Annotated in this window: 96 protein-coding genes, 1 pseudogene and 1 riboswitch (1 of these 98 cut by a window edge); of the genes and pseudogenes, 52 read left to right on the top strand and 45 right to left on the bottom strand. The window is 72.5% G+C overall.

Annotated elements, in window-relative coordinates:
- The first annotated feature begins 43 nt into the window (after positions 1-43).
- A complete protein-coding gene (locus tag ABZT47_RS19515; RefSeq protein WP_354843581.1) occupies positions 44-1,162 on the top strand; it encodes a Gfo/Idh/MocA family oxidoreductase in 1,119 nt (372 codons plus the stop codon).
- Positions 1,163-1,315: 153 nt separating this feature from the next.
- Here the strand turns inward: ABZT47_RS19515 and glnA are convergent, their stop codons facing one another.
- A complete protein-coding gene (gene glnA / locus ABZT47_RS19510) occupies positions 1,316-2,740 on the bottom strand; it encodes a type I glutamate--ammonia ligase (RefSeq protein ID WP_354843578.1) in 1,425 nt (474 codons plus the stop codon).
- Positions 2,741-2,884: 144 nt separating this feature from the next.
- Between glnA and ABZT47_RS19505 the strand changes: the two genes are divergently transcribed.
- On the top strand, positions 2,885-3,343 hold the full coding sequence (locus ABZT47_RS19505) for an RDD family protein (protein WP_354843575.1): 459 nt from the start codon (positions 2,885-2,887) through the stop codon (positions 3,341-3,343).
- 28 nt (positions 3,344-3,371) lie between these two features.
- Here the strand turns inward: ABZT47_RS19505 and ABZT47_RS19500 are convergent, their stop codons facing one another.
- The 9 genes from ABZT47_RS19500 to ABZT47_RS19460 form a co-directional block, all read right to left on the bottom strand.
- Positions 3,372-4,178, bottom strand: a complete 807-nt coding sequence (locus tag ABZT47_RS19500; RefSeq protein ID WP_354843573.1) for a class I SAM-dependent methyltransferase — start codon at positions 4,176-4,178, stop codon at positions 3,372-3,374.
- Positions 4,175-4,855 (bottom strand): DUF4191 domain-containing protein, encoded by a 681-nt coding sequence (locus ABZT47_RS19495; RefSeq protein WP_354843570.1) that lies wholly within the window; start codon positions 4,853-4,855, stop codon positions 4,175-4,177. Before ABZT47_RS19495 ends, ABZT47_RS19500 begins: the two co-directional genes overlap by 4 nt.
- Before the next feature lie 334 nt (positions 4,856-5,189).
- Positions 5,190-6,119 (bottom strand): lipoyl synthase, encoded by a 930-nt coding sequence (lipA, locus tag ABZT47_RS19490; RefSeq protein WP_354843567.1) that lies wholly within the window; start codon positions 6,117-6,119, stop codon positions 5,190-5,192.
- A gap of 75 nt (positions 6,120-6,194) precedes the next feature.
- A complete protein-coding gene (lipB, locus tag ABZT47_RS19485; RefSeq protein WP_354843875.1) occupies positions 6,195-6,863 on the bottom strand; it encodes a lipoyl(octanoyl) transferase LipB in 669 nt (222 codons plus the stop codon).
- 94 nt (positions 6,864-6,957) lie between these two features.
- On the bottom strand, positions 6,958-7,692 hold the full coding sequence (locus ABZT47_RS19480; RefSeq protein ID WP_354843564.1) for a peptidase E: 735 nt from the start codon (positions 7,690-7,692) through the stop codon (positions 6,958-6,960).
- A gap of 99 nt (positions 7,693-7,791) precedes the next feature.
- Positions 7,792-8,784: a DUF1731 domain-containing protein gene (locus ABZT47_RS19475; RefSeq protein WP_354843561.1), complete on the bottom strand. Its 993-nt coding sequence runs from the start codon at positions 8,782-8,784 to the stop codon at positions 7,792-7,794.
- 127 nt (positions 8,785-8,911) lie between these two features.
- Positions 8,912-10,369, bottom strand: coding sequence for a 2-oxoglutarate dehydrogenase, E2 component, dihydrolipoamide succinyltransferase (gene sucB, locus ABZT47_RS19470; RefSeq protein WP_354843558.1), 1,458 nt, complete (start codon positions 10,367-10,369; stop codon positions 8,912-8,914).
- 33 nt (positions 10,370-10,402) lie between these two features.
- A complete protein-coding gene (gene lpdA / locus ABZT47_RS19465) occupies positions 10,403-11,782 on the bottom strand; it encodes a dihydrolipoyl dehydrogenase (RefSeq protein WP_354843555.1) in 1,380 nt (459 codons plus the stop codon).
- A gap of 174 nt (positions 11,783-11,956) precedes the next feature.
- Entirely contained in the window at positions 11,957-13,459 is a 1,503-nt protein-coding gene (locus ABZT47_RS19460; RefSeq protein WP_354843551.1) for a leucyl aminopeptidase, read from the bottom strand.
- A 144-nt stretch (positions 13,460-13,603) separates the two neighbouring features.
- Here ABZT47_RS19460 and ABZT47_RS19455 point away from each other — a divergent pair, with 144 nt between their 5' ends.
- Both ABZT47_RS19455 and ABZT47_RS19450 read left to right on the top strand, forming a co-directional pair.
- Positions 13,604-13,957, top strand: coding sequence for a GntR family transcriptional regulator (locus ABZT47_RS19455; RefSeq protein WP_354843548.1), 354 nt, complete (start codon positions 13,604-13,606; stop codon positions 13,955-13,957).
- Entirely contained in the window at positions 13,954-14,940 is a 987-nt protein-coding gene (locus tag ABZT47_RS19450; RefSeq protein WP_354843546.1) for a DUF1648 domain-containing protein, read from the top strand. The genes ABZT47_RS19455 and ABZT47_RS19450 overlap by 4 nt, the downstream gene beginning before the upstream one ends.
- A 29-nt stretch (positions 14,941-14,969) precedes the next feature.
- Here the strand turns inward: ABZT47_RS19450 and ABZT47_RS19445 are convergent, their stop codons facing one another.
- The gene (locus ABZT47_RS19445) at positions 14,970-15,752 is read right to left on the bottom strand and encodes an adenosylcobinamide-GDP ribazoletransferase (protein ID WP_354843543.1); all 783 of its coding nucleotides are present in this window, start codon (positions 15,750-15,752) and stop codon (positions 14,970-14,972) included.
- 115 nt (positions 15,753-15,867) lie between these two features.
- Complete coding sequence (locus ABZT47_RS19440; RefSeq protein ID WP_354843540.1) at positions 15,868-16,971, bottom strand: bifunctional adenosylcobinamide kinase/adenosylcobinamide-phosphate guanylyltransferase; 1,104 nt, start codon at positions 16,969-16,971, stop codon at positions 15,868-15,870.
- Positions 16,972-17,325: 354 nt separating this feature from the next.
- Between ABZT47_RS19440 and ABZT47_RS19435 the strand changes: the two genes are divergently transcribed.
- Positions 17,326-17,532 carry a hypothetical protein gene (locus tag ABZT47_RS19435; RefSeq protein WP_354843537.1) on the top strand — a complete coding sequence of 69 codons (207 nt, stop codon included), beginning with the start codon at positions 17,326-17,328 and terminating at the stop codon, positions 17,530-17,532.
- Between the two features lie 126 nt (positions 17,533-17,658).
- On the opposite strand, the gene ABZT47_RS19430 is transcribed toward ABZT47_RS19435, so the two are convergent.
- Positions 17,659-18,663, bottom strand: a complete 1,005-nt coding sequence (locus ABZT47_RS19430) for an aldo/keto reductase family protein (RefSeq protein ID WP_354843534.1) — start codon at positions 18,661-18,663, stop codon at positions 17,659-17,661.
- 56 nt (positions 18,664-18,719) lie between these two features.
- On the opposite strand from ABZT47_RS19430, the gene ABZT47_RS19425 reads away from it, so the two are divergent.
- Positions 18,720-19,778, top strand: a complete 1,059-nt coding sequence (locus tag ABZT47_RS19425) for a hypothetical protein (protein ID WP_354843531.1) — start codon at positions 18,720-18,722, stop codon at positions 19,776-19,778.
- Positions 19,779-19,943: 165 nt separating this feature from the next.
- Here ABZT47_RS19425 and ABZT47_RS19420 read toward each other — a convergent pair whose 3' ends face one another.
- Positions 19,944-20,567, bottom strand: a complete 624-nt coding sequence (locus ABZT47_RS19420) for a DUF3043 domain-containing protein (RefSeq protein ID WP_354843528.1) — start codon at positions 20,565-20,567, stop codon at positions 19,944-19,946.
- A 233-nt stretch (positions 20,568-20,800) separates the two neighbouring features.
- Here ABZT47_RS19420 and ABZT47_RS19415 point away from each other — a divergent pair, with 233 nt between their 5' ends.
- From ABZT47_RS19415 to ABZT47_RS19385, 7 genes are all read left to right on the top strand, one after another.
- The gene (locus tag ABZT47_RS19415; RefSeq protein WP_354843525.1) at positions 20,801-21,625 is read left to right on the top strand and encodes a PspA/IM30 family protein; all 825 of its coding nucleotides are present in this window, start codon (positions 20,801-20,803) and stop codon (positions 21,623-21,625) included.
- Positions 21,622-21,900, top strand: a complete 279-nt coding sequence (locus ABZT47_RS19410; protein ID WP_354843522.1) for a hypothetical protein — start codon at positions 21,622-21,624, stop codon at positions 21,898-21,900. The genes ABZT47_RS19415 and ABZT47_RS19410 overlap by 4 nt, the downstream gene beginning before the upstream one ends.
- A gap of 9 nt (positions 21,901-21,909) precedes the next feature.
- Positions 21,910-22,818: a zinc metalloprotease HtpX gene (gene htpX / locus ABZT47_RS19405; RefSeq protein WP_354843519.1), complete on the top strand. Its 909-nt coding sequence runs from the start codon at positions 21,910-21,912 to the stop codon at positions 22,816-22,818.
- A gap of 5 nt (positions 22,819-22,823) precedes the next feature.
- Entirely contained in the window at positions 22,824-23,384 is a 561-nt protein-coding gene (locus tag ABZT47_RS19400; protein ID WP_354843516.1) for a hypothetical protein, read from the top strand.
- A 162-nt stretch (positions 23,385-23,546) separates the two neighbouring features.
- The gene (locus ABZT47_RS19395; RefSeq protein WP_354843513.1) at positions 23,547-25,376 is read left to right on the top strand and encodes a phosphatidylglycerol lysyltransferase domain-containing protein; all 1,830 of its coding nucleotides are present in this window, start codon (positions 23,547-23,549) and stop codon (positions 25,374-25,376) included.
- Between the two features lie 130 nt (positions 25,377-25,506).
- Entirely contained in the window at positions 25,507-27,795 is a 2,289-nt protein-coding gene (locus tag ABZT47_RS19390; RefSeq protein WP_354843510.1) for a protein kinase, read from the top strand.
- 72 nt (positions 27,796-27,867) lie between these two features.
- Complete coding sequence (locus ABZT47_RS19385) at positions 27,868-28,722, top strand: SIMPL domain-containing protein (RefSeq protein ID WP_354843507.1); 855 nt, start codon at positions 27,868-27,870, stop codon at positions 28,720-28,722.
- Positions 28,723-28,834: 112 nt separating this feature from the next.
- Here the strand turns inward: ABZT47_RS19385 and nadA are convergent, their stop codons facing one another.
- On the bottom strand, positions 28,835-30,022 hold the full coding sequence (gene nadA, locus ABZT47_RS19380) for a quinolinate synthase NadA (protein ID WP_354843504.1): 1,188 nt from the start codon (positions 30,020-30,022) through the stop codon (positions 28,835-28,837).
- Positions 30,023-30,224: 202 nt separating this feature from the next.
- Between nadA and erpA the strand changes: the two genes are divergently transcribed.
- Both erpA and ABZT47_RS19370 read left to right on the top strand, forming a co-directional pair.
- A complete protein-coding gene (erpA, locus tag ABZT47_RS19375) occupies positions 30,225-30,578 on the top strand; it encodes an iron-sulfur cluster insertion protein ErpA (protein ID WP_114031177.1) in 354 nt (117 codons plus the stop codon).
- A 341-nt stretch (positions 30,579-30,919) separates the two neighbouring features.
- A complete protein-coding gene (locus ABZT47_RS19370) occupies positions 30,920-31,906 on the top strand; it encodes a carbohydrate kinase family protein (protein WP_354843501.1) in 987 nt (328 codons plus the stop codon).
- A 119-nt stretch (positions 31,907-32,025) separates the two neighbouring features.
- On the opposite strand, the gene ABZT47_RS19365 is transcribed toward ABZT47_RS19370, so the two are convergent.
- The gene (locus tag ABZT47_RS19365; protein ID WP_354843498.1) at positions 32,026-32,301 is read right to left on the bottom strand and encodes a sulfurtransferase TusA family protein; all 276 of its coding nucleotides are present in this window, start codon (positions 32,299-32,301) and stop codon (positions 32,026-32,028) included.
- A gap of 92 nt (positions 32,302-32,393) precedes the next feature.
- Positions 32,394-33,530, bottom strand: coding sequence for an aminotransferase class V-fold PLP-dependent enzyme (locus tag ABZT47_RS19360; RefSeq protein WP_354843495.1), 1,137 nt, complete (start codon positions 33,528-33,530; stop codon positions 32,394-32,396).
- Positions 33,531-33,777: 247 nt separating this feature from the next.
- On the opposite strand from ABZT47_RS19360, the gene coxB reads away from it, so the two are divergent.
- From coxB to ABZT47_RS19340, 4 genes are all read left to right on the top strand, one after another.
- The gene (gene coxB, locus ABZT47_RS19355) at positions 33,778-34,533 is read left to right on the top strand and encodes a cytochrome c oxidase subunit II (protein WP_354843493.1); all 756 of its coding nucleotides are present in this window, start codon (positions 33,778-33,780) and stop codon (positions 34,531-34,533) included.
- A complete protein-coding gene (ctaD, locus tag ABZT47_RS19350; RefSeq protein ID WP_354843490.1) occupies positions 34,530-36,200 on the top strand; it encodes a cytochrome c oxidase subunit I in 1,671 nt (556 codons plus the stop codon). Before coxB ends, ctaD begins: the two co-directional genes overlap by 4 nt.
- Complete coding sequence (locus ABZT47_RS19345) at positions 36,197-36,592, top strand: cytochrome c oxidase subunit 4 (RefSeq protein ID WP_354843487.1); 396 nt, start codon at positions 36,197-36,199, stop codon at positions 36,590-36,592. The genes ctaD and ABZT47_RS19345 overlap by 4 nt, the downstream gene beginning before the upstream one ends.
- Positions 36,593-36,936: 344 nt before the next feature.
- Positions 36,937-38,088 carry an Ig-like domain-containing protein gene (locus ABZT47_RS19340; RefSeq protein WP_354843485.1) on the top strand — a complete coding sequence of 384 codons (1,152 nt, stop codon included), beginning with the start codon at positions 36,937-36,939 and terminating at the stop codon, positions 38,086-38,088.
- 148 nt (positions 38,089-38,236) lie between these two features.
- Here ABZT47_RS19340 and ABZT47_RS19335 read toward each other — a convergent pair whose 3' ends face one another.
- The 4 genes from ABZT47_RS19335 to ABZT47_RS19320 are packed head-to-tail and all read right to left on the bottom strand — an operon-like array spanning position 38,237 to position 42,441.
- Positions 38,237-39,907 carry a ubiquinol-cytochrome c reductase cytochrome b subunit gene (locus ABZT47_RS19335; RefSeq protein WP_354843482.1) on the bottom strand — a complete coding sequence of 557 codons (1,671 nt, stop codon included), beginning with the start codon at positions 39,905-39,907 and terminating at the stop codon, positions 38,237-38,239.
- Positions 39,904-40,977, bottom strand: coding sequence for a Rieske 2Fe-2S domain-containing protein (locus tag ABZT47_RS19330; RefSeq protein ID WP_354843479.1), 1,074 nt, complete (start codon positions 40,975-40,977; stop codon positions 39,904-39,906). Before ABZT47_RS19330 ends, ABZT47_RS19335 begins: the two co-directional genes overlap by 4 nt.
- Entirely contained in the window at positions 40,970-41,800 is an 831-nt protein-coding gene (locus ABZT47_RS19325) for a cytochrome c (protein ID WP_354843477.1), read from the bottom strand. The genes ABZT47_RS19330 and ABZT47_RS19325 overlap by 8 nt, the downstream gene beginning before the upstream one ends.
- Before the next feature lie 17 nt (positions 41,801-41,817).
- Positions 41,818-42,441 (bottom strand): heme-copper oxidase subunit III, encoded by a 624-nt coding sequence (locus tag ABZT47_RS19320; RefSeq protein ID WP_354843474.1) that lies wholly within the window; start codon positions 42,439-42,441, stop codon positions 41,818-41,820.
- Between the two features lie 182 nt (positions 42,442-42,623).
- On the opposite strand from ABZT47_RS19320, the gene ABZT47_RS19315 reads away from it, so the two are divergent.
- From ABZT47_RS19315 to ABZT47_RS19305, 3 genes are all read left to right on the top strand, one after another.
- The gene (locus ABZT47_RS19315; protein WP_354843872.1) at positions 42,624-43,022 is read left to right on the top strand and encodes a hypothetical protein; all 399 of its coding nucleotides are present in this window, start codon (positions 42,624-42,626) and stop codon (positions 43,020-43,022) included.
- A gap of 12 nt (positions 43,023-43,034) precedes the next feature.
- On the top strand, positions 43,035-44,111 hold the full coding sequence (gene trpD / locus ABZT47_RS19310; RefSeq protein ID WP_354843471.1) for an anthranilate phosphoribosyltransferase: 1,077 nt from the start codon (positions 43,035-43,037) through the stop codon (positions 44,109-44,111).
- 236 nt (positions 44,112-44,347) lie between these two features.
- Entirely contained in the window at positions 44,348-44,770 is a 423-nt protein-coding gene (locus ABZT47_RS19305) for a nuclear transport factor 2 family protein (RefSeq protein ID WP_354843468.1), read from the top strand.
- 77 nt (positions 44,771-44,847) lie between these two features.
- Here ABZT47_RS19305 and ABZT47_RS19300 read toward each other — a convergent pair whose 3' ends face one another.
- The 3 genes from ABZT47_RS19300 to ABZT47_RS19290 form a co-directional block, all read right to left on the bottom strand.
- On the bottom strand, positions 44,848-45,135 hold the full coding sequence (locus tag ABZT47_RS19300) for an Lrp/AsnC ligand binding domain-containing protein (protein ID WP_354843466.1): 288 nt from the start codon (positions 45,133-45,135) through the stop codon (positions 44,848-44,850).
- Positions 45,136-45,208: 73 nt separating this feature from the next.
- Positions 45,209-45,529, bottom strand: coding sequence for an NIPSNAP family protein (locus ABZT47_RS19295; protein ID WP_354843463.1), 321 nt, complete (start codon positions 45,527-45,529; stop codon positions 45,209-45,211).
- 472 nt (positions 45,530-46,001) lie between these two features.
- Positions 46,002-46,400, bottom strand: a complete 399-nt coding sequence (locus ABZT47_RS19290) for an ATP-binding protein (RefSeq protein WP_354843460.1) — start codon at positions 46,398-46,400, stop codon at positions 46,002-46,004.
- Between the two features lie 173 nt (positions 46,401-46,573).
- On the opposite strand from ABZT47_RS19290, the gene ABZT47_RS19285 reads away from it, so the two are divergent.
- From ABZT47_RS19285 to ABZT47_RS19270, 4 genes are all read left to right on the top strand, one after another.
- Complete coding sequence (locus ABZT47_RS19285) at positions 46,574-47,398, top strand: helix-turn-helix transcriptional regulator (RefSeq protein WP_354843458.1); 825 nt, start codon at positions 46,574-46,576, stop codon at positions 47,396-47,398.
- Positions 47,388-47,597 carry a DUF397 domain-containing protein gene (locus ABZT47_RS19280; protein ID WP_354843455.1) on the top strand — a complete coding sequence of 70 codons (210 nt, stop codon included), beginning with the start codon at positions 47,388-47,390 and terminating at the stop codon, positions 47,595-47,597. The genes ABZT47_RS19285 and ABZT47_RS19280 overlap by 11 nt, the downstream gene beginning before the upstream one ends.
- Before the next feature lie 313 nt (positions 47,598-47,910).
- Complete coding sequence (gene abc-f / locus ABZT47_RS19275; RefSeq protein ID WP_354843453.1) at positions 47,911-49,548, top strand: ribosomal protection-like ABC-F family protein; 1,638 nt, start codon at positions 47,911-47,913, stop codon at positions 49,546-49,548.
- 34 nt (positions 49,549-49,582) lie between these two features.
- Positions 49,583-51,271, top strand: a complete 1,689-nt coding sequence (locus ABZT47_RS19270; RefSeq protein WP_354843450.1) for an ATP-binding cassette domain-containing protein — start codon at positions 49,583-49,585, stop codon at positions 51,269-51,271.
- 108 nt (positions 51,272-51,379) lie between these two features.
- Here ABZT47_RS19270 and ABZT47_RS19265 read toward each other — a convergent pair whose 3' ends face one another.
- Entirely contained in the window at positions 51,380-52,360 is a 981-nt protein-coding gene (locus ABZT47_RS19265) for a pyridoxal-phosphate dependent enzyme (RefSeq protein WP_354843447.1), read from the bottom strand.
- 40 nt (positions 52,361-52,400) lie between these two features.
- A pseudogene (locus ABZT47_RS19260) lies at positions 52,401-52,604 on the bottom strand (MerR family transcriptional regulator); the annotation flags it as partial.
- 109 nt (positions 52,605-52,713) lie between these two features.
- Between ABZT47_RS19260 and ABZT47_RS19255 the strand changes: the two are divergent.
- Together ABZT47_RS19255 and ABZT47_RS19250 are read left to right on the top strand one after the other, a co-directional pair.
- Positions 52,714-52,992 carry a ribbon-helix-helix domain-containing protein gene (locus ABZT47_RS19255; RefSeq protein WP_354843445.1) on the top strand — a complete coding sequence of 93 codons (279 nt, stop codon included), beginning with the start codon at positions 52,714-52,716 and terminating at the stop codon, positions 52,990-52,992.
- Complete coding sequence (locus ABZT47_RS19250; RefSeq protein WP_354843443.1) at positions 52,989-53,390, top strand: PIN domain-containing protein; 402 nt, start codon at positions 52,989-52,991, stop codon at positions 53,388-53,390. Before ABZT47_RS19255 ends, ABZT47_RS19250 begins: the two co-directional genes overlap by 4 nt.
- Before the next feature lie 111 nt (positions 53,391-53,501).
- Here the strand turns inward: ABZT47_RS19250 and ABZT47_RS19245 are convergent, their stop codons facing one another.
- Positions 53,502-55,247: a DEDD exonuclease domain-containing protein gene (locus tag ABZT47_RS19245; RefSeq protein WP_354843441.1), complete on the bottom strand. Its 1,746-nt coding sequence runs from the start codon at positions 55,245-55,247 to the stop codon at positions 53,502-53,504.
- Positions 55,248-55,542: 295 nt separating this feature from the next.
- Between ABZT47_RS19245 and ABZT47_RS19240 the strand changes: the two genes are divergently transcribed.
- Positions 55,543-56,865: an NYN domain-containing protein gene (locus ABZT47_RS19240; RefSeq protein WP_354843438.1), complete on the top strand. Its 1,323-nt coding sequence runs from the start codon at positions 55,543-55,545 to the stop codon at positions 56,863-56,865.
- Positions 56,866-57,159: 294 nt separating this feature from the next.
- Positions 57,160-58,080 (top strand): NlpC/P60 family protein, encoded by a 921-nt coding sequence (locus ABZT47_RS19235; protein WP_354843435.1) that lies wholly within the window; start codon positions 57,160-57,162, stop codon positions 58,078-58,080.
- A 169-nt stretch (positions 58,081-58,249) separates the two neighbouring features.
- Here the strand turns inward: ABZT47_RS19235 and ABZT47_RS19230 are convergent, their stop codons facing one another.
- The 3 genes from ABZT47_RS19230 to ABZT47_RS19220 all read right to left on the bottom strand — a co-directional run bounded on the left by ABZT47_RS19230 (position 58,250) and on the right by ABZT47_RS19220 (position 61,243).
- Positions 58,250-59,137: a methyltransferase domain-containing protein gene (locus tag ABZT47_RS19230; RefSeq protein WP_354843432.1), complete on the bottom strand. Its 888-nt coding sequence runs from the start codon at positions 59,135-59,137 to the stop codon at positions 58,250-58,252.
- Between the two features lie 244 nt (positions 59,138-59,381).
- Positions 59,382-60,671, bottom strand: coding sequence for an MFS transporter (locus ABZT47_RS19225; protein ID WP_354843429.1), 1,290 nt, complete (start codon positions 60,669-60,671; stop codon positions 59,382-59,384).
- Positions 60,668-61,243 (bottom strand): metalloregulator ArsR/SmtB family transcription factor, encoded by a 576-nt coding sequence (locus tag ABZT47_RS19220; RefSeq protein WP_354843426.1) that lies wholly within the window; start codon positions 61,241-61,243, stop codon positions 60,668-60,670. Before ABZT47_RS19220 ends, ABZT47_RS19225 begins: the two co-directional genes overlap by 4 nt.
- Before the next feature lie 500 nt (positions 61,244-61,743).
- Positions 61,744-61,902, top strand: a riboswitch (cyclic di-AMP (ydaO/yuaA leader).
- Positions 61,903-61,984: 82 nt separating this feature from the next.
- Between ABZT47_RS19220 and ABZT47_RS19215 the strand changes: the two genes are divergently transcribed.
- The 5 genes from ABZT47_RS19215 (at position 61,985) to ABZT47_RS19195 (ending at position 69,199) form a co-directional block, all read left to right on the top strand.
- Positions 61,985-62,584: a C40 family peptidase gene (locus ABZT47_RS19215; RefSeq protein ID WP_354843424.1), complete on the top strand. Its 600-nt coding sequence runs from the start codon at positions 61,985-61,987 to the stop codon at positions 62,582-62,584.
- Between the two features lie 631 nt (positions 62,585-63,215).
- Positions 63,216-64,145 carry a hypothetical protein gene (locus ABZT47_RS19210; protein ID WP_354843421.1) on the top strand — a complete coding sequence of 310 codons (930 nt, stop codon included), beginning with the start codon at positions 63,216-63,218 and terminating at the stop codon, positions 64,143-64,145.
- Between the two features lie 30 nt (positions 64,146-64,175).
- Positions 64,176-65,546: a M48 family metallopeptidase gene (locus tag ABZT47_RS19205; RefSeq protein ID WP_354843418.1), complete on the top strand. Its 1,371-nt coding sequence runs from the start codon at positions 64,176-64,178 to the stop codon at positions 65,544-65,546.
- Positions 65,543-66,712, top strand: a complete 1,170-nt coding sequence (locus ABZT47_RS19200; RefSeq protein ID WP_354843415.1) for a glycosyltransferase family 4 protein — start codon at positions 65,543-65,545, stop codon at positions 66,710-66,712. Before ABZT47_RS19205 ends, ABZT47_RS19200 begins: the two co-directional genes overlap by 4 nt.
- A 102-nt stretch (positions 66,713-66,814) precedes the next feature.
- Entirely contained in the window at positions 66,815-69,199 is a 2,385-nt protein-coding gene (locus ABZT47_RS19195) for a LuxR C-terminal-related transcriptional regulator (RefSeq protein WP_354843413.1), read from the top strand.
- Positions 69,200-69,259: 60 nt separating this feature from the next.
- On the opposite strand, the gene ABZT47_RS19190 is transcribed toward ABZT47_RS19195, so the two are convergent.
- Both ABZT47_RS19190 and ABZT47_RS19185 read right to left on the bottom strand, forming a co-directional pair.
- Positions 69,260-73,507, bottom strand: coding sequence for a HAMP domain-containing protein (locus ABZT47_RS19190; RefSeq protein ID WP_354843411.1), 4,248 nt, complete (start codon positions 73,505-73,507; stop codon positions 69,260-69,262).
- A gap of 117 nt (positions 73,508-73,624) precedes the next feature.
- A complete protein-coding gene (locus ABZT47_RS19185) occupies positions 73,625-75,424 on the bottom strand; it encodes a long-chain fatty acid--CoA ligase (RefSeq protein WP_354843408.1) in 1,800 nt (599 codons plus the stop codon).
- 238 nt (positions 75,425-75,662) lie between these two features.
- Here ABZT47_RS19185 and ABZT47_RS19180 point away from each other — a divergent pair, with 238 nt between their 5' ends.
- The 7 genes from ABZT47_RS19180 (at position 75,663) to ABZT47_RS19150 (ending at position 82,014) form a co-directional block, all read left to right on the top strand.
- On the top strand, positions 75,663-76,430 hold the full coding sequence (locus ABZT47_RS19180; RefSeq protein WP_354843405.1) for a metallophosphoesterase: 768 nt from the start codon (positions 75,663-75,665) through the stop codon (positions 76,428-76,430).
- 132 nt (positions 76,431-76,562) lie between these two features.
- Positions 76,563-77,000 (top strand): SRPBCC family protein, encoded by a 438-nt coding sequence (locus tag ABZT47_RS19175; RefSeq protein WP_354843402.1) that lies wholly within the window; start codon positions 76,563-76,565, stop codon positions 76,998-77,000.
- Complete coding sequence (locus ABZT47_RS19170; RefSeq protein ID WP_354843399.1) at positions 76,997-78,181, top strand: ArsA family ATPase; 1,185 nt, start codon at positions 76,997-76,999, stop codon at positions 78,179-78,181. The genes ABZT47_RS19175 and ABZT47_RS19170 overlap by 4 nt, the downstream gene beginning before the upstream one ends.
- Positions 78,181-78,870: a hypothetical protein gene (locus tag ABZT47_RS19165; RefSeq protein WP_354843397.1), complete on the top strand. Its 690-nt coding sequence runs from the start codon at positions 78,181-78,183 to the stop codon at positions 78,868-78,870. The genes ABZT47_RS19170 and ABZT47_RS19165 overlap by 1 nt, the downstream gene beginning before the upstream one ends.
- Before the next feature lie 16 nt (positions 78,871-78,886).
- Positions 78,887-79,831, top strand: coding sequence for an ROK family glucokinase (locus ABZT47_RS19160; protein ID WP_354843394.1), 945 nt, complete (start codon positions 78,887-78,889; stop codon positions 79,829-79,831).
- A gap of 86 nt (positions 79,832-79,917) precedes the next feature.
- Complete coding sequence (locus ABZT47_RS19155) at positions 79,918-80,637, top strand: endonuclease/exonuclease/phosphatase family protein (protein WP_354843391.1); 720 nt, start codon at positions 79,918-79,920, stop codon at positions 80,635-80,637.
- Positions 80,638-80,820: 183 nt separating this feature from the next.
- Positions 80,821-82,014: a hypothetical protein gene (locus ABZT47_RS19150; RefSeq protein WP_354843388.1), complete on the top strand. Its 1,194-nt coding sequence runs from the start codon at positions 80,821-80,823 to the stop codon at positions 82,012-82,014.
- Between the two features lie 34 nt (positions 82,015-82,048).
- Here ABZT47_RS19150 and ABZT47_RS19145 read toward each other — a convergent pair whose 3' ends face one another.
- A complete protein-coding gene (locus ABZT47_RS19145) occupies positions 82,049-82,498 on the bottom strand; it encodes a hypothetical protein (protein ID WP_354843385.1) in 450 nt (149 codons plus the stop codon).
- 150 nt (positions 82,499-82,648) lie between these two features.
- Positions 82,649-83,410 carry an alpha/beta fold hydrolase gene (locus ABZT47_RS19140; protein ID WP_354843383.1) on the bottom strand — a complete coding sequence of 254 codons (762 nt, stop codon included), beginning with the start codon at positions 83,408-83,410 and terminating at the stop codon, positions 82,649-82,651.
- A gap of 189 nt (positions 83,411-83,599) precedes the next feature.
- On the opposite strand from ABZT47_RS19140, the gene ABZT47_RS19135 reads away from it, so the two are divergent.
- Positions 83,600-84,313: a lysophospholipid acyltransferase family protein gene (locus ABZT47_RS19135; RefSeq protein ID WP_354843380.1), complete on the top strand. Its 714-nt coding sequence runs from the start codon at positions 83,600-83,602 to the stop codon at positions 84,311-84,313.
- Positions 84,314-84,368: 55 nt separating this feature from the next.
- On the opposite strand, the gene hypF is transcribed toward ABZT47_RS19135, so the two are convergent.
- On the bottom strand, positions 84,369-86,657 hold the full coding sequence (gene hypF, locus ABZT47_RS19130) for a carbamoyltransferase HypF (RefSeq protein ID WP_354843377.1): 2,289 nt from the start codon (positions 86,655-86,657) through the stop codon (positions 84,369-84,371).
- A 31-nt stretch (positions 86,658-86,688) separates the two neighbouring features.
- Positions 86,689-87,687, bottom strand: a complete 999-nt coding sequence (locus tag ABZT47_RS19125) for a Gfo/Idh/MocA family oxidoreductase (RefSeq protein WP_354843375.1) — start codon at positions 87,685-87,687, stop codon at positions 86,689-86,691.
- 381 nt (positions 87,688-88,068) lie between these two features.
- Here ABZT47_RS19125 and ABZT47_RS19120 point away from each other — a divergent pair, with 381 nt between their 5' ends.
- Both ABZT47_RS19120 and ABZT47_RS19115 read left to right on the top strand, forming a co-directional pair.
- Positions 88,069-89,565 carry an MFS transporter gene (locus ABZT47_RS19120; RefSeq protein WP_354843372.1) on the top strand — a complete coding sequence of 499 codons (1,497 nt, stop codon included), beginning with the start codon at positions 88,069-88,071 and terminating at the stop codon, positions 89,563-89,565.
- 160 nt (positions 89,566-89,725) lie between these two features.
- Positions 89,726-90,544, top strand: a complete 819-nt coding sequence (locus ABZT47_RS19115) for a cellulose binding domain-containing protein (protein ID WP_354843369.1) — start codon at positions 89,726-89,728, stop codon at positions 90,542-90,544.
- 93 nt (positions 90,545-90,637) lie between these two features.
- On the opposite strand, the gene ABZT47_RS19110 is transcribed toward ABZT47_RS19115, so the two are convergent.
- On the bottom strand, positions 90,638-90,859 hold the full coding sequence (locus tag ABZT47_RS19110; protein WP_354843366.1) for a hypothetical protein: 222 nt from the start codon (positions 90,857-90,859) through the stop codon (positions 90,638-90,640).
- A 321-nt stretch (positions 90,860-91,180) separates the two neighbouring features.
- On the opposite strand from ABZT47_RS19110, the gene ABZT47_RS19105 reads away from it, so the two are divergent.
- On the top strand, positions 91,181-91,984 hold the full coding sequence (locus ABZT47_RS19105; protein ID WP_354843363.1) for a cellulose binding domain-containing protein: 804 nt from the start codon (positions 91,181-91,183) through the stop codon (positions 91,982-91,984).
- A gap of 13 nt (positions 91,985-91,997) precedes the next feature.
- Here ABZT47_RS19105 and ABZT47_RS19100 read toward each other — a convergent pair whose 3' ends face one another.
- The 3 genes from ABZT47_RS19100 to mmuM all read right to left on the bottom strand — a co-directional run bounded on the left by ABZT47_RS19100 (position 91,998) and on the right by mmuM (position 95,192).
- A complete protein-coding gene (locus ABZT47_RS19100) occupies positions 91,998-93,311 on the bottom strand; it encodes an FMN-binding glutamate synthase family protein (RefSeq protein ID WP_354843360.1) in 1,314 nt (437 codons plus the stop codon).
- Positions 93,312-93,373: 62 nt separating this feature from the next.
- A complete protein-coding gene (locus ABZT47_RS19095) occupies positions 93,374-94,117 on the bottom strand; it encodes a hypothetical protein (protein ID WP_354843357.1) in 744 nt (247 codons plus the stop codon).
- Between the two features lie 190 nt (positions 94,118-94,307).
- Positions 94,308-95,192, bottom strand: coding sequence for a homocysteine S-methyltransferase (gene mmuM, locus ABZT47_RS19090; RefSeq protein WP_354843355.1), 885 nt, complete (start codon positions 95,190-95,192; stop codon positions 94,308-94,310).
- Between the two features lie 172 nt (positions 95,193-95,364).
- Here mmuM and ABZT47_RS19085 point away from each other — a divergent pair, with 172 nt between their 5' ends.
- Together ABZT47_RS19085 and ABZT47_RS19080 are read left to right on the top strand one after the other, a co-directional pair.
- The gene (locus ABZT47_RS19085) at positions 95,365-98,715 is read left to right on the top strand and encodes an SNF2-related protein (protein WP_354843353.1); all 3,351 of its coding nucleotides are present in this window, start codon (positions 95,365-95,367) and stop codon (positions 98,713-98,715) included.
- 44 nt (positions 98,716-98,759) lie between these two features.
- The gene (locus tag ABZT47_RS19080; RefSeq protein ID WP_354843350.1) at positions 98,760-99,593 is read left to right on the top strand and encodes an SWIM zinc finger family protein; all 834 of its coding nucleotides are present in this window, start codon (positions 98,760-98,762) and stop codon (positions 99,591-99,593) included.
- Positions 99,594-99,717: 124 nt separating this feature from the next.
- Here the strand turns inward: ABZT47_RS19080 and ABZT47_RS19075 are convergent, their stop codons facing one another.
- Positions 99,718-102,222: a VIT domain-containing protein gene (locus ABZT47_RS19075; RefSeq protein WP_354843347.1), complete on the bottom strand. Its 2,505-nt coding sequence runs from the start codon at positions 102,220-102,222 to the stop codon at positions 99,718-99,720.
- Positions 102,219-103,250 carry a MerR family transcriptional regulator gene (locus ABZT47_RS19070; RefSeq protein ID WP_354843345.1) on the bottom strand — a complete coding sequence of 344 codons (1,032 nt, stop codon included), beginning with the start codon at positions 103,248-103,250 and terminating at the stop codon, positions 102,219-102,221. Before ABZT47_RS19070 ends, ABZT47_RS19075 begins: the two co-directional genes overlap by 4 nt.
- A 120-nt stretch (positions 103,251-103,370) precedes the next feature.
- Here ABZT47_RS19070 and ABZT47_RS19065 point away from each other — a divergent pair, with 120 nt between their 5' ends.
- Positions 103,371-103,838 carry a DNA starvation/stationary phase protection protein gene (locus ABZT47_RS19065; RefSeq protein ID WP_354843342.1) on the top strand — a complete coding sequence of 156 codons (468 nt, stop codon included), beginning with the start codon at positions 103,371-103,373 and terminating at the stop codon, positions 103,836-103,838.
- Between the two features lie 114 nt (positions 103,839-103,952).
- On the opposite strand, the gene ABZT47_RS19060 is transcribed toward ABZT47_RS19065, so the two are convergent.
- Together ABZT47_RS19060 and ABZT47_RS19055 are read right to left on the bottom strand one after the other, a co-directional pair.
- Entirely contained in the window at positions 103,953-107,366 is a 3,414-nt protein-coding gene (locus tag ABZT47_RS19060; protein WP_354843339.1) for a P-loop NTPase fold protein, read from the bottom strand.
- Positions 107,367-107,622: 256 nt separating this feature from the next.
- A complete protein-coding gene (locus ABZT47_RS19055; RefSeq protein WP_354843336.1) occupies positions 107,623-108,534 on the bottom strand; it encodes a helix-turn-helix domain-containing GNAT family N-acetyltransferase in 912 nt (303 codons plus the stop codon).
- 162 nt (positions 108,535-108,696) lie between these two features.
- Here ABZT47_RS19055 and ABZT47_RS19050 point away from each other — a divergent pair, with 162 nt between their 5' ends.
- On the top strand, positions 108,697-109,716 hold the full coding sequence (locus ABZT47_RS19050) for a lactonase family protein (protein ID WP_354843333.1): 1,020 nt from the start codon (positions 108,697-108,699) through the stop codon (positions 109,714-109,716).
- 166 nt (positions 109,717-109,882) lie between these two features.
- Positions 109,883-110,908 carry a 6-phosphofructokinase gene (locus ABZT47_RS19045; RefSeq protein ID WP_354843330.1) on the top strand — a complete coding sequence of 342 codons (1,026 nt, stop codon included), beginning with the start codon at positions 109,883-109,885 and terminating at the stop codon, positions 110,906-110,908.
- A 134-nt stretch (positions 110,909-111,042) separates the two neighbouring features.
- On the opposite strand, the gene ABZT47_RS19040 is transcribed toward ABZT47_RS19045, so the two are convergent.
- Positions 111,043-111,921 carry an MHYT domain-containing protein gene (locus ABZT47_RS19040; RefSeq protein ID WP_354843327.1) on the bottom strand — a complete coding sequence of 293 codons (879 nt, stop codon included), beginning with the start codon at positions 111,919-111,921 and terminating at the stop codon, positions 111,043-111,045.
- 304 nt (positions 111,922-112,225) lie between these two features.
- Between ABZT47_RS19040 and thiI the strand changes: the two genes are divergently transcribed.
- Positions 112,226-113,394: the 5' portion of a tRNA uracil 4-sulfurtransferase ThiI gene (thiI, locus tag ABZT47_RS19035; protein ID WP_354843324.1), read on the top strand. The gene runs 154 nt beyond the window's last position; 1,169 of the gene's 1,323 nt are visible here — the first part of the coding sequence; the start codon lies at positions 112,226-112,228; its stop codon lies off the right edge, out of view.

Genomic DNA, 113,394 nt, shown 5'->3' with positions numbered 1-113,394 from the left:
ACCCGGACCGCACCACGCGGCCGGCTCCACCAGGGGGAAGCACATGAACAAGATCGGTGTCGGGATCATCGGGGCGAGCTCGCGAGGATGGGCGGCCATCAGCCACGTCCCCGCGCTCAAGGCCCTTTCCGACTACTACGACCTGCGCGCGATCAGCACCACGCGGCAGGAGTCCGCCGAGCTCGCCGCGAAGGAGTTCGACGTCCCGGCGGCGTACGACGACCACAGGGACCTGATCGCGGATCCCGGTGTCGACCTGGTGGTGGTGGCGGTGAAAGTCACCCACCACCATGCGCTCGTCTCGGCGGCGCTGGAGGCCGGGAAGATGGTCTACAGCGAATGGCCGCTGGGCGTGGATCTCCGTGAGGCGGCCGATCTGGCCCAGCGCGCCCGGGCCGCGGGCGTGCGCACCGTGATCGGACTGCAGGCCCGATTCTCCCCGGTGGTCCGTCATGTCCGCGACCTCATCGCGGACGGCTACGTCGGCCGGGTGCTCGGCACGACGCTGACCGGGTCCGGGGTCTCCTGGGGACCCGAGACCGACCGCGCCCACGCCTACATCTTCGACGCGGCCAACGGAGCGACGCTCCTGACCGCGGCGGGAGTGCACGCCCTCGAGGCGGTGAACCACGCGCTGGGGGACCTCGCCGGCGTCTCGGCCAACCTCGTCGTCGGCCGCGAGGAGGTGCGGGTGGTGGACGAGGGGACGACGATCCCGGTGACGACGGCCGACCAGCTGTCCGTCATCGGGACGCTGGACAGCGGCGCGGCCCTGTCCTTGTTCTACCGCGGCGGCTTCTCGCGCGGCGACAACCTGCGGTGGGAGATCAACGGCACCGAAGGCGACCTCGTCCTCACCGCGGCCGGAGTCAACGGGAACCTGCAGGTGGCGGATCTGAAGCTGGAAGGCGGCCGAGGCGCCGACACCGCGGTCGCCGAGATCACCGTTCCTGATCACTACTTCGGCCCGGTCCCGCGCGCCCTGGCCGCGCTTCCGCAGAACGTGGCACAGACCTACGCGTTCCTGGCGAAGGACGTGCGGGACGGCACCGAGACCGTCCCCGGCTTCGATCACGCCCTTTCGCGGCACCGGCTCGTCGAAGCGATCGAGCGGGCATCCCGCACCGGATCCGTCCAGGTTCCGGCAGATTCGGCCGCTTGACCGCGCGAAAGGCCGAAGGTGAGAAACGGAAAGCCCGTGGCGAGGTGCATGACCTTGCCACGGGCTTCCGATTCGACGACCTGCGGGACCACCTCGCGGCAGCACCGGCCGGAGACCGCGCCACGAACACGTGCGTCGCCGCGCGGTCGCCGGTCACACGTCGTAGTACAGCTCGAACTCGTGCGGGTGCGGGCGCAGACGGATCGGGTCGATCTCGTTCTCGCGCTTGTAGGCGATCCACGTCTCGATGAGGTCGGGCGTGAACACGCCGCCCTCGAGCAGGAACTCGTGGTCGGCCTCCAGTGCGGCCAGGACCTCCTGCAGCGAACCGGGGACCTGCGGGACCTGGCCGGCCTCCTCCGGAGGAAGCTCGTAGAGGTCCTTGTCGACCGGCGCCGGCGGCTCGATCTTGTTGCGGATGCCGTCGAGGCCCGCCATGAGCTGCGCGGCGAAGGCGAAGTACGGGTTGCACGACGGGTCCGGGACGCGGAACTCGATGCGCTTGGCCTTCGGGTTGGACCCGGTGATCGGGATGCGGATGCACGCCGAGCGGTTGCGCTGGGAGTACACCAGGTTGACCGGAGCCTCGTAGCCCGGCACCAGGCGGTGGTAGGAGTTCACCGTCGGGTTCGTGAAGGCCAGCAGCGCCGGCGCGTGCTTGAGCAGGCCGCCGATGTAGTACCGCGCGGTGTCCGACAGCCCCGCGTAGCCGACCTCGTCGTAGAAGAGCGGCTCGCCGTCCTTCCAGAGCGACTGGTGGCAGTGCATGCCCGAGCCGTTGTCCCCGAAGATCGGCTTGGGCATGAAGGTGACCGTGTGGCCGAACTCCACCGCGGTGCTCTTGATGATGTACTTGTACAGCATCAGGTTGTCGGCGGTCTTGAGCAGCGTGCCGAACCTGAAGTCGATCTCGGCCTGGCCGGCGGTGCCCACCTCGTGGTGCTGCATCTCGGTCTCGATGCCCGCCTCGATCAGGCGGCGGACCATCTCGGAGCGCAGGTCGGTGAAGTGGTCCATCGGCGGCACCGGGAAGTAGCCGCCCTTGTAGCGCGGCTTGTACCCGAGGTTGCCGCCCTCCTGGGCCTTGCCGGTGTTCCAGGCGCCCTCGATGGAGTCGATGTGGTAGTAGCTCTCGCTCGCGCTGCTGGAGAACCGCACATCGTCGAAGATGTAGAACTCGGCCTCAGGGCCGAAGTAGACCGTGTCGGCGATGCCGGTGCCCTTGAGGTACTCCTCGGCCTTGCGGGCGACGTTGCGCGGGTCGCGGCTGTAGGCCTCGCCGGTCAGCGGGTCGTGGACGAAAAAGTTGATGTTGAGCGTCTTGTGCTGACGGAACGGGTCCAGGACGGCCGTCGACGGATCGGGCAGCAGGAGCATGTCCGACTCGTGAATGGCCTGGAACCCGCGGATCGACGAGCCGTCGAACATGAGGCCGTCGGTGAAGACGCTGGCGCCGAAGTTCTCCACAGGGAAGGTGAAGTGGTGCGTCGTGCCCGGCAGGTCGGTGAACCTGACATCGACGAACTGCACCCCTTCGTCCCTGATGAACTTCAGGACGTCGTCGGCGGAGCTGAACATCCAACCTCCCAGGGGCACGGGCTTTCAGACTTGAACGTAGGCCTGTGCCGTTTCCACCCCATGTCTCGTTTGTTTCACGGATGTTAAGCAGACGGGGGGTATGCCGCCGGAAGCACCGTAGCGGCCTCCCGATATCTTACCCGCATGAGCAAGCAACCCCGCTGGACGCAGACGTGGATCGGCGGCACCCGCGCCGCCGGCGTCGACCTCGGGCATCCGGGCGAGCGGCTCGGCCTCCCGAGGGAGGGCAGCGGATCGGTCTCGGGGTTCGGGCGGCGCATCGGCGCGATCACCGTCGACTGGCTCATCTGCACGTGGGCCATCGCCGGCGGCCTGCTGCGGGTCGACCCGCGCAGCGCCGGCTGGGTGGGCTTCGCCGTGTTCGCCGCCGAGTACGTCCTGCTGGTGGGCACCATCGGCATGACCTTGGGCATGCGGCTGTTCGGCATCAGGGTCGCCGCGCTCGACGGCGGCCGGCCGGGGTTCGGCGCCGTCGTCCTGCGCACGCTGCTGCTCTGCCTGGTGGTCCCCGCCGTCGTCTGGGACCGCGACGGGCGCGGCCTGCACGACCGCGCCGCTCGCACCGTGGTCGTCCGGCTCTGAGCGGCCCGCGCCGAGTGGTCCGGCCCTCTCAGGGCCGCCTGGTGCAGGAGAAGATCGCGGTGCCCGGCAGCAGGCGGCCCCGCAGCGGGCTCCAGCCGCCCCACACACGCTCGTGCCCGGCCGGCCACTCGGGTTCCACCAGGGACGTGAGCGTGAGCCCCGCCCCTGTCACCGCGCCCACCCAGTCGCCCAGCGTGCGGTGGTGCTCGACGTAGGACGGCTCGCCGTCCTCGTCCTGCTCCACGTACGGCGATCGGTCGAAGTAGGAGCGGTCGGCGGTCAGCCCGCGCGGGCCCGGATCGTCCGGAAACGCCCAGCGGATCGGATGGCTCACCGAGAACACCAGCAGCCCGCCCGGCCGCAGCACCCGGCGGATCTCGGCCAGCACCGCGCCGGCGTCGGCGACGAACGGCAGGGCCCCGTACGCCGAGCAGGCCACGTCGAAGGACTCGGAGGAGAAGGGAATGCGGCCCGCGTCGGCCTGGACCACGGGCAGGCGGGTGCCGATCTGCTCGTCGATGCGCCTGGAGTGCTGGAGCTGGCGGTGGGACACGTCGAACGCGGCCACCTCGGCGCCCTGGCCGGCGAGCCACCGGCCGCACTGCCCGGCGCCGCAGCCGATCTCGAGCACCCGGCGGCCGCGCACGTCGCCCAGCAGGCGCGCGTCGGCCTCGTCCAGCCCCTCGGGGCACCAGACGAAGCCGTCGTCGCGCAGGAAACCGCCGTGCTCGGCCTGGTAGTCGTCGGCCGCGGCGTCCCACCAGCGGCGGCTGGCCCGCGCGCTCGGCGCCTCGCCCAGCGCGCGGCGCGTCACCGGAGAGGAGCCGGAGGTCACCGCATCTTGCCGCGGGGCATGCGCGCGCCCTTCGGCATCGGGCCCTTCGGCACCGGAAGCGTCTGCGGCAGCGCCCGCAGGCGGTAGTTGACCTCGGACACCGCTTCCTTCTTCAGGTTGCGGGGGAGCTTCATCAGGTGGCGCTGCAGCTTGTTGATGGGCACCTGGCCCTCGCCGTCACCGCACTGGATGTCGTAGACCGGCACGTCGATGGCCACGCGCTGCACGCGCTTCTTCTCGGCCACGAGCATGCGCTGCACCCGCGAGCCGGGCCCCTCGGAGACCAGCACGATGCCGGGGAAGCCCACGACCCGGTGCACCACGTCCTGGTCGCGGGTGACCGCGACGGCCGGGGTGACCTGCCAGTTGCCGCGCATGCTCTGCAGGATCGCCGCGGCGGCGCCCGGCTGGCCTTCGAGCATCGAATACTGCGCCCGCTGGGCGAGCTGCCCGAACACCAGCAGGCCCACCGTGATCGCGACCATCACGCCGAGGATGATCAGCTGCCACAGCAGCCCGGTGACGAGCCCGACGACGACGAAGACGACCAGCGTGGCCAGCGCCGACGCGTAGACGATCGGCATCCCCTTGGGGTTGGCCTTCTGGATGATCTGAGCGACCATGCGGAGCTGCTTGACGCGCCCCGGGCGCTCTGGGTCTGCGGGCTTCTTCGCCATGGTTGAAGGATACAAACGCAAGGCTCAAGAAAGGAAAACGTGACCTGATGGCCGGTCGGACCGTGACCATCGGCGTCGCCCCGTCATCGTCCGCCTACGCCCGGCGACCCGCCGGCCCGCGAGCGGGAGAGACCGCCCCGGACGGCGTCCACGGGGCCGGTCACGGCGTACGAGGGCCGCCCGCTCATGGGCGACGAAGGCCGGCCGCTCAAGGCGGCTGTGGAAGGGGGCGGCATGCTTCGGATCGCCGAGTGAGGAGGCCGCCGCCTCGCACCACCGGGGAGGGGGCCGGCCATGGCGGCACGACGCCCCCTTCACGGATGCGGAACGGGCCTCAGGCGGTCTGGCGGGCCTCGACGGCCTGCCGGTAGAGCCGGCCGGCGCGGTAGGAGGAGCGGACCAGGGGCCCGGACATGACCCCGGCGAAGCCGATCTGCTCGGCTTCGGCCTGCAGCTCGACGAACTCCTCGGGCTTGACCCAGCGGTCCACCGGGTGGTGGCGCGGCGTCGGGCGCAGGTACTGCGTGATGGTGAGCAGGTCGCAGCCGGCCTCGTGCAGGTCGCGCATCGCCTGGACGATCTCCTCGCGCTCCTCGCCCATGCCGAGGATGAGGTTGGACTTGGTGACCAGGCCCGCCTCGTGGGCCATGGTGATGACCGCGAGCGAACGCTCGTACCGGAAGGCGGGGCGGATGCGCTTGAAGATGCGCGGCACCGTCTCGATGTTGTGCGCGAACACCTCCGGACGGCTTCCGAAGACCTCTTCGAGCTGGTCGCGGTGGCCGTTGAAGTCGGGCACCAGCAACTCGACGCCGCAACCGGGGATCATGGAGTGGATCTGCCGCGAGGTCTCGGCGTACAGCCAGGCGCCGCCGTCGGGCAGGTCGTCGCGGGCGACGCCGGTGACGGTGGCGTAGCGCAGGCCCATCTGCGCGACCGATTCGGCGACCCGGCGCGGCTCGTCGGTGTCGTACTCGGCGGGCTTGCCGGTGTCGATCTGGCAGAAGTCACAGCGCCGCGTGCACTGGTCGCCTCCGATGAGGAAGGTCGCCTCGCGATCTTCCCAGCACTCGGAGATGTTGGGACAGCCGGCCTCCTGGCAGACCGTGTGCAGACCTTGGTCCTTGACGAGCGATCTGATCTCGTTGAACGTCGGCCCGTTGCGGAGCCTGGTCTTGATCCACGGGGGCTTGCGCTCAATGGGGGTCTGGCTGTTGCGCACCTCCAGACGGAGGAGCTTTCGGCCTTCAGGAGCTACGGTCACGCCCTCCAGCTTACGTCCGCGTCCGCGCCGGACCGGCCACCGGGTGACCAGGCTCACGGCCCCTCCGGAGAGCGGTCAGAGCCGCCCGGACAGCAGGTCCTCCTCCTGGACGTCGACTCCTTCGGCGCCCAGGGCCTCGGCCAGGCGCCGCTCGGCGAACGGCAGCACCTCGTCGACGGTGATGCGCCGCCCGGTCTCGGCCGACAGCGAGGTGACCCCGGCGTCGCTGATGCCGCACGGGATGATGCGGTTGAACCAGCTCGGGTCGTTGGCACAGTTGAGGGCGTAGCCGTGCATGGTGACGCCCTTGGCCACCCGGATGCCGATGGCGCCGAGCTTGCGGTCGGGCAGGCCGCTGGAGGGGTCGCCGGCGACCCAGACGCCGCTGCGCCCCTCGACCCGGCCGCCGACCACGCCGAAGTCGGCGCACACCTTGATCAGCGCCTCCTCCAGCAGCCGGACGTAGGCGATGACGTCGAGCGCCTCGGTGAGCCGGACGATGGGATAGCCGACGAGCTGGCCGGGACCATGCCAGGTGATCTTGCCGCCGCGGTCGACGTCGATGACCGGGGTGCCGTCGGTGGGACGCTCCTCGGGGCGGGTGCGCTTGCCGGCGGTGTAGACGGGGGCGTGCTCCAGCAGCATGCAGGTGTCGGGGATCAGGCCGGCCGCCCGGCGGGCGTGGACCTCACGCTGGAGCTCCCACGCCTGCTCGTAGGGCACGTCGACTCCGAGGCGGACCAGCGCGAGTCTGCGAGGCTCACCGCCGTTGGTTCCTGCCTGCTTGGTCTGGTCGGCGCGCTCAGTCACGGTGCAAGCCTAACGCGAGGTCAGGCGCTCACGCGGTCAGCGGGCGCGGGTCGATGCGGACTTCCTTGACTCCGGTGCCGTCGCGCTCGACGCGGTAGGCGTGGCCCCGGGGGTCCACGGTGACGGCCTGGATGAACTCGGTGCCGACGTAGTGCAGCGCCACCCCCTCGTCGGCGGCGTAGCCCTCGGGCAGCTCGCCGGAGGCGATCGACTCGTGCAGCAGGGCGCGGCGCTGCGGGTCGGAGTTGTAGTGCACCCCGCAGGAGTAGGGCAGCAGGCCGAGGCCCTCGGCCCACGGGCGCAGGACCGGACCGAAGGAATCGGTGTTGCCGCCCACGTGCCAGCACAGCGCGCCGGCGCTCTGACCTGCCAGGACGACACCGGCCCGCCAGGCCTCATCCATCGCCTCGTCCAGGCCGTGCAGCCGCCACAGCGCGGCCAGGTTGGCGACGCTGCCGCCGCTGACGTAGACGGCGTCCTGTTCCAGGAGCCACTCGCGGGGGTTGTCGACGTTCGGCATCGGGAACAGCGCGAGGTGGCTGACCTCGACGTCCCACGCCTGGAACGCGCCGTACATCTTCAGCAGCCACTCGGCGTCGTCGCCGGTGGCGGTGGCGAGCAGCCCGAGCTTCGGGCGGTCCTGGCCGGTGAGGTCGAGCGCGTACCGGAGCAGGCCCGAGGGCTCCATGACGCCCTGGCGCGGCGAGGAGACGAACGAACCGCCGCCGATGGCGAGGATGTGGGACTGGCCGAGCCTGCTCATGATCTCTCCTGCTGCCTGTTGGGAAGGGCGGGGAGGACCCTGCCTGGAAGGCGCACGGGCCGGACGCGGCCACCCTCCCGTTGTCACCGGACCGGCACCCTAGAGTATGGCGGCCAGGGCCCCGTCGAGACGCGGATGCCGGAACCGGTACCCCATCTCCAGCAGGCGGCGGGGAAGCGCGCGCTGGCCGATGAGCACGCCCTCGTCGGCCAGGTCGCCGAGGGCCGCGCGCAGCGCGAACCCGGGCACCGCCACCGGCATGGTGGGGCGGTGCAACGCCCGGCCGAGGGCCCGGGTGAACTCCGCGTTGGTGACCGGCGTGGGGGCGGTGAGGTTGACCGGCCCGCGGACCTCGGGCTCGTCCATGATGTGCAGCACGGCGCCCACCCAGTCGGGAAGGGTGATCCACGAGACGTACTGCCGGCCGGAGCCCAGGGGCGCGCCGACGCCGAGCCGGAACACCGGCAGCATCTTGCCGAGGAAGCCGCCCTCGGGGGCGAGGACGTGCCCGGTGCGCAGCCGGACGACGCGGACGCCGGCCTGCTCGGCGGCGGCGGTCTCGGCCTCCCACGCGAGCACCAGCTCGGCGAGCCACCGCCCGTGCTCGCGCGCCCGGCCGCCCTGCGCGGACCGGGGCGTCTCGCCGCCCGGGGCCGCGGCCGGCTCGCCGGTGCGGGGGTCGAGCGGACGCCACCCCGGCGGGGGCTGCCAGGACTCGTCGACCGGGTGCTCGCCGGTGTCCCCGTAGAGGCCGATGGCCGAGCCGCTGAGCCAGACGCGCGGCCGGTGCTCCAGCCCCGCCATCGTGGCGGCGAGGGTGCGGGTGCTGTCGACGCGGCTGGTGACCAGCTCGCGCCGGTGCTCGGGCGTCCACCGGCGGTCGGCGATGCCCGCCCCGGCGAGATGGACGACGGCCTCGGCGCCCTCGAGCACCGAGGGCGCCAGAATGCCCTCGCGCGGATCCCAGAACGCCTCGTCCGGCGCGGCGGGCGTGCGGCGGACGAGCCTGACGACCGTGCGGCCCTGTTCGCGCAGGGCGCGCACGAGCGCCGAACCGAGAAGCCCGGACGAGCCGGTGACCACGACTGCCATGCGATCACCCTACGTCCGCCGCCGCCCGTCGCCCCGGCAGCCCCCGCGTCATCACCGCGTGTCAGCCCCGGCGATGCCCGGTGATGCCCGGCCATGCCGGGCCCGGCCGGAGCCGGGCCCGTGGTGGTCAGCCCAGGCCGAGCTGGTTCTCGAACCGGCCCTCTTCCAGGCGGCGCTTGACCGTGGTCAGGAAGCGGGCGGCGTCGGCGCCGTCGACCAGGCGGTGGTCGTAGGTCAGCGCCAGGTACACCATGGAGCGGACCGCGATGACCTCGCCCTCGGGCGTGTCCAGGACGACCGGGCGCTTGACGACCGCGCCGGTGCCGAGGATGGCGACCTGCGGCTGGTTGATGATCGGCGTGTCGAACAGCGCGCCGCGGCTGCCGGTGTTGGTCAGCGTGAACGTGCCGCCGGACAGCTCGTCCGGGCTCACCTTGTTGGTGCGGGTGCGCTCGGCCAGGTCGGCGATCTTCCGGGCGAGACCGGCGATGTTGAGGTCGCCGGCGTCCTTGATCACCGCGGAGGCGAGCCCGCGCTCGGCGTCGACCGCGAACGCCAGGTGCTCGTGGTCGAAGTAGGTGACCTCGTTGGTCTCGCTGTTGATCACCGCGTTGAGCTTGGGGTGCTGCTTGAGCGCCTCGACCGTCGCCAGCGCGAAGAACGGCATGAAGCTGAGCTTCACGCCCTCGCGGCGCTGGAAGTCGGCCTTGGCGCGGTCGCGCAGCCGCGCGATCTTGGTGACGTCGACCTCGACGACCGAGGTGAGCTGCGCGGAGGTCTGCAGCGACTCCATCGTGCGCTTGGCGATGGTCTGCCGCATGCGCGACATCTTCTCGGTGCGGCCGCGCAGCGTGGTGTCGGCCTGCACCGGCTCGGGCGCCGAGGCGGCGACCGGGGCGGCGGCCTGCGGAGCCGGAGCCTGCGCGGCCTGGGCCTGCGCCTGCGCCGCCTGCTCGCGCTGGACGCGCGCGGCCTCCAGGACGTCCTGCTTGCGGATGCGGCCGCCGACGCCGGTGCCGGTGAGGGCGTCCAGGTCGACGCCGTGCTCGGTGGCGAGCTTGCGCACCAGCGGCGTGACGTACGGGCTCTCGCCGGTGGCGCCGGACGCGATCGGCGCCGGCGCCGCGGCGGCCGGCGCCTGCTGCGGGGCCTGCTGCTGCGGGGCCGGGCGCGGCGGCGCGGCCTGCGGAGCCGGCGGCTGCGGGATGGAGGAGACCGGCGCCTGCTGCGGAGCCGGGGCGGGCTCGGGCGCCTTGGCCGGCTCGGGCTCGGGTTCGGGCTGCGGCTCGGGCTGGGCCTGCGCCTGGGGTTCGGCCTGCGCGGGCGCGGCCGAACCGGCCCCGGCGCCGTCCTGGTCGATGATGGCGAGCTCGGCGCCGACCTCGACGGTCTCGTCCTCAGCCACGACGATCTTGGTGAGCACGCCCGCGGACGGGGAGGGGATCTCGGTGTCGACCTTGTCGGTGGAGACTTCGAGCAAGGGCTCGTCGGTCTCGACCTGGTCCCCTTCCTTCTTCAACCAGCGGGTGACGGTGCCCTCGGTCACGCTCTCGCCGAGCTGGGGCATGGTTACGGAAACCGGCATGGTGTCGTCTTCTCTCGCGTTTCCTGTGAGGGCTTAGTTGTGTACGTGCAGGGGCTTGCCGGCGAGCGCGAGCATCGCCTCGCCGACGGCCTCGGACTGGGTCGGGTGAGCGTGGATGAGCTGGGCCACCTCGGAGGGCAGTGCCTCCCAGTTGTAGATGAGCTGGCCTTCGGTGACGAGTTCACCCATGCGCTTGCCGACCATGTGGACCCCGAGGACGGGGCCGTCCTTCGCGGAAATGATCTTGACGGCGCCCTGGGTGCCGATGATCTGGCTCTTGGGGTTGCCGCCGAGGTCGTAGACCAGCTCGGTGATCTCGTGGCCGCGCTCCTTGGCGACGGCCGAGGTGATGCCGACCGAGGCGACCTCGGGGTCGGAGTAGGTGATGCGCGGCACGCCCGCGTAGTCGATCGGCACGGGGGACAGGCCGGCGATGTGCTCGGCGACGAGGATGCCCTCGGCGAAGCCCGCGTGCGCGAGCTGCAGGGTGGGGATGAGGTCGCCGACCGCGTAGACGCCGGGCACGCTGGTCTGGCAGAACTCGTCCACCACGACGGTGCCGCGCTCGATGGCGACGCCGGCCTCCTCGAAGCCCATGCCCGAGGTGACGGCCCCGCGGCCGACGGCCACCAGCAGCAGCTCGGCCTCGAAGGTCTTGCCGCCCTCGAGGGTCACCACGACGCCGGTGTCGCTGGTCTTCACGCTCTCGAAGCGGGTGCCCAGCTCGTACTTGATGCCGCGGCGGCGGAAAGCGCGCTCGAGCAGCTTGGAGCTGGACTCCTCCTCCAGGGGGAGCAGGTGGGGCAGGGCCTCCACGATGGTGACCTCGGCGCCGAAGGACTTCCAGACGGAGGCGAACTCGACGCCGATGACGCCGCCGCCGAGCACGATCACCGAGGAGGGCACGCGGTCGAGCTTGAGCGCGTGGTCGCTGGTGATGACGCGCTCGCCGTCGATGTCGAGGCCGGGGAGCGACCGCGGGACCGACCCGGTGGCCAGCACGATGTTGTGGCCCTCGACGACCTGGTCGCCGACGACGACGCGCTTGGCGCCGTCCAGCCGGCCCTCGCCCTCGATGATCGTGACGCCCCTGCTCTTGAGCAGGCCCTGCACGCCCTTCCAGGCGCGGTTGACGATCTTGTCCTTGAAGGCGTGGACACCGGGCATCTCGACGCCCTCGAAGTGGGCCTTGACGCCGACGCTCGTGGCCTCGCGGGTCTCGTCGGCGACCTCCGCCGCGTGCAGGAGAGCCTTGGTGGGGATGCAACCCCGGTGCAGGCACGTGCCGCCGATCTTGTCCTTCTCGATCAGCGCGACGCTCTTGCCCAGCTCTGCCGCCCGCAGGGCGCAGGCGTACCCGCCGCTGCCGCCGCCCAGGACAACGATGTCGTAGGGGCCGCTGCCATCAGCCACTGGAAAGCTCCTTGTCGGATCGGTGGGCCCTCACGGCCGGGTCATGCCCGCTCTCGCGGCGCGCCCGGCCTGCCCAACAGCATCTTTTCACTTGTCTCGCGTATTCGTGACGCGCGCGGTGCGCCGGTGTGGACCGGCGGCGTGGCCGCCGGTCTCCCCGGCGCACCGCGCTCATCATGCCTCGTGACCGCTCTGGTGACGCTCGGCCAGCGCGACGAGGGTACGAGTGATCACGCCGGTGCCGCCCTTGGGGATGTACCCGTAGGGGGCCTCCTTGTTGAAGGCGGGGCCGGCGATGTCGAGGTGGGCCCAGCGCACGCCCTCGGGGACGAACTCGCGCAGGAAGATGCCCGCCGCGAGCATGCTGCCAGAGCGCTCGGGGTTGAGGTTGGCGATGTCGGCGATCGGGGAGTCCAGGCCCTTGCGCAGCTCCTCGGGCAGCGGCATGCCCCAGGCTCCCTCGCCCTGCGCCGTGGCGGCCTCGACGACCTCCTCGCGCAGTTCGTCGTCGGAGGCCATGACGCCGCTGGTGCGCCAGCCGAGGGCGACGATCTGGCCGCCGGTGAGGGTGGCCACGTCGACGATGATGTCGGGGTCGTCCTCGGCGGCGCGGGCGATGCCGTCCACCAGCACCAGGCGGCCCTCGGCGTCGGTGTCGAGGACCTCGACGGTCTTGCCGGCGTAGGTGTGCAGCACATCGGAGGGGCGCTGGGCGCTGCCGCTCGGCATGTTCTCGGCCAGGCACAGGTAGCCGACGGCGTTGACCCGCAGGCCGAGCCGGGCGATGGCGAGCAGGGCGCCGAACACCGCGCCCGCGCCGCCCATGTCGGACTTCATCCACGCCATGGAGGCGGACGGCTTGAGCGACAGGCCGCCGGAGTCGAAGGTGATGCCCTTGCCGACGTAGGCGACGGTCGTGGTGGCGTCGGGATGGGAGTAACCCAGGCGCACCAGGCGGGGAGGGTTCACCGAGCCCTGGCCGACGCCGACGATGCCGCCGTAGCCGCCCTCCTTCAGGGCCGTCTCGTCGAGCACCTCGACCGACAGGCCGGCCTTGGCCGCGGTCTCCTCGGTGATCTCGGCGAAGCGCGCGGGCGACAGGTCGGACGGCGGGGTGTTGACCAGGTCGCGGACCAGCGTGACCGACTCGGCCAGCGTCGCGGCCCGGCCCACCGCGCCGTCGGCGCCGGGGGCGTCGCTCAGCACGGTGACCGTCTCGAGCGGCGCCTGCCGGCCCTCGCCCGTGCGGTAGCGGGCGAAGTCGTAGGCGCCGAGCAGCGCGCCGAGCGCCACGGCCTCGGCCTGCTCGGGCGTGGCGGCGGGCAGCGCGAAGGCGGCCTCCGTCGTGCCGGCGAGCGAGCGGGCGGCCGCGCCGGCCGCCCGGCGCAGCGTCTCGAGGTCGTGCGCCCCCTCCTGCGCGGGGGCCTCGCCGAGCCCGACCGCGACGATCACCGGTGCGGGCACGGCGCCGAAGGAGGGGAACTTGGCGATCTCGCCGGCCTTGCCGGAGAACCCCAGCGCTTGCAGCGTGGGCGTGAGCCCGCCGGTGATGGCGGCGTCCAGGGCTTGCGCGCCGGGCGCGGGGCGGGGGCCGTCGGGCGAGGTATTGATGCCGACTACGAGGGCGCCGGTCTCGACCGGGCCCGAGTCAGAGGCGTTGAGTCGCACTGTCGTCACGTAGGCCGATGCTAGCCGTGCTTCTCCCGTACGCATAAACACGGGTTCGTCCTACGTATGGGAGGCCGCCTGTGGCGTCGATGATGCCAATGGCGCTAGTACCATCGTGCGTTTGATGTGAATGATGCTAGTGTCAATGGCACTATGCTGCTCACCCTCGATCTGAACGACCCGCGGCCGCTGCACGAACAGGTCACCGGAGCGATCAGGCGCGCCGTCGCGTCGGGCCTGGTGGTGCCCGGTCAGCGGCTGCCTCCGGCGCGCGAGCTCGCCGCCGCCATCGGTGTCAACGCCAACACGGTGCTGCGCGCCCTGCGGCAACTGCGCGACGAGGGCGTCCTTGAGTTCCGCCGCGGCCGGGGCGTCTCGGTGCTCGCTTCCCCCGACGGAGGCGAGGTCGTCCGGCGCATGGCGCGCGAGCTGCTGGAGGAGGCCGAACGCTACGGCCACGGCCCGGCGGACGTCATAGAGATCATCAAGGAGCTGGAGTCGTCATGACGTACCGATCGCGGTTCCTGCTGACGGCGGGCGCGTGGGCCGCGTCGGTGACCGCCGCCCTCGTCGTGGTCCCCCTCGTGCTCCGCGCCCGGCTGCCCGAGCCGCTGGCCACCCACTGGGGACCGCCGGGAGCGCCGGACGGCGCGTCGTCCTTCTGGGCCGCCCTCGGCCTGCAGACGGCGTTGTGGGCGGTGTTCGCGGGCCTCGCGGCGTCCATGGTGCTCCGCGGGGACGCCGTGCGGCACAGGGCGCGCAGGAAGGCGGCCGCCGCGATGCTCGCCGGCGGCGCCGGACTGGCGCTGGGCACGCAGTGGACGACGCTCGGCGCCAACCTCGGCCGCGCCACCTGGCGGGACGCCGGAGCGGTCGGCGGCCGGGTTCCGCTGGTCCTCGCCGGAGCGGTCCTGCTCGGGGTGATCGGCCGGCTGCTCGCCTCGGCGGGGCCCGGCGACCCGCCGGAGGAGGGGGCGGCGCGGCTGCCCAGGCTCCGCCTGCGCGCCGACCGGCGCTCGGTGTGGGTCTCGGCGGCCTCCAACCGCTGGATGTCCGGCCTGTGCCTCGCCGCCCTGGCCGGTCTCGCCGTCCTCGCGGTCCTCGGCCTGGTCACCGGGGACGGCCGCATCCGCGACACCGCCGTCCCGCTGGTGATCGTCGCGGTGGTCGGCTGGGCCCTGTCGACGGTCGGCGCCCGGGTGAGCGAGCAGGGCCTGGTCATCTCGTTCGGCCCCTTCCAGTGGCCCACGCGGACGATCCCGCTCGACAAGATCCAGAGCGCCAGAGCCGAGGTGCGCCATCCGCTCGAAGTCGGCGGCTGGGGAATCCGCGGCCTCCCCGGGGCGTCCACCATCATGATCCGCGGCGGCGAGTGCCTCGTCGTGCGCTACACCTCCGGAGGCGAGCTGGCCGTGTCCGTGGACGACGCCGCACGTGGCGCTGCGCTGCTCAACGCCCTGGTCTCCGCCCGTCCGGCCGTGTCCTCCTGACCTGCCGGGCGGGGAGGAGCCCGCCGCGTTCAGGGGGCGGCGGCGCAGACGATCAGGGCGGCCGCGGTGGCGACCTCGACCAGGGCGCCCAGCACGTCGCCGGTGATCCCGCCGAGCCGCCGGACGGCGTGGGCGCGCACCGCCCAGGCCGCGCCGAGACCGGCCGCGACCGCCACCGGGAAGACGACCGGGGCGCCCGCGAGCAGGCCGAGCACGAGGGCCCCTGCCGCGACCGCCGCCGTCGCGATGATCGCCGTACTCTGCCGGACCGTCCCGGCGACCATGGCGCCGAGGCCGCCGGCACGAGCGGACGGCACCCCGGTCACGCAGGCCCAGGTCACCGCCAGCCGCCCGGTGACGACGGTGAGCGCGAGCGCCGTGGGCCCGGCCTCGGAGGCCGCCGCCGCCTGCGTGAGCAGCGTGAAGACCAGCGTCACGACGCCGAACGGACCGATGTCGGAGCGCTTCATGATGTCCAGGGCCTGCCCGGCCGGCTTGCCGCTGCCCAGGCCGTCGGCCAGGTCGGCCAGCCCGTCCAGGTGCAGGCCGCGGGTGAGCACGGCGAGGGTGCCGAGGCCGAGCGCCGCGGCCAGCAGCGGCGAGACCAGCAGCCCGGCGGCGGCCATGACCGCCGCACCGGCCAGGCCCAGGCCGAGCCCGATCAGCGGCGCCAGCGTCATGGCCCATCCGGCGGTGACGCGGTCGGTGCGGGGCAGCCCGGCCGGCCAGATGGTGAAGGTGCCGGCGGCCAGGCGCAGTCCTGCGGCGACCGGCTCCTCCGGCGCGGAGGACGCGGGCGTGTCAGGGGACATATCAGGAGGCATATCGGCGGCCCGGTCGAAGAGGTCTCACAGGGAACGAGGGACGACGCGGACGGCGGCATCGGCGGCCCGCCCGGCGCGGTCTCACAGGGGTCTCACAGGGCTCTCACAGGGGGAGGGGGACGACGCGGCCGGCGACGACGAAGACGGCCTCCTCCGACTCGGCGGCCAGACGCTGGTTCAGCCGGCCGAGGGCGTCGCGGAACACCCGCCCGCTGGCCGTGGCGGGGACCACGCTGAGGCCGACCTCGTCGCTGACCGCGACCACCTGCGCCCGGGTCTGCCGCCAGGCGGCCACCAACTCGTCGCAGCGCGCCGCGACCGCGTCCAGGGCCGTCCCGAACCGTCCGGGCTTGCGGCCCCTCGGCCGGTCGTGGGCGGGATCGTCCCACGCCCCGCACGCGTCGAAGACCGCGGCGAGCCAGGTGCCGACGCCGTCGATCAGCAGCGGCCCCGTCTCGGAGCGCAGCAACGCCTCCAGCTCGGTGGTCTCGACGGTCGTCCAGTACGGCGGACGCCGCAGCCGATGGGCGCGGACCCGGGCCAGCCACTCGGCGTCGCGCCCGCCGGTCGGCCCGGTCGCGACGTAGGTGACGTCGGGCTCGGTGATCAGCCGCAGCTCGGCCTCGCCGGACTTGCCCGAGCGGGCGCCGCCGAGGACCAGCGCCCGCCTGGGCAGGGGCGGGCGCGCCGTCGCCGGGGTGCGTGTGTCGATGATCGTGCCGTCGTCCACCATCTCGCCGCCCCAGAAGCCGAGCCGCCTGCGCAGCTCGCCCTCCGAGGGGAGCCGGTGGTCCAGGTTGACGGCCACGACCTGCGTGCGGGCGGTGACCAGGCCGCGCCTGCGCAGGTCGCCGAGGCGCTGGGGCCGGTCGAGCAGGTCGATGAGCACCAGGTCGTAGGCGTCCTCCGCCCAGGAGGGAGAGGGGGAGCCGGACAGGTCGTCGGCGGAGACGGCGTACAGCACACGCCCGCGGTCGGGGCCGCTCACGGCGTAGCCGTCCGGCGTGACGGTCATCCGGTAGCCCTTGGGCATCGCCGCGGGAGGAGCCAGGGGGAGGCCGGCGGGCGGAGCGAGCCGCACCGCGTCGTCGAGCACGACGGCGGTGGGCAGGCGGTGGCCGGGGGACAGGCGGCGGCACGACGCGCACCCGCAGTTGGGCTCGGGCCAGCCGTACGGACCGGCGGTGCCGGATAGCAGGACCTTCACTATGCCCGTGCCGCGCTGGTCGCCTCGGCGGAGGTGGCGGGAGCCGCGACGGCCGCCGTCACGGGAGCGCGAGCTGGCGCGGCCGGGCGTGCGGGCGCCGTCGCGCGTCCGGGTCCGGCGGCCGGGGCCGTCGGGCGTCCTGGTCCGGCGGCGGGGGCCGGAAGTCGGAAGTTGGGCGGCATCGTCCGGCCTCCAATCTCGGCTGTCGCGCGGTCGCGCAGGTCCGCTCCGTTCTGCCCGGCCTCTGGCCTGTCCCGCCGCGCGCACGGCAAGATCTGCGGCAGACTCCAGGGGATAGGGTCTGCACAGCCTGGTGAGGGCATTGGGCAAACCCCACGAAAAGGAGCGTATGGCATGACTTGGCGCTGGCGTTATGAAAACGCTAACGGTGGTGAGGTTTTGGACGGCCCGCTTCCGCGCGAGATCTTCCCGAGTCAGGCCGATGCCGAGTCATGGCTCGGTGAGAACTGGCGCACCTTGCTCGAGGCGGGAGTCGAGCAGGTCACGCTGCTGGAAGACGACAAAGTGGAGTACGCCGGGATGTCGCTGCGTGTGGAGTGAGCGCGGGGCCCCTTGGCTTTCCTGATGCCCATGTGACAAACGTTGTCAGAGTGACCGAAATACCAAGGGGCCCGAGACGACTCCTTTACGGCCGCGCCTTCATGCCGGCCCGGCGAAGGCGAGCCGTCAGCGCCCAGGCCGGGACGGCGGGCTCTGGGTCTTGGCCGGGTCGCGCTCGACGATCGCGCCCAGCGCGGAGTCGATCCTGGACATCACCTCGGCGTCGAGCTTCACCCCCGACGCCTTGACGTTGTCGGCCACCTGCTCGGGGCGGGTGGCGCCGATGATGGCCGAGGAGACGTTCGGGTTCTGCAGCACCCAGGCGACGGCCAGCTGCGCCATGCTGAGCCCCAGGTCCGCGGCGATGGGCTTGAGCTCCTGCACGCGCGACAGCACGTCGTCGTCCATGAACCGCGAGATGAAGCCCGACCCGGACGGGTCGGTCGCCCGCGACCCGGCGGGCGGGGCCTGGCCGGGCAGGTACTTGCCGGTGAGGATGCCCTGCGCGATGGGCGACCAGACGATCTGCCCGACGCCCTCCTTCTCGCACAGCGGCACGATCTCGGCCTCGATCACCCGCCACAGCATCGAGTACTGCGGCTGGTTGGAGATCAGCCGGTCGAAGCCCATCTCGTCGGCGATCTTCAGTGCGTCGGCGATCTGGGAGGCGGACCACTCGCTGACGCCGACGTACAGGACCTTGCCCTGCCGCACGAGGTCGTCGAAGGTCTTCAGCGTCTCCTCGAGCGGCGTCTCGTAGTCGTAGCGGTGTGCCTGGTACAGGTCGACGTAGTCGGTCTGCAGGCGGCGCAGCGAGCCGTGGATGCTCTCGGTGATGTGCTTGCGCGACAGCCCCGCGTTGTTCGGCCCCGGCCCGGTCGGCCAGTACACCTTGGTGAAGATCTCGACCGACTCGCGGCGCACGCCCTTCAGCGCGCGGCCGAGGACCTCCTCCGCCTTGGTGGCGGCGTAGACGTCGGCGGTGTCGAAAGTGGTGATGTCCGCGTCGAGGGCGGCCCGCACGCATTCCTTGGCGGCGTCCTCCTCTACCTGCGAGCCATGGGTGATCCAGTTGCCGTAGCTGATCTCGCTGACCATGAGACCGCTGCGACCGAGATGGCGATATTGCATGCTTTTGACCCTAACCGTCGCGTACCGGTGATCTGTTTCGGGGTAGTCTGCCCCGGGTGCGGCGGTTGATCACACGCGGGGTTGTACGGCGCGCGCTCGCGGTGGCCGCCGCGGGCGCGGCCCTGGCCATGGCGGCCTACGCCCTGCGCATCCTCACCCGCCGGCCGACCGCGCCCCACCCCCTCACGCCCCGCCCCGACACTCTTCCCGCGCTCCGAGCCGGCGCCCCTCCCGCTCCCCTGGACGAACGCGGGCCGGAGCGGACCGTCGTCCGGCGGCGGGGACGGCGGGCGGCGCCGGTCGCCGTGCTGTGCCTCGCGGTCGTGACGGCCGCCCTGCTCGGCGCCCGTGCCATACGGGACACCCCCGCGCCGGCCGCCGCCACCGCCCCGTCCCAGCTCGCGTCGCAGACCACCCCCTCACCCGGCGCGGTGGCCGGCACCGCCTCGCCGGAGGTCATCGCCTCGCCGGAGGTCACCGCGGGACCCGCCACGCCCGCGGGTGGCGCGTGCCCGCCTGAAGGACGCCGGGTCCTGGCCCGGCCGCTGGACCCACGGGTGCGCGCGGCGGTGGACCGCCAGTGGCGGCGCGTCGAAAGGTGGCTGCGGGCGAACGCGCCGGTGACCTATGCGGCTCTGCGTCCTCCGGCCAGGGCGCGGGCCATCGCGGTCGCCGAGGCGCAGACCGGCCTGCGGTTTCCGGCCGGCCTGCGGGCGTCGCTGCTGCGCCACGACGGCTCCAGCGCGGGGGGCGCGGTGCTGCCCGGCCTGCGCGACCTCGGCGTGCGCGAGATCCGCGACACCTGGCGCGCGCTGTGCGCCGGGCGGGGCCCGGCCGACTGGCCCGCGGGGCGGTGGGACGGCCGGTCGATTCCTTTCGCCGTGCCCGCGCCGGGCGTCGCCGGAGCGTCCGCCGTGATCGTCCCCGGACGGGGCGACGTCGGCCGCCCGAGCGCCGAGGGAGTCACGCGCGACCCGCGGAACGACTGGACGTCGTCGTACGCGCTGCTCAGGGCGACGGCCGGGGCGTTGGAGGCAGGGCGGCCGGTACGGGGGCTGAGGCCTGTGGTGTCAGGTGGCCGTCTGCGCTGGGCCCCGCGGGGTTCCTCGCCGTAGACCGGCGCCGGTTTCGCCGACCACCTTCCCACCGCCCCGGCGCCGAACAGCAGATCGTCATGGGGCAGAGCGCCTGCCGGGGTACGCGGCGCCGCGGGCGCTGACGGTGCGCGACCGGACAGGGGCCGACCTATCGGCCGCGCGGGTGGTGGGGAGGCGTGGAAGCTAGTTCTTGGGGGGGACGGGTTTGCCGCCGGGGAGGACGGTGGGCGGGGGGAAGCGCAGACGGCGGATCTGCATCGCCCGCATGGCCGCGTAGAAGCCGACGCCCTTGAGGCTCTCGTCCGGCAGGCGCTGCGCGGCCTCCTTCTTCACCCGCTGCGCCACCCACACCGCGCTCACCGCGACCACGACGATCATCGCCGGCCACAGGATGGTGATGGCGTAGGAGTACAGGAGCATCCCGGTCTGGCCGCCGAACATCGGGACCGTCCACAGGATGACGAGCAGCAACAGCGAGACGGGAAGGAAATACTGGCTGATCGTGCGGCGCGAGTCGACCCAGTCGCGGGCGAGCTTGCGCGCGGGCCCGCGGTCTCGCGCGGGGAGATAGCGGTCGTCGCCCCGCAGCATGCCCTCACGGGCGCGCGTCCGCTCTGAGGCCTGGCGCTCGCGCGCCTGCTTGTAGGCCTCTTTGCGGTTGCTGGGAGCGGTCACCGGCTGGCGGCGGCGGCCTTCGGCCTCGCGGCGTTTGGGGGTTGGCCGGCCCTTTCCCGCGGTTTTCGCCAGCGTCTCTGAAGACGGAGTGGGGCTGTCATCCACGGGGGCCTGCGTGCGACGTCGGAACACGACGTCAGCCTACCGGGGGTGCAACTTAATGACGCCCTCGTGCGTTATGCGTAGGGTGGACCTACGCGACTTTGCCGCGATAATCGGGGGCTGACGATGAGCGGGCAGCCTGTGGAGTTGCGAGTCGGCGCGAGGGAGCATGGATGCCAGCGAAGCGAGCATACGGCCGGCGAGCGTCGCAGCGAGCGGGAGCATAGGCACAGCACTACCTAAGAAGGGGACGGCCAACGCGCATGAGCGTGATGAAGAGACTTTCCATGATCTTCAAGTCCAAGGCCAACAAGGCCCTGGACAAGATGGAGGATCCGCGCGAGACCCTCGACTACTCCTATCAGCGGCAGCTTGAGCTTCTGCAGAAGGTACGCCGGGGCGTGGCCGATGTCGCCACCTCGCGCAAGCGGGTGGAGCTGCAGATCAACCAGATCCAGCAGCAGGCGAAGAAGTATGAGGACCAGGGCCGCAAGGCGCTGAGCGTGGGGCGTGAAGACCTGGCGCGTGAGGCGCTGAGCCGTCGCTCGGCCCTGCAGACCCAGATCGCCGACCTGCAGGTGCAGCACAACAACCTGCAGGGCGAAGAGGAGAAGCTCACCCTCGCCAGCCAGCGCCTGCAGACCAAGGTCGACTCCTTCCGCCACAAGAAGGAGACCATCAAGGCGACCTACACCGCCGCCGAGGCCCAAACCCGCATCAACGAGGCGTTCTCCGGCATCTCCGAAGAGATGGGCGACGTGGGTCTGGCGATCCAGCGCGCCGAGGACAAGACCGCCCAGATGCAGGCGCGCGCGGGCGCGATCGACGAGCTGCTGGCGAGCGGCGCTCTGGACGACTTCAGCGGCCAGCGCAACGACGACATCCAGGCCGAGCTCGACCGCATGGGCGGCGGCAGCGACGTCGAGCTCGAGCTCGCCCGCATGAAGGCCGAGCTGGGCCAGGGCCCCGCGCCGCGTGACGCGATCGAGGCCGGCCACCCGGGTCAGCAGCAGGCGCCGCCGCAGCAGCAGCCGCAGTCGCAGTCGCACCCCACCCAGCAGTACCGCCAGCCGGGGGAGGGCCTGTGATCGTCCGCATCATGGGCGAGGGCCAGGTCGAGGTGGCCGAGGGCGACATCGACGTGCTGAACTCCCTCGACAGCGAGCTCGAGGCCGCCATCGAGATCGACGACGAGCCGCAGTTCCGCACCAAGCTCCACGCGCTGCTCGACAAGGTGCGCCAGATCGGCAAACCGCTTCCCGACGACGCCCTGGAGCCCTCCGAGCTCATTTTGCCGCCGGCCGACGCTTCGATCGACGAAGTGAGGGGCATGCTGGGCGATTCGGGGCTTATCCCGGGATAGTTTGTAGATATGACACAAACCCGGTACGCCCCCGACCGGGGTCTGACGGTGCGCATGGTGACGACCATGTTCCTGCTGGGCCTGCTCTACGTCGTCTTCGTGGGCGTCCTGATCGCCCTGGGGGTCCAGGCGGTCGTGGTCCTCGTCCTGGCCGGGGGCCTCCTGCTGGTCCAGTACTTCTTCTCCGACAAGATCGCGTTGTTCGCGATGCACGGACGGGAGGTCTCCCGGCAGGAGGCGCCCGAGCTGCACGGCCTGATCGACCGGCTGTGCGTCATGGCGGACGCACCCAAGCCGCGGGTGGCGATCGCCGACACCGATGTGCCCAACGCCTTCGCCACCGGGCGCAACCAGAAGAACTCCGTGGTGTGCGTGACCACCGGCCTGCTGCGCCGGCTCGACCCGCTGGAGCTGGAGGGCGTCATCGCCCACGAGATGTCCCATGTCGCCCACCGGGACGTCGCGGTGATGACCATCGCCTCCTTCCTGGGCATCGTCGCCGGTCTCATGACGCGCTTCGCGCTCTACTCGGGCCTCGGCCGCGACCGGGGCAACAACAACGGCCCGCCCATCGGCCTCATCATCATGCTGGTCTCGATCGTCGTGTACGCGATCAGCTTCCTGCTGACCCGGGCGCTGTCGCGCTACCGCGAGCTGTCGGCCGACCGGGCCGGGGCCCTGCTGACCCAGCGGCCCTCCGCCCTGGCCAGCGCTCTGGTGAAGGTCACCGGCGAGATGTCGCGCATCCCGACGCGCGACCTGCGCGAGGCGCAGCCGTTCAACGCCTTCTTCTTCACCCCGGCGATCTCCGGTCGCGCGGGCGCGAGCCTGGCCACCCTGTTCGCCACCCACCCGCCGCTGGAGCGCAGGCTGGAGCAGCTCAGCACGATCGCCGCCCAGCTCGGCCGGGGAGCCTGAGCCCGATGGGCTGGCTGGACGCCCTGCTCGGCCGCAGCAAGCCCGCCCGGCCGAACCTCGACGCGCTGTTCGCGCTGCCGTCCGCGGCGGTGACCCTGCAGGCCGCCACCGGCTTCGAGCCGACCGGCCTGGGCTCGGTGTGCTTCCGCTCCGCCGAGGGCGGGGCGTTCGCCACGCTCCAGCGGGACATCAGGGAACTGCTCGGCGACGTCGAGGTCGAACGCTCGCAGGACTCCTACGGCTACACCTGGCTGCTGGTGCGGCGCCCGGCCGACGACCTGAGCTCGCTGGTCACCGACCTGCACGGGGTGAACTCCTCGCTGGAGGGCGCCGGCTTCGGCCCGTCGCTGCTGTGCTCGCTGGTCACCTTCACCGACGACCAGCGGCGCGCCCTCGCGGTCGTCTACCTCTACAAGCAGGGCACCTTCTACCCGTTCGCGCCGCTGGCCGGCGAGCGCAGGGACAACGCGCTGGAGCTCCAGGTTCGCGGGGCGATCTCCGGTGAGCTGCGCGTCGAGCCCGAACTGTCCCGCTGGTTTCCTCTCTGGGGCGCGCCGGGTCTGTGATCCCGCGCCGGCCCGGCCCGGCGACCGCCTGTTCCCCCTGCTTCGTCCCTGCCCCGCGTCAAGGGCACGTACGAGAACGATCACCCCGGTCGTTCCGCCCCTTAGCCAGGCGAAACGCGGGGTATACCACCCGGCAGATCAGCCATCGCCGGGGGGAAACAGGTGGCAGTGACCGACCATGGCCGCGCTGGGGCGGCCGCAGAGACCCACGCGGCGGAGCGGCTGCGCGCGGTCGTGCCGCGCGTGATGTCGGTGTGCATCGCCATCGCCGCGGTGTACTCGGCCGTGATCGCGCTGATCGCGCCGGTACGCCACCTGCTGAGGCCGCTCACCGGCCTGATCGAGATGGCGGTCTTCCCCGTCGAGCCGAACCTAGGCTACGCGGTGTTCCTCGGCATCCTCGCCGGAGCCCTGGCCCGGCACAAACGCGCCGCTTACTGGGTGCTGGTCGCCTTCTTCTCCCTGCTGGTGCTGGGCAACCTCGCCGTCGTGCTGTCGGCGTCGCTCATGCCCGACCTGGTGGAGGAGTACGCCCTGATGGGCCAGGTGGTGGCCTCGGAGGTCAACCTGTCGGTGTCGGCCGTCGTGCTCGGCATCCTGGCGGCGGCGCACAACCAGTTCTTCGCGCCGATGCGGCGGGCGTCGTTCCGCAAGGCGCTGCTCACGCTGGGCTCGCTGCTCGCCGTGGCCTTCGGCGTCGGGTACGGCCTGGTGATGCTGTTCCCGGGTACGTTGCGGCCCCGGGACCACCTGCCCTGGGCGCTGGAACGGACGCTCGGCGGGGTGGTGACGCTGGACTTCTACCGCACCGGCCGGCCGCCGTTCTGGGTGAACTCCGTCATCGGCCTGCTGAGCGCCGTCGCGGTGCTGGTCGCCTTCGCCGTGCTGTTCCGCTCGCAGCGGGCCCGGGCCGAGCTGCCGCCCGACAGCGAGACGCGCATCAGGGCGCTGCTGTCGGCCTACGGCTCGCGTGACTCGCTCGGCTACTTCGCCACCCGCCGCGACCGGGCGGCCATCTTCTCGCCCAGCGGCAAGGCGGCGGTGTCCTACCGCGTGGTGGCCGGCGTCTGCCTGGCCGGCGGGGACCCCATCGGCGACGTCGAGGCGTGGGGACCGGCCATCCGGGCCTGGATGGACGAGGCGCGGCGCTACGGGTGGGCGCCCGCCGTCATCGGGCCCAGTGAAGCCGCCGCCCACGCCTACGCGCGCGCCGGGCTGCGCGTGCTGGAGCTCGGGGACGAGGCCGTCATCGAGGTCGCCGAGTTCGGCCTGGAAGGCCGCGAGATGCGCGGGGTGCGGCAGGCGGTCAACCGGGTCGGGCGCGCGGGCTTCACGTTGCGCGTGCGGCGGCACAGCGAGCTGTCGGCCGAGGAGGCGCGCCAGATCATCGAGCGCGCCGCCGCCTGGCGCGACACCGAGACCGAGCGGGGGTTCTCCATGGCCCTGAGCAGGCTCGGCGACCCGGCGGACGGCGAGTGCGTGCTGGTGGAGGCGAGGGACGCGGCCGGCGAGCCCGCCGCCATGCTGTCGTTCGTGCCGTGGGGCGACGACGGCTTGTCGCTGGACCTGATGCGGCGCGACCGGCACGCCGACAACGGGCTGATGGAGTTCATGGTCGCCGGGCTGATCACCCAGGCCGCGGCGTTCGGCGTCAAGCACGTCTCGCTCAACTTCGCCATGTTCCGCTCGGTGTTCGAGGGCGGGGCGCGGCTCGGCGCCGGGCCGGTGCTGCGCCTGTGGCGGCGCGCGCTGGTGTTCTTCTCCCGGTGGTGGCAGCTCGAGTCGCTGTACCGGGCCAACGCCAAGTACCACCCCCGGTGGGTGCCGCGCTTCCTGGCCTACGACGACACTCGCGACCTGCCCAGGGTGGGGCTGGCTTCGGCGATCGCCGAGGGGTTCCTCACCGTGCCGAGCCTGCTCACCCTGCTGCGCCGCCGCCGGCGCGCCGCCGCCGGCCGCCCCGCGGAGGGTGGCCGTTCCGCCGGCGGCTGAGCCGCCGGGACGGGCGGTTCCTTGTGCCGGGTCACGCTACGAGTACGGCTTGCAGCCGGTAGTTCTAGATTCCTCCAAGTCCGCGCCACAATGGGGCGACAAGCCCAATAAGCGGGGGACGGAGGGCGCCATGTCGGACCCGGTGCCGTTACGGCCGGGTGATCCCGCGCGGGTCGGGGGCTACGAGCTCACCGGCCGGCTGGGGGAGGGAGGCCAGGGGGTCGTCTATCTCGGCCGCACTCCGGCGGGCGCGCCGGTGGCCGTGAAGGTGCTCCGCTCCGACCTGGCGCAGAACGAGGAGGCGCTGGCCAGGTTCGTCCGGGAGGTGTCCACGGCCGTCCGCGTGGCGACCTTCTGCACCGCCCAGGTGATCGAGACCGGGGTGGCCGACCAGCGGCCGTTCATCGTCAGCGAGTACATCGACGGTCCGACCCTCATGGCCGTGGTCGAGCGCGAGGGGCCCCGCCAGGGCGCGGCCCTGCACCGGCTGGCCATCGGCACCGTCACGGCGCTGGTCGCCATCCACCAGGCCGGCATCGTGCACCGCGACTTCAAGCCCTCCAACGTGCTGCTCGGCGCGGACGGGCCCCGGGTGATCGACTTCGGCATCGCCAGGGCCCTGGACAGGAGCTCCACGCTGACCTCGACGCTGGTCGGCACGCCCGCCTACGTCACCCCCGAGCAGCTCGCGGGGGAGCAGGCCGGTCCGGCCGCCGACATGTTCGCCTGGGCGGGCACCATGGTGTTCGCCGCGACCGGCGAGCCGCCCTTCGGCGCCGACAGCCTCCCGGCCGTCTTCCACCGGATCATGAACCTGGAGCCGGATCTCGGCGCGCTGGACGAGCGGCTGCGCGTCATCGTGGCCGCCTGCCTGGCCAAGGACCCGGCCGCCCGGCCGGCAGCGGGCGAGGTGCTCATGCGGCTGCTCGGACACGACGGCGCCGGCCCCGCGCCGGCCGCCGTGATCATGGCGGAGGGGTCGGCCGTCGCCCAGCCCCATCTCTCCCACTCCTGGCCGGGCCCCGCGACGGCGTCCGGCGGGCGGCCGTACCCGCCACCGCCGCCCCGGCCGGGTGGCCCGTCCCTCACCGGCTCGTCCCCTGCCGGTCCCTTCTCCACCGGCCCGTTCTCCACCGGCTCATCCTTGACCGGCCCGTCCTTGAACGGCTCCTCCTTGAACGGCCCGTCCTCCGCCGGCCGGTCCTCAACCGGCTCGTCCTTGAACGGCCCGTCCTTCACCGACCCCTCCTCCGCCGGCCCGGCCGAAGTCCGGACGGCCCCGCCCTCCGCCTCGCCCACCGAAGGGTCCTCCGGGGGGAAGGGGCGGCTTCCGCTGGTGGTGGCGGGCGTCGTCGCGGGCGCGCTCGTCCTGGGCGGCGCCGGATACCTGATCGCCCAGCCGTCGGCCGGCGCCCCGGGGCCGCGGGTCTCCGCGGACGGCACCGCGGGCACGCAGGGGCGCCCCGGCGAGCGGGCCGGACGCTCCTCCGGCCCGGCCACGTCCGGCGGGGCGAGCCCGGCGGCGACGGCGCCGCCCGCCGCCACCAGGACGATCGAACTGCCGGGCAGCACGGTGACGATCTACGAGAGCGACGGCGACCCGGTCAGGCTGACCTTCTACAGCCTGGACAACGGCACGCGCGCCTACATCAGGGACGACGGCGCGAACTCCTTCACCAAGACGAGCAAGTACTTCGAGTACGTGGTGAGCGGCGACGGCCGGCGGGCGCTCGGCGTCGACACCCTCTACACCAAGGACGGCCACTCCGCCGTCTCCCTGGTCGACCGGGCCGGCGCCGGGCGCACGATGATAAGGATCGCCAAGGCGCCGGTGTACCCGTCCTACCCGCAGTGGTCGCCCGACGGCACCAAGGTGCTGGTCACGGTGAACGAGGCCGTCGGCGGCACCAGCCGCGGCCGCGGCTACGCGATCATCGACGTGGCGCGCAGGAAGGCCAGGATCGTCCACGTGAAGGAGAAGGACGTCGGCCGCTGGAGCTACTTCTGGCGGGGCGACGGCAGGGCCGTCGGCACCTGGGCCCTGAAGGGCGGCACCCGGCGCATCCGGTTCTACGACCTCGACGGCACCGTGCTGCAGACGTTGCTGCGGGTCGGGAGCCCGCTCACCGTCGAGGGCGACGACATGTCGCCGTCGGGGAACCTCTTCCTCACCTCCTGCGCCGGCCGCGGCCAGATCTGCGTGTGGACGGCGGACGGCGAGGAGCGCGCGCGCTTCGCCTTCCCGACCGACCGGGTCATCGGCTGGTACGACGACGCCCACATCGCGGCCTGGCGAAAGAAGGGCAGAGGGTACGAGGCCGTGGTCGTCGACCTGAAGGGCAGGGCCGGCCGCGTCCTGGCGACGGCCGGGGCGGCGGAGTACCCAAAACTGTCCCTGCGCTACACCAGGGCCGCCTGAGGTTGGTCAAGATCCGGCCGCGCCTGGGAAGGGCGCGCCGGAGCCGGGGCCGGCCGGTGGTGCCATGTGCACATGACCACGTTCAGCGCGGCCCTGGCGGCCGCCGCCTTCGTCTTCACCGGAGCGCAGGCGGCCCCCGCCCTCGCGGCCAACCCCACCCTCGCGCCGGCCCCCGCCCTCACGGCCACCCCCGCCCCCACGCCGGCCCCCGCCCTCACGGCCACCCCCGCCCCCACGCCGGCCCCCGCCCTCACGGTCTCCGCCGCCCCCGCGCCGGCCCATGCCCACCTCCGCGACGCCGCGAGGTCGCCGTCGCATCGTGGGCGCGCCGGCGATCCGACCGAGCTCTCCGTCAGCGGACGCGGCGTCGTCCAGACGACGCCGGACGTGATGCGCCTCACCGCCGGCGTGGAGGTGCGCCGAGATCGGGCGGGGGAGGCGTTCGCCGCCGCCAAGGCCGCCGCGCTCAAGCTGAACCAGGCGCTGCTGGGCGCCGGCGTGGCCGAGCGGGACCTGCGCACCAATGACCTGTCTCTCGCCGCCGACTACGACAAGTACCCCAAGGTCGTCGGATACCGGGCCGCCCAGGGCGTCGAGGCGCTGGTGCGCGACCTGTCCCGGGCGGACGCGGTGGTGCAGGCGGTCGCGGGGGTGGGGGAGGAGGCGCGCCTGAACGGCATCTCCTTCGAGGTCTCCAAGGGGGCGGCGCTGGTGAAGGCCGCGCGCGCCGCCGCGGTCCGCGACGCGCACGACAAGGCGCGGCACTACGCCGAGCTGACCGGGCGCGGGCTGGGCCGGGTGCTGAAGCTGGAGGAAGAGGGCGACACCTCGCCCTCCCGCTTCGCGATGCTGACCGAGAAGTCCGGCGTCAACCCCGGGCAGGGCACGGTCACCCTCACGGTGCGGGTCGTCTACGAGCTCACCTGAGCCCGGCCGCACCTCCCGGCCAAGGACCGGCCGATAACCTGCCGCTTCCTCCGGGCGTGCTCTCCTCGGATCCGTCCTGCCGACACCTCGACCGGCCGCCGTCCCTGACCCGTCACGGGAGGGCGAGCATGCGGTCCAGGGCGACCTTGGCCCAGTGGGTGGTGTCGGGGTCCACGGTGATCTGGTTGACGACCTGGCCCTCGACCAGCGACTCCAGCGCCCACACCAGGTGCGGCAGGTCGATGCGGTTCATCGTCGAGCAGTAGCAGACCGTCCGGTCCAGGAAGGTCACGGTCTTGTCGGGGTGCTGGGCCGCCAGCCGCTTGACCAGGTTCAGCTCGGTGCCGATCGCCCACGCCGACCCGGCCGGCGCCTGGTCGAGCATCTTGATGATGTACTCGGTGGAGCCGACGTGGTCGGCCTTGGTGACCACCTCGTGCCGGCACTCGGGGTGGACCAGCACGTTGACGCCGGGGATGCGCTCGCGGACCTCGTCCACGCAGCTCTCGGTGAACCGGCCGTGCACCGAGCAGTGCCCGCGCCACAAAATCATCTTGGCGTCCCTGAGCTGCTGGTCGGTCAGTCCGCCGTTCGGGCGGTGCGGGTTGTAGACCACGCACTCCGAAAGGGGGATGCCCATCTCCAGGACGGCCGTGTTGCGGCCGAGGTGCTGGTCGGGCAGGAAGAGCACCTTGCGCTCGCCGGCGCCCTTGCCTTCCGGCCCCTCGGGGCCGTCGTCGAAGGCCCAGGTCAGCGCCCGGCGGGCGTTGGATGAGGTGCAAACCGCGCCGCCGTTGCGCCCGCAGAACGCCTTGATGTCGGCCGAGGAGTTCATGTAGGTGATCGGCACGGTCACCTCGGCGATGCCGAGGTCGGAAAGGACCTCCCACGCCTCCTCTACCTGGTCGAAGGTCGCCATGTCGGCCATGGAGCACCCGGCGGCCAGGTCGGGCAGCACCACGCGCTGGGAGTCGCCGGTGAGGATGTCGGCCGACTCGGCCATGAAGTGGACGCCGCAGAAGACGATGTACTCCGCGGACGGGCGGGCCGCCGCCTCGCGGGCGAGCTTGAAGGAGTCGCCGGTCACGTCCGCGAACTGGATGACCTCGTCGCGCTGGTAGTGGTGCCCGAGCACGAAGAGCCGCTCGCCGAGCGCCGCCTTCGCCCTGACCGCGCGCGCGACCAACTCGGGGTCGGAGGCCGCGGGCAGGTCGCCGGGGCAGTCGACGCCGCGCTCGCTGTGCGGGTCGGTGCCCTGACCGAGGACGAAGAGCGGAAGGCCGGTTTCGGTGGTCGTCACGGCTTACACCTCTTAAGGGGCTTATCGTCTAGTTGACGACTAATGATGGCACACGGCCGGAGATGCTCCGCGCAGGGGGGTGGAGCGGACCGCCCCCTGAGACAGGAATGTGTAGCGGTGCCCCGCTGTTGGTAGCGTCTGAGTGAGACCTCAGAACCAGGCCTCCGTCCCCGAGGGGCGTTGGCAGACGGGGAGTCAACAGATGACGGTTGAGAGCAGCGAGACCACGCAGCAGGGCTTGGTCCTGACCGACGCGGCGGCGGCCAAAGTGCGCAGCCTGCTCGAGCAGCAGGGCGAAGAGGGCCTTCAGTTGCGCGTGGCGGTGCAGCCCGGCGGTTGTTCCGGCCTGCGCTACCAGCTCTTCTTCGATGACCGCTCGATGGACGGGGACGTCGTCTCCGACTTCGGCGGGGTCAGCGTCGTCACCGACCGCATGAGCGCCCCCTACCTCATGGGTGCCACGGTGGACTTCGTCGACACCATCGAGAAGCAGGGCTTCACGATCGACAACCCGAACGCCACGGGCTCCTGCGCCTGCGGCGACTCGTTCAACTAGGCAGGCCGGCCCCCCACCCCGTCCGGCGGTCCCGCCAGACGGGGTTTCGGCATGCCCGCCCTCCTTGGGTGTCACCTGGCCGTCAGTGTTCGGTAGCCCGGACGCCGCCGGTCCCGCACGCGCCGGGGCGGGGCGGCGTCGCGGCGTGGACCCGTAGGGGTGCGGCGGGGCCGCCGGGCCGCGCCGCAGGTCACACGGGGCTCCGCCCGGACCTCGCGCGGCCGGGTCCCTGTCCGGCTCCGCGCGGAGAAGATCATCCGCGGCGGTTCTCGGTTCGGGCTCGAGTTCCTTGCCGTATTCTTGGCGGGCTCATCGAGGCTGACAACGAGGAGAGCGACCCCGTGCGCATCGCCGTCACCGGATCCATCGCGACCGATCATCTGATGACCTTCCCGGGAAGCTTCGGGGACCAGCTCATCGCCGAGCAGCTCGACCGCGTGTCGCTGTCCTTCCTGGTCGACGACCTGCAGATCCGGCGCGGGGGCACCGCGGCCAACATCTGCTTCGGCATGGGCTGCCTGGGCCTCTCGCCGGTCCTGGTGGGCGCCGTCGGCGACGACTTCACCGACTACCGCTCGTGGCTGGAGCGCCACGGCGTCGACTGCGGCTCGGTGCACGTCTCCGACCTGCACCACACTGCCCGCTTCCTGTGCACGACCGACGAGCACCACAACCAGATCGCCTCCTTCTACACCGGGGCGATGGCCGAGGCCCGGTACATCGAGCTGCACCCGGTCGCCGAGCGCGTCGGCGGCCTCGACCTGGTGATGATCAGCCCGAACGACCCCGAGGCGATGCTGCGCCACACCGGCGAGTGCCGCCAGCGCGGCATCCCGTTCGGCGCCGACATCTCCCAGCAGCTCGCCCGCATGGACGGCGAGGAGATCCGGGCCCTGGTCGACGGCGCGGCCTACCTTTTCACCAACGACTACGAGAAGGCCCTCGTCGAGCAGAAGACCGGCTGGTCGGACGAAGAGGTGCTGTCCAGGGTCGGGGTGCGGGTGACCACTCTCGGCCCGAAGGGCGCCCGCATCGACCGCGAGAGCGAGCCGAGCGTGCACGTCCCGCCGACCCCCGAGCTGCGCAAGGTCGACCCCACCGGCGTCGGCGACGCCTTCCGCTCGGGCTTCCTGTCCGGCCTGTCCTGGGGCCTGTCGCTCGAGCGCTGCGGCCAGATCGGCAACCTCACCGCCACCTACGTCCTCGAGCACGTCGGCGGGCAGGAGTACCAGCTCGGCAAGCAGGCGTTCATGGACCGCTTCACCGCCGCCTACGGCGCCGACGCCGCCGCCGAGGTCGAGCCGCGGCTGTCGTGCCACTACGTCTGACCCGCCGCGTCTGACCCGCCGCGCCGTCTGACCTCCCCACGGCGTCCGGCTACCCGCGCCTTCCGGCCTTCGCGATCCGCCCGCGTTCTCCGCGGGCCGGCCGCGGTGGCCGGGGGCGGTCAGTAGTTGCGGCGCACGTGGATGGCCCAGCCGCCCTGCGGCAGCTCGTAGGTGCCCATGTGGTGGTGCGATTTCAGCCGGCACCACGCGGGGACGTCGGTGAAGGCCGCCGGGTCGTCGGCGAGCACGGCCACCGTCGCGTTGAGCGGCACCGAGTTGATCTGCTCGGCCAGCATGATGATCGGGATGGGGCACTTGCGTCCCAGGGCGTCGATCGTGAGCGCGGCCGGGGGCTGGGGCGCCCCGGCGGACGCCTGCTGCTGCGAGCCTGCCATCAGTGATCCACCTTCGCCGTCGCGGCCCCGGCGCGTCCCGCCGGGAAGCCGGCCCGCCTTCGAGACCAGGTCCCGCGGCGCGCCGCGCATCTCTACGACCTCACTCCCACGCTCTCGCGCACGCGCCGGACGATGTCCGGCAGGACGGCGAGGAACCGGTCGACGTCCGCGGCGGAGGCGCCTCTGGGCAGCGACACCCGGACGTTGCCGTGCGTGAGCACCCCCATCGCCTCCAACACGTGGGATGGTCGTAGCGTACTCGCCGTGCACGAGCTGCCGGACGATACCGAGAAGCCCGCCCTGTCCAGTTCGGTGAGGATCGCCTCGCCAGGGACGTAAAGACACGAGAAGGTCACGATATGCGGCGCCCGCAGCGCCGGCTCCCCGACCACCTCGACGTCCGGCACCACGCGCGGCACGGTCTCGCGTACCCGGTCCACCAGGGCCGACAGCCGCGCGTTCTCCCGCTCGGACTCGGCGACGGCGGCGCGCAGCGCGGCCACCGCGGCCACGGCCGCCGGGACGTTCTCGAAGCCCGGCACCCTGCCGCGCTCGCGCTCGTCCTCCGGCAGCGGCGAACGCCACCGGGTGCCCTTGCGCACGGCCAGCAGCCCGACCCCGGCGGGGCCGCCCCACTTGTGGGCGCTGGCCGCGAGCACCGACCAGCCCTCGGGGACGGGGAGCCGCCCGAGCGTCTGGGCGGCGTCCACCAGCAGCGGGACGCCCGCCGCCCGGCACGCCTCGGCGGCCTCCGCGACCGGCTGCAGGGTGCCGACCTCGTGGTTGGCGGTCTGCAGGCAGGCCAGCGCGGTGCCCTCCGCCGCGACGGCCGCGCCGAACTCCGCCGGGTCCACCCGGCCGGTCAGGCCCACCCCGACCAGCTCCACCGCGCCGCCGTCGCGCTCGTTGGCCGCCGCGGCGGCCAGCACGCTGGAGTGCTCGACGGCGCTCGCCACCACGCGGCGCCCGGTGCGGCGGCGGCCGGGCAGCGTCCCGAGCACCCCGAGATGGACGGCCTGTGTTCCTGAGGAGGTGAAGGAGACCTCGTCGGGACGCGCGCCGATCACCTCGGCGGCCTCGGCGCGGGCGCGTTCGAGCAGCAGCCGGGCCTGCCGCGCCGCGCCGTACAGCCGCGCGGGGTCGGCGCCGGCGGCGTCCAGGGCCGCGATCAGCGCCTCGCGCGCGGCGGGGTGCAGGGGTTCGGCCGAGGCCGCGTCGAAGTACGCCACGCGTTCATGCTCGCACCCGCGGCCGGGGTCACCGCGACGGGGTGAGCGCGCCCCGGGACCGCCGTTCGCGGGGGCTGAGAAGGGGGGCGGGCCCTGTGCGCGCTAATGTGTCCCCCAGCGTGACGTGAGACAACCAAGAACGCGAACAACGTGAACCTGGAAACGACCGCCCAGGAGGGGGACTCTTGGGCTTTATCTGTGGGGTAGGCGATCCGTGAGTCCGACCCGCCGTACTAGACGGCGTCCGTTGGCCCGAAGGGTGCCGGGCGCCGCCGCCCTGGCGGCGCTGCTGGTTTCCCTGACGGCGTGTGGGGGCCCTGGCACGTGGGATCGTGCCGGCTTCCCCCAAGGCGTCACCAAAGAGGCCGGCATCATCCAGAGTCTGTGGAACGGTGCCTGGATCGCCTCCCTCGCCGTCGGTGTCGTCGTCTGGGGTTTGATCCTCTGGGCCTGCGCGTTCCACCGCAAGCGCAAGAACAGCGGGGACGCTCTGCCGCCGCAGGTGCGCTACAACCTGCCGATCGAGATCCTCTACACCACGGTGCCGATCATCATGGTCGCGGTGTTCTTCTACTTCACCGCCCGTGACGAGAGCACCATCACCGCGGTATCGAAGAACCCCGACGTCAAGGTGCACGTCGAGGGCTTCCAGTGGAGCTGGCGCTTCACCAGCGAGAGCGGCGGCAAGACCGTCAGCGTCGTCGGCACCCCGGCCAAGCGCCCCGAGCTGGTGCTCCCGATGAACAAGTCGGTGCAGTTCGAGCTGACCTCGCCGGACGTCGCCCACTCGTTCTGGGTGCCCGCGTTCCTGTTCAAGCGCGACGTGCTCCCGGGCGTGAAGAACGTCTTCGAGATCCACACCCTCGACAAGCCCGGCATTTTCGCCGGCCGATGCGCCGAGCTGTGCGGCGTCGACCACAGCCGGATGCTCTTCACCGTGAAACTCGTGCCGCAGGCCGAGTACGACCAGTACGTCAACAGCCAGGCGGGGAGTGCCCAGTGACCGCCATCAACGAGCCGATCCGAGTGGGCGTCGCCCCGCGGAGCGCCCGCAAGGGGACCGTCATCGCCCGGTGGCTCTCTTCGACCGACCACAAGGTGATCGGGCACCTCTACCTGATCACCTCGTTCGTGTTCTTCCTCATCGGCGGCGTCATGGCCCTGATCATGCGCGCCGAGCTGGCCCAGCCGGGTCTTGAGTTCGTCAGCAACGAGCAGTTCAACCAGCTGTTCACCATGCACGGCACGATCATGCTGCTGATGTTCGCGACCCCGCTGTTCGCGGGCTTCGCCAACGAGCTGATGCCGCTGCAGATCGGCGCGCCGGACGTGGCGTTCCCCCGGCTGAACATGGTGAGCTACTGGCTCTACCTGTTCGGCAGCACGATCGCCGTCTCGGGCTTCTTCACCCCCGACGGCGCCGCCTCCTTCGGCTGGACGGCCTACACGCCCCTGTCGGACGCCGTCTCCTCCCCGGGGCTCGGCGGCGACCTGTGGATCATGGGCCTGTCGATGTCCGGCATCGGCACCATCCTGGGCGCGGTGAACTTCATCACCACGATCATCTGCATGCGCGCCCCCGGCATGACGATGTTCCGCATGCCGATCTTCACCTGGAACATCCTGCTCACCAGCATCCTGGTGCTGCTGGCGTTCCCGGTGCTGGCCGCCGCGCTGCTCGGCCTGGAGGCCGACCGCCACCTCGGCGCGCACATCTTCGACTCGGCCACCGGTGGCGCCATGCTGTGGCAGCACCTGTTCTGGTTCTTCGGCCATCCCGAGGTCTACATCATCGCGCTGCCGTTCTTCGGCATCATCACCGAGGTCCTGCCGGTCTTCAGCCGCAAGCCGATCTTCGGTTACATGAGCCTCATCGGCGCGACGATCGCCATCGCCGGCCTGTCGGCCGCGGTGTGGGCGCACCACATGTTCGTCACCGGCCAGGTGCTCCTGCCGTTCTTCTCGTTCATGACGTTCCTCATCGCGGTGCCCACCGGCGTGAAGTTCTTCAACTGGATCGGCACGATGTGGCGCGGCCACATCACCTTCGCCTCGCCGATGCTGTTCGCGGTGGGCTTCCTGGTGACGTTCCTGTTCGGCGGCCTGACCGGCATCATCCTGGCCTCGCCTCCGCTGGACTTCCAGGTCAGCGACTCCTACTTCGTCGTGGCCCACTTCCACTACGTCGTCTTCGGCACCGTGGTGTTCGCGATGTTCTCCGGCTTCTACTTCTGGTGGCCGAAGTTCACCGGCAGGATGCTGAACGACACCCTCGGCAAGTGGCACTTCTGGACGCTGTTCATCGGCTTCCACACCACCTTCCTGGTGCAGCACTGGCTCGGCGCCGAGGGCTTCCCCCGCCGCTACGCCGACTACTCGGCGGCCGACGGGTTCACCGACCTGAACGTGGTCTCCTCGGTGGGCGCGTTCATCCTCGGCGCCTCGACGCTGCCGTTCCTCTACAACGTGTGGCGGACCTGGCGGCACGCGCCGAAGGTCACCGTCGACGACCCGTGGGGCTTCGGCAACTCCCTTGAGTGGGCGACCTCCTGCCCGCCGCCGCGGCACAACTTCAGCCGGCTGCCCCGCATCCGGTCCGAGCGTCCCGCGTTCGACCTGAAGAACCCGCACCGGCTGGCGCCGGAGAAGGAGCTGGAGGGAACCCGATGAAGGTTCAGGGCTGGCTGTTCCTCCTCTGCGGCGTCTTCTTCGCCGCCGTGGACCTGGTCTACTGGTTCTGGTCCAAGGAGCCCACCGGCACCACCGCGCTCGCCATCTCGGTGGGCCTGGCGCTCATGATCGGCTACTACCTGCTCTACACGGCGCGCCGCATCGGCGACCAGCCGGAGGACAGGAAGGACGCCGAGATCAGCGACGGCGCCGGCGAGCTGGGCTTCTTCAGCCCCTCCAGCTGGTGGCCGCTGTTCCTGTGCCTCGCGGTCGCCCTGATGACCGTGGGCTTCGTCATCGGCTGGTGGATGTTCATCGTCGGCGTCTTCGCGGTGATCATGGCGACCATCGGCTTCGTCTTCCAGTACTACCGGGGTCACTTCACGCACTGACAGACGGCCCCGGACGGCGGCGCGCCCGTCGTCCGGTCCCGTCCACCCCACTTCCGCCGCGCGGGCGGCCGAGCTCTCCGTCAAGGGAGCGTCGGTCGCCCGCGCGGCTTTTTTGCTGGTCGTTGCGGCCTTTCTCCTTCTGCACGGGTACACGACACGCTGTAACCGGGTAATAACTCACAAGGAGTGATCCATCGGAGCGGGGGAGACGTAACGTGAGACACGTCGAGATCCGGGTGGTCGCCATGGGAACGGGGGCGCTGGCCCTGCTGCTGGCAGGTGGTTGCGCGGGCCCCGGAACCGAGAAAGGACAAGGTACCTCTGGCTCACGGCAGGACGTGGCTGTGAGCGTCTCTCCGGGCAACGGGGCGGCCCTGGTGGCTCCTGAACTGCCCGTCATGGTCGGAGCCGTCAACGGCGCTCTCAGGAGCGTCACGGTGCGCGGCAAGGCCGGCAACACCCTGGTCGGGGGCGTGCTGAGCGCCGACCGCACCCAGTGGCGCAGCAAGCGCGGCACGGCCCCCGGCGAGACCTACCAGGTCACCGTCGTCGCCGTCGGCCCCTCGGGCGCCACCAAGCAGGTGACCAGCGAGTTCTCCACGCAGAAGGCCACACAGACCTTCGCGGTCGACAAGATCCTGCCCAACAAGGACATCACCGGCCTCACCGTGGGCGTCGGAATGCCGATCATGCTGACCTTCACCCACGGCATCACCGACCGGGTGTCGGTCGAGCGCAACCTGATGGTCCAGAGCTCCAAGCCGGTGGAGGGCGCCTGGCACTGGTTCGACGACAAGTCGGTGAGCTTCCGGCCCAAGAAATGGTGGCCGGCCAACACCAAGGTCAAGCTCGTCGCGCAACTCGCCGGGGTGCGCGGCGCGCCCGGCATGTACGGCACCCAGGACTACGTCCGCGAGTTCGAGGTGGGCCGCGCCCAGATCAGCCACGCCGACACCGTCAGCCACCAGATGACGGTGAAGCGCGACGGCGAGGTCATCAGGACCATCCCGCTCAGCGCGGGGGACGGCGGAAGCTGGAACCACTACACGACCAACGGGGTCCACCTGGCCATGTCACGGGAGGACGTCACGACCATGACCTCCCCGGACGCCGGCCCCGGCAGCGCCGGGTACTACAGCCTGACCGTCTACGACACCGTGCGCATCTCCGACACCGGCGAGTACGTCCACGGCGCCCCGTGGTCGGTGGGCTCGCAGGGCAACTCCAACGTCAGCCACGGCTGCATCAACGTCAGCCCGTCCAATGCCAAGTGGTTCAAGGAGGTCACCCTCATCGGCGACCCGATCATCGTGAGCGGCACGCCGCGCCAGCTGGACCCGGGCAACGGATGGGGGTACTGGCAGGAGAGCTGGCCCCAGTGGCTGCGATGGAGCGGGCTGCGCTCGGGCTTCACCACCGAGGCCCTGTCGGCCGTCCCGGTCAGCGACCACCTGACCCGGCAGACCGACACCTCCAAGCGGCGCGTCACCTCCTGACGGCGCACGGAGCGCGGAGGCGCCGGGCCACGGAAGGGCTCCAGGCACGGAAGGGCTCCAGGGAAGACGAAACGGAGAGGGCCCGGGCGCGTGGTGCGCCCGGGCCCTCTCCGCGGCCGGCCGCCGTGGCGGCCGGTGTGCCGATGCGTCAGTGGCCGATCGACTTGGTCGTCTCGTCCGCCGGCCCGGCGCCCACCGCCGCGTGCGGCGCCCCGTGGCCGTCGTGCCCGTTGTGGTGACCGTCGTGCCCGTCCAGGGAGATCGCCTCGGTGTCGCCCGAGTAGGTCTCGCTGAGCCGGGCCCGCAGCCGGCCGATCGGGCCGCGCATGCCCTTCGGCGGGATGCCGTCGCGGTCGGGCGCGGCGGCGATGGCCGGGATGGCCTTCTTGCCGCGCACGTGCGCCGCGATGTCCTCGGCCGGCGGCACGTGCACCTCGATGTACTCGCCGTGCGGCAGGCGCTTGATGACGCCGGACTCGACGCCGTGCGACAGCACGTCCGCGTCGTGGCGCTGGAGGCCGATGCACATGCGGTAGGTGACGAAGTACGCGATCGCCGGCCCGACGAAGATCAGCACGCGGCCGACCTCGGTCGTGGTGTAGAGCGAGATGTGGAACTTCGCCGAGATCCAGTCGTTGGCGCCCAGCAGCCACAGCAGGCCGTAGAACGTGATGGCCGCGATGCCGATCGAGGTGCGGTGCGGGTTGTTGCGGGGACGGTCGGCGAGGTGGTGCTCGCTGCGGTCACCGGTGATCCACTGCTCCGCGAACGGGTAGAGCGCCAGGCCCGTCATGATGAGGCCCATCGGCCCCAGCGCCGGGATGAGCACGCTCAGCGGCAGGGTGTACCCCAGGAAGTTGATCTCCCACGACGGCATGAGCCGCAGCGAGCCCTCCAGGAAGCCCATGTAGAAGTCGGGCTGCGAGCCGGCCGAGATGTCGGCCGGCGTGTACGGCCCGAACAACCAGATCGGGTTGATCTGGGCGAAGGTGCCGAGCAGCGCCACCACGCCGAACGTGAACAGGAAGTACGCGCCCGACTTGGCCATGAACGACGGGTAGAACGGCGCGCCGACCACGTTCTGCTCGGTGCGGCCCTTGCCCGGCATCTGGGTGTGCTTCTGCACCCACATGAGGATCAGGTGGGCCGAGATCAGCGCCAGCAGGATGCCCGGGATCAGCAGGATGTGGATGCTGTAGAACCGCGAGATCACGTCGTGGCCTGGATACTCCCCGCCGAACAGGAAGTAGGTGATGTACGTGCCCACCAGCGGGATGGAGATGGCCACACCCTCGGTGATCCGCAGACCGGCGCCGGAGAGCAGGTCGTCGGGCAGGGAGTAGCCGGTCAGGCCCTCCAGCAGAGCCAGGGTGAGCAGCAGGACGCCGATGATCCAGTTGAGCTCGCGCGGCTTGCGGTAGGCGCCGGTGAAGAACACCCGGAGCATGTGCACCATCATGCCCGCCACGAACAGCAGCGCCGCCCAGTGGTGGATCTGCCGGATGAGAAGGCCGCCGCGCACGTCGAAGCTGATGTGCAGCGAGGAGGCGTACGCCTCGGACATGCGCACGCCCACCAGCGGCGCGTAGGCGCCGTTGTAGGTGACCTCGCCCATGCTCGGCCTGAACCAGAACGTCAGGAACGTACCGGTGAGCAGCAGGATGACGAACGAGTACAGGGCGATCTCACCGAGCAGGAACGACCAGTGGTCCGGGAAGACCTTGCGCAGGTTGCGCTTGAGGAAGTTGCCCGCGCCGATGCGCTCGTCGATGAAGTTCGCGGGTCCTGCGATGGCCTTCGGAGTGCTGTCCAGGCTCATGCCTTCCCCCTGACTTCGGCTTCGGCGTCCCCGCGCTCCCAGAAGCTGGGGCCGACCGGGACGTTGAAGTCGCTCTGTGCGATGAGGTAGCCCTCGCCGTCGACGCCGATCGGCAGCTGGGGCAGGGGACGCGCCGCGGGGCCGAAGATGACCTTCGCTCCGTCGGCGGCGTCGAAGGTGGACTGGTGGCAGGGGCAGAGGATGTGGTGCGTCGTCTGCTCGTAAAGCGCCGCGGGGCAGCCCACGTGCGTGCAGATTTTAGAGTACGCAACGATGCCGTCGTGGGTCCAATTGAGCTTGGTGCCCGATTTGATGTCCTCCGGCCGGAACTTGATGAGGATCAGCGTGGCCTTGGCCAGCGCGTTCAGATCCTCCTCGTGCCCCTCCGGGACCACCGACAGGATGCCGCCGGGGGAGTTGAAGTCGGCCGCGCGGATCGGCTGCTTGGTGCCCTCCACCATCAGGCGAAGGCCCTTCTTCCACACCGTGTGCCGCAGCGTCGTGCCCGGCAGGGGGCCGAGGTCCTTCAGCAGCACCAGCGGCAGCAGGCCGAGCGGGGCCGCGGCCAGCAGGAGCGTGCGGCGCAGCAGCTTGTGCTTGACGAAGCCGCTCTCGTTGGCGCCCTGCAGGAACGTCGCGTTGACGTTCTCGCGGACCTCCGCCCCGGTCGCCATCGGGTGGCGCTCCTGGACCAGGTTGTACTTCGGCATGATGCCGCGGACCCAGACCACGATGCCGGCCGCCAGCGACAGCAAGGCGACGGTCAGCGAGGCTCCGAGGGCGAAGTTGGAGGTCTGGGTCTTGTCGATGGTGCCGACCTGGAAGACGACGTACGACACGATGAACACGATCGCGGCGACGAAGGACACCACGAACAGCAGGGCGACGACGCGCTCGGCCTTGCGGGCCTTGGCCGGGTCGGGGAACGTCACCCCCTCGTGCACGATCTCCTCGTGGGCGCTGGCCGGCGCGCCGAGCGCCGACGTCTCACCCCCCGGAGGGGGCGTGCCGATGACGCGCCTCGGGACGCGATCTTCGGCCTGCTCGATGTCGTTCGGGATCTCAGTCATGGTTGGCCTGACGCTTCTTCGCGGTGATCCAGATGGCGGCGAGGGCGAGGAGGCTGATGCCGACGATCCAGCCGACCAGGCCCTCGGTCACCGGGCCGATGCGGCCGAGGCCGCTGCCGCCCGGGTCGGGCTGCTGGCGGACGCTGACGATGTAGGCGATCATGTCCCGCTTCTCCTCGGGCGTGATCGTGCTGTCGTTGAAGACCGGCATCGCCTGCGGGCCCGTGGCCATCGCCTCGTAGATCTGGGTGGGGGTGGCGGGGTTCAGCGGAGGTGCGTACTTGCCGTAGGTCAGGCCGCCGCCCGACCCGACGAAGTTGTGGCACTGGATGCAGTTCGCGCGAAACAGCTCGCCGCCCTTGGCGGGGTCGCCCTTGGACGGGTCGGTCGCCTCCAGGGAGGGCTTGGTCGGACCGCCGCCCAGCGACTGCACGTACGCGGCCAGCTGCCGGATCGTGTCCTGGTTCACCCAGTCCGGCGGGCGCTTGCGCGGCGCCTGGGGGCCGGGGTCGGAGAACGGCATGCGGCCGCTGGACACCTGGAAGTCCACGGCCGCGGCGCCGACGCCGACGAGGCTCGGGCCCGATGCACCGCCGGAGGAGTAGGACCCCTCGCCGTTCAGGCCGTGGCAGCTCGCGCAGTGTGCCGCGAACAGATCCTTGCCCGCCGCCACGTCGTCCGCCTTGCCGGAGGCGATCGCCGCGTCAGCTCGGTCTCCTCCGGGCGCCACCAGGGCGTACACCCCGCCGAGGAGGCTCAGGGCAAGGAGGAGGACGGCGTATCGCGCGAGCGGATGCCGCCTCCGTGCGGTGATCGAGTTCACCGATATCCTCGTTCCGATCATTTGATGATGTAGATGGTCGCGAAGAGGCCGATCCAGACGACGTCAACGAAGTGCCAGTAGTAGGACACGACGATCGCGCTGGTGGCCTGCTCATGTGTGAAGCGCTTCGCGGCGTACGTGCGTCCCAGCATGAACAGGAACGCGATCAGACCACCGGTCACGTGCAGGCCGTGGAAGCCCGTGGTCAGGTAGAAGACCGAACCGTAGGCGTTGGAGGACAGGGTCACGCCCTCTTCCACGAGGTTGTGGTACTCGTACAGCTGCCCGCCGACGAACCAGGCGCCCATGAGGAAGCTGATGATGTACCAGAACCGGAGCTTCCTGACCTGACCCTTCTCAGCGGCCCACACGCCGAGCTGGCACGTCACACTCGACAGCACCAGCACGATCGTGTTGACCAGCGCGTACGGGATGTCCAGGTGGACGCCTTCAGGCAGCGTGGGCCAGGGTTTGCCCTGGCCGAGGCTGACCGACCGGATGGTGAAGTACATCGCGAACAGCGCCGCGAAGAACATGAGCTCAGAGGACAGCCAGACGATCGTCCCGACCTGGACCAGGTTCGGCCGGCGGGACGGTGCTGCTGTCGTCGTAATTGCGGATGCTGTCGCCACGCCCAGCATTATTGCGGCTGGAGGGGTCGGGTCGGCGCACGACCCCCCGGTAAGGCCACCTCACCCCGATAAACCAGACATAAGCCGGGAACGGCGCTAAGTGTGACTGGTCTGGGTTTCCGTCGCCGGGGACAGGTAGCATCCGTGGTGACCATACCTCGTCCCAATCGATAGTGAGCGCGACCGTGAGCATGAGGGTTCTCGTCTACAGCGACGACGCAAGCACCCGCGAGAAGGTGCGGCTGGCGATCGGACGGCGTCCCGCCGCCGACGTGCCCCTCGTGGAGATCGTCGAGTGCGCCACGCAGCCGGCGGTCGTCAAGCACCTGGATTCCGGAGAGATCGACGTGGCCGTCCTCGACGGCGAGGCCGTCCCCGCGGGCGGCATGGGCATCTGCCGCCAGGCCAAGGACGAGGTGTACGACTGCCCGCCGATCTGTGTGATCATCGGGCGTCGCGACGACCGCTGGCTCGCCGACTGGTCCCGCGCCGACGCCGTCGTGGCGCAGCCGATCGACCCCATGGCGCTCGCCGAGGCGGTCGCCGGCCTCATGCGGAGCCGTTCGGCCTCCCGCATCACCTCCCACTGACCCGGAGACCCCATGGACGCGCGCACCACGTGGCCCGCGCTGCTCACGGCCCTGCTCGCCCGTGAGCACCTCACCGCCGACGAGACCGCCTGGGCGATGGGCGAGATCATGTCCGGCTCCGCCACGACCGCCCAGATCGCCGCCTTCGCCACGGCGCTGAAGGCCAAGGGCGAGACGGTGGCCGAGGTCGTCGGGCTGGCGCGCACCATGCTCGACCGGGCCACGCCGCTGTCGGTCGACGGCCCCACCGTCGACATCGTGGGCACCGGCGGCGACCGCGCGCACACCGTCAACGTCTCCACCATGGCCGCGATCGTCGCCGCCGCGGCCGGGGCCCGGGTCGTCAAGCACGGCAACCGCTCGGCGTCCTCCTCGGTGGGCGCCGCCGACGTGCTCGAACACCTCGGCATCGTCCTCGACCTGTCCCCGGAGTCCACCGCGCGCACGGCCGTCGAGGCGGGCATCGCGTTCTGCTTCGCGCCGGTCTACCACCCGGCCCTGCGGTTCGCCGGCCCCGTCCGCAAAGAGATCGGCATCCCGACCTTCTTCAACTTCCTCGGCCCGCTCACCAACCCGGCCCGCCCGTCGGCGCAGGCCATCGGCGTCTACGACGCGCGCATGCTGCCCGTCGTCGCCGGCGTCTTCGCCGAGCGCGGCGTGTCGGCCCTGGTGTTCCGCGGCGACGACGGCCTCGACGAGCTCTCCACGGCCACCACCTCGACCGTGTGGGTCGTGCGTGACGGCACGGCCGTCGAGACCGCCTTCGACCCGCTGGACATCGGCGTGCCGCGCTCCGAGGCCGACGCGCTGCGCGGCGGGGACGTCGAGTTCAACGCCCGGGCCGTCAACGACCTGGTCGGCGGCAAGGGCGGCCCGGTGCGCGACGCGGTGCTGCTGAACGCCGCCGCCGCCCTGGTCAGCCTGGACGCCGGCGCCACCGCGCCCGACCCCGGGCCGCCCGGCGACGCCCTGGTGGCGGCGATGACCAGGGCCTACGCCCGGGCCGCCGAGGCCGTCGACTCCGGCCGCGCCGCCGAAACGCTCACCCGCTGGGTCGAGACCAGCCGCTCGTACAAGCAACGTTCCTGACCCGCGCACGCACCAGATTCCGCGTATGCGGCAGACCGGCATACGCACGGGCCGGCCTCACCTCTGGGGCCGGCCTTTCGCGCCGCGCCGGCCATGCCTGGCCCCACGCACCGGGCCGTCCCCGCCTCGGGGCCGGCCGTTCTCGTCCTGCGGACGGGCCGATGATGCCTCGTGCGGGCTCCGCCTTACCTGGTGGGTAATCGACGGGCCTCGCCCTGAGGCGAGAGGCTCGGGGCATGAGCGATGACACCCGTGATGTCGTGGCGGAACTGCTGCGCCGGATGGCCGAAGGCGATCACGACCGCACCTCGGAGCTGTTCGCCGAGCCGGTCGACTGGGGCCTCGCCTGGCCGGCCGAGGGGCACCCGGCGGTGCCGTGGATTCGGCCCCGGTCCGGCCGGGCCGACGTGGCCGACCATTTCCGGTCCCTGGAAGCCCACCATGTGCCCGAACTGAACGGCACGTCCGTACGGTGGATCCTGGTCGATGGTGCGCACGCCGTGGTGCTCGGCGAGATCAGGCAGACCGTGCGGGACGGCGGCGCCGCGTACACCTCGCCGTTCGCCCTCCACCTCACGGTCCAGGACGGCTTGGTGACCCGCTTCCACATCTACGAAGACAGCCTCACCGTAGCCCGAGCCCTCAGCACTGGACAATGACCACCAAGAACCGGTGCCCGGCACTCCACCCGGCCTATCCCGGCCGGAGTTCTTGCATCCCGGCTGCCGGAGGATGCTCAGTCGGCTTCGGCGAAGCCGATGGAGAAGGCGGAGTCGAGGTCGTGCTTGGAGTAGGTGCGGAACGCCAGGTGGGTCTCGGTGGCGAGGACGCCGGGCACCTTGTTGATCCGCCCCGGGATCACCTCGGCGATCTCCTCGTAGGCGGAGACGCGCACCATCGCCACCAGGTCGTAGTCACCGGTGATCGAGTACACCTCGCTGACCCGGTCAAGCTCGGCGATCGTCTGCGCGACTTCGGGAATCCGGTCGACCTCAGCCTTGATGTGCACGATCGCGGTGATCATACGAGCTCTCCCCTTCGAGTACGGCTTGGCCCGACTCTAGCGCCGCGTGCGCCTTCCCCCGCATCCGGCTCTGTCAGAGCAGGAGGCCGTGGTGGGTGGGCGAGGCTCTGGTGACGGTGACGGCTTCGAGATCAAGGAACTTCTCGACCATCGGATAGATCTCGTTCTTCCAGCGGTCGGTCTGGTAGGTGGCGGCGTAGATCCGCTCGTGCTCTGCTTCGCTCGCGAAGCGGCGCAGCGTGACGTAGCCGTCCGGGTCCTCCTCGTCGACGAGGGAGGCGATCACCGACATGCCACGTTCGGTCATGTAGGGGATCACCGTCCCCTCCATGTACTCCACCCACTCGTCCCGCATGCCGGGCCGAGTCTGATAGCGGCGGATCTCGTAGAACAACGTCTTTCCTCCCCGAAGCAGGACGCGGGACCGCCGGGCCGGCGCGAGACAGGAGCGTATGCCCGGCGACCAGGACGCCGATCTCGAGGTGCGGCCGATCCGCTGATCGATCATCTCGTGCGGCCGGATCCTCCGATGATCGATCGGGCGAGATCAGGGCAAGGAGTGGGGTGCCCCCAGGACGGGATCATTCCGCCAGGTGAACCGGCTCGGCGAATCGGCGGCCGACGGACTCGAGGGAGAGGGTAAGCCGAGATCACTTATTCGTTCATCCCCACTGGATTCATATATGCATAAGGTGATTTCCGGGCGTGCCGGGACGGCGGTGCGGCCGAGGGGAGACCGGATCCAAATTTTTTAAGGCGTTCGCCGAGCCGCCGTCTCCGCTCATGGGGATTCATTGCCGCCGGCGCACGGAACCCTCGTGGCCGCACAGGGAATGAGTGATCGTCCGGGCGTTTCTCGCCACGTTTCACTTCTCGCGCGTGTACTTCACCTGGAACCAGACGGTCCGGCCCGCGGGGTGCTGGAGAACGTCCCAGCGGTGTGAGATCTCCTGGACCAGCAGCAGGCCGCGCCCGCTCTCGCCGTACAGGTCACAGCGCACGCGGGGAGCGTCACCACCTCCTGCGTCCACCACGTCGACATGGATGAACTCGTGGCAGTCGGCGAGCACGAGCGTCACCGTGCCGCCGTTCCCGGAATTGGAATGGACGACGGCGTTCGTGACGACTTCGGATACCAGGAGTGTGACGTCGTGGAGCGCGGGGTGCTCGCGGCCGAGCTTCTCGCGCACGTACGCACGTGCGAGGGAGACCGATTCGGGAGAACCGATCAGATCGATGGCCCCGAGAAGGCTTCCTGTCGTCATCTACGCGCCTTTTCCATTCGCCGGTCGAATCTCGTCCCTCTTGACGATTCGCCTCATCAGAATGACGACCCGAAGCTACGATCGACGACGGAATCGGCCGACCTCGTGCCCACTGTTCTGTCAGCAGGAGAGTTGGTTGCCGATGGGCCCGATTTTAGTCAGGTAGGTGATAAATGTTCCCCGGGAAAGATGTCGATCCCCACGAGTCCCCCCGCGCCCTCTTCGCCTTCGAGTTGCGCCGCCATCGCCGCCGGGCGAACCTCAGCCAGCGGCAACTCGCCGAGCGCATCGGCTTCTCCGACTCCATGGTCAACCTCGTGGAGCAGACCAAGCGCCGGCCGTCCCAGCAGTTCGCCGAACTGTGCGACCGGGTCCTCGGGCTCGACGGCACCATGGCGAGGCTCTACACCGCGACCACCTGGCCGCAGGCGCCCGAGCACTTCCGGCCGTGGCTGGACGAGGAGCAGGACGCCACCGACCTGTGTTGCTGGGAGCCCACGATCATCCCCGGCCTGCTGCAGACCGAGGCGTACGCCCGACGCATCATCGGCGTGTCGCCCGGCATCACCGAGGAGGAGGTGGACGAGCGCGTCGCGGGGCGCATGCGCCGCCGGATGATCCTGGAGCGCAAGCGGCCGCCCGTGATCAATGTGATCATGGATGAGGCCGTGATCCGCCGCCAGGTGGGAGGCGTGGCCGTCATGAAGGAGCAACTGCGATTCCTGCTGGAACTGGTCCGCCCACCCCAGCTCACCATCCAGATCGTCTCTAGCGCGACGGATGTGCACTGGGGTGTAGCGGGCGGTTTCATCATCGCCGAACGGGACGGATCGGCCTACGCTGCCTATGTGGGCGCGCAGCCCTATGGGCGTACCGTGGACGACCGGGCAACACTCGTCCGGTTGGCCCGCGGGTTCGACATGATCCGAGCTGAGGCCCTGTCGTGCCGGCAATCTCTCCGGCTCATCGAGGAAGTGGTGCAGCGTGATGACCTCTGATCTCGCGGACCTGCGGTGGCGTAAGAGCAGTTACAGCGGTCCTGAAGGTGACAACTGCGTGGAAGTGGCCTCGGCCTGGTCCGCTGGGATGGTCGCGGTGCGCGACAGCAAGATCGGGTCGGGGGCGATGCTCACCCTCATGCCCGCTGAGTGGTCGGCCTTCCTCTCCGGCATCAAAACCGGCACATTCCCCGTCTGAGACCGACGACCTCACTCCGGCCCACCCGCGCTCGCGGCATGGTGGGCCGGAGAGCACAGAACATGGGCCGGCGGGGGTGGAACCGGCTGAGCGGGATGGCAGGGGGAGGCTGCTATAGTGCCTGGCACGATATGTCGGCTTAGGGAGACCAGACGTGGCAGGTGACGACGACATCTCCGGGTGATTCCGGAGGTCGACGGCCGGCTGACGGCGCGCGGGAGCGCGGCCGCGGTGGCCGTTTCTCGTCGTTCCCATACCCGTCCCCGCTGAGCGGCCGAGGCGCGCGCCAGCGGCACACTCCAAGGTCTCATCCATGTCCGACGCGTTCATCATCTGCTCCAACCTCTCCTTCTCCTGGCCGGACGACACCCCGGTCTTCGACGATCTGTCCTTCACCGTGGGCGGCGGCCGCACCGGCCTCGTCGCGCCGAACGGCGCAGGCAAGAGCACGCTCCTCAAGCTGATCGCCGGCGAGCTCCGGCCCACCGCGGGCGGCGTGTCCGCCGGGGGAGTGCTCGGCTACCTCCCGCAGACGCTGCCCCTGCTCGGCGACCCGACGGTGGCCGAGGTCCTCGGCGTCGCCCCGGTGATCGAGGCGCTGGACGCCATCGAGGCCGGTGACGCCCGTGAGGAGCACTTCACCACGATCGGCGACGACTGGGACATCGAGGAACGCACCCGGGCCCAGCTCGACCGGCTCGGCCTCGGCGACCTCGCCCTCACCCGCCCCCTGCACACCCTCAGCGGTGGCCAGGTCGTCTCGCTCGGCCTGGCGGCGCAGCTCCTCAGACGCCCCGACGTCCTGCTGCTCGACGAGCCCACCAACAACCTCGACCTCGACGCGCGCCGCAAGCTCTACGCGGTGCTCGAAGACTGGAACGGCTGCCTGCTGCTGGTCAGCCACGACCGGGCGCTGCTCGACCGCATGGACCGCATCGCCGAGCTCGACGGGGGAGAGCTGCGCTCCTACGGCGGGAACTTCACCGAGTACGAGGAGGCCGTCCGCGCCGCCCGTGAGGTCGCCGAGAAGAACATCCGCAACGCCGAGCAGGAGGTCAAGCGCGAGAAGCGCGAGATGCAGCAGGCGCGTGAGCGGGCGGATCGCCGGGCGAGCAACGCCGCGCGCAACCTGGGCAACGCCGGCCTGCCGAAGATCATCGCCGGCGGTCTGAAGCGGCGCGCCCAGGAGTCGGCGGGCAGGTCCAATGAGACGCACGCCGCGCGGGTCGGCGACGCCAAGTCCAAGCTGGACGAGGCGAGCCGGGCCCTGCGCGACGAGCAGAAGATCACGCTGGAGCTGCCCGGCACCAACGTCCCCGCCGGGCGCACGGTCTTCCTCGGCGAGCGGATGCAGGTGCGCTACGGCGAGCGGCCCCTGTTCGCGGGCGACGGCCTCGACCTGACCATCCGTGGGCCCGAGCGCATCGCCCTGACCGGCTCCAACGGCGCCGGCAAGTCCACCCTGCTGCGCCTGCTCAACGGCGACTTGGAGCCGGAGGGCGGGCTGGTCAGGCGGGCCGACGGCCGCGTGGCCTACCTGTCCCAGCGGCTGGACCTGCTGGACCTCGGCCGCACCGTGGCGGAGAACCTCGCCGCGTCCGCGCCCGAGATGCCGGAGGCGCAGCGGATGAACCTGCTCGCCCGCTTCCTGTTCCGCGGTTCCCGCGTCCACCTGCCGGTCGGCGTGCTGTCCGGCGGCGAGCGGCTGCGCGCCACCCTGGCCTGCGTCCTGTACGCCGAGCCCGCGCCCCAGTTGCTGCTGCTGGACGAGCCGACCAACAACCTCGACCTGGTCAGCGTCGGCCAGCTGGAGAGCGCGCTGAACGCCTACGAGGGCGCCTTCGTGGTCGTCAGCCACGACGAACGCTTCCTCGCCGAGATCAAGGTCGACCGCTGGCTCCGGCTCGCCGACGCCCGCCTCCAGGAGACCGCCGCTCCTGAGCCCGCCTGACGCCTCTCCGCGACTCTTCCCCTGGTGATACCGAATGTCTGAGACAGCTCTGCTCGCGCACGATCTCGTGCGCATCCTTGGGACGAGGCGGGTGCTCGACGGGGTCAGCCTCACCGCGGCGCCCGGGCACCGTATCGGCCTGATCGGCGAGAACGGCGTCGGCAAGTCCACGCTGCTGCGGCTGCTGGCCGGAGCCGACGAGCCGGACGCCGGCAGCGTCGTCCGGCCACCCGACCTGGGCTTCCTGCACCAGGAGATGCCGTTCGACGCCGCCGCCACGATCGCCGGCGTGCTGGACGACGCCCTGCGCGAGGCGCGCGCGAGCCTGGCCGAGCTGGACAGGCTCGCGCAGGCCCTCGCCGACGCCCCGCCGGACTCCCCGGCCGCGGCCGGGCTTCTCGCCGCCTACGGTGAGCGGCTCGAACGCGCGCAGCAGGACGAGGTGTGGGACGCCGACCGGCGCGCCGAGATCGTCCTGGCGGGCCTCGGACTCGACGGCGTGCCGCACGACCGCACGCTCGGCTCCCTGTCCGGGGGCAGGCGGGCCAGGCTGGCGCTGGCCGCCCTGTTGGTCCGGCGTCCGGCGGCCCTGCTGCTGGACGAGCCCACCAACCATCTCGACGACGACGCCGCGACCTTCCTGGAGGAACGGCTGCGCGGCCTGCCCGGCGCCGTCGTGGTGGCGAGCCACGACCGGGCGTTCCTCGACGCCGTCTGCACGGACGTGATCGATCTCGATCCCGCGGTGGACGGGCCTGTCCGGTACGGCGGCAACTACACCGCCTACCAGGCCGAGAAGCGTGCCGAGCGCGAGCGCTGGCGGCGGCGCTTCGCCGAGGAGCAGGAGGAGCTCGCCGAGCTGCGCCGCTCGGTCGCCGTCGCCGCGCACCAGGTCGCGCCGAACCGTCTGCTGCGCGACAAGGACAAGATGGGCTACGGCCGCCGGAGCGGCCGGGTGCAGAACCAGATTTCCAGCCGCGTACGCGCCGCCGCCCGCAGGCTCGCCGACCTGGGACGCGCCCAGGTACCCCCGCCCCCGACGCCGCTACGGTTCCATCCCCCCGCCCTCGCCGCCACCGCCACCTCCGGCGACCCGGCCGACTCCGCACACTCCGACGGCTCCGCCCACTCGGCCATAGGCGGGGCCGCGCTCGCCGATGGGCTTCTGGTGTCGATGCGGGGGATCGGCGTACCGGGACGGCTCACGCTCGGCCGCCTCGATGTCTCGGCGACCGATCGTCTGCTGGTCACCGGGCCCAACGGAGCGGGAAAGTCGACGCTTCTGGCGGTGCTGGCCGGGCGGCTGGACGCCTCCGGCGCGGTGCGGCGGCGGCCCGGGCTCAGCGTCGGCTTGCTGGCCCAGGACACCGTGTTCGACAGACCGGACCGCACCGCTCTGGAAACCTACGAGTCGGCGCTCGGCGCCGAGCGCGCCGAGTCGGTGCCGCTGCGCTCCCTTGGCCTGCTCGGCCCGCGAGAGCGCGGCAAGCGGGTCGGAGAACTGTCGGTCGGCCAGCGCCGCCGCCTCGCGCTCGCGCTGCTCGTGGCGGACCCGCCCGAACTGCTGCTGCTGGACGAGCCGACCAACCACCTCTCGCCCCGCCTGTCCGACGAACTCGAGGAGGCCATGGGCACGGGGCCCGGCACCATAGTGATCGCCAGCCACGACCGCTGGCTCCGCTCCCGCTGGCCGGGCCGCGAGATCGGTCTGCGGGCACCCTGAGCCCTGTGGGAGGTGCGCCGGTGACCCGCTGGCCGGGCCGCGAGATCCGTCTGCGGTCCCCCTGGGCCGCGTAGGAGGCGGGCCGGTGCGCCGGAGCCGGCGCGGTCGTCAGGACCCGTGGCCGGGCGCCACCCCCACCCAGCGGTGATAGGCGTCCAGGTCGACGTTGCCGCCGCACACGATGGTGACGACGTGCCGTCCGGCGAAGCGGTCACGGTCTTCGAGGACCGCCGCGATGCCGAGCGCGGCCGACGGTTCGACGACCAGACCGGCGTGGTCGAGGAGCATCCGCATCCCGGCCATGATCGACACCTCCTGGACCAGGACGGCGTCGTCGGCGACCAGGAGGAGATCGTCCAGGACGGCCGGGATGGGACGACGGCCGGCGACGCCGTCGGCGATGGTGTCGGTTGAGTCGGTGGTGACGACGCGCCGCTCGCGGAAGGAGCGGGTCATCGCCGGCGCGCCCAGCGGCTGGACGCAGATCACCTCGACCTCGGGCGCCAGGGCCTTGACCACATGACCCACGCCGGTGGCCAGTGCCCCGCCGCCAAGAGCGATCAGGACGGCGTCGAACGACGGCACCGGGTCCACCAGTTCCAGGCCGATGGTCGCCGCGCCCTCACAGGTCTCGATGTCCAGGCTGTCCTCGACCAGCCGGATGCCCTCGTACCGCGCGAGGTCCGCGGCCCGTTCGCGGGCCATGTCGAAGTCGCCGTCCACCAGCTCCAGCGTGGCGCCCAGCGCGCGGATGCGGTCGAGCTTGGCCGCGGGCGCGAAGCGGGAGGCCACGACGGTGACGTCGACCCCCCGCCCGCGACCGGACCACGCGAGGGCCTGGCCGAGGTTGCCCGCGCTGGCGCACACCACGGCTCGCGAGCCACCGCCGGCGAGCAGGCTCGCGATCACCTCGGTGCCGCGGGCCTTGAAGCTGCGTACCGGGTTCGCCGTTTCGAGCTTGATGCTCACCGCGCAGCCCAGGCCGGGCTCCAGCGCGTCGCAGGGATACAGCGGAGTGTCGAGGAACATCGGGTCGATCAGCCGGCGAGCCGCCCGAATTCGAGCGGTGTCGAGGCGCGTCTCCTGCACGACACGGCAGTCTAGCCCGCGGTTCCAGGGACACGATGTCCTTGATCCGGGCCAGCGGCACGCCGACGCGGCGCAGTGCCGACACCAGGCGGGCCTGGTCCAGTCGCGCCGCCGCGTACCAGCGGTAGCCGGTATGCGGGTCGACGCGGGCCGGCACCAGCAGCCCGAGTTCGTCGTACAGGCGCAGCGCCTTGGCCGACAGAGGCGACAGACGCGCGAACTCACCGATGCTGACCAGGCTCATGGACGGCTCCCCGCACCCGGGTGGACGCAACGGCATTTGTGATCGTTTGATTGCGAAGCGTGAACGCCGATCAAGGGTAATCGGTATGGTGGCCGATATGATGCCGAGTATGGCCACCATGAAGATCACCGTTACCGTTCCCGAAGAGCTGGTCGCCTACATCAGGGAGCAGGTGCACGAGGGCCACTTCGATTCCGTGTCCGCCTACATGACGCGAGCCGCTGAGAGCCTCAGGGATTTCGATCCACTCGACCTGCTGATCGCCAGCATGGTGGCTGAGACAGGAGAGCCAGGGGAGGACGCGAAGGCGTGGGCGGATGAGGCGCTGGCCAAGGCGCGTCAGGCCAAGCTTGGTAGCGCTTCCGTAGCGGCGGACGACGCCGCATGAATCCTTCTCCGGAGTATGTCCTGGATTCCGGGGCCCTGATCGCTCTGGAAAGAGCGGACGAGCGCATGACGGCGCTCCTGCTGCAGGTGCGACGCGGGCAGGCTCGCTTGGTTCTGCCCGATGCGGTCCTGGCGCAAGTATGGAGAGGCGGCCACGGACGTCAGGCCCGTCTGGCGGCCCTGCTCGGACTGAAGCCAGAGCAGTGCACCAAGGTTCCGCTGGACAGCGAGGCCGCGAAGCGTATCGGTCTGAGAACCCGCGATTCGGGGCACGCGGACGTGACCGATGTGCACGTCGCGATCCTCGGGGAGGATCGCGGCGCAGTGGTGATCACGTCGGATCGTGAGGACATTCTGCGTGTCAGCACGCGGTTGAAGGAACGTCTGATCGAGTTGTAGACACGGACGAATCGCGGATGCCGGTGAACGCCCCCGGCTCCGCAGCGAACCGTTTGAGGGCCCCCTCACGGAATCCGAGTCTGCTCGGTCGGCTGGCTCGGTGGCCGTTCGTCAGCGGAGGGGGCGGCCTTCGCGGGGGTGGCGGGGGTGGAGGTTCTCGTAGGCGCGCAGGCCGTCGTAGGCGCGGTCGATGCGGGACTTCAGACGGGCGGCGCCGCGGGCCGGCAGGCTCCAGCCGCCGTCGACGCGGACCAGCCGGACACCGGGGGACTCCAGCCAGCGCAGGATGCACTCGGTCTCTTCGGCGATGGCGGCCGGGAGCGGGCCAGGCCCGGGCGTGACGGTCTCGGCGGTGGCGACCAGAGCGTCGACGTACGGAGTCGGGTGGGCGCCCTTGGGCATCACGCCCGCCGCGGTCAGGCGGCCGTACCGCACGACGTGGATGTCCCAGCCGCCGTCGAACGCGGGGCTGGCGGCGATCAGCTCGGGTATGCCGGTCAGCGACCGCAGCCGCTGCATGCGCGCCGCCGTGCGCACGTAGACGGCCAGCCGGTCGCGGTCGACCGCGGCCTCCTCATAGCGCTGCTCGGCGGCCAGTCGCTGCATGCGGGCCTCCAGCGCCGAGAACACCGGGCCCGGGTCGTGTTCCATGGCGGCGCGGGCCTCGTCGGCGTGGCGCCGGTACTCGTCGACCCCCTGGCGACCCTCGCACGGCGCCCCGCAGCGGCCCATCTCGGCCAGCACGCACGCGGGACGGCTGGTGCGCGTGGAGATGCGCTCGGTGCACTGCCGCAGCGGCACGGCCTCGTGCAGCGCCGACTTGGCGTCCTCGGCGCCGCGCGCGGAGGTGAAGGGGCCGAGATAGGTGCCCTGGTCGGCCTTGACCTCGCGGACGACGGACAGGCGGGGGAACGGCTCGTCGGTCAGTTTGAGCCAGACGACCTTCTCGGGGAACCGCGACCGGCGGTTGTAGCGGGGCTTGGTCGCCCCGATCAGCCGCAGCTCGCGCACCTCGGCCTCCAGGCCGGTGGCGCAGACGATCGGCCGCACCCGCTCGGCGATGCCGATCATCTCGCGGATGCGCGGCCGGGTCTCGCTGGCGGTGAAGTAGGACTTGACCCGCTGGCGCAGGTCGCCGCTCTTGCCGACGTACAGGGCCTCGCCGCGTTCGTCCTCGAAGACGTAGACGCCGGGGGCGCTCGGGATGCTCGCGGCCAGGTGACGCTTGCGCTTCTGCTCGGGGGTGGGGGCCCGGACGAAGCCCTTGAGCTCTTCGAGGGTCTGCACGCCGTAGGCCCCGACGCGTTCGATGAGCGCGTGCAGGACGTCGACGGTCGCCTTGGCGTCGGCCAGGGCGCGGTGACACGGCTCGGTGCCGCTGCGGAAGACCCGGGCCAGCGTGGAGAGCTTGCAGTTGGGCACCTCGTCGCGCGTCAGGACGCGCCGGGCCAGGTCTGCGGTGTCGACCACCGGGTTGGCCGGGGGAGGGTAGCCGTGGGCCTGGCAGTTGGCCTTGATGAAGCCGACGTCGAAGGGGGCGTTGTGCGCGACCAGCGTGGCGCCGCGCGTGAACTCCAGGAACGCGGGCAGGACCTGCTCGATGCGCGGCGCGGCCATGACCATCACGTCGGTGATGCCGGTGAGCACGGCGATGAACGGCGGGATGGGACGGCCGGGGTCGACGAGCGTGGCGAACTCGCCGAGCACCTCGCCACCGCGCACCTTGACCGCGCCGATCTCGGTGATGGCGTGCTCGGCGGACGAACCACCCGTCGTCTCCAGGTCGAACACGACGAAGGTCACCTGGTCGAGGGGCGTGCCCAGATCGTCCAGAGTTCCTTGAACACCGATCTCCACGCCCATGACCATACGATCGCGGTCCGACAGTTCCGCACCGGCCATGCCCGATCGCACCGGCCCGTGGGTTCGCCGCCCCGCGGCGGGCGGCCTTCACCGCCGCGCGCACCTGCGGCGACACTCCGTCAACGCGCCGTTCGCCGGTCGGCGGTCCGGCGCAAGGGGGTCTGACACGGCACTTGTGGGGCGGCCGTGAGCCAGGAACCGGGTGGGAACGGCGCTGACCACGAACGTGCCAGCCGTACCCTTGTCGGATAGACGAAATTTGAATGGCCAGTCAGCTAGGGGACGACGGATGAGTTCAGCCGGAGAAGGCCTGTCTCGCCCGCTGCCCGAGCAGGTCCGCTTACACGTCGTCGAGCTCGCCGCCCAGGTGCTCGGCACGATGCAGCCCGCGATGATCCCCGCGCCGTTGAAGGGCATCGCGAGGTTCGATCCGCGCAAGCGCGCCCGCCTGGGCAGCGCGCCGATCGCCGCGCAACTCGAGACCGACAAGGAGTTCCGCGAGACCGTCGCCGAGAGCCTCAAGGAGGCGTGGCCCGAGCTGGTGGCCAGCCTGGAGGAGGGCACGGTGCCGCCGGCGGCCGAGCCGGTGCTCGTCGCCGCTGCGGCCTACCTGACGCGCCCTCCCGGCTGGCCCGACCTGGTGGAGACCGCCCGCTCCGATCTGGAGCAGGCGGCGGCCGTCGCCGAGGGCAGCGCCCAGGAGCAGACCGTCGTGCGCCTGCGCGAGCAGCTCGCCGCGCAGAAGGCCGCCGCCAAGGAGGAGGCCGAGCGGCTGCGCGACCAGCTCAAGGCGTCCCGCGCCGAGGTGGCCGACCTGCGGCGCAAGCTGCACGACGCCCGCGAACGGGGCAGACTGGCCGAGGAGCGGGCCGCCGAGCTGCGGGCGCTCGAGCAGGAGGTCCGCACGGCGGTGTCCTCCGCGACCAGCGCGGCCGAAAGCGAGCTTCGCAAACTCCGCGAACGCCTGTCCGACGCCGAGCGAGCCCTCGAGGCCAGCCGCCGCGCCGCGCGCGAGGGCCGCAGCATCGAGGACGCCCGCATCCGCGTCCTGCTGGACACCTTGCAGGACGCGGCCGCCGGCCTGCGCAGCGAGCTCGCGCTGCCCGTGGCGATCAGCAAGCCGGCCGACTCGGTGAGCGCCGTGACCCCCGGCACGCCCTCGGTGCGCGCCGTGCCGGCCCGCGCCCTGGCCGACGACGACCCGGTGCTGCTGGACCAGCTGCTGGCCATCCCGCATTTGCACCTCGTCGTGGACGGCTACAACGTCACCAAGACCGGCTACCCGGCGCTCACCCTGCTGGACCAGCGGTCGCGGCTGCTCACCGGCCTCGGCGGGCTGGCCGTGCAGACCAGGGTCGAGGTCACCTGCGTGTTCGACGGCGCCGAGCTGAACGGCCCGGTCCAGGTGTCGGCGCCGCGCGGCGTGCGGGTGCTGTTCAGCGCGCCGGGGGAGATCGCCGACGACCTCATCCGGCAGCTCGTGCGCGCCGAGCCGCCCGGCCGGGCCGTCGCGGTGGTGTCCTCCGACCGCGAGGTCGCCGACTCGGTGCGGCGCATGGGCGCCCGTCCCGTGCCCTCCACGCTGCTGCTGCGCCGCCTCGGCCGTTCCTGACGACGCCCGTTCCTGGCGACGCCATCCGTGACGACGCCCGTCCGCCCGCCGCGGACGGGCCGTGGTCCTGTGGCGCCCGGCGCCCGCGATCGTCGTGGCGACGCGATTTCCCATCGCTTGACTGTTCTCAAACCATTTACTGGCGAAGAGGTGCAGGTATCCATGCCTTTTCTGTAGGATCACCGCCCAGGTTGTCTCACTTGTCTCGCAGAGGGAGCTGGCGTCCCAGTGGTCGTGCGTGGGATCCGGGCGATAGGGCGGATACCTTTGGCCGCCGGTCTGATCGTCGCCGTCATGGCGACCCAGACGGGCGGAGCGGAGGCCAAGCCGAAGCCGACGATCGCCCAGACGAAGGCGCGGCTGGCCAAGCTCAACGACCAGGCCGACAAGGTGGTGGACCGCTACAACCTGGCCGGCGAGCAGTGGAAGAAGGCCAGGAAGGAGTACAACTCCCTCAACGGCCGCCTGAAGGGCGAGCTCGGCCGCGTCGATGACCTGCGCGTCGGCCTGGTGTCGGTCGCGATCAGCACCTACCAGTCCGGTGACGTCCTGTCCTGGTCCAACCTGATCACCCAGCCCGACCCCGAGGCGCTGCTGGCCGGGCTGGCCTCCATCGACCAGATGTCGGCGGGCCAGTCACGCACGATCAGCGCGTACGAGCAGGCCACCCGGTCGCTCAAGGGGCAGCGCGACAAGGCCAAGGGCGCCTACGACAAGGCCGTCAAGCTGCTGGACGACCTGCGCCGGCAGAAGAAGGACGTCGAGAAGCTGGTCGGTGAGCAGGAGCGGCTCCTGCGCAAGCTGAACGCCTACAACCCCGGCAATCCGAACAGCCCAGGCATCAAGTACACCGGGGCCGCCTCCGGCAACGCCCGCGCGGCGCTGCAGTTCGCCTTCGCGCAGGTCGGCAAGCCCTACCGCTACGGCGGCACCGGGCCGGGCGCCTGGGACTGCTCGGGCCTCACCCAGGCGTCCTGGCGGGCGGCCGGGGTCAGCCTGCCGCGCACCGCCGCCCAGCAGTACTCCTGGGGCGCCTCCCGCCGGGTCTCCCTGAACGCCCTGCAGCCGGGCGACCTGCTGTTCGCCGCGGGCCTCGGTCACGTCGGCATGTACGCGGGCGGCGGCAAGATGGTGCACGCGCCCCGCACCGGAGACGTCGTCAAGGTCGTCCCCCTTTCCAGCTATCGGGGGATCATCGGCGCCGTCCGCCCCTGACGCACCGCACGGACCACGCCACGCCCCCGGCCGGGACTTCCGGCCCGGGGGCGTTCGCGTTCTACGGCCCAGCCCGTTCTACGGCTCAGCGCGTCTGCGGCTCAGCCCGTTCTGCAGTCAGCGCGTTCTACGAGCCGGAGCGCGGTCTGTGGCCGGCGCGGGGAGCCGGTCAGGGGCGGCGGGCCGCCCAGGCGGTGCGGGTGCCCCGGACGGTCAGGTCGCCGCGGTGCAGGAGGGCCCCGGGGTCGTCCTGCGCGAGCAGGCGGTCCAGGGCGTCGAGGTCGTCGGCGGGCAGCCGGCCGTCGAGGCCGCGGCGGATATGGCTCAGGTAGGCATGCGCGTAGCGTCCGGTCTCCGGCGGCGCCGGAGTCGCCTCGATGCTGAATCGGTGCTCGGCGGCGATCTCGAAACCGGCTCGCTCCAGGTACGGACGCCAGTGCGGGTGCGCGTTCCAGCCCGCCTGCGCCATCGCCTCGTGGCAGCGCGACTCCAGGCCCGGCCGGCCGAACCCGATGTCGTCGGGGAGGAAGCGCGGCGGACCGTCCATCTCGACGACCACCAGCAGGCCGCCGGGGTTCAGCGCGGTGTGCAGGTCGGTGAGCACGCGGTGCGGGTCGGCGACCTCGTGCAAGGACGAGGACGCCCACGCGAGGTCCACTCCGCCGACCGAGGGCCAGGCGACGTCCAGGTCGGCCTGTACGACGCGCAGCCGGTGGGCCAGCCCGCGCTCGCGCGCCGTGGCCTGGAGTCGTCCGAGCATCAAGGGGGACCTGTCGACGGCGACGACCTCGGCGGTCGCGAAGCGGCGTGCGAAGGCCAGCCCGCCGGTGCCCGTCCCGGCGCCCACGTCGACGATGGTCCGGGGCGCGTCGGGGGCGTGCCGCCCGGCCCACTCGGTCACCTTCTCCAGGTAGGCGCCGAGCACCACCGCGTCCAGGTCGAGCAGGTCCGCCAGGCCGGCCTCGTCATGGTGCGCGTGGCCCTCGCCATCGTGGTCATGGCGGTCACGTTGATCTTCATGGTCAAGGTGATCATGGTGCTGTGAGTGCGACATCATGGCCGGCAGGCTAGGCGCTCGCAGCGCGAATGAGCACACCCTCTTGCCGATATGGCAAGGACGCCCGCCCGCCGGTGGCCTGGCGAACGGCCGGGGCTGTGAGTCGAGGGTCCACCGGGTCGCCCGCCGCACACGGCGCCGGATCGGCCGTTCCTCGTCCCCGCCGACCCGGCGCCGGGATAGGCACGCTTGAACGGGTCCGGCTCGGTGTGCGGCCTGGTCTGGTGGTGGGTGGGGTCGTGGGTCAGGGGTGGTCGGGGGAGGCGGGGAGGTCGCGGCGGTGCCTGAGGGGGCCGGTGAGGAGGATCAGGCCGGTCAGGGCGAGCCCGGCCGTGACGACCCACATCGACGGACGGGTGCCGATGGCGCCGCCGAGCGCCCCGCCGAGGAGGGCGCCGAGCGGGATGGTGCCGTAGTTGACGAACTGCATGCTCACGGAGACCCGGCCGAGCAGGTGCCGGGGGACGTAGGTCTGGCGGAAGCCCGCCTTGATGATGTTGCCCGCCACCACGCCCGTGACCAGGACGAACCCGCCGGCCACCGCGACCGCCAGCCACGGGCCCCGGTGGGCCAGCGGAATGAGCAGGCCGAACGGCGCGCCGAGCGCCTCGAACACGATCATGGCGCGGGCGCTGCCGAGCCGCCTGGACACCCAGGTGGCGCTCGCGGCACCCGCCAGGCCGCCGACGCTCATGACCGCCATCAGCCCGCCGACCGCGCCGGGGCCGACGCCGACGTCGCGCACCAGGAAGACGACCAGGATGGCCTGGTATCCCATGAGCCCGAGGTTGCTGGCCGCCCCGAACACCGTGAGCACCCGCAGGTAGGGGTCGCGGGCGACGAAGCGCAGGCCCTCGCCGATCTCGCGTCGAAGCGTCGTGGCCCGCCGCTCGCGCGACACCGGGGCCTCGCGGGCCCTGATGCCGAGCAGGCACAGCGCCGAGACCACGAAGCTCGCCGCGTCGGCGAGCAGCGCGGTGACCGCGCCGAACACCTGGGCGACCAGACCGGCGGCTCCCGGGCCCACCACTTCGACGGCCGACTCGCCGCCCTGGAGCTTGGCGTTGCCCTCGGGCAGGTCGGCGGGGACGACGATCGAGGGGAGGTACACCTGGTAGGAGGTCTGGAAGAACACCTTGGCGGTGCCCGTGAGCAGCGCGACGGCCAGCAGATGGCCGACGGTCAGCACGCCTTGCCACGCGGCCACCGGGATGCTGAGGAACAGCAGGAACGACACGGCGTCGCAGATCAGCATCACGGGCCTGCGAGGCAGGCGGTCGACCCAGGCTCCGGCGGGCAGGCCGATGATCACCCACGGCACCCACGCCGCGGCGGTGAGCAGAGCGACCTCCAGTGTGGTCGCGTGGAGCGCGGTGATCGCGACCAGAGGCAGGGCAACCGAGGTGAGAGAGCTGCCGAAGCCGCTGGTGGTCTCGCCGACCCACAGCAGCCGGAAGTCGCGGTCGCGCAGCAGCCCCCAGCGGCCCCGGGATCGAGACGCGGCGGGCGCGGCCGCCGCGGTGAGGCCGTTCACGGCCGGCCCGGGACGCCGAAGGCGAACACGAACACCGGCTCGCGGGGCCGCCCGTCGTCGGGGATCTCCCGGGTGGCCCACCGGTTGAGGAGCTCCAGGAACTGCGCCTCGAACTCGTGCAGCTCGTCGGGGGTGAGCCGCAGCCACTTGTCGGTGGAGAAGGGGGCGTCCTGCCAGGCCGCCCGCTCGTCCTCGCTCGCGGCGTACCAGGCGCGGACCATGCTGACGTGGTGTTCGAGGTTGAGGGACGCCGCCGCGCTGGCGATGGCGGCGGTCGCGGGGTCGCCGCCGAAGTCGGACTCGCTCCAGCGCAGCTCGGCCGAGGACAGCCGCCACCAGCGCTCGCGCCGGTCGCGGGCGAGCTCGGGGGCCTCCTCGATGAGCTCGCTGCCGGCCAGGACGCGCAGGTGGTGGCTGGCGTTGGCGACGGCCTGCCCGGTGTGCTCGGCCAGCATGCTGGCGGTGCAGGGACCGTAGACCTTCAGCGCGTCCATGAGGCGCCGCCTCGTGGGATGCGACAGGGCGGCCAGCACCCGTGAGTCGGTGATCGTGCGTACGTCTTCATCGGCCATGCGCCCACTTTGACATGAGCAATGGACGTTGCACAACGGATATTGCGTAATTCTCATTGCGGAAGCACTGTTGCTGAATGATCGTTGCGGAACGGACGTCGTGGGTAACGGGTCTCGAGTGCGGAGCGTGACACGCGGGGGTGCGCATCCCGGTCCGCCGGGCGGGGCTAGGTGGACCGTTCCCTCTCCAAGATCCCTGAACGGGTGTGACTGATGTGACTTGTGTGACTCGCGTCAGGTGCCGTTTCGGGATATGTGAGGGGAATCACATACGGGTAACGGATGCGCTTGTTGTGCAGGGGTTTCCTGATTAAGAAGCCCCCTATTTGATCTATGTGACTTGGTCACGGCTTTGCCTCGATTTGGGGTTCTGTGTAACTTCTGGCCCGCGGCGAGCACGCCATGCCGTCGCGAACGGAGCCGGTCTTCCGACCGGCTCCACGCATGACAATCCAGCGGTCGCCGTCGCCCCAGTAAGGCGCGAGCCAGGACCCCAAAGGGGCGGTGACCTGCCGAATCCGTGCGGCAAGGAGCACGGAACCGGGGACCCAATTGATCCTGAACGCGGGATCAGGGGGTGAATCGACGCCTTGGCGTCGTAGGGCTACTTCCATGCCCGAATCCGTCAGCTAACCCGGTAGGCGTGAGTGGAAGAATCAAGGAGCGATCCTGTCCAGCACCACCCAGAACCCTCGTCTGTCGCGCATTGCCCGCTTCTCTCTCGGCGGTGTGGTGCTCACCATGACGGCCTCCGTGGGAGCCGTGGCGACGCAGGCGACGGCGGCTGACGCCGCCACGGCGGCACCGGCTCAGGGACCCTCAGAGCCGTCCGTCTACGGCCCGGCCGGGCTGATCGAGACACCGAGCATCACCGGGGCCTCCGAGCCCACCGGCACGGCCGCGGTGAGCGAGGCGAGCACATCCGGCACCTCCCGCACATCCAAGAGCAAGGCCAAAGTGAGCAGGGCCGCCCGGCAGCAGCTCAAGGCGCACACGGCCGTCGCGGTGGCGAAGAAGCAGATCGGCGACCCCTACCGCTGGGGCGCCAGCGGCCCGGGGGCCTTCGACTGCTCCGGCCTGATGCTGTACGCCTGGCGCAAGGCCGGTGTGAAGCTGCCCCGCATCGCCGCCAGCCAGTTCCGCACGGTGCGGAAGAAGGTGTCCTGGAAGAACCTCAAGCAGGGTGACCTGATGTTCTTCTACGGACTCGGCCACGTCGGCATGTACGTCGGGCACGGCAAGATGATCCACTCGCCGCACACCGGCGCGCGGGTGCGCATCGACAAGCTGTCGGGCTACCGGAAGGCGTCCTTCGTCGGCGCCGTCCGCCCCGGCGCCTGACCGGCGGGACCGTCGCGGCGTCGGCGCTGCCATCCAGCAATCGGATGACCAGGTCGGATTCCGCCTGCCGCTCCAGGTCGGCGCTGGACCCCCGCTTGACCCGCGGAACCACCCCCGCCCATCCAGGGCTCCGCTGGGTCGGGTGCGCCGGTCGCCCGTGCCGATCCGCTCCCGGTTCCCACGACGGGCCGGTCCGGTTTCCGGGCCGTCCCGGGATGTCGACCGGCGATTCCGGACCCTGACCGGCGGTGCTGGAAGCCGACCGGCGGTTCCGGAGGCCGATCTGCCTGCCGTTCCGGAGGCCGATCGGCGCGAGGATTCCTCCGGGAGAGCGTCTCCGAGAGGTGCCCCCGCTCCTCGAAGACCTTTCCAGGTGGTGCACATGCCCCTCGCGCCGGTCGTGAAGGCCCCGTCCGCTCCTCCCCCCTCGGAGCGGACGGGGCCTTCGCGCGTCCGCGCCGCGCCCCATCGGCGAGGCGCGACACGACCGGACGGGGCCTTCGCGCGTCCGTGCCCCGCCAGGCCGATGTGCCGCCGGGAAGTCGATACGGGTCCTCCGTCGGGACGCTGACGGGGGTCCGCCTCTGGGACGCCGATGTGGCCGGGAAGGACGAGCGAGTAGATTTCCCGCATGCGCGTCGTGTGGCTCTGGGCCGTCCTGGCGGGGTTGCTGACCGTGCTGACGGGGCCCTCCGCCGTCGAGGACGATCTCGGACGGCGGGCGCGGACGCTGATCGGCGAGCATCCGGAGATATGGTCCGGCGCGCGGACCTTCCGCGGCGACCTCTCCCTCGTGGTCGCGGCCCCCGGTGCCCTCACCGCCGCTGGAGCCCTCACGGCTTCTGGAACCACGGCCCCGCAGGCTGCGAAAACCTCCGCGACCAGGCCCGTCCCCGGAGGCGAAGCCGCCGCCGCGGCCTCCGGAGCCGCGTTCGCCGACCTGGCGCGCCGGGCCGACCGGGCGAGCCGGCTGGTCGCCCGCGTCGTGGGCCCGGTGCGTCCGCTGATCGCCGTTCCCGCCACGACCGAGCAGGCGGCCGTGCTGGCCGCCCCAGCGCAGGTGAACGGCCTGGCCGCGGTGGCGGGCGCCGACCGGGTGATCGTGGAGCCGCGGTCGTTCGCCCGCCTGACCGCCGCCGGCCGCGACGTCGTCCTCGCCCACGAGATCACGCACATCGCCACCGGGGCGGCGCTCGACGGGAGCACGCCCAAATGGCTGGTCGAGGGGTTCGCGGACTACGTCGGCTATCTCGACGCCGGCATCCCGGCGCGCCGGGCCGCGGCCGAACTGGCCGACGAGGTGCGCGCCGGACGGACGCCCGAACGGCTGCCCGGGCCGGAGGCGTTCGCCGCCGGCTCCGCGCGGCAGGCCCAGGCGTACGAGGAGGCCTGGCTCGCCTGCCGGTATGTCGCGGGGCGCTTCGGCGAACGCGCTCTGGTGAGCCTCTACCGTGAGTCCAGGCACGGGGACGTGCGGGCGGCGCTGTCCCGCACGCTCCGCATGAGCCTGGAGCGATTCACCGCCGCCTGGCGCGAGTACGTCCGAGACCAGCTCGCATGACCACGGTGGCGGCGCGGCGCAGGGGAGAGCATGGAGCGAAGTGACGAGACCGGCCGCGTGGCCGGCCCGGCGGGCGACGCCGGCGCGGATGCGCACGCCCGCACGGGCCCACCCGACGGTCCAGGCGCCGGCTCGGAGCGAGCGGTGAGCGGGGTGCGGGCGGCGGGGGGCGCGCTGGTGGGCCTGGGGGTGGCGCTGGCCGCCGTGGTGGCGGTGAGCACGCCGTGGCGCCCGCTGCCGGGCTCCGCGCCCGCCGTGGCGCCCGATCCCGCGCGCGACTTCACCGCGGCGCAGATCGCGCGCGCCGACGCCTTCGACGCGGCCGTGAACGTGCCGGTGTACCTGTCGCTGGCCGTGACGCTCGCCGTCGCGGGCGTGCTGGTCCTGACGCCCGTGGGCGCCTGGCTGGTGGGACGGCTCCCGGGCCCGTGGTGGGCGCGCGCCCTGCTCGGCGTCGTCGCGCTCTCGGCGGTGAGCCTGGCGATCAAGTGGCCGCTCGGCATGTGGTACGAGACGCGGCTGCGCGCCTACGGCCTGTCCACCCAGCAGTGGCCCGCGTGGTCGGCCGACCGGCTCAAGAGCTTCGCCGTCCAGACCGTGATCATCGCGATCATGGTGCTCGCGGTGGTCTGGCTGGCCCGCCGCGCCCCCCGCCGCTGGTGGGCGCCCGCCGCGGCCGGGGCGTTCCTGCTCACCGTCGCGGCGTCGTTCGTCTACCCCCTGGTCGTCGAGCCGTTGTTCAACGACTTCACGCCGCTGCCCGCCGGGCGGCTGCGCGACGATCTGGTCGCCATGGCCCGCCGCGACGGCGTCCCCGTCCAGGACGTGCTGGTCGCCGACGCCTCCCGCCGGACCACGGCGCTCAACGCCTACGTCTCCGGCTTCGGCGCCACCCGCCGCATCGTCGTCTACGACACGCTGCTGCGCGCCCCGGCCGGTGAGGTGAGGCTGGTCGTCGCGCACGAGCTGGGGCACGCCAAGCGCGGGGACGTCCTGTACGGGACGATGGTCGGCGCGCTCGGCGCCGCCGCGGGCGCCTGCCTGCTGTACCTGGTGGTGTCCCTGCCCGCGCTCAGGCGCCGCACGGGCGTCGCCTCGGTGGCCGACCCGAGGGCGGTCGGCGTGCTTCTGGGGCTGATGAGCCTGGCGACCGTGCTGTCGGGGCCGGCCGAGAACCTCGTCAGCCGGCGGATCGAGGCCAGGGCCGACGTCCACGCGCTGGATCTGACCCGTGACGCCGCCACGTTCGCCGCGATGCAGAAGCGGCTGGCGCTGACCAACATCTCCGATCTGACGCCGAGCGGCTTCGACTACCTGATGTACGCCTCCCACCCCACCGCTCCGCAGCGTCTGGCTCTGGCGCGCTCCTGGGCCCGCCTGAACCGCCTGCCCGAGCCGTGATCCCCGACGGGCACGGCCCCGGGCACGCCAGGACGCTGTTCGTCACCAACGACTTCCCGCCGCGGCCCGGCGGCATCCAGGCGTTCGTGCACGCGCTCGCCCTCCGGCGGCCGCCGGGGTCGGTGGTGGTGTACGCCTCGCGCTGGCGCGGGTGGGAGGAGTTCGACGCGCGGCAGCCGTACCGCGTGGTGCGGCACGCTGGGTCGCTGATGCTGCCGGTCCCTGAGGTGGCGCGGCGGGCGGCCGCTCTGGTGCGGTCGGAGGGGTGCGACACCGTCGTGTTCGGCGCGGCGGCCCCGCTCGGTCTGCTCGCGCCCGCACTGCGCGCGGCGGGGGCCCGGCGGGTGGTCATGCTGACCCACGGGCACGAGGCCGCCTGGGCGGGCGTCCCGGTGGCGCGCGGCCTGCTCGCGCGCATCGGCGCCCGCGCGGACGTGGTCACCTACCTGGGCGAGTACACCCGCGAGCGGCTGGTGCGCGTGGTGCCCTCCGGCCGGCTCGTGCGGCTGACGCCCGGCGTGGACACCGGTGTGTTCCGTCCCGGGTCCGGCGGCGCGGGGGTGCGGGCGTCGCTGGGCATCGGCGAGCGGCCGGTGGTCGTGTGCGTGTCGCGCCTGGTGCCGCGCAAGGGGCAGGACACGCTGGTCCGCTGCTGGCCGTCGGTGCTGCGCGAGGTGCCGGACGCCGTCCTGCTGCTGGTGGGCGGGGGGCCGTCCCGTCCGGCGATCGAGCGGGCGATCGGCGAGCGGGGGCTGGCGGGGTCGGTGGTGGTCACCGGGTCGGTGCCCTGGAGCAGCCTGCCGGCCTACTACGACGCCGGGGACGTGTTCGCGATGCCGTGCCGCACGCGCCTTGGCGGCATGGACGTGGAGGGTCTGGGCATCGTGTACCTGGAGGCTTCCGCGACCGGGCTGCCGATCGTCGCCGGGGCCTCAGGGGGTGCGCCCGACGCGGTCCTGCCCGGGGAGACCGGGCTGGTGGTCGACGGCCGCGACCCGGCCGAGGTGGCGGCGGCCCTGACGGGGCTGCTGCGCGACCCGGAGCGCGCCCGGCGCATGGGGGAGCGGGGCCGGGAGTGGATCGAGCGCGAGTGGCGCTGGGATCTGGTCGCCGAGCGCTTCGCAGAGCTGCTGGACGGCTCGGGCTCCCCGACCGCGCGAACCTGACATATGGGATAATACGACAGTGGGCGCGTGATGACGTCATGCGCGCGACCGATGGCCATGAACCATCTCAGGAGCCCCTCGGGCCCGGCGGGCGTGGTGCCAGTGCATGCGGTAAAGCGGAAGGCGGGGACCCTGCCCCGCGAGATCACCAGCTTCGTCGGCCGCCGGCAGGCGACCGCGGACATCGGGAAATGCCTGTGCCGGTGGCGGCTGGTCACGCTCACGGGCGTCGGCGGGGTCGGCAAGACCCGGCTGGCGCTCCACGTCGCCCGCCGGCTCCAGCGGACCTTCCCCGACGGTGTCCGCCTCGCCGAACTGGCCAAGGTGCACACCGCCTCGCTGGTCGCGAGCGCGGTGGCCGCGGCGGTCGAGGCGCCCGACACCGTCTCCACCCGCGACCCGGTGCGGGCCCTGGCCGACCACCTGGCCGGCCGCCGCCTGCTGCTGGTCCTGGACAACTGCGAACACGTGCGCGAGGCCTGTGCCGACCTGGTGGCCGCGCTGCTGCGGGCGGCGCCCGGGCTGCGGGTGCTGGCCACCAGCCGCGAACCGATCGGGCTGCCCGGGGAGCACGTCTGGCGCGTCCTGCCGCTCACCCTGCCCGGCACGCAGGAGCCGGCCGCCGGGGCCGAGGACGCCGGCACCGGGTACGAGGCGCTGGCGCTGTTCGAGGACCGCGCGTCGGCCGCGGTGTCGGGGTTCGTCGTGGACAAGGGCAACGAGAACGCCGTGGCCACGCTGTGCCGCCGGCTGGACGGGCTGCCGCTGGCCATCGAGCTGGCGGCGGTGCGGCTGCCGGTGCTGTCGGTGGACCAGATGCTGACCCGGCTGGAGGACCGCTACCGCCTGCTGGCCACCGGGTACCGCGACGACCAGCCGCGCCACCAGACGCTGCGCGCGGCGATCGGGTGGAGCTTCGACCTGTGCACCGGCCTGGAGCAGACCCTGTGGGCGAGGCTCTCGGTGTTCGCCGGCCAGGCCGGCCAGGAAGCCGTCCAGGATGTGTGCGCCGGCGCGGGCCTCACGCGCGAGCAGGTGCTGTCGGGCATCGCGAGCCTGGTCGGCAAGTCCGTGGTCTGCCGCACCGGCCATGGCGCCCACGTCCGGTACTCCATGCTGGAGACGATCCGCGACTACGGGAAGGAACGGCTGGCCGAGAGCGGCGAGGAGACCGCCGTGCGCCGCCGGCACCGCGACCACTACCTGCGCCTGGCCGAGCGGGCCGAGGCCGACTGGTTCGGGCCGCGCCAGCCCGCCTGGCTGGACCGCACGCGGGCCGACGAGCCCGACGTGTGGACGGCGCTGGAGTTCTGCCTCACCGAACCCGGCGAGGCCCGCACCGGGCTGCGGATGGCCGGCGCGCTCTGGTGGTACTGGATCGGCTCCGCCGTCCGGGACGGCCGCCACTGGCTGGACCGGGCGCTGGCCCTGGACACCGCGCCCAGCGGCGAGCGCGCCAAGGCGCTGTGGGTGGACGGCTGGGTGGCCACCGGGCAGGGCGACGTCCAGCGCGCGCTCGGGGCGCTCACCGAGTGCGCCGACCTCGCGCGGCGCCTCGGGGACGACACCGCGCTCGCCCACGCCACCCAGTGGATCGGCACGGCGATGTGGATCCAGGACCGGCTGGAGGAGGCGGCGGTGTACCTGGAGCGGGCGCTGGACCACCACCGAGCCACAGGGGAGCTCACGTCCGTGACCACCGTCGTGTCCTGCCAGCTCGGCATGGTCGTCGGCCTGCTCGGGGACGTGGAGCGCGCCATGGCGCTGTGCAAGGACTGCGTGGCGCTGTGCGAGGCCCACGGAGAGTGCTGGACGCGGTCATGGGCCCTGTGGAACCTCGCCGTCACCTGGTGGAGCCGCGGCGACCTGCGGTCGGCCGAGAGGTACGCGCGGGAGTCGCTGCGCGTCAAGCGGCGCATCACCGACCGGCTCGGCATCCCGTTCTGCGTGGAGTTCCTGGCCTGGATCGCCATGGCGAACGGCGACGCAGAGGCCGCCTCGCTCATGCTCGCCATGAGCGAGCGGATGTGGGAGCCGATCGGGGCGCCGCTGTTCGGCTGGGGCACCCTGCGCGGGTGGAGCGTCCACTGCCGGGAGCGGGCCGAGCGGACGCTGGGCAAGGACACCGTGGAGGCCGCGCGCCGCAGGGCCGCGGAGGTCCCCTTCGACGCCGCCGTGGCCTACGCCCTCGGCGAGACGCGCCGGCCGTCCAGCGGCGCGGCCCGCCCCGGCGTGCCGGCCGGCCCCCTTGCCGGCGTCCCGGCCCCGTCCGCCCCGGGCGACTCGCTGCTGCGGCTGACGCCCCGCGAGCGGCAGGTCGCCGCGCTCGTCGCCGAGGGCCGCTCGAACAGGGAGATCGCGGCGCGGCTGGTCATCTCCCAGCGGACCGCCGAGGGGCACGTCGACCGGATCATGAACAAACTCGGCGCCCGCTCCCGCGCCGGCATCGCCTCCTGGGCCGCCAACCACCTCACCAGCGGCGCCTGAACGCCATGTCGCGGCGATGGGGCCCGCTGCCGGGTTGAGGTCTTCGTCTGAGGGGCGGGGTCAGAGTTCGAGCCAGCGCTGCATGCGGTCGATGAGCTCCTCGGAGTCCACCGGCTTGGTGACGTAGTCGCTGGCGCCCGACGAGAGGGTCTTCTCGCGGTCGCCGTGCATGGCCTTGGCGGTGACCGCGATGATCGGCAGGTTGGCGAAGCGCGGCATCTCGCGGATCGCGGCCGTGGCGGCGTAGCCGTCCATCTCGGGCATCATGATGTCCATCAGCACCAGGTCGACGTCGTCGTTGCGCATCAGCACGTCGATGCCCTTGCGGCCGTTCTCGGCGTAGAGCACCTGCATGCCGTGCAGCTCCAGGATGTTGGTGAGCGCGAAGACGTTGCGCACGTCGTCGTCGATCACCAGCACCTTGCGGCCGAGCAGGCCGCTGTCGACCTTCTCGACGTCCTGGGGCGTCTCCTCGGGGCTGGCCTGCACCAGCGGCAGCACGTCCCCAGGGCCCTCGGCCGACAGGTGCAGCGTGATGCGCTCGCGCAGCTCGTCCAGGCTGGGCAGGCGCTCGAGCGGCTGGGTGCGCGAGCGGCCCTGCAGGAGGTTCTCCTGCGGCCGGGTGAGCTTGCGGGTGTGGTGGGCGAGCACCGGCAGCGACCGCAGCGCCGGGTCGTCGTCCAGCCGGCGCAGGAACTCCGCCGCGGCGTCCTGCGGCATGCCGAGGTCGAGCACGATGCAGTGGTAGCCGTCGCGCGTGAGCGCGGCCATGGCGGTGTCGGGGTTGCTCGCCGTGGTGACCCGCACCGGGCCGTGGGTCTGCGACAGGTCGGCCACGACGCTCTGCGCCAGCAGCGACAGCAGCCCGTTCGGCCGCGCCTCGACGACCAGCAGGCGACGGCCGTCGAGGTCCGCGCCCTGCGGGGGCGAGGGGGCCGGCAACTCGACCGGCTCCGCCGGCTCCACCGGCTCGGCCTGCCGGGGGGCCGGGCGGCCCGTGCCGGGGACCGTCGGCTCCTCGTCGGAGAAGCCGTTCATCGGCAGGTAGAGGCTGAACGTGCTGCCCTCGCCGAGCGTGCTGTCCGCGCGGATCTCGCCGTGGAACAGCGTGGCGATCTCGCGGCTGATGGACAGGCCGAGGCCGGTGCCGCCGTACTTGCGGCTGGTGGTGCCGTCGGCCTGCTGGAAGGCGTCGAAGATCTGGGAGAGGTTCTCCTCGGCGATGCCGATGCCGGTGTCGGACACGTGGAAGGCCAGGACCTCCTGGCCGGCGCCGCTCGGCAGGTCCATCGTGGTGCGCTCGACGCGCAGCGCGACGGTGCCCCGCTCGGTGAACTTCACCGCGTTGGACAGCAGGTTGCGCAGCACCTGGCGCAGGCGCTGCTCGTCCATCAGCAGCTGAGTGGGCACGTCCGGGGCGACCTGCACGTCGAACCGCAGCCCCTTCTCGGTGGTCAGCGGCCGGAAGGTGGCCTCGACGTAGTCCAGAAGCTGGCGGATGTGGAACGGCTCCAGCGTGAGGTCCATCTTGCCGGCCTCGATCTTGGACAGGTCGAGGATGTCGTTGATGAGCTGGAGCAGGTCGGTGCCGGCCGAGTGGATGACGTTGGCGTACTCCACCTGCTTGGCGGTGAGGTTGCGCGCGGGGTTCTGGGCCAGCAGCTGGGCCAGGATGAGCAGTGAGTTGAGCGGGGTGCGCAGTTCGTGGCTCATGTTGGCCAGGAACTCGCTCTTGTACTTGGAGGCGAGCGCGAGCTGCTGGGCGCGGTCCTCCAGCTCCTGGCTGGCCTGCTCGATCTCGATGTTCTTGGTCTCGATGTCGCGGTTCTGCCGGGCGAGCAGCTCGGCCTTCTCCTCCAGCTCGGCGTTGGAGCGCTGGAGCTCCTCCTGGCCGACCTGCAGTTCGGTGGCCAGCCGCTGCGACTCGGTGAGCAGGGCGTCGGTGCGGGCGTTGGCCACGATCGTGTTGACGTTGACGCCGATGGTCTCGACGAGCAGTTCGAGGAAGTCGCGGTGGATCTGGGTGAAGCGGTTGAGGCTGGCCAGCTCGATGACGCCGAGCACCTGGTCCTCGAAGACGATGGGCAGCACCATGAGGTTCACCGGCCCCGCCTCGCCCAGGCTTGAGGCGATCTTGAGGTAGCCGTGCGGGACGTCCTCGACGAGGATGGTGCGCTTGGCCAGCGCCGCCTGCCCGACCAGGGAGTCGCCCAGGGCGTAGCGGCGGGAGTCCTCCCGGTGGCCGTAGCCGCCGACCAGTCGCAGCTCGGTGCCGCGGGGGGTCTCCTCGGCCAGCAGGAACGTGCCGTGCTGCGCGCTGACCAGCGGCGCCAGCTCGTTCATGACCAGCTCGGCGACCACCGACAGGTCGCGGTGGCCCTGCATCAGGCCGGAGATGCGGGCGAGGTTGGTCTTCAGCCAGTCTTGCTCCTGGTTGGCCCTGGTGGTCTCGCGCAGGGACTTCACCATGGAGTTGATGTTGTCCTTGAGCTCGGCGACCTCGCCGGAGGCGTCGACGGTGATCGAGCGGGTGAGGTCGCCCGAGGTCACCGCGCTGGTCACCTCGGCGATGGCCCGAACCTGACGGGTGAGGTTGCCGGCCAGCTCGTTGACGTTCTCGGTCAGGCGCTTCCAGGTGCCCGAGACGCCTTCGACCTCGGCCTGGCCGCCCAGGCGGCCCTCGCTGCCCACCTCGCGGGCCACGCGGGTGACCTCGGCGGCGAAGGAGGACAGCTGGTCGACCATCGTGTTGATGGTGGTCTTGAGCTCGAGGATCTCACCGCGGGCGTCGACGTCGATCTTCTTGGTCAGGTCGCCCTGGGCCACGGCCGTGGTGACCTGGGCGATGTTGCGCACCTGGCTGGTCAGGTTGTTGGCCATGGAGTTGACGTTGTCGGTGAGGTCCTTCCAGGTGCCGGCGACGTTCGGCACCCGGGCTTGGCCGCCGAGCTGGCCCTCGGTGCCGACCTCGCGGGCCACGCGGGTGACCTCGTCGGCGAACGCGCTCAGCGTCTCGACCATCGTGTTGATCGTCTGGGCGAGCGCGGCCACCTCGCCCTTGGCCTCGACGGTGATCTTCTGCGACAGGTCGCCCCTGGCCACCGCCGTCGCGACCTGCGCGATCGAGCGCACCTGGCTGGTGAGGTTGGACCCCATCACGTTGACGTTGTCGGTGAGGTCCTTCCAGGTGCCCGACACGCCGCGCACGGTCGCCTGGCCGCCCAGGTTGCCCTCGGTGCCGACCTCGCGGGCCACGCGGGTCACCTCGTCGGCGAACGCCGAGAGCTGGTCGACCATCGTGTTGATGGTCTCCTTGAGCTCCAGGATCTCGCCGCGCGCGTCGACGCGGATCTTCTGCGACAGGTCGCCCTTGGCGACCGCCGTGGTGACCTCGGCGATGCTGCGCACCTGGGCGGTGAGATTGTCGGCCATGACGTTCACCGACTCGGTGAGCGCCTTCCAGGTGCCCGAGACGCCCTTGACGTCCGCCTGGCCGCCCAGGCGCCCCTCGGTGCCGACCTCGCGGGCCACGCGGGTGACCTCGTCGGCGAAGGAGGACAGCTGGTCGACCATGGTGTTCAGCGTGTTCTTCAGTTCGAGGATCTCGCCGCGCGCCGAGACGGTGATCTTCTGCGACAGGTCGCCGCGCGCCACCGCCGTCGCCACCTGCGAGATGTTGCGCACCTGGTCGGTGAGGTTGCCCGCCATGGAGTTCACCGAGTCGGTCAGGTCGCGCCAGGTGCCGGCGACCTCGGTGACCTGCGCCTGGCCGCCGAGACGGCCGTCGGTGCCGACCTCGCGGGCCACGCGGGTGACCTCGTCGGCGAAGGAGGACAGCTGGTCGACCATCGTGTTGATGGTGTTCTTCAGCTCGAGGATCTCGCCGCGCGCCGAGACGGTGATCTTCTGCGAGAGGTCGCCCTTGGCGACCGCGGTGGTGACCTGGGCGATGCTGCGCACCTGGTCGGTGAGGTTGCCCGCCATGGCGTTCACCGAGTCGGTCAGGTCTTTCCAGGTGCCGTACACGCCCGGCACGGCCGCCTGGCCGCCGAGCTGGCCCTCGGTGCCGACCTCGCGGGCGACGCGGGTGACCTCGCTGGTGAACAGCGAGAGCTGGTCGACCATGCCGTTGAAGACGGTGGCGATCTCTTTGTAGAGGCCGTCGCCCTCCTCGGGCAGCCGCGTCCCGAAGTCGCCGTCGCGGACGGCGGTCAGGCCCGCCAGCAGTTGCCGCAGGTCCACTTCTGGGCCGCCCGCCGTCGCGCGGGTGGTCCTTGCGCGCTTGGCGGTGCCGACGCTCTCAACCATGTCCACCCTTAAGTTCGCGTCCAGTGCCGGGCCAAACCATCGTATAGAGCGGCCCTCATCAGCGAGAACAACCGCCGGTAGGGCAAAGTGGCCCGAACGCGGCGACGAGTGCCCGGCTCAGCCGTAGATGGCCTCGATGTCCTTGGCGAAGTCGCGCGCGACCACGTTGCGCTTGACCTTGAGCGACGGGGTCAGATGACCGCTCTCCTCGGTGAGGTCGGTGGGGAGGATGGCGAACTTCTTCACCTGCTCGGGCTTGGAGACCAGGATGTTCGCCTCGTCCACGGCCTTCTGCACGGCGGCCAGGACGTCAGGGTCGGCGCACAGCTCGGCGTCGGAGACGCCCGCCTTGCCGTTGGCCTGCTTCCACGGCCCGAGGGCCTCGGGGTCCAGCGTCACCAGCGCCGCCACGAACGGCCGGTCGTCGCCGATCACCATGGCCTGGCTGACCAGCGGGTGGGCGCGGATGCGGTCTTCCATGGGGGCCGGGGCGACGTTCTTGCCGCCGGCGGTGACGATGATCTCCTTCTTCCTGCCGGTGATGCGCAGGTAGCCGTCGGCGTCCAGCGAGCCGACGTCGCCGGTGTGGAACCAGCCGTCCTCGTCGATGGCCTCGGCGGTCGCCTCGGGGTTGTTCCAGTAGCCGTCGAAGACGTGGCGGCCCTTGACCAGCACCTCGCCGTCGTCGGCCACGGCGATCGTCACGCCGGGGAATGGCTTGCCGACCGTGCCGATCTTGTTGGCCCCGGGGATGTTGACCGCCGAGGGGGCCGAGGTCTCGGTGAGCCCGTAGCCCTCGAAGATCTCGATGCCGGCGCCCCTGAAGAAGTGGCTGAGCCGCTCGCCCAGGGCCGAGCCGCCGCACACCGCGGCGCTGAGCCGGCCGCCGGTGGCCGCGCGCAGCTTGGCGTACACGAGCCGGTCGAACACCGCCCGCTGCAGCCGCAGGCCCGCGCCCGCCCCGCCGGCGCTCTCGGCGCGGCTCCACGCCACCGCGACCTGCACCGCGCGGTGGAAGATCTTGCCGGTGAGCGCGCCGCTGGAGGAGGCCTTCTGCTCGGCGGCGTTGTAGACCTTCTCGAACACCCGCGGCACGCCCAGCAGGAAGGTGGGCTTGAACTCCTGCAGGTCGGGCGCGACGTTCTTCATGTTGGGGGTGTGGGCGAGGACGGTGGCCGTCTCGATCAGGACGATCTCGATGATGCGGGCCAGGCTGTGGGCCAGCGGCAGGAACAGCAGCGCGGCCCGGCCGTCGAGCTCGAACAGCGCCTCCAGCGGGCCCCTGGCCACGTTGCGCGCGGTGAACAGCAGGTTGTCGTGGGTGAGGCGGCAGCCCTTCGGCTGCCCGGTCGTGCCGGAGGTGTAGATGAGGGTGGCCAGGTCGAGGCCACCCCGCGCCAGCCGGCGCTCCTTGAGCGTCTCCTCGGAGACGTCCGCGCCGCCCGCGGTCAGCTCGGCGAGCGCGCCGTTGTCCAGGCACCACACCGACGGCTCCCCGGCGATGCCGGAAAGCGCCTCGCGGACCGTGCGCTCGTGGGCCTCGGACTCGACGATGACGGCCTTGGCGCCGCTGTCGGTGAGGATCCAGCGCACCTGCTCGGGGGAGGAGGTCTCGTAGATGGGCACGCTGACCCCGCCCGCGGCCCAGATGGCGTAGTCGACGACCGTCCACTCGTAGCGGGTGCGCGACATCAGCGCCACCCGGTCGCCCGGCTCGACGCCGGCGTCGATGAGCCCCCTGGCCACGCCCGCGACCTGGTCGCGCAGCTCGGCGGCGGTGACGGGCGTCCAGGACTCGCCGGACTTACGGTTGATCACCACCGTGCCCGGCTCCTGCTCGCCCCGCTCGAAGACGATGTCGGCGCAGTTGTCCGACAGCGGGACGTCCACCAGCACGGGAACGCTGTACTCGCGCACGGTCACTCCTTCGAACGCATGCCGGGAGGCGGTGTTTCCCGGTGGTCGCCCTGGACGCTATCGCGTCGGGCCGACGGTGCGGTAGACGGCGTTCCGAAGGGCCCGACCACGCTATCAGGGCCGCGGCCCCGGACCCGGTGCCCGCACGGCGCGTCCGGCGTGTCGCCCGCGCCCGCCTCCCATGCGGCGGCCCCCACGCGGCGGCCGGCCCGGGGGCGCCCCGTTTACTATGTGCGTCATGCGGGTCCATGTCGTCAGCGACGTCCACGGGCGCATCGACGCCCTCGCCCGCGCCGCCGACGGCGCCGACGCGCTGGTCTGCCTCGGCGACCTGCTGCTGTTCGTCGACTACGCCGACCACTCCCAGGGGATCTTCGCCGAGCTGTTCGGCCACGAGCGCGCCACCGAGTTCATCGCGCTGCGCACGGCCGGCCGCTTCGACGAGGCGCGCGGCATGTCGGCCCGCCTGTGGGAGGCGCTCGGAGGCGAGCCGCGCGAGCACATCGAGCGGGCGGTTCGCGCCCAGTACGCCCGCATCTTCGCCGCCATGCCGACGCCCGCCTACCTCACCTACGGCAACGTCGACGTGCCCCGTCTGTGGGGCGAGCACCTCAGGGAAGGCCACCACGTGCTCGACGGCCAGACCGCCGAGATCGGCGGGCTCACCTTCGGGTTCGTCGGCGGAGGCCTGCGCACGCGCTACCGCACCCCGAACGAGGTCGACGACGAGGAGTTCGCCCGCAAGGTCGAGGCGGTCGGCGCGGTCGACGTGCTGTGCTGCCACATCCCGCCCGCGGTGCCCGACCTGCTGTACGACGTGGTGGCGCGGCGCTTCGAGCGGGGGAGCGAGGCCACGCTGGAGGCGATCAGGGCGACCCAGCCCCGGTACGCCCTGTTCGGGCACGTGCACCAGCCGCTGGCCGCGCGCACCCGCATCGGCCGCACCGAGTGCGTGAACGTCGGCCACTTCCGCGGCCGGGGGCACCCCTTCGCCCTCGACCTGTGACCGGCGCGACGGCCCCCTCGAAAGGGGCGCCGTCCCGCTTCCGGGCGCCGCCGGGCGGGAGCGTTCCCGGCCGCCGCGAAGATCACACCCTCGGGCGTTCGCTGGGGAACGGCGAACGAGTACGGTAAGCCCATGGCTGATCGCACCACGTCCAGCATCACGATCGGCGCCGCCCCGGCGGCGATCACGGCCGTCATCGCCGACTTCGCCGCCTACCCCGAGTGGGCCGGTCAGGTGAGGTCCGCCGAGGTCCTGTCCGTGGGCGAGGACGGCCGCCCCGACACCGTCCGGTTCGCCCTCGACGCGGGGGTGATCACCGACGAGTACACCCTCGGCTACCGCTGGCACGGCGACCAGGCCGTCGACTGGGAGATGGTCGAGTCCGGCAAGATGCTGTCCGGGCTGACCGGCAGCTACCGCCTGGCCGGTGCGGGCGAGGCCACCGAGGTGACCTACGAGCTGGCCGTGGACCTCAAGGTGCCCATGATCGGCATGGTCAAGCGCAAGGCCGAGAAGGTCATCGTCGACACCGCTCTGAAGGGTCTGAAGAAGCGCGTCGAGGGCCGATGAGCGCCGAGGCGCCGCGCATCCTGCTCTTCACCGGCAAGGGAGGAGTGGGCAAGACCACCGTCGCCGCGGCCACCGCCACGCTCGCCGCCCGCCGGGGGCTCAAGACGCTCGTTGTCTCCACCGACACCGCCCACTCCCTGGCCGACGCCCTCGGCGTGCCCGGCTCCGGCGAGCCGTCGGAGGTCGAGCCCGGCCTGTACCTGCAGCAGGTCGACACCCAGCGGGCGCTGGAGCGCCACTGGGGCGAGCTGCGCGAGTACGCGCGGGGCCTGCTCGCCGAGCTCGGCCTGGACGGGGTCACCTCCGAGGAGCTCACGGTGCTGCCCGGCGCCGAGGAGGTCATCGCCCTGCTCGAGCTGTGCGACCAGGTGCGCACCGGCCGGTGGGACGTGGTGGTCGTCGACTGCGCCCCCACCGCCGAGACCCTGAGGCTGCTGGCCCTTCCCGAGGCCCTCGACTGGCATGTCCACCGCCTGCTCCCCGCCGGCCGCCGGCTGCTGCGCGCCCTCGCCCCTCTCGTCCGGCACGTCGCCCGGCTCAGCCTGCCCGAGGACGCCGTCGTCAGCGCCGGCGAGCGGCTGCACGCCGGGCTCATGGAGGTGCGCGAGCTGCTGAGCGGCGGCGGCGCCTCGGTCCGCCTGGTGCTGACCCCCGAGGCGGTCGTCGTCGCCGAGGCGCGGCGCACCTTCACCTCCCTCAGCCTGTACGGCTACCGCGTCGACGGCGTCGTGGCCAACCGGGTGTTCCCCGAGGACGGCGGCGACGCCTGGCGCAGCGGCTGGGTGGCGGCGCAGGCCCGCCATCTGGCGGCCGTCGGGGAGTCGTTCGCGCCGCTGCCGGTCCACACCGTCCCCTACCTGCCCGCCGAGCCGGTCGGCGCCGAGGCGCTCGCGGGCCTGGCCGAAGGGCTGTACGCCGGCACCGACCCGTTCGCGCCGCCCTCCGGCGAGCCGCCGCTGACCGTCCGCGCCAAAGACGATCTCCACGAGCTCACCCTCGCGCTGCCCCTCGCCGACCGGTCGGAGGTCGGCCTGGCCCGCAAGGGCGACGAGCTGATCATCACCGCGGGCTCCTACCGCAGGGTCCTGGCCCTCCCCGCCGCACTCGCCCGCAGATCCGTGAGCGACGCCGTGCTCCTCGACGGGCGCCTCCGGGTACGGTTCGAGGCAGGAGGGGCCTGATGACCGAGATGAACGACCGCGACGCCGGCACGCCGGCCGACGGCATCGAAGTGAACGACAGCGACGCCCGGAAGGCGCGTCCCGCCGCGCCCGGCGGAGAGGACCGGCCGCGTCCCGCCGGAGGCGAGGACGCCGGCCCGCGCGCCGTGCCGCGGGAGGAGTGGTTCCAGCAGCGTGAGCGAGAGCGCGAGGACGAGCGGCGCGACGCCGTGCGCGACGAGTGGTTCCGGCGGCGTGAGGGCGACCGGCCGCGCGACTCCCGCGACGCGCGCGGCCAGACCGCCGACCCGCTGGGCTCGGTGGCCGAGGAGGCGCGCAAGCTCTTCGACGCGCTGCAGCAGCGGGTCGGCCGCGAGGTCGGCAAGGGGCTGGTCAAGGGCTCGGTGGCCGGGCTCGGCCACGGCCTCGGGCAGGCCCTCGGCGGCGGCTCCGGCCGCGCGTCCGGTGATGTGTGGGCCGAGGCGGTGTCGGGGCACGATGACGATGAGTACATCTGCCGTGCCTGCCCCGTCTGCCGGCTCAAGGCCGCCCGCCGCGAGGCCGGCGGCGACGTCACCGACCACCTGATCACCGCGGGCGGGGAGCTTCTCGCCGCGTTCCGCCAGGCGGTGGACGCCGTGTCGCGACCGGCCTCGCCGAGGGGCGCCGGCGACACGGACACCCGGGTTCAGCACATCGACCTGGGCTGAGGTGAAGGGATGAGAAATGGCGCTGACGATCGGCGTTGACGTCGGTGGCACGAAGATCGCCGCCGGGGTCGTGGACGAGGACGGCCACATCGTGGAGAACCTCCTGCGACCCACCCCCGCCGACGACCCCGACAAGGTGGCCGAGACGATCGCCGAGGCCGTCCTCGAGCTCGCCGGCCGCCACGACGTCGAGGCCGTGGGGCTGGGAGCGGCGGGGTTCGTCGACGAGACCAGGTCGATCGTCCGGTTCGCCCCTAATCTCGCCTGGCGCGAGGAGCCCTTGCAGAAGGCCGTCGCTGAGCGGGTGAGTCTCCCCGTCGTGGTGGAGAACGACGCCAACGCGATGGCCTGGGGCGAATACCGCTTCGGGGCCGGGCGCGGCGAGAGCCACGTGGTGTGCGTGACCGTCGGCACCGGCATCGGCGGCGGTCTGGTCTTCGGCGGCGCCCTGTACCGCGGCCGGTGGGGCATGGGCGCCGAGATGGGCCACATGCAGGTCGTCCCCGAAGGGCGGTTGTGCGGCTGCGGCAACCTCGGCTGCTGGGAGCAGTACGCCAGCGGCAACGCCCTGGTGCACGAGGCCCGGCTGCTCGCCGAGGCCGAGCCCGGGCGCGCCCGGCGGCTGCTCGAGCTGGCCGGCGGGTCGGTGGACGGCATCGAGGGCACGCACATCACCCAGGCCGCCAGGGACGGCGACGATGCGGCGCTCACGGCGTTCTCGACGATGGCCGAGTGGCTCGGCCAGGGCATGGCCGACCTCGCCGCCGTCCTCGACCCGGGCCGGTTCATTCTGGGCGGCGGCGTCTCCCGCGCCGCCGACCTGTGGATCGACCACGCCCGCGCGGCGTTCCGGCGCGCGCTCACCGGGCGCGAGCACCGCCCGCACGCCGACATCCGCCCCGCCGAGCTCGGGCCCTCCGCCGGCCTGGTCGGCGCCGCCGACCTCGCCCGCCACCCCTGACCACGCCACCCGGCCGCCTCCGCGCGGCCGGGTGCCATCCCCGCCCGCCCGGTCCGTCAGACCCGTTCCGGAGGCGTCCGCGCTCCATGGTGATCCGCGTCGGCACCTACAACGTGCGCTCCATGTACGACGACAACGCCGCTCTGGCGCGGGTCGTCAGGGCCATGGCGCCCGACGTCCTGTGCCTCCAGGAGGCCCCCCGCCTGCTGCGATGGCGCCGCAGGCGGGCGTGGCTGGCCCGCGCCGCCGGCCTGCGCATCGTCACCGGGCGGCGCTGGGGCGGCGTGGCCGTGATGGCCGGCCCCGGCACGCGGGCCGTCCACGCCGAGAGCCACCTGCTGCGGCCGTTCGCCGGGCTCGAACGGCGCGGGGTCGCCATCGCGGTGGTCGAGCGCGACGGCGTGGCGCTCACCGTCGCCTCGGTCCACCTGGACCTGCGCGCCGCCGCCCGGCTGTGCCACGCGGTGGAGATCATGGGCCTGGCCCAGGACGTCTCCCGCCGCTTCGGCGCGCCGCTGGTGCTCGCCGGCGACGTCAACGAGCAGCCCGGGGGGCCCACCTGGGACTACCTGACCCGCACGCTGGCCGACTGCTACCCCTTGGCGCCCCGGGGCGATGGGCTGACCTTCACCGCCCGGCGGCCGGGCAAGCGCCTGGACGCCGTGCTGGCCGCGCCCGGCGTCGCCGTGCGCTCGTGCGGGGGCGTGGACGCCGCCGCCGCCGATCTGCGGGCGGCCACCGACCACCTGCCCGTCCTGGCCGAGCTCCTCGCGGCCCCGCCCGGCGGCGAACGCCTGGCGGGATGACCGCGCGCCACCCCGGCCCGGTGGCGAACGCCGGGGATGACCGCGCCGCCGTGGCTCGGGGGCGAGTGCGGCGGGGGCCTGGCGGTGTGATCGCGTCGACGGGCGGACTGTGTTCAGGTGACCGTTTGGTCAACACTCGGGTAGCTTCCGCGCGTGGGATGGCGGGAGACGTACGATTTGGTCATGTCCCGCCGCCTGCCGAGGCGTGCGTTGCCGTTGTGCGTGCTGCTGACCGGAGTGCTGACCGGTGCGCTCGTCCGCACCATGCCCGCGGCCCACGCGCACGCCGAACCGCCCCGCCCGCGTGCCGCCGAGCGCGGGCCGGTCGGCATGTTCCAGGAGTCGGCCACCGCGCGGCTCCAGAGCGACGGCTCGCTGTCCGACGTGGCAGGGCTGTCCAGGACCGACATTTGGGCCGTCGGCCAGGAGGACGTCTGGGAGGCCTGGCAGAACCGCGGCGTCATCACCCACTGGGACGGCGCCGCCTGGACCGAGGTGGGCATCCGCAACGACGCCTCCAGCGCCGGTCACCTGAGGTCGGTGGCCGCGGCCACGCCGCGCGAGATCTGGGCGGTCGGCGAGGGCCACGACGGCCTTCCCTACGTGGTGCGCGGCGACGGCTCGGTGTTCGACCGCGTGAGCGTGCCGCAGCTCGGCACGGGCGACTGGCTCGGCGGGGTGGACGCCGTCCCGGGCCGCATGGTCGCCGTGGGCGGACGCGGCGGCCAGCCGCTGATCGCCACCTCCACGGCCAAGGGCTGGACCACCGTCAAGGGCAAGAGCAAGGGCATGCTGTACGGGGTCGCGCTGACCCGCAAGGGCGACGGCTGGGCGGTCGGCGACGGCGGGTCACAGCCGCTGGTCATGCGGCTGTCGGACGGCGCGTGGAAGACCGTCCCCACGCCCTCGATCGCCGGCGGTTACCTGCGCGACGTCTCCATGCAAGGGCCGAAGAAGGCCGTCGCCGTGGGCGGGGTCTACCACGACGGCGGCAAGATCTCCCCGCTGATCCTCGAGTGGAACGGCAAGCGCTGGCGGCGGGCCGAGGCGCCCGACCGCTACGCCGAGCTCTACGGCGTCACCGGCGACGGCAAGGGCCACTTCTGGGTGTCGGGGTTCGACCCTGCGCACCCGGGCGAGGCCTATCTGCTGCGCGGCGGGTCCGGCTGGCGGGTCGTCCGCGGCGAGGAGTCCGCCCGGCCGCGCACGATGCGCCTGCAGGCGGTCACCCACGTCGGCGACCTCACCATGGCCGTCGGGCACGTCGTGGACGCGGCCGACCGCTACACCGACGTGATCGAGCGCTTCCAGCCTGCGGAGGCCAAGAGCGACGCCGCCGCGCCGGCCCGCACCACCGGTGCTCCCACGGCGCGGTGACCGGCGCCGCGCGGCACCACCTGGCAGGGGCCGCTCAGATGACCGCGCCGTCGTCCCAGCCGGAGTCGGGCGGTGAGCCGTCGCCCATGCGGACGATCAGCGCGACGAAGCCGCCGATGAACGCCGAGATGGCGGCGAAGATGATCCACCCCTCCATCGGCCACGACAGGAGCGCGGCCAGCAGGAGATAGGCCGGGCCGCCGAAGAGCGCCAGCCAGGCGATCTTGGTGCCGGAGTCCATCTTCGGCAGCGGGGGAGGGGGCGGGGGAACGTAATGGTCACCGTCGTCCTCGGCGACGGCGTCGTCCCGCTCGTCCTCACGAACCTCCGCGGGGACCTCGGCCTTCACCGCCTGGGGGGCGTCGTCGACGGGGACGTTCTCACGATCCGGCCACGGCTGCGCGCCCGAGGTCGGTTCGGCGGTCTCGTTGAAGGAGGCGACGATCTGACGCCAGACCTCGTCCTCATCGCTCTGTGGCGTCACCGGTCACTTCGATTCGTTCCAATGCTCATGGGCGCGCTCGCTGGATTGCTCGTGCTGCTGACCGTTGCTCGGTGGGTGGCTCCTGGATCGCATCGCTCCGGGCCGCCGCCACGTCTCGCCGCCTGACGCGGGCCGGGGCAGGGGGCCGGATCAGTCTCTCTGCAAGGGTACCGACGCGTGGGCCCTGATGAAGTCCAGGCTCCCCTCGAATATCAGAGGCGCATCGTTGTCCAGTGTGGCGACGTGGTAACTGTCGGCGCATTCGCGCACGGTCAGGTTCGCGCCGAGCACTTTGCGCAACAGCTCGACACTGGCCGGCTTCACCACGTGGTCCTCAGGGCTGTGGTAGACCAGCACCGGCTGGGTGACGCGGCCGAGCTCCGACTGCACCAGCGACCACAGCTTGGGCAGCGTGGCCGCCGCCCTGACCGGCGTGCGGGTGTAGCCCAGCTCGGTCACCCCCTCGCGCTTGATGTCGTTGGCCACCCCGGCGACCGAGGACACCACGAACTTCAGCACCGGGGCCAGCTTCAGCAGGGGCACGTCGTTGACGATGGAGGGGTTGACCACCACCACGCCCCGCACGGCCCGGCCGTGGACCTCCGCCAGCCGCAGCGCCATGCACCCGCCCATGGACAGCCCCATGACGAACACCTCGGCGCAGCGGCCCCTGAGGTTCTCGAAGGCCCGCTCCAGCTCGGCGTACCAGTCTTCCCACCGCGTGCGGTTCATCTCCTGCCAGGTCGTCCCGTGCCCGGGAAGGCGGGGCAGCGAGACGGTCAGGCCGGCCGCCGCCAGGTGCTTCGCCCATGGGCGAAGCGACTGCGGCGTCCCGGTGAAGCCGTGGCAGAGCAGCACCCCGACCTCGCCACCCTCGTGCTCGTACGGCTCGGAACCGGGCATGAGCGGCATGATGGTTCCCTCCTGGTGCGGCTCGCCTGATCGTCGCATGTTCAGGGCCCGCCCGCGAGATCCGCGGGCCAGGGTGTCGCGGACGGCGCACGGCGAGGTGTAGGTGGTGTGCCGTGGGCATGCGAAGATGACGCCACGCCTGTGAGACGGGCGTGTCGCGACCGCGTGAGCCGGAGAAGGAGTGCCCGAGTGTTCTACTGGGTGGTGAAGGCCATTCTCGCTCCGTTCCTTCATCTGGTGTTCCGCCCCTGGTCGGAGGGCACCGACCACGTCCCCAAAGAGGGTCCGGTCATCCTCGCGGGCAACCACCTGTCCTTCGCCGACCACTTCTTCGGCGCCCTCCCGCTGCCCCGCAAGGTCATCTCGCTCGGCAAGGCCGAGTACTTCACCGGGCGCGGCGTGAAGGGGCTGATGAGCCGGGCGTTCTTCACCGGCGTCGGCACGGTGCCCATCGACCGCTCCGGCGGCAAGGCCAGCGAGGCCGCGCTGCGCACGGGGCTGCGCGTCCTGCGCGAGGGCCACATCCTCGGCATCTACCCCGAGGGCACCCGCTCGCCGGACGGCCGCCTCTACAAGGGCAAGACCGGCGTGGCCCGCCTGGCGCTGGAGTCGCGCGTGCCGGTGATCCCCTGGGCGATGGTCAACACCTTCGAGATGATGCCCACCGGCCGGCCGTTCCCCAAGCTGGGCATCCGCCCGGGCGTGCGGTACGGCAAGCCGCTGGACTTCTCCCGCTACTACGGCATGGAGGAGGACCGCCTGGTCCTGCGCGCCGTCACCGACGAGATCATGTACGCGCTCATGGAGCTGTCGGGCCAGGAGTACGTCGACAAGTACGCCGCCAGCGCCAAGGTCGAGATGGCCCGCGCCGCCAGGAAGTCCGGCTCCACCCCGGCCCCCTGAGGACCCGCCACGCCCGCCGGCCGCTCACCGCGGCTTCCGGGGCGCCCGGCGGGGGTCACGTCTCGCCGGAGCGCCGCTGCCGGGCGGAGGCCACCGCGACCTGGCCGAGGCTGATCCCCCCGTCGTTGGGCGGCACCCGGCGGTGCGTCAGCACCGTGAACCCGTGGTCCTCCAGCAGGGCGCACGCCCGCTCCAGCAGCAGCATGTTCTGGAACACGCCGCCGGACAGCGCCACCGCCGTCAGCCCGGTGTCCTCGCGCACCCGCAGGCAGCCGGAGAGGATCAGCCGGGCGACGCCGTTGTGGAACCGCGCGGAGACCACCGGGGCCGCCACCCCGGCCAGCACGTCCTCCAGCGCCGCCTCGACCAGGTCGCGTCCCTCCGCCGCGAAGCCGCCGGACGGTTCCGGTGCGGGGGCGGTGAGCAGGCGGCAGGGGTAGGCGCCGCGTTCGCGGGGGTCGGCGAGCTGTTCCAGCTCGACGGCGGCCTGCCCCTCGTAGGTCACCGCGTCGCGGCCGGTGACGATCGCCGACACCGCGTCGAACAGCCGCCCCGCGCTCGAGGTCAGTGGTGCGTTCACCCCGTGCCCCGCCATGGTCACCACGGCGTCCCACAGGACCGCGTTGCGCGCCCGGACGCCGAGCGACCGCGGCGCGCCGCCGCCGAGGTAGGCCGCGGCCATCCGCCAGGGCTGCCGGACCGCCGCGGCGCCCCCGGGCAGCGGCACCGCCGCCAGATGGCCGGCCCGCCGGAACCCGGCCAGGCCGGCGACCAGGAACTCCCCACCCCACAGCGTGCCGTCCGCGCCGTACCCCAGGCCGTCGAAGGCCACCCCGATCACCGGCCCCTGCGCGCCGTTGTCGGCCAGGCACGAGGCGATGTGCGCGTGATGGTGCTGCACGCCCATCCGCTCGGCGTCCTCGCGGTCCAGCGCGTACTTGGTGGACAGGTACTCCGGGTGCAGGTCGTGCGCCACCACCGCGGGACGGATGCCGAACAGCCGCTCGAAATGGCGCACGCCCTCGACGAACGACCGCAGGGTCTCGTAGTTCTCCAGGTCGCCGATGTGGTGCGACACGAACGCCCGGCCGCCCTCGGCCAGGCAGAAGGTGTGCTTCAGTTCGGCGCCGCACCCGAGCACCGGCCGGCGAGGCCCCCGGGCGAGCGGCAGCGGGGAGGGGACGTGGCCGCGCGACCGGCGGAGCGGCAGCTCCCGGCCGCGGAACACCCGCACGACCGAGTCGTCCGTGCGCGTGTGGATGGGCCGGTCGTGAGTCAGGAAGGCGTCGGCGATGCCGCGCAGGCGCTCGAACGCCGCCTCGTCGGTGTAGGCGATCGGCTCGTCGGACAGGTTGCCGCTGGTCAGCACGATCGGCTCGGGGAAGCGGCGCAGCAGCAGGTGGTGCAGCGGGGAGTAGGGGAGCATCACGCCGAGCGAGCGGGCGCCCGGGGCGACGGCGGGGGCGATCGCCGCGTCCGGGCGGCGGCCGAGCAGCACGATGGGCCGCTGCCGGCCGGTCAGCAGCCGTTCCTCCTCCGGGCCGACGTCGCACAGCCGCCGCGCCGCGTCCAGGTCGGCCGCCATGAGCGCGAACGGCCGGTCCTCGCGGCGCTTGCGGGCGCGCAGCCCGGCCACCGCCCGCCCGTCGCCGGCCCGCACCGCCAGGTGGTACCCGCCGATGCCCTTGACGGCCAGCACCAGCCCGCGCCGCAGCAGGGTCGCGGCCCGGGCGAAGGGGTCGCCCGGGATCTTGCAGGACGCGGCGTCCACCAGCCGCAGGCGGGGCCCGCACGCCGGGCAGCACACCGGCTGGGCGTGGAAGCGCCGGCTCGCCGGGTCGTGGTACTCCGCGGCGCACGCCTCGCACATCGGGAAGGACGCCATCGTGGTGCCCGCGCGGTCGTAGGGCGAGGACAGCACGATCGTGAACCGCGGGCCGCAGGCGGTGCAGTTGACGAACGGGTAGCCGAACCGGCGGTCGGCCGGGTCCGCCAGCTCGCGCAGACAGTCGTCGCAGGTGGCGACATCGGGCGAGATCAGGGCGCGGCCCCGTCCGGCGCCGGTGCTCGCGACGATGTCGAACCCCGGCTCGCCGGTGACCGGGATCTCGCGCGAGGTGACCCGGTCGACCACCGCCAGCGGCGGCGGCCGCTCGCGCACCGCGCGCACGAACGCGGCGACGGCGCCCGAGGCGCCCTCCACCTCGATGAACACGCCGCGCTCGTCGTTGCCGACCATTCCGCGCAGGCCGAGATCGGTGGCGAGCCGGTGGACGAAGGGGCGGAATCCCACCCCTTGGACGACACCGTCGACACGGACCTCGGCGCGGACACAGGACCTCACATGATCAGTCTCGGCCTCGTCAACCGGCTGATCAACGAACCTCGGCGGCCATGTCGGACGGCGGCGCGGCGGACCGGGCGACGTGCTCGCGCGCCCGGTCCAGCAGGCGGGCCATGGCGAGGGAGTCGTCCAGCGGCATGATCGCGCTCTCGGTGCGGCCCTCGGCGAGCGCGTCGCGGACCTCCCTGATCTCGCCGGCGTAGCCGTTGTCGGACTCGGCGATGAGGTGCTCCTCGGGCTCGCGGGAGGGGCCGTGCAGCAGCATGCGCCGGGTGGCGTAGAACGGCGCCTCCAGCTCGGCGCGCATCAGGGTGCCGGTCACCGTGGCCGCGTTGGACAGCGGGCTGAGCAGCGAGGTGTCCAGCAGCGCCCGCGCCCCGCCGTTCCACGACAGCAGCAGCCCCGCCTCCGCGTCGACCCCGTCGGCCGACAGCGAACCGGTGACGTCCATGGCGTCGGGCTCGCCCAGCAGCAGCTGCGCCAGCCCCATCGGGTAGATGCCGAGGTCGAGCAGGGCCCCGCCGCCGAGCGCCGGATCCCACAGCCGGTGCGACGGGTCGTAGGGCAGCGGGAACCCGAACGACGCGGCCACCGAGCGCGGCGTGCCCAGCGCGCCCTCGCCGATCATGCGGTGCAGCCGCTGGACCAGCGGGTTGAACCGCATCCACATGGCCTCCATCAGGAAGACCCCGGCGTCGCGGGCGAGCTTGACCATGCGCTCGGCCTCGGCGGCGTTCAGCGCCAGCGGCTTCTCGCACAGCACGGCCTTGCCCGCGGCGATGGCCAGTTCGGCCACCGGCAGGTGGTGCGAGTGCGGCGTCGCCACGTACACGACGTCGACGTCCGGGTCGAGCACCAACTCGGCGTGCGAGCCGTACGCGCGCGGCGCGCCCAGTTCGGCGGCGAGCGCGGACGCCCGGCCGAGGTCGCGCGACCCGACGGCGGCGACGCGCATGCCGGGTTCGGCGGCGATCACCTTCCCGACGGTGCGCGCGATTCCGCCGGTGGCGGCGATACCCCATGACAGCACGATGTTCCTCCTTGGTGTGATCCGCGCCGCACGCCTCACGGCGTGCCGGCGGTCTGGTGCGGTGGTCGGTGGTCCTGCGGCGGGCGGGCGGCCCCCGGCGCTCCCGTGGACATCCGCGCTCCTCCAATGGCCGGCGTTCAGCGGAACGTGCCGGCACGGCGTGCGCCAGGTGTCGTACGTCTATCACACGCGCGAGCTCCGGCGGCCCGCCGCCCGGGGGACGCGGGGGTGCGGCGGCGCTGGGGAAACGGCGGGTTCGCGCCGCATCCTCCGCTGATCGCGGGGGTGCGCGGGCGAGGGACGAGGCGGGAAAAGATCGTGATCAACGGGTATGTATCGTGCTTGTGCACACTTTTAGTGATCAATGATCGGGGACGGTTCATGAGCGGTTCGGCTTCGGAGAGCGGCCCTCCAAAGAAGGAGGACGGAGCGGAGCCCGGCTCCCGGGTGCGGGCGCCGGGCGTGGTGGTGGCGGTGCTGGCGTTCTGCGGCATCGTCGTGTCGCTGATGCAGACCATCGTCGTGCCGCTCATCCCCGACCTGCCGCGCCTCGTGCACACCTCCGCGGCCAACGCCTCCTGGATCATCACCGCCACGCTGCTCGCCGCCGCGGTCTGCAACCCGGTCAGCGGCAGGCTCGGCGACCTGTACGGCAAGCGGCGCGTCATGCTCGCCAGCCTGCTGCTGATGATCATCGGATCCGTCGTCTGCGCGCTGTCGGAGGGGCTCATCCCGGTGGTCGCCGGGCGGGTGCTCCAGGGGTGCGCCATCGGGGTGATCCCGCTCGGCATCAGCATCATGCGGGACGAGCTGCCGCCCGAGCGGCTCCCCTCGGCGATGGCGCTGATGAGCGCCACCCTCGGCGTGGGCGGCGCCATCGGCCTGCCGCTCGCCGCCTTCATCGCCCAGCACGCCGACTGGCACGCGCTGTTCTGGATGGCCGCCGCGGCCGGGGCGGTCAACCTGCTGCTGGTCGCGCTGATCGTCCCGGAGTCGCCGCTACGTGCCGCCGGCACGTTCGACGTCCCGGGCGCCATCGGCCTGACGGTGGGCCTGGTCTGCCTGCTGCTGGCCATCACCAAGGGCGGCGACTGGGGATGGACGAGCGCCCCGACCCTCGGGCTGTTCGCCGCCGCCGTGGCCGTCCTGCTCGCCTGGGGCCTGATGGAGCTGCGCCTGCGCGCGCCGCTGGTGGACCTGCGCACCACCGCGCGCCGCCCCGTCCTGCTGACCAACCTGGCCTCGGTGGTCGTCGGCTTCGCGCTGTTCGCGATGTCGCTGGTGCTGCCCACGCTGCTGCAAAGCCCGCCCGCGACCGGGTACGGGCTCGGGCTGTCGCTGGTCGAGGCGGGGCTCTGCCTGGCGCCCGGCGGCCTGGTGATGATGCTCCTCTCGCCGGTGTCCGCGCGGGTGTCGCGGCGGTGGGGGCCGAAGGTCGCCCTGATGGCCGGCACACTGGTGATCGCCGCCGGGTACGCGGCCACGCTGGGCCTGATGCGCTCGGCGTGGGAGGTCGTGATCGGCGGGTCGGTGATCGCGGCCGGGGTCGGCCTGGCCTACGCCGCGATGCCGGCGCTGATCATGGGCTCGGTGCCGGCGTCGGAGACCGCCGCCGCCAACGGGCTGAACGCGCTGATGCGCTCGATCGGCACTTCGGCCTCCAGCGCGGTGACCAGCGTCGTGCTGGCCCACATGACCCTGGCGGCGGCCGGCCCGTACACGCTGCCCTCCCTGCGCGGCCTCCAGGTCGCCCTGCTGATCGCCTGCGGGGTGTCCCTCCTGGGCGCCGCGATCACCTACTTCATCCCCGGACGGCCACGCCCCGGCCGCCCCGGCGGCGACCCGGTGACCGGCTCCCTCGCCCGCTCCACCGGCTGAGCCCCCGGCCCGGGCGGCGGTGAGCCGCGTGCCGGATGAAACGTTCATGGACCACCAGCGCATCCAAGGGCGGGGAGCGACGATCTCTTCCCTGGTCGCGGAAGGCGTTCGATGCTCGCGAGGAGAGATCGTCGCCGTCGTGCATCGCTGGAGGGATCGGATGGGACTCCGCGCACCATGTTCATGGGGTAGGTGGGCGGCTTCGGCCGTCGCGTCGCTCGCCCTCGCTCTGACCGCCGTCTCCGGGGCGTACGCCGCCGCCCCGGCGAGCCCGGCGTCCGGCTCGGGCGCCGTGTCCGCCGCCGACACCACGCCGCCGTCGAAGCCGACCGGTCTTCACGAGCCCTGCTCCTCCGACACCTTGTACGTGCTCTTCTGCTGGACGGCGTCCACCGACGACGTCGGGGTCGTCGCCTACGACGTCTACCGGCAGGGGGACACCGGGTACGTCCAGGTCGGGACGTCCTCGTTTCCGGCCTTCGGAGATGACGACGTGGTCATCGGGAGGACCTACACCTACATCGTGATCGCCAGGGACGCGGCGGGCAACCAGAGTGCGCCCTCCGACCCGTTCGTGGCCCTCGCCCGCGGCGGGCTCCCCTCGCCGTCGGCCAGCCCGAGCCACACCCCGACGCCGCCGAGCCTCGCGTGCCACGTGACCTACGAGTTCGTCGCGTGGCGGACGGGCCAGAACGCCTGGATCACGGTCAAGAACACCGGGAAGGCCCCGATCGACGGCTGGACGCTGTCCATCGTGTGGTCGCAGCCCGCCCCGCGCCTCACCTCGGGGCACTCGGCGGTGTGGAGCCAGAGCGGCGCCACGTTCAACGCTCGGAACCAGGCGTGGAACAAGGTCATCCCGGCCGGTGGATCTGTGCAGACCGGCTTCACCGCTGCGCACGTCGGCGCCACCCCCGAGCCCAGCACCTTCGCCATCAACGGCGTCGGCTGCTCGGCCACCTTGATCCCGCGCGGATAGCCGGGCGCCGCCGGAGAGGAGGGCCGAGGCCCGAGGCCCGCGAACCGCGCCGTCCTCGGGCCTCCCGGTCACCGCGCACGGACGCCCGTTGGGTCAGGTCGCCGGGGCGCCGGGGATCCAGGACGTGCCGGCCAGGGGGACGCGGGCCATGGCCGCGGCCTCCACCGTGAGGGCGACCAGGTCGTCGGTGCCGAGCTGGTGGACCGACGACTTGCCGCAGGCGCGGGCCGGCATCGTGGCCTCCGTGGCCGGCGCGCGCAGGAAGTTCGCCACCCGCTCGGCCCCGAAGTCGGGGTCGAGCCGGTCGGCGAGCATGTCGTCTGCCCTCCCTTCGTGGCCTCCAGGTCGCCCTGCTGATCGCCCGCGGGGTGTCCTTGCTGGGCGCCGCGATCACCTACTTCATCCCCGGACGGCCACGCCCCGGCGGCACCGGCGGCGACCCGGTGACCGGCCCCCTCGCCCGCTCCACCGGCTGAGCCCCCGGCCCGGGCGGGGGTGAGCCGCGTGCCGGATGAAACGTTCATGGACCACCAGTGCATCCGATGGAGGGCGGGGATCACTCCTTTCCGGGGCGCGCAGGACGTCCGATGCTCGTCGGGAGAGGATGTCGCCGTCGTGGACCGATGGAGGAACCGGATGAGACTCCGCACACCGCGTTCGTGGGCGGCCCTGGCCGCCGCGTCGCTCGCCCTCGCCCTGACCGTCACCTCCGGCGCGTACGCCGCCGCCCCGGCGAGCCCGGCGTCCGGCTCGGGCGCCGTGTCCGCCGCCGACACCACGCCGCCGTCGAAGCCGACCGGCCTGTACGACCGCTGCTCCACCGACTACAAGGGCGTGTTGTTCTGCTGGCAGCCCTCCACCGACGACGTCGGGGTGGTCGGCTACGACGTCTACCGGCAGTCGGCCACCGGGTACGTCCAGGTCGGGTCGTCCACGGCCACGATCTTCGACGACCAGGACGTGGTCACCGGGACGTCCTACACCTACATCGTGATCGCCAGGGACGCGGCGGGCAACCAGAGCGCGCCCTCCGACCCGCTCGTGGCCCTCGCCCGCAACGACTTCCCCACGCCGACGCCCACCCCGACCCCGACGCCGCCGAGCCTCGCGTGCCACGTGACCTACGAGTTCGTGGCGTGGCGAACGGGCCAGAACGCCTGGATCACGCTCAAGAACACCGGCACGGCCCCGATCGACGGCTGGACGTTGTCCATCAGGTGGCAGGAGCCCGCTCCGCGCCTCACCTCGGGCCACTCGGCGGTGTGGAGCCGCACCGACTCCTTCTTCACCGCCCGCAACCTGGCCTGGAACAAGGTCATCGCGCCCGGCGCATCGGTGCGGCTCGGCTTCACCGCCGCGCATACCGGCGCCACTCCCGTCCCCCTGTACTACGGCGTGAACGGCGTCTACTGCTCCTCCACCTACGGCCCGCGCCGATAGCCGGGCGGCGCGGTCAGGTGGCCGGGGCGCCGGGGATCCACGAGGTGCCGGCCAGGGGGACGCGGGCCATGGCCGCCGCCTCCACCGTGAGGGCGACCAGGTCGTCGGTGCCGAGCTGGTGGACCGACGACTTGCCGCAGGCGCGGGCGAGCATCGTGGCCTCCGTGGCCAGCGCGCGCAGGAAGTTCGCCACCCGCTCGGCCCCGAAGTCGGGGTCGAGCCGGTCGGCGAGCATGTCGTCCTGGGTGGCGATGCCCACCGGGCAGCCGCCGGTGTGGCAGGCCGTGCACGAGCCGGGCACGGTGCCGAGGGCGCGGTAGCCGAGGCTGACGTCGGCTCCGGTGTCGTCGGAGGGGGAGTTGCAGCCGAGCGCGATGAGCGCGGCCACCCCGATCGACACGGCGTCCGCGCCGAGGGCCAGCGCCTTGGCCACGTCGGCGCCGCTGCGCACGCCCCCGGAGACGACGAGCTGGACCCGGCCCTCCATCTCCATCGCGCGCAGCGTGTCGGCCGCCATGCGCGTCGCCGCCAGCGTCGGGACGCCGGTGTGCTCGATGAACACGTCCGCGGCGGCCCCCGTGCCGCCCTGCATGCCGTCCACCACGATCACGTCCGCGCCCGCCTCGACCGCGAGCCGGACGTCCGAGGCCACCCGCGCCGCGCCGATCTTGACGTACACCGGGATGCGCCAGGAGGTGACCTCGCGCAGCTCCTCGATCTTCACGCGCAGGCCCTCGGGCCCGTACCAGTCGGGGTGGCGGCTCGCCGAGCGCTGGTCCACGCCCTCGGGCAGGTCGCGCATGAAGGCCACGGGGGTGGTGACCTTCTGGCCGAGGAGCACCCCGCCGCCGCCCGGCACGGCGCCCTGGCCGAGGACGATCTCGACGGCGTCGGCAGAGCGCAGGTGGTCGGGGTCGAAGCCGTACCGCGAGGGGAGGCACTGGTAGACCAGCGTCTTGGCGGCGCCGCGCTCGACCGGGGCCATGCCGCCCTCGCCGGTCGTCGCCGAGGTCCCGGTCATGCCGGCCGCCCGCCCGAGCGCCTCCTTGGCCGCGGACGACAGGGCGCCGAACGACATCCCGGCGATCGTGATGGGGATGTCCAGGACGACGGGTTCCTCGGCATGCCGGGTGCCGAGGATGGTGCGGGTGTCGCAGCGTTCCCGGTGCCCCTCGGGCAGGCCGGAGGACAGGCCGGCCGGCAGCAGCAGCAGGTCGTCGAAGCTCGGCACGGCGCGCCTGGCGCCCCAGCCGCGCACCGCGCCGCCGCCGAGCCTGGCGCGTTCCTGGATCTGCGCGATCACCTCGGGGGAGAAGGTGTGGCTCATCCTGTCCTCGGCGTAGGTCGATGGGTGGAGATCCCCCGCGTCCATCAGCGGGGGACGGGCGGCTAGTAGGCCCCGTGGTCGTCGTGACGGGCGTGCATCTGGTACATGCGGCGGGCCGAGACGACCTTGGTCACCTGGGAGGGCGCGACATGGTCGAACCCGCATCCCTCCGCGAGGACCTTCACGAACGTCGCGTCGTGCTCGTCGAGCTCTTCGATGACCGCTCCGTCGCCGAGCCCGGCGATCTTCCCGTTGACGTAGACGACCGCCTCGAACAGCGAGTCCCCGAGGCACGGGCCGGCGTTCCCGCCGACCAGGATCACCCCGGACTGGGCGAGGTGCCCGCAGTAGGCGCCCGCGTCGCCGCCGATCGCCAGCGTGCCGCCCTTGAGGGAGATGCCCGCGTGCGAGGCGCAGGAGCCGTCCACCACCACGACCCCGCCGCGCGCGGAGGCCGCCGTGCTGCGCCCGGCCGAGCCGCGCACGTGAACGTCGCCCGACATGAGGTTCTCGCCGGCGCCGCCGCCGACGGAGCCGTTGACGGTGACGCGCGCCTGCTTGCCGAGCCCGCCGGCGTAGAAGCCCGCGGGCCCGTCGATCTCGACGTGGACCGGGGCGTCCAGGCCCACCGCCAGGTTGTGCCGCCCGCCGGGGTTGGCCACGACGGCCCGTCCGCACGGGAGGGCCTGCAGCGACCGGTTGATCTCGCGGGTGGTCATCGCGGCGGCGTCAAGGCTCAGCCCGGCCCCCGGCGGAGCCCCTTGCCCTCCGGCCCGCTGGTCGGGCGGATGCGGCGGGGACGTCATCGCGCCTCCTGTTGACAGCCGTGCATCGGTGCCTGTCAGGAGTGAACCGTGACAATGTTGCCGCCGTGATGCTCGCGGATGACCACAGTGTTACCGGCGGGCCACTATCTTCTTCCGCGCCGCCCGGGTCCGGCGGAGAACGCGATGACCAGCCCTTTCCCGCCCGCCGGATGCCCGTCCCGCGGGCCGGTCAGCCGAGTTCGGCCTTGATTCGGCGGATGTGCTCGGGGGTCGTGCGGCAGCAGCCGCCGATGAAGGCCGCGCCCGCGGCGCGCCACTCGCGGGCGGCGGCCCCGAACTCCAGGGGGTCGGCGATCCCCGTCCAGCGGCGGTTCTCCGCGTCCCATCCCTCGCCGGAGTTGGGGTACACCACGATCGGCGAGCCGCTGATGTGGCCCATCAGGCTCTTGACGTCGCCCGGCGAGGTGCAGTTGACCCCGACGGCCACCACCTGGGGGTCGCCGGCGAACAGCGCGGCGCAGTCGGCCAGCTTCGTGCCGTCGCCGACGTGGTCGCCGTCCGGGCACGAGAAGCTCACCCAGGCGTTGACGTTCGGGGTCTCGCGGAGCAGGCGGGCGATGGCGCGCGCCTCGGCGTAGGACGGGATGGTCTCGCAGGCCAGCAGGTCGGCGCCGCTCTCGGCCAGCACCTCCCAGCGGGGACGGTGCCATTCGACCAGGGCGTCCTCGTCCAGGTCGTAGTCGCCGGTGTACTCGGCGCCGTTGGCCAGGTAGGCGCCGTACGGGCCGACGCTGGCCGCGATCATGCCGCCGCCCGCCTCGTCGCGGGCCTCGATCGCGAGCTCGACGGAGAGCTGGATGAGCGCGCGGGCCTCGTCCCAGACCCTGCCGCGCCGGACGAACGCGGGGAAGCTCGCCTGATAGCTCGCCGTCGTGGCCACGTCGGCGCCGGCGGCGAAGTAGTCGAGGTGCGCCCGGCGGATGACCGAGGGGTCCTCCAGCAGGAGCCTGGCCGACCACAGCTCGTCGCGCAGGTCGCAGCCGAGGGCCTCCAGGTGTGTGGCGAGACCGCCGTCCAGGATCACAACATCGCTCTCATCAGGCTTAAAACTCACGCATATACCCTATGACCCATCAGACCGGATGTCGGTCGCGCCCGGGCGCCGAGTGGGGGCCGGGGCCGGTACCGTGCGGAGCGCGGGAACGGCCCGCCGGCGCGTAACGGCGCTCCGGCGGCGGCCGATGGCAGGGGAGCCGGGCGGCGCAGGCGGACAGGGGGGTGGACGCGTGCTCGTGGTCCACGGGGCATGGACCGGTCGTGGCCTGGCGCTATGGGCGGAGGACACCTCCGCGTCCTCCCCGCCCGCCGGGCAGGAGGTCAGCGCGCGGGGAGGGCCCGCGTCCTCCCCGCCCGCCGAGCGGCCCGCTCCCGCGCGCGGACGGCCCGGCGCCGGGCGGCCGCACCCCTGCGCCACGCCCTCCGCGACCCTCGCCGCCGCGCTCGGCCTGGTCGTCACCACCCCCCTGCCCGCCACGGCCGCCGGGGACGGCGTCCCCCGGGTGACCGGGGCCGCGCCGGGCCGGTGGGCGAGCGAGACCGACGGGCGCGCGGCCGCGAACGCCGCCACCGGCGGGGCGATGACCCTGTCACTCCCCGGGACGGCCCGGGCGCCGCTGCCCTCTCCCGAGTCCGGCCTGCCGACCACCGCGCGCGCCCCCAAGATCTCGTCCTGGCAGGTTCCCGCCCTGTTCCTGCCGCCGGCCGCGGCGCTCCGCCTGCTCGGCACGCTGTCCGGCGCGCACGACGCCGCCCCGCCCGCTTCGGGCGCTCACGACGCAGGCGCGCCCGCTTCCGGCGGCCCCGAGTGGGGGGCGGGAGGATCACTGCGCTACCTCGCCGTCGTGGCCGAGCACGCCCGGGCGCTCGTTCGGCGCGGCAGGGTGCTGCCTCAGCTGCTCGCCGAGGGCGGCGGCTACGCCGCCCGCTGGCTGCCCGTCCTGACCGGCGCGGACGCCGCCGCCTTCCGCGAGCTGGCCGCCGCCATGCCGCCGGTGGTCCGCGCGGCCGGCGGCGAACACCCCGCGGCCGAGGTCCTGCGCGACGCCCTCGCGGCCCTGGCGGACGGCGCCGTCCGGCTGTCGCTGCCGGACAGGCTGCTGCGCGGCAACCGCCCAGGTCCCGCGGGCGCGCTGCCCGAGCGGTGGCTGTCGGCCCTCACCACCCCCGATGCCGCCGTCCCCGGCGCCGGCGGCCGCGAGGCCGAGGCGCTCGCCGGCGCGCTCGCCGACTGGCACGCCTCGGCCCGGCAACTGGACGGGCCGATCCGCGTCTGCTTCCGCCTCATCGAGCCGCGCCGCGACCTGGCGGCGCCGGAAGAGGGCGGCCGGCACGGCCCCGAGCAGGCGAACCGCTTCCGGCGGGAGAACGGCTCCGAGCGGGGCGACGGGCCGGGGCAGGGGGGCGAGGAGGGCCACGGTGGCGGGGACCAGGACGCCTGGGAACTGGAGTTCGCGCTCCAGTCGGTCGACGACCCGAGCCTGTACGTGCCGGCGGGCATGCTGTGGCGGGGCGAGCGCGTCCCCGGGCTGCCCAGACGCCCCGACGAAGTCCTGCTCGCCGGGCTCGGCCGGGCCGTGCGGCTGTGCCCCGAACTGCACATGGCCCTGCGCGACCCCCGGCCGTCCGGCATGGTGGTGGACACGGCGTGGGCGTTCGGCTTCCTGCGCCGGTCCGCGCCGCTGCTCCAGGCCGCCGGGTACGGCGTCAGCCTCCCCGCGTGGGCCGGGCGCAAGGGGCTGGGCCTGCGGCTGACCACCCGTTCCCGCACGGCGACGCCGTCGCGGGCGGCGGCCGGCCAGGGGTTCGGCCTCGGCGAGCTGGTCGACTTCAAGGTCGATCTCGCCGTCGGCGATCACACGATCAGCGAGGAGGAGCTGGAGGAGCTGGCCCGGCTGAAGGTCCCGCTCGTCCGCGTGCGCGGTCAGTGGGTCGAGCTGGACGACCGCCAGCTCAAGGCCGCCCTGTCGGTGCTGGAGCGGCGCAGGTCGGGGCAGATGACCGTCGCCGAGGTGATCCAGGAGGTCGTCGGCGGCGGCGAGGAGGAGCTGCCCCTGATCGGCGTGGACGCCGACGGCCCGCTCGGGGACCTGCTGTCCGGCGAGGCCGAGCGGCGGCTGTCGGCCCTGGCCACCCCTCAGACCTTCAACGGCAGCCTGCGCCCCTACCAGGAACGCGGCCTGTCATGGCTGAGCTTCCTGTCCGGCCTGGGCCTCGGCGGCATCCTGGCCGACGACATGGGATTGGGCAAGACCGCCCAAACCCTGTCGTTGTTGCTGGAGGAGCGCACCTCCGGCGGGGCGGTGGCGCCGACGTTGCTGGTGTGCCCGATGTCGCTGGTGAGCAACTGGCACAAGGAGGCCGAGCGGTTCGCGCCCTCGCTGCGCGTGTACGTCCACCACGGCGGCACCCGCAAGCGCGACGAGGAGCTGGCCGAGACGGTGCGCGAGGCCGACCTGGTCCTCACCACCTACGGCACGGCGCTGCGCGACGCGCCGGTCCTGGCCGGGTTCACCTGGGGCAGGGTGGTCTGCGACGAGGCCCAGGCGATCAAGAACAGCGCCGCCCGGCAGGCCCAGGCCGTGCGCTCCATCCCGGCGCGCACCCGGCTGGCGCTGACCGGCACCCCGGTGGAGAACCACCTGGCCGAGCTGTGGTCGATCATGGAGTTCTGCAACCCCGGCCTGCTCGGCCCGGCCAAGCGGTTCCGCGACCGCTACCAGGAGCCCATCGAGGCCCGCGGAGACCAGGACGCCGCGCGCGCGCTCAAGCGCGCCACAGGCCCGTTCGTGCTGCGGCGCCTCAAGACCGACAAGACGATCATCTCCGACCTGCCGGAGAAGCTTGAGATGAAGGTGTGGTGCACGCTCACGCCCGAGCAGGCCAGCCTCTACCAGGCCGTCGTCAACGACATGCTCGCCCGCATCGACGACAGCGAGGGGATCGAGCGGCGCGGCAACGTCCTGGCGACCATGACCCGCCTCAAGCAGGTGTGCAACCACCCCGCCCACCTGCTCAAGGACGGCTCCCGGCTCGCCGGGCGCTCGGGCAAGCTCGCGCGGCTGGAGGAACTGGCCGAGGAGATCGTCGAGGAGGGGGACAAGGCGCTTGTCTTCACCCAGTACGCCGAGTTCGGGTCGCTGCTGCAGCCCTACCTCGCCTCCCATCTCGACCGGCCCGTGCTGTGGTTGCACGGCGGGCTGCCCAAGAAGAGACGCGACGAGCTGGTCGAGCGCTTCCAGAACGACGAGGAGCCCATGGTCTTCCTGCTGTCGCTCAAGGCGGCGGGCACCGGGTTGAACCTCACCGCGGCCAACCACGTGATCCACGTGGACCGCTGGTGGAACCCCGCCGTTGAGGACCAGGCCACCGACCGGGCGTTCCGCATCGGCCAGACCAGGAACGTCCAGGTCAGGAAGTTCATCTGCGTGGGCACCCTCGAAGAGCGCATCGACGAGATGATCGAGCGCAAGAAGGCCCTCGCCGAGACCGTCGTCGGCGCCGGCGAAGACTGGATCACCGACCTGTCCACCGAGCAACTGCGCGAGCTGTTCCGCCTGAGCCCGGAGGCGGTGAGCTGAGATGCCGGTGTCCCCGAGGTCCGGCCCGAAGGCGGTGAGCTGAGATGCCCCTGGGCAAGGACGGCTGGTTCGAGGCCGCCGCGCCGATCAAGGTGGAGGGCGGCATCCAGGCGCGCAGCAGGCGCGGCTCGATCGGCGAGCAGTGGTGGTCGCGCAGGTTCATTGACATTCTCGAACGCGTCTGCGACGCCGGACGGCTCAGCCGCGGGCGCTCCTACGCGAGGAAGGGCCAGGTGCTGTCCATCGACCTGGCGGCCGGGCGGGTCGAGGCGGCGGTCCAGGGGTCGCGGCCGGCCCCCTACCACGTCTCGATCCGCATCCCCGCCTACGGCGCGGGCGCCTGGGCCGCCGTCCAGGACGCCCTGGCCGGGCAGGCGCTGTACCGCGCGAAGCTCCTGGCGGGCGAGATGCCTCCCGAGATCGTCGGGGTGTTCGACGACCTCGGGCTGCCGCTGTTCCCCTCCGGCGCCGCCGAGCTGGACATGGACTGCTCGTGCCCCGACTGGGGGTCGCCGTGCAAGCACCTGTCCGCCGTGCTCTACCTGCTCGGCGAGGCGTTCGACCAGGACCCGTTCTTGGTGCTCGCCTGGCGGGGACGGGCCAAGGAGCCGCTGCTGGAGGCCCTGCGGGGGACGCCGGACGAGGAGGAGGAGCCGCAGGACCCGCTGCACGTGGACGACGTCCCGTTCGCCGAGCGCACCGGCGACTTCTACGCGTCATCGGTGCCGCTCGGCCGCCTGCGCCCCCGTCCCGGCGGGGCCGCCGCGCCGCCGGAGCTGCTGCTGCGCGCCCTGGAGCCGCCCGCCGTGAAGGTACGCCACATCCCTCTGCTGGACATCCTCCGCCCCGCCTACCGCCGGCTCGGCGACCCCGGCTGAGGCCGCCCTCCGCGCGGAGGGGGCCCGCCCCAAGCCCGGCCACGGCGATCTCCGCGTGAGCGCGGGACCGGCGCCGGCCACGGCGAGTCACCGCCGGGCCGGCGCCGGGCCGCCGGCCGCTTCGTCAGGAGCGCTTCCAGAAGGACGCGCGCTGGGCGCGGGGCCGGCCCGCGGCGGACCCGGTGGTGCCGGCCGACGTGCCGTCGCCGCTCAGGGCGGTCAGCCGTTCGACGGCGCGGCGCCACAGGGCGTCGACGTCGGCGGCCGGGTCGCCCTCGCAGGCCGACAGGTCGCGGGCCAGCGCCGACAGCTCGTTCTCCCCGCCCACGTAGGCCGCCAGCGCGGCCAGGCGGCTGCCCAGGTCGGCCAGGTAGCGCCTGCGCTCGGGCGCGGCGAGCGCCTCCTGCTCGCGCAGCCGTGCCAGCTCGGCGGCCAGTTGCGGCCGGACGATGTCCGGCGAGTGCGGGACCGGCGGCGCGGGGGGCGCCATCCTCGGGCTCGACGGCCGCGCGAACATCGGGCCGCGCGGCGCGCCCGACGGGACGGCGAACGGCCCTCCTCCGAACGCCGCGTCGCCCACCGGCGCACCGGCCGCGCCGCCGCCCGCCATGAGCGTGCCCTCCCCGCCCATGACGCTGAAAACGGCGGGCGCGGAGGCGGCCATCGGCGCGGCGGCGATGGGCGCGGCGAAGCCGGGCGCCTCCCAGCCGCTGGGCAGCTCCACCGGCTGCACCACCCGGTGCCGCGGCCCGCCCTCGGCCACGACCCGGGTGTCCACGGCCACGAACGCGGTGAACCGGCACAGCACGCCGTGCCGCAGCGAGGCGGCGACGATGTCGTGCTCCAGGGCGTGCTCGCCGACCGCGTAGCGGTCCTCCAGCCGGCGCAGGTGGGCCCGCGCCCAGATGGCCCGCGGCGCGTCCCCCTCGGCGGGCCGGCCCTCCAGCCGCTGCTCCCACGGGCCGCCGTCCTCGCGCAGGCCGTGGACGGTCAGCGCCCCGCGGGAGGCGCCCCGGTACCGCCCGTAGACGGTGAGCGGCACGCCCGAGTACAGCGAACCCAGATGGGTCACGCTGCCCGCCACCACCTCCAGCCCCTCGGCCTTCAGCGACAGGCCGGTGACCAGCGGCGACCCGATGCGGCGGTGGATGTGCTCCATCGCCTCGTCGAGACGGTCCTCCGACTCCACCAGCTCGCAGCGGCCCGCGCCGAGCCCGGCCAGCCGGCCGAGGAACCCGGCGTTCACCGCCCGGTCGATGCCGACGGTGTGCACGCGCACGGCCGCCAGCCGCGAGCCGAGGCGTTCCAGGATCTGGTCCTCGTTGCCGACCTGCCCGTCGGTGACCAGGACGAGCACCCGTTCCCTGCCGGGGTCCTCCAGCAGGCCGAGCGCCTCCTCCATCGGCTGCAGCATCTCGGTGCCGCCCCGCGCCTCCAGCCGGGCCAGGTGCTCGACGGCCCGGTAGCGGTTGCGGTCGGTCGCCGGGACCAGGCCCGCGTCCACGCCGAGGGGACGCTCGACGACGCTGTCGAAGGACAGGACGGCGAACCGGTCGGCGGAGGACAGGGTGTCGACGATGCGCGCCGCGGCCCGCCGGGCGGCGACCATCTTCCACCCGGTCATGCTGCCCGAGCGGTCCAGCAGCAGCGCCACGTCTCTCGGCCCGCGACGGGCGTCGGTCCGCGCGGGCGGGAGCACGGTCAGCACGAACGTGCCGTCCCCGTCGGCCTCCCCGTCGATCTCGGCGTCGACGCCGTCGGCTCCGGTGTCGGCTCCGGTGTCGGCTCCGGTCTCGGCGGCGGGCGCCGGTCGGCGGGTCTCTCCGTCGGGGACGAGGGTCAGGGCGCTGGAGGCGTCGAACGACAGGCGCAGGACGAAGTCACGGTCGAGGCGCTCGCCGGGCAGCAGTCGCACGACGCCCTCCTCCTGGGAGACGACGTGCAGGCTGGAGCGCATCTCGGTCAGGTCGAGCCCGGCGGGGTCGACGCGGGCCGTCAGTGCCAGCCGCACCGGGTTCGGGAAGCCCGGCAGCAGCACCGGCGGGGTGATCCGCGAGGCGTCCGGGACGGCGTCGGTGTCGGCGGACACGCCGTCCCCGGCGGCGAGGTCGGGAAGCGGCGTGCCCGGGATGTAGCGGGGCGCCACGACCAGCGGGAAGCGGAAGGTCGCCGCGCCGTCCTCGTACGGGAGAGGCTGGCTGAGCGTCAGCCGCACCGTCACCCGCTCGCCGGGGACGATGTTGCCGACCCGCATGGTGAAGACGTCCGGGCGCTCCTCCTCGGCGATGGCGGCGCGCTGCCCTCGCGCGATGGCGCGGTCGTAGTCCTGGCGGGCCTGGCCGCGCTCCTTGAGCACCCCCTCCACCACCCGGTCGTCGGCCTCCATGCGGAAGGCCGTCACCGCGGCGCGGTCGGGCAGCGGGAAGATGTAGGTCGCCTCCAGGGGCACGTCATGCGGGTTGCGAAAACCCTGCGTGACCTCCACGCCGCAGGTCAGCGCGGTGATGTTCGCCTCGACCTCGACGCTCTCCAAGGGCAGGTTCCCCTTGCCGGTGCTCAGGGCCCCGAGCCCCGCGTCGGGCGCCGGGGCGTACTCGCCGGGCTTCAAGGATGTGATCTGCACAGTCATGATGACGACCTTTCGGGCGGAGACTGGTCGAGGCCGGCGGCCGGGGCGGCATGCCCGGGGGCGCCGGAAGGCAGGAGGCCGCGGTCGTGCAGCAGGGCGAGCAGCGGTGCGGCGGCCTCCCGCAGCGCGGCGATGTCGCCGGGGGCGGGAGGCCGCCCTTCGAGCAGGAGCGTGACCCCGGGCGCGAGCCGCACGCCGTGCACCAGGTCATCGGCGGGCGCGGCGGCGGGAACGACGCCCGGCCACCGGCCCGCCGGGCGGGGCAGGGCCTGCTCGGGAGCGAAGGGCGCCGCGAGGAAGTCCGGCGGCGTGGCCTGCCCTCCTGGCATGCCCGGCCCCCCGGGCGCCACCGGCGGCCCCCCGTTCGCCGCCTGCGGACTCCCGCCGCTCGGCACCGGCGACCCCGTCACGCCCGCGGTCGCCGGCGTGCCGGTTTCGCCTTCCGTGGCCGGCGTGCTCCTTCCGCTTCCCGCCGCGAGGACGGCGGCGACGCGCCCGTGGGCCGGAGCCGCGGCCGGGTCCGTCGCGGGCGTGCGGGTTCCCGCGGCGGCCGGGCGGGCCGCCCAGAAGCGCGGCCGGGCGCGGGGGGAGTCGGACGGCGGGTCTCCGGCCGGGTCACCGGTGGGGTCCCCGGTCGAGTCCTCGGCCGGATCGCCGGTCGGCTCAACGGCCGGCTCGCCGGTCGCGCTGGGCCGGGACGCGGCGGGAACCGGCCGCCCGGCCGCGTCGACGATCTGCTCCAGCGCCGTGTCGGTCGCGCCGGCCAGCTCGGCCTGGATGTCGGCGATGGACCGGCCCTCGGCCTGCAGGCGCTTGACGGCGACCAGCTGGAGCAGGTGACGTCTGCCGTACAGCGCGACTCGGCCGCGGCGGGTGAGCGGCGGGTCGAGCAGGCCGATCGTGGTGTACCAGCGGATGAGCCGCTCGTTGGGCACGTCTCTGACCCGGCCGTTGGGCCGCCGCGGCGAGGACGGCAGCAGGTGCGCCGCGTGCTCCGCCAGCTCGCCGATCGTCCAGGTGTCACTCATGCTTCCATGCTGACACTGCAACTATGACACTGTCAATGTTTAGCGCTTCGGGAGACCGGTTAGGGCGTTCTAGGTAGCCAGGTAGAAGGCCGTCGATCATTCTTGAGGGGAAGATGCTTCATGGCCCAGATCACCAGCCCGCTCCCGAGCGACAAGCAGAAGATCGCGGGCGATGCGCTGCAGGGAGCTCTCATCGACCTGCTCGACCTCTCGCTCGTGGGCAAGCAGGCGCACTGGAACCTGATAGGCCGCAACTTCCGTTCGCTGCACCTGCAGCTGGACGAGATCGTGGCCCTGGCGCGGACCGGTGCCGACAGCGCGGCCGAGCGGGCGGTCGCCCTGGGCGTCAACCCGGACGGCCGCGCGGCGACCGTCGCCCGCGACACCCAGATCAGGCGGTTCGACGCCGGATACATCGAGGACGGCAAGGTGGTCGCCGCGTTCACCGACATCCTCGGCGAGATGATCGCCCGGATGCGCGAGCGCATCGCCGCCACCGAGGAGCCGGACCCGGTCACCCAGGACCTCCTCATCCAGATCACCGAGGGCCTCGAGAAGCAGCACTGGATGATCCAGGCCCAGCGCTGACCCCGGCCGGGCTCGCGGCGGCGGCCGTGAGCACCCCGGCCCGGCTCGCGGTGGCTGCCGCAGGGACCACTGGGCCCGCTCACCGTGGCGGCCGCAGGGACCACTAAGCCCGGCTCACAGCAGCCGCCAGGCGAGGTGGGCGACGGGCGGGCCGGCGCCCAGGAGGGCGCGGAGGGCGTCCCAGCGCGCGGCGCCGGCTCTGGCGCCGCGCACCAGGCCCACCTCGACGAGGGCGCGGGCCCAGGCGTCCTCGTCCGCGCCGGCCGCCCGCTCAAGAACGTCGAGCGCCGTCCGCCCTGCCGCGGATCCAGGACGACCCGGGTCGTCCGGTGGTGGCGATGATTCCGAGATCACCGGAAATGCCGGAGTGAATGGCGCTTCCTGGCCGGGCGTGTCCGGCGTGGCGGGGCGGTCGCGGGGGAGTGGCGGGCCGTCCAGTTCGCGGGCGAGCAAGGACAGCAGATGCGGCCAGCGGATGGCGAGCACCGCGAGCTTCGCGACCTCCTCGTCGGTCGCCTTCGCCGCCCCGGCCAGGGCGCGCCGGTAGGTCACGAAGGAGTAGAACCGAAAGACGTTCACATACCGCTTGAGCTCCCGGGGGTTGCTCAGCGTGAGGACGGGCAGCACCCGCGCGATCGCGGCGTAGGCGTTCTCGTCGCTGTAGAGGTCGTCGTAGACCCGGTCCGCCGCCAGGCGCGTCGCGGCCGACAGTCCGCCGATGGCGTCGCCGTCCGCCGCGCCCACCTGGTCCTGCGCGTCACGCGCGACGATGTCCAGGTCGCCGGCCGTCGGGCCCATCGCCCTGATCGCCGCCTCGACGCGGTCCACCAGCCCCGGGTCGGCCCTGACCTCCGGCTCGGCCCTCCCGGACAGGCGCACCTCCCTTCCGCCGCCCCGGGGGCCGCGGGCGGAGCGCGTGGAGCGCGGTGGGCCCGGGACCGGCGCGCCGTCCCCGAGGCTCGGGTACGGGCGCGTGGTGTGCCGTGGGCGTGGGGCGGTTCCGCCGTCCCGGGAGGCCGGGTGCGTGGTGAGCGGTGGGCTCGCGGCCGGTTCAGGCGCCGGCGGGTGGTCCGGGCCGGGCGGAGGGCCGGAGCGCCGGTCGTCCGGGGGGCTCGCGGCCGGGGCGGGCACTTCCAGCAGGGCGCGCAGGTAGGCGGGCAGCCGTTCGCCGTCGTCGAGCATGGGGACGCTCAGCGGAAGCTGCACGATCTTCTCCAGGAAGCGCCACCCGAGACCGGAACGCTCCTCGGCGGAGGCGGGGAGCGAGCGGGCGAGGTCCCGGTAGGCCACCTCGACATGCGCGGCCACGACCTCCGGCTCCATGGCCAGGACGAACACGCAGTTGGGGAACTCCCCGGCGAGGAACAGGTTGACCGCCTCGATCACCTGGGCCACCGTCCCCGGCGAGCAGCGGTCCAGGTCGTCCACGAACACCAGCAGCGGGCGCTCCTCGGTGGCGACCATGCCGAGCACCCGCCGCATGTCGGTCTGCACCAGGTGCAGGAACCCGGTCCTGGCCCGGTACCCCGGGTCGGGCGACAGCTCCGTGCCCGCGCCGGGCCCGCCGCCGAGTAGATCGGGCTGGCGGACGAGCCGGGTGAACGCGGTGTCGGCCGACTCGCCCATGAAACGCGCGAGCCGCACTCCGGCGGCGAACAGGACGAGGAACGAGCCGCCCGACCCGACGGCCGCGGCCGTGCCGCGCAGCAGTGAGCCGGCCGCGGGCACCAGGGCCGACGCGGCGAGCGAGGCGCCGGTGACCAGCAGCGTCGCCAGGAAGGCGAGGGCGACCGGGAGCAGGCGGGTCGCGGCCAGCCGGTAGGCCCGGCGGCGCACCTCCTCCCTGTCGACCCGGGCGAGGTTGAGCGCCAGCCAGAAGCGCTCACGCTCGCCGCGCGGGAGCCGGCAGGTGATCTGGCTGATGATCTCGTGGGCCAGACCGGCCCACACCTGCTCGCCGCTCTGGTACATCCACGGGTTGAACCACACGGTCGGCCGCCAGTCGGCGTGCCGCAGGGGAAGCTCGCCGGGGACCGCGTACTCCCGGCCCCCGGACTCGGCCCGCCTGGCACGCGAGAGCACCTCCGCATTGGTCACCCGCCCCGCAGAGCCACCCGCCCCCTCGCCCCTCGACCCGCGCCCGCCCCACCCTCGGCCGCGTGCGTGACCGGGGCGGCCGCGGCGTCCTGGTCCGCGGGGAGGGAGGTCCTCCGCCGGGGTGGCGAGGTGGATCGCGGCGGGGCGGTCCTCGGCCGCGCCCGGGTCGAGCAGGTCCTGCACCATGCGCATCAGCGACGTCTTGCCCGCGCCCCACGGCCCTTTGACGCCGATGGTCAGCGGCGGCCGCGTCTCCGGGTGGCGGACGAACGCCGCGATCGCCTCGGCGTGCACCCGGTGGCCGAGCCGGTCCCGCAGGGTCCACCGGTCGCCGGTCAGCCGGGCACGAGGCTGGACGGCGCGCCGTGCGGCCCGCCACCGGCGCAGCCCCGCCGAGACCCGTGCCAGCTCCCGCGCGTCGGGCCGGCCGGCGAGGGCGGGACGCACCGCCGGATCGGCGAACGGCGTGTCCTCGCCCAGCAGTCCCCACGCGGCCAGCTCCCCGAGCGCGTGCGCTTCGCGCGTGCCGGCGGGGGCGTCCTCCATGAGCAGGGCCGCCGTCTCGGGCGTGAGCGGCTCGTCCTCGGTGAGGAGGGTCGCCCGGCGCAGCAGCAGCCTCGCCGGCTCGCTCAGGTGCACGTCGTAGACGCGGCCGACCAGCTCGCGGGCCGAGGCGGGGGCGACCGTGTCGCCGGTGGCCGCCAGGCGGGCGAGCGTCGCGGCGAAGGCGGGGCCGAGGTCCCCGGCGGGCCGCCGGGCGCGGGCGACCTCGATCAGCTCGCCCTCGCCGTAGGTGAGCAGGTACGGCCGCCGGTCGGCGCCGAGGTCGGCGCAGCGCTCGTCGGCGTACCGGTACAGGTCGCCGACGGACACGGCGCCGTCCCGGTCCAGGTCGGCCTCGCCGGACAGGATGCCGTCGGCCAGGATCGCCGTGAGCGACACCGCGCCGCCGGGACGCTCGCCGGGCATGGTGGCGCTGGTGGTGAGCGCGGCGGCCGCGGCGACCGGCTCGCCCCGGACGTGCAGGCGGGTCACCGTCTCGTGCGGGTGGCCGGGCCCGGCCGTGACCAGCCAGCCGAAGTCGACGATCAGGAGCAGCGCCGCCCCGTCGGAACGCTCGACGCGGCGCGCGAACTCCCCCATCAGCGCGCCGAACTCGCCCGGCCCCCACCCCGACTCGGTGGACCAGCGGACCAGGAGCAGGTCCCCCGGCTCGACGGCGTCCAGGAACGCGCCCACCCTGGTGTGGTCGTCCGCGTCGCACTCGGCGGTCTGGACGGCGTACCCCTCGCCGGTGAGGGCGTGGACGAGCCGGCGGTCGGCCGCGCCGCCCGCCCTCGCCGAGCCCCGGCCGTCGCGGTCGAGGAAGACCAGCGCCTTGCGGTTCCTGATCTTCGGGGCGGGCGGCGCTAGAACGGTCGTCGTGGTCATCGGCTGCTCCCATGGCCGGGCGGCGGGGTCCAACACCCCTGGACCGGCGGGCCGCGTGACGCGGCGCGGCCATGATGGTCCCGAAGGCCCGGCCGACCCTAGGCGGGGCACGAGCCGCCACGGCCGGCCCTTTGCGCGATGTTTGCCCTCTCCGGGCCCGGCGCCCGTCCGCCCTGCGGCCCAGTGACGGACGGGCCCCGGCCCCGGAGACGGCACTCGTCCCACCCGGGGCGTACGGCGCCCGGGAGGGGCGGGGTCAGAGGGAGCGGGACCAGTATTGTTCGGTGACCTTGGTGCCGTAGGCGCGCTTGGTGCACTGCTCGTCGAGGGTGAAGCCGGCCCGCTGGTAGACGCGGCGGGCGGTGGCCAGTTCGTCGACGGTCATGAGCACGATGCGCTCGTAGCCGGTCCGCTTGGCGAAGGCCAGGCATTCCTCGACCAGCCGGCCGCCGATGCCCATGCCGCGCGCGGACGGCTCGACCAGCAGCAGGCGGAGCTGGGCCGTGCGGTCGTCCTTCCTGACGCAGAACACCGAGCCGGCGGGCTCGCCGTCCACCTCGGCGATCCAGACGGCCTCGCGCCGCGGGTCGTGGTCCTCGACGTACTCGGCGACGATGCGGGCGGTCAGCGCCTCGAACGTCTCGTCCCAGCCGTGCTCCTCGGCGTACAGCACGCCGTGGCGGTGGACGATCCAGCCGAGGTCCCCGGGCCGGGGCGGGCGGATGACATAGCGGTCCGGGGCGGGCCGGTCGGCGAGGACCTGCCGCACGGTGGTCATGGCGGCGATGAGGCGCCGCCGGTCCTCCTCCGAGAGAGGTTCGAGCAGGGCGCGCACCCCGGTGGCCGATGCGTCGTCCAGCGTCCGCCAGACCGCCTGGCCCCGCTCACCGAGCCGGACGACCTGCCGCCGGGCGTCCGCGGCGGAGCGCTCGCGCGTGACCAGGCCGTCGGCCTCGAACCGGGCGAGCATGCGGCTGAGGTAGCCGGCGTCCAGGTCGAGCATCCTGCGCAGCTCGCCGGTCTCTGTCGCGTCCTTCTTGCCCAGCTCGTAGAGCACCCTCGCCTCGGTGAGGGAGTACGGCGTGTCGTGCATTCCGGCGCCCAGGACGCCGATGAGGCGGGTGTAGAAACGGTTGAACCCGCGCACCCGGCCGACGAGCTCCTCCATACCGTTGCTCCAATCAAGTAATTCGTTGACAGAGTCAAACATAAGGACGGGTCGTGCGTCCAGACCCGATCACTCCCGGCCGCTCTCCGCGCCCGGTGACGCGGGGCGGCACGGGGACCCCGATCAAGGTCGGAGCGGGTGCGTGACGGTATCGTCGATCACATGACATCCGGGCGCGAGCTGCTCTACATCGGCGGATACACACCGGCCACCGGGGGGACGGGCCCCGGCCTGAGCGTCGTCCGCAGGGAGGCCGACGGCGCCCTGCGGGCCCTGGCCGAGACCGAGGCCCCCGGACCGTCGTTCCTGGCCCTGCACCCCCGGCTGCCCGTGCTGTACGCGGCGCTGGAGTGCGAGGAGGGCGGAGTGGCCGCCTACTCCGCCGACCCGCAGGGTCCCGCGCCGCTCGCCGACGGCACGAGCGGCGGGTCCTACCCCTGCCATCTGGCCGTGGATCCGACCGGCACCTGGCTCGCGGTCGCCAACTACGGCGACGGCACGGTGGCGGTCTACCGGCTCGGCAGCTCCGGCCTGTTCCAGGGCCCGCCCAAGCTGTTCCCCCACGAGGGCCACGGCCCCGACCCGGCCCGCCAGGCCGAGCCGCACGCCCACCAGGCGGTGTTCGGTCCCGGGGCCGTGCTGCACGTCACCGACCTCGGCACCGACGAGGTGCGGCGCCACCTGCTCGGCGGCGGGCCCGCCGAGCACCCGGAGGGCCCGGTGCGGCTGAAGCCGGGCAGCGGGCCGCGCCACATGGTCCACCGCGAGGGCCGCTGGTACGTGGGCTGCGAGCTGGACGGGACGGTCGCGGTCTACGACGCCTCCTGGCGCGAGCTCGCGCGCACCCCGGCCAGCCACGTGACCGGGCCGAACTACGTCTCCCACGTCGAGCTGTCCGCCGACGGCCGGCACCTGTACGTCGCCAACCGCGGGCCCGACACCATCGGCGTCTTCGAGGTGGGGCCCGAGGGCGGCGAGCCGGCCGCGCTGACCCAGGTGGCCGAGGTCGGGTCGGGCGGCCTGTGGCCGCGCCACTTCGCCGTGGCGGGCGAGCGCATGTACGTCGCCAACCAGCGGTCGGACGCGGTCGCGACCTTCGAGCTGCGCGACGGCATCCCCGTGCCCACCGGCGAGGTCTACAAGATCGGCAGCCCTTCCTGCGTACTCGCCCTGTCGATCTGAGTCGCACCGGTAGGGTGAGATTGGCCTCCCACCGCTTGGTCTAGACCAATTAGGCGGGCTGGGGCAAAATCTGTACGTCGGCGGCCACAGGAGCCCGCGAAGCGTCCACGGCGGCCATGCATCTCACCCGTAACCTCAATGCGTACCCCATCGGGAGGAACCCGTCATGCGTATCGGCGTGCTCACAGGAGGCGGAGACTGCCCCGGACTGAACGCGGTCATCCGCGCCGTCGTCCGCAAGGGCATCGGCGTCCACGGCCACGAGTTCGTGGGCTTCCGTGACGGCTGGCGCGGCCCGCTCGAGGGCGAGACGATGCCGCTGGAGATCTCGACCGTGCGCGGCATCCTCCCGCGCGGCGGCACGATCCTCGGCTCGTCGCGCACCAACCCCATCAAGATCGACGGTGGGGTCGACCGCATCAAGCAGAACCTGGCGGACACCGGCGTCGACGCGCTGATCGCCATCGGCGGCGAGGACACCCTGGGCGTCGCCAAGCAGCTGTTCGACCGCGGGGTCAACGTCGTCGGCGTGCCCAAGACGATCGACAACGACCTCAACGCCACCGACTACACCTTCGGCTTCGACACGGCCGTCAACATCGCCACCGAGGCGATCGACCGCCTGCACACCACGGCCGAGTCCCACCACCGCGCGCTGATCTGCGAGGTCATGGGGCGGCACGCCGGATGGATCGCCCTGCACGCCGGCATGGCGGGCGGCGCCAACGTCATCCTGATCCCCGAGAAGCCCTTCGACATCGACAAGGTCTGCGAGTACGTCGAGAGCCGCTTCAAGATCCGCTACTCGCCCATCATCGTGGTCGCCGAGGGCGCGCACCCGGTCGAGGGCCAGATGGCGCTGCAGGCCGGCGAGCTGGACGCCTTCGGCCACGTCCGCCTCGGCGGCATCGGCGAGCAGCTCGCCCGCGAGATCGAGAAGCGCACGGGCAAGGAGGCCCGCACGACCGTGCTCGGCCACGTCCAGCGCGGCGGCACCCCGAGCGCCTTCGACCGCGTGCTCGCCACCCGCTTCGGCCTGCAGGCGATCGACGCCGCCCACGAGGGCGACTTCGGCAAGATGGTCGCGCTGCGCGGCACCGACATCGTCCGGGTCGGCCTGGACGCCGCCACCTCCGAGCTGAAGACCGTGCCGGTGTCCCGCTACGAGGAGGCCGAGGTCTTCTTCGGCTGATCCGCCCCGGGTCGCGCCGGCGGGCCCGCGCCGGCAGCGCCGGCCCGCCGCACGGCACGCCCGCGTGCGTCCACCGCCCCGGCCGTCACGGCCAGGGGCGGTTTTCCTTGTCCGCCTTTCGCGTGGGTCGCGTCTCAGGGCTCCCGCCCGTCACGCCGCTGGAACAGGGACCCGGCGCCCGGCGGCTGCGGCCGGGACGGGGGCGCCGCCACCGGGGCGGGGGCGCCGGCCCGCGCACGCTGCTCCTCGATCTGGGCGAGCAGCCTGGTCTCGCTCTCCAGTTCCTCCCGGGACGGCGCCAGCGTCACCACCAGCAGCAGGACCAGGGTGACCAGGCTGATCCCGATGAGGAGCGGCAGCAGGAAGCTCATGGCGGTCGCGCCGGCGAGCGCCTGGCCGGTGTTGGAGCGATCCACTGTGACGCTGAGCGAGAACATGCCGGTGTAGTGCATGCCGGTGACCGCGACGCCCATGATGAGCGCGGCGCCCGTGGTCGCGAGCAGTCCCTCCACCCGCAGGCTGAACCACAGCGCAACGGTCGAGGCCACCACCGCGATCAGCACCGACGCCGCGACCGGCAGCGCGGCGTAGTGCTTGACGGCGGCCATGTTCATGGCGGCCATGCCGAGGTAGTGCATGGCGGCGACCCCGAGCCCGGTGAGCAGCCCCGCGCCGAGCAGCGCGGGCAGGCGCTCGCCCGACCACGAGACCACGGCCAGGCCGACGCCGACGATGACGACGGCCACCAGGGCGGACACGATGGTGAGCGGGACGTCGTAGGTGATCGCCGTGCCCGGGACGCGGAATCCCATCATGGCGACGAAGTGCATCACCCAGATGCCGGTGCCGCCGAGCGCGAGCGCGGCGCCGGACAGCCACTGCAGGCGGGCGCCGCCGTGCGTCCCGCGTGCCCGGCTCGCCAGTAGCAGACTCAGAAATGATCCGATGACCGACATCACGTACGCGGCCAGCGGAGTGAATATTCCTTGCGCGAAGTGGTCAATATGCGACACTGGGCGTCCTTGAGGATAAAGATGATCTACGGCGGGTAATCCGGATCTTTCCGGATGATGAGCACTGCTCGGAACAGTAATCGGTCCAGCCGTTTCATGGAATTTCTTGAGCCCGGAAAGACGAGATCCCGGTGGCCGTTTCCGTCGGACGGCCCTCTCGCCGGGTCCGATGGCGGCCACCGCCGGCGGCGGACGGGACCGCCGGCCCTAGATAAGGGATAAATTGAGGGGTGCGCAGCGCGGGAGGACCTTCCGCCGGCACGTGTCCCCACCCGACTCCACCATCCCCGCCGGAGGCAGCCCCATGTCCGTCGTGCCCCCGTCAGCTCTAGGTGAGCCCTGCGTGCTGCTCAAACTGGGCGAGGTCGTCCTCAAAGGCAGGAACCGCGAGCTGTTCGAGCGGCAGTTGCAGGCCAACATCAAGGCGGCGCTGAAGGGCTTCGGCGTCAAGGTCGACGTGCGGCAGCGCCACGGCGTCATCGCCATCCTGCTGCCCGAGGGAACCGGCGTGGAGACCGCCGACGCCATCGCCGAGCGTCTCACCGACGTGATCGGGCTGGTCTGGGTGCACCGGGCCTGGCGGGTCGCCAAGGACCCCGAGGCGGTCACCGCCGCCGCGCTCGAACTGGTCGCCGGCCGCCCCGAGGTCGAGCGCCGCGCCACCTTCGCCGTGCGCTCCCGCCGCCGCGACAAGCGCTTCCCGCTGCGCTCCAACGAGCTCGACCGCATGGTCGGCGGCGAGATCAACGACAAGTACGGCCTGCCCGTGCGCCTGAAGAACCCCGAGCTCACCGTGAACATCGAGGTCGACAGGGACGAGGTGTTCGTCTTCACCGACGGCCTGCCCGGCCAGGGCGGCCTGCCGGTGGGCACCAGTGGGCGCGGCCTGGTGCTGATGTCCGGCGGCATCGACTCCCCGGTGGCCGCCTACCGCATGTTGCGGCGCGGCCTGCAGGTCGACTTCCTGCACTTCTCCGGCATCCCGTTCACCACCTCGGAGTCGATCTACAAGGCGTACGCCCTCGTGCGGGCGCTGAGCAAGTTCCAGGGGAACGCGCGGCTGTTCGTGGTGCCGTTCGGCAAGGCGCAGCAGTCGCTCAAGGCATCCGGCGCCGACCGCCTGCAGGTCGTGGCGCAGCGCCGCCTGATGCTCAAGACCGCGGAGGAGGTCGCCCACCGCCTGCGCCGCAACGTGCTGGTCACCGGCGACTCCCTCGGCCAGGTCTCCTCGCAGACCCTGCAGAACATCACGGCGCTGGACGACGCCGTGGAGCTTCCGATCCTGCGCCCGCTCATCGGCATGGACAAGACCGAGATCATGGCGGAGGCGCGGCGCATCGGCACCCTGCAGATCTCCGAACTGCCCGACGAGGACTGCTGCACGTTGCTGACCCCGCGCCGCGCCGAGACCGCCGCCAAGATCGCCGACCTGCGGCAGATCGAGAAGCGCCTGGACGCCGAGGAGCTCGCCGT

This window comes from Sphaerisporangium sp. NPDC005289 (genome assembly GCF_040607455.1).
In the GTDB taxonomy this organism is placed as follows: Bacteria; Actinomycetota; Actinomycetes; order Streptosporangiales; family Streptosporangiaceae; genus Sphaerisporangium; species Sphaerisporangium rhizosphaerae.
The sequence above is the reverse complement of the archived record's forward strand: the minus strand, read 5'-3'. Positions and strand labels throughout refer to the sequence as shown.

What these genes read in the sequence shown, in the direction of transcription:
- ABZT47_RS19515 (WP_354843581.1), top strand. Translation starts at nt 44, where the DNA reads ATGAACAAGATCGGTGTCGGGATCATCGGGGCGAGCTCGCGAGGATGG.
- glnA (WP_354843578.1), bottom strand. Translation starts at nt 2,740, where the DNA reads ATGTTCAGCTCCGCCGACGACGTCCTGAAGTTCATCAGGGACGAAGGG.
- ABZT47_RS19505 (WP_354843575.1), top strand. Translation starts at nt 2,885, where the DNA reads ATGAGCAAGCAACCCCGCTGGACGCAGACGTGGATCGGCGGCACCCGC.
- ABZT47_RS19495 (WP_354843570.1), bottom strand. Translation starts at nt 4,855, where the DNA reads ATGGCGAAGAAGCCCGCAGACCCAGAGCGCCCGGGGCGCGTCAAGCAG.
- ABZT47_RS19480 (WP_354843564.1), bottom strand. Translation starts at nt 7,692, where the DNA reads ATGAGCAGGCTCGGCCAGTCCCACATCCTCGCCATCGGCGGCGGTTCG.
- ABZT47_RS19475 (WP_354843561.1), bottom strand. Translation starts at nt 8,784, where the DNA reads ATGGCAGTCGTGGTCACCGGCTCGTCCGGGCTTCTCGGTTCGGCGCTC.
- sucB (WP_354843558.1), bottom strand. Translation starts at nt 10,369, where the DNA reads ATGCCGGTTTCCGTAACCATGCCCCAGCTCGGCGAGAGCGTGACCGAG.
- ABZT47_RS19455 (WP_354843548.1), top strand. Translation starts at nt 13,604, where the DNA reads ATGCTGCTCACCCTCGATCTGAACGACCCGCGGCCGCTGCACGAACAG.
- ABZT47_RS19450 (WP_354843546.1), top strand. Translation starts at nt 13,954, where the DNA reads ATGACGTACCGATCGCGGTTCCTGCTGACGGCGGGCGCGTGGGCCGCG.
- ABZT47_RS19445 (WP_354843543.1), bottom strand. Translation starts at nt 15,752, where the DNA reads ATGTCCCCTGACACGCCCGCGTCCTCCGCGCCGGAGGAGCCGGTCGCC.
- ABZT47_RS19435 (WP_354843537.1), top strand. Translation starts at nt 17,326, where the DNA reads ATGACTTGGCGCTGGCGTTATGAAAACGCTAACGGTGGTGAGGTTTTG.
- ABZT47_RS19430 (WP_354843534.1), bottom strand. Translation starts at nt 18,663, where the DNA reads ATGCAATATCGCCATCTCGGTCGCAGCGGTCTCATGGTCAGCGAGATC.
- ABZT47_RS19415 (WP_354843525.1), top strand. Translation starts at nt 20,801, where the DNA reads ATGAGCGTGATGAAGAGACTTTCCATGATCTTCAAGTCCAAGGCCAAC.
- htpX (WP_354843519.1), top strand. Translation starts at nt 21,910, where the DNA reads ATGACACAAACCCGGTACGCCCCCGACCGGGGTCTGACGGTGCGCATG.
- ABZT47_RS19400 (WP_354843516.1), top strand. Translation starts at nt 22,824, where the DNA reads ATGGGCTGGCTGGACGCCCTGCTCGGCCGCAGCAAGCCCGCCCGGCCG.
- ABZT47_RS19390 (WP_354843510.1), top strand. Translation starts at nt 25,507, where the DNA reads ATGTCGGACCCGGTGCCGTTACGGCCGGGTGATCCCGCGCGGGTCGGG.
- ABZT47_RS19385 (WP_354843507.1), top strand. Translation starts at nt 27,868, where the DNA reads ATGACCACGTTCAGCGCGGCCCTGGCGGCCGCCGCCTTCGTCTTCACC.
- erpA (WP_114031177.1), top strand. Translation starts at nt 30,225, where the DNA reads ATGACGGTTGAGAGCAGCGAGACCACGCAGCAGGGCTTGGTCCTGACC.
- ABZT47_RS19365 (WP_354843498.1), bottom strand. Translation starts at nt 32,301, where the DNA reads ATGGCAGGCTCGCAGCAGCAGGCGTCCGCCGGGGCGCCCCAGCCCCCG.
- ABZT47_RS19345 (WP_354843487.1), top strand. Translation starts at nt 36,197, where the DNA reads ATGAAGGTTCAGGGCTGGCTGTTCCTCCTCTGCGGCGTCTTCTTCGCC.
- ABZT47_RS19335 (WP_354843482.1), bottom strand. Translation starts at nt 39,907, where the DNA reads ATGAGCCTGGACAGCACTCCGAAGGCCATCGCAGGACCCGCGAACTTC.
- ABZT47_RS19330 (WP_354843479.1), bottom strand. Translation starts at nt 40,977, where the DNA reads ATGACTGAGATCCCGAACGACATCGAGCAGGCCGAAGATCGCGTCCCG.
- ABZT47_RS19320 (WP_354843474.1), bottom strand. Translation starts at nt 42,441, where the DNA reads ATGCTGGGCGTGGCGACAGCATCCGCAATTACGACGACAGCAGCACCG.
- ABZT47_RS19315 (WP_354843872.1), top strand. Translation starts at nt 42,624, where the DNA reads ATGAGGGTTCTCGTCTACAGCGACGACGCAAGCACCCGCGAGAAGGTG.
- trpD (WP_354843471.1), top strand. Translation starts at nt 43,035, where the DNA reads ATGGACGCGCGCACCACGTGGCCCGCGCTGCTCACGGCCCTGCTCGCC.
- ABZT47_RS19305 (WP_354843468.1), top strand. Translation starts at nt 44,348, where the DNA reads ATGAGCGATGACACCCGTGATGTCGTGGCGGAACTGCTGCGCCGGATG.
- ABZT47_RS19300 (WP_354843466.1), bottom strand. Translation starts at nt 45,135, where the DNA reads ATGATCACCGCGATCGTGCACATCAAGGCTGAGGTCGACCGGATTCCC.
- ABZT47_RS19290 (WP_354843460.1), bottom strand. Translation starts at nt 46,400, where the DNA reads ATGACGACAGGAAGCCTTCTCGGGGCCATCGATCTGATCGGTTCTCCC.
- ABZT47_RS19285 (WP_354843458.1), top strand. Translation starts at nt 46,574, where the DNA reads ATGTTCCCCGGGAAAGATGTCGATCCCCACGAGTCCCCCCGCGCCCTC.
- ABZT47_RS19280 (WP_354843455.1), top strand. Translation starts at nt 47,388, where the DNA reads ATGACCTCTGATCTCGCGGACCTGCGGTGGCGTAAGAGCAGTTACAGC.
- abc-f (WP_354843453.1), top strand. Translation starts at nt 47,911, where the DNA reads ATGTCCGACGCGTTCATCATCTGCTCCAACCTCTCCTTCTCCTGGCCG.
- ABZT47_RS19270 (WP_354843450.1), top strand. Translation starts at nt 49,583, where the DNA reads ATGTCTGAGACAGCTCTGCTCGCGCACGATCTCGTGCGCATCCTTGGG.
- ABZT47_RS19255 (WP_354843445.1), top strand. Translation starts at nt 52,714, where the DNA reads ATGGCCACCATGAAGATCACCGTTACCGTTCCCGAAGAGCTGGTCGCC.
- ABZT47_RS19250 (WP_354843443.1), top strand. Translation starts at nt 52,989, where the DNA reads ATGAATCCTTCTCCGGAGTATGTCCTGGATTCCGGGGCCCTGATCGCT.
- ABZT47_RS19240 (WP_354843438.1), top strand. Translation starts at nt 55,543, where the DNA reads ATGAGTTCAGCCGGAGAAGGCCTGTCTCGCCCGCTGCCCGAGCAGGTC.
- ABZT47_RS19235 (WP_354843435.1), top strand. Translation starts at nt 57,160, where the DNA reads ATGGCGACCCAGACGGGCGGAGCGGAGGCCAAGCCGAAGCCGACGATC.
- ABZT47_RS19230 (WP_354843432.1), bottom strand. Translation starts at nt 59,137, where the DNA reads ATGATGTCGCACTCACAGCACCATGATCACCTTGACCATGAAGATCAA.
- ABZT47_RS19220 (WP_354843426.1), bottom strand. Translation starts at nt 61,243, where the DNA reads ATGGCCGATGAAGACGTACGCACGATCACCGACTCACGGGTGCTGGCC.
- ABZT47_RS19215 (WP_354843424.1), top strand. Translation starts at nt 61,985, where the DNA reads ATGACGGCCTCCGTGGGAGCCGTGGCGACGCAGGCGACGGCGGCTGAC.
- ABZT47_RS19210 (WP_354843421.1), top strand. Translation starts at nt 63,216, where the DNA reads ATGCGCGTCGTGTGGCTCTGGGCCGTCCTGGCGGGGTTGCTGACCGTG.
- ABZT47_RS19205 (WP_354843418.1), top strand. Translation starts at nt 64,176, where the DNA reads ATGGAGCGAAGTGACGAGACCGGCCGCGTGGCCGGCCCGGCGGGCGAC.
- ABZT47_RS19190 (WP_354843411.1), bottom strand. Translation starts at nt 73,507, where the DNA reads ATGGTTGAGAGCGTCGGCACCGCCAAGCGCGCAAGGACCACCCGCGCG.
- ABZT47_RS19180 (WP_354843405.1), top strand. Translation starts at nt 75,663, where the DNA reads ATGCGGGTCCATGTCGTCAGCGACGTCCACGGGCGCATCGACGCCCTC.
- ABZT47_RS19175 (WP_354843402.1), top strand. Translation starts at nt 76,563, where the DNA reads ATGGCTGATCGCACCACGTCCAGCATCACGATCGGCGCCGCCCCGGCG.
- ABZT47_RS19170 (WP_354843399.1), top strand. Translation starts at nt 76,997, where the DNA reads ATGAGCGCCGAGGCGCCGCGCATCCTGCTCTTCACCGGCAAGGGAGGA.
- ABZT47_RS19165 (WP_354843397.1), top strand. Translation starts at nt 78,181, where the DNA reads ATGACCGAGATGAACGACCGCGACGCCGGCACGCCGGCCGACGGCATC.
- ABZT47_RS19160 (WP_354843394.1), top strand. Translation starts at nt 78,887, where the DNA reads ATGGCGCTGACGATCGGCGTTGACGTCGGTGGCACGAAGATCGCCGCC.
- ABZT47_RS19155 (WP_354843391.1), top strand. Translation starts at nt 79,918, where the DNA reads ATGGTGATCCGCGTCGGCACCTACAACGTGCGCTCCATGTACGACGAC.
- ABZT47_RS19150 (WP_354843388.1), top strand. Translation starts at nt 80,821, where the DNA reads ATGTCCCGCCGCCTGCCGAGGCGTGCGTTGCCGTTGTGCGTGCTGCTG.
- ABZT47_RS19140 (WP_354843383.1), bottom strand. Translation starts at nt 83,410, where the DNA reads ATGCCGCTCATGCCCGGTTCCGAGCCGTACGAGCACGAGGGTGGCGAG.
- ABZT47_RS19120 (WP_354843372.1), top strand. Translation starts at nt 88,069, where the DNA reads ATGAGCGGTTCGGCTTCGGAGAGCGGCCCTCCAAAGAAGGAGGACGGA.
- ABZT47_RS19115 (WP_354843369.1), top strand. Translation starts at nt 89,726, where the DNA reads ATGGGACTCCGCGCACCATGTTCATGGGGTAGGTGGGCGGCTTCGGCC.
- ABZT47_RS19110 (WP_354843366.1), bottom strand. Translation starts at nt 90,859, where the DNA reads ATGCTCGCCGACCGGCTCGACCCCGACTTCGGGGCCGAGCGGGTGGCG.
- ABZT47_RS19105 (WP_354843363.1), top strand. Translation starts at nt 91,181, where the DNA reads ATGAGACTCCGCACACCGCGTTCGTGGGCGGCCCTGGCCGCCGCGTCG.
- ABZT47_RS19100 (WP_354843360.1), bottom strand. Translation starts at nt 93,311, where the DNA reads ATGAGCCACACCTTCTCCCCCGAGGTGATCGCGCAGATCCAGGAACGC.
- ABZT47_RS19095 (WP_354843357.1), bottom strand. Translation starts at nt 94,117, where the DNA reads ATGACGTCCCCGCCGCATCCGCCCGACCAGCGGGCCGGAGGGCAAGGG.
- ABZT47_RS19080 (WP_354843350.1), top strand. Translation starts at nt 98,760, where the DNA reads ATGCCCCTGGGCAAGGACGGCTGGTTCGAGGCCGCCGCGCCGATCAAG.
- ABZT47_RS19075 (WP_354843347.1), bottom strand. Translation starts at nt 102,222, where the DNA reads ATGACTGTGCAGATCACATCCTTGAAGCCCGGCGAGTACGCCCCGGCG.
- ABZT47_RS19070 (WP_354843345.1), bottom strand. Translation starts at nt 103,250, where the DNA reads ATGAGTGACACCTGGACGATCGGCGAGCTGGCGGAGCACGCGGCGCAC.
- ABZT47_RS19065 (WP_354843342.1), top strand. Translation starts at nt 103,371, where the DNA reads ATGGCCCAGATCACCAGCCCGCTCCCGAGCGACAAGCAGAAGATCGCG.
- ABZT47_RS19060 (WP_354843339.1), bottom strand. Translation starts at nt 107,366, where the DNA reads ATGACCACGACGACCGTTCTAGCGCCGCCCGCCCCGAAGATCAGGAAC.
- ABZT47_RS19055 (WP_354843336.1), bottom strand. Translation starts at nt 108,534, where the DNA reads ATGGAGGAGCTCGTCGGCCGGGTGCGCGGGTTCAACCGTTTCTACACC.
- ABZT47_RS19050 (WP_354843333.1), top strand. Translation starts at nt 108,697, where the DNA reads ATGACATCCGGGCGCGAGCTGCTCTACATCGGCGGATACACACCGGCC.
- ABZT47_RS19045 (WP_354843330.1), top strand. Translation starts at nt 109,883, where the DNA reads ATGCGTATCGGCGTGCTCACAGGAGGCGGAGACTGCCCCGGACTGAAC.